The sequence below is a fragment of the Chitinophagales bacterium genome, from assembly GCA_019694975.1.
Taxonomy (GTDB): domain Bacteria; phylum Bacteroidota; class Bacteroidia; order Chitinophagales; family UBA10324; genus JACCZZ01.
In genome coordinates, this window is record JAIBAY010000007.1 from 115,344 (window position 1) to 229,886 (window position 114,543).

89 protein-coding genes and 1 tRNA gene (1 of these 90 cut by a window edge) are annotated in these 114,543 nt (G+C 42.9%); 38 read left to right on the plus strand and 52 right to left on the minus strand.

Going from position 1 to position 114,543, the window contains the following annotated elements; genetic code table 11:
• Positions 1–1,167, minus strand: partial view of an NAD(P)-binding protein gene (locus K1X61_13120; GenBank protein ID MBX7109586.1) — the 5' portion only. 468 nt of this gene lie to the left of the window's left edge; only the first 1,167 of its 1,635 coding nucleotides appear in the window; it begins with the start codon at positions 1,165–1,167; its stop codon lies off the left edge, out of view.
• 457 nt (positions 1,168–1,624) lie between these two features.
• Here K1X61_13120 and K1X61_13125 point away from each other — a divergent pair, with 457 nt between their 5' ends.
• Positions 1,625–2,470: a nuclear transport factor 2 family protein gene (locus K1X61_13125; GenBank protein ID MBX7109587.1), complete on the plus strand. Its 846-nt coding sequence runs from the start codon at positions 1,625–1,627 to the stop codon at positions 2,468–2,470.
• A gap of 1,239 nt (positions 2,471–3,709) precedes the next feature.
• On the opposite strand, the gene pbpC is transcribed toward K1X61_13125, so the two are convergent.
• Positions 3,710–5,995 carry a penicillin-binding protein 1C gene (gene pbpC / locus K1X61_13130; GenBank protein ID MBX7109588.1) on the minus strand — a complete coding sequence of 762 codons (2,286 nt, stop codon included), beginning with the start codon at positions 5,993–5,995 and terminating at the stop codon, positions 3,710–3,712.
• 385 nt (positions 5,996–6,380) lie between these two features.
• Between pbpC and K1X61_13135 the strand changes: the two genes are divergently transcribed.
• From K1X61_13135 to K1X61_13150, 4 genes are all read left to right on the plus strand, one after another.
• A complete protein-coding gene (locus tag K1X61_13135) occupies positions 6,381–8,804 on the plus strand; it encodes a DUF5686 and carboxypeptidase regulatory-like domain-containing protein (GenBank protein MBX7109589.1) in 2,424 nt (807 codons plus the stop codon).
• A 288-nt stretch (positions 8,805–9,092) separates the two neighbouring features.
• A complete protein-coding gene (locus K1X61_13140) occupies positions 9,093–9,491 on the plus strand; it encodes an aminotransferase class I/II-fold pyridoxal phosphate-dependent enzyme (protein MBX7109590.1) in 399 nt (132 codons plus the stop codon).
• A 63-nt stretch (positions 9,492–9,554) separates the two neighbouring features.
• A complete protein-coding gene (locus K1X61_13145) occupies positions 9,555–10,061 on the plus strand; it encodes an aminotransferase class I/II-fold pyridoxal phosphate-dependent enzyme (GenBank protein ID MBX7109591.1) in 507 nt (168 codons plus the stop codon).
• A 530-nt stretch (positions 10,062–10,591) separates the two neighbouring features.
• Positions 10,592–11,812, plus strand: coding sequence for a site-specific integrase (locus K1X61_13150; GenBank protein ID MBX7109592.1), 1,221 nt, complete (start codon positions 10,592–10,594; stop codon positions 11,810–11,812).
• Between the two features lie 31 nt (positions 11,813–11,843).
• Here the strand turns inward: K1X61_13150 and cadA are convergent, their stop codons facing one another.
• From cadA to K1X61_13290, 28 genes are all read right to left on the minus strand, one after another.
• The gene (gene cadA, locus K1X61_13155; GenBank protein MBX7109593.1) at positions 11,844–13,865 is read right to left on the minus strand and encodes a cadmium-translocating P-type ATPase; all 2,022 of its coding nucleotides are present in this window, start codon (positions 13,863–13,865) and stop codon (positions 11,844–11,846) included.
• Positions 13,866–13,906: 41 nt separating this feature from the next.
• Positions 13,907–14,326, minus strand: a complete 420-nt coding sequence (locus K1X61_13160; GenBank protein ID MBX7109594.1) for a hypothetical protein — start codon at positions 14,324–14,326, stop codon at positions 13,907–13,909.
• Positions 14,327–14,553: 227 nt separating this feature from the next.
• Positions 14,554–14,814, minus strand: a complete 261-nt coding sequence (locus K1X61_13165; GenBank protein MBX7109595.1) for a hypothetical protein — start codon at positions 14,812–14,814, stop codon at positions 14,554–14,556.
• Between the two features lie 66 nt (positions 14,815–14,880).
• Positions 14,881–15,453 (minus strand): hypothetical protein, encoded by a 573-nt coding sequence (locus K1X61_13170; protein ID MBX7109596.1) that lies wholly within the window; start codon positions 15,451–15,453, stop codon positions 14,881–14,883.
• A gap of 7 nt (positions 15,454–15,460) precedes the next feature.
• On the minus strand, positions 15,461–16,564 hold the full coding sequence (locus tag K1X61_13175) for an efflux RND transporter periplasmic adaptor subunit (protein MBX7109597.1): 1,104 nt from the start codon (positions 16,562–16,564) through the stop codon (positions 15,461–15,463).
• Between the two features lie 2 nt (positions 16,565–16,566).
• The gene (locus K1X61_13180) at positions 16,567–17,820 is read right to left on the minus strand and encodes an efflux RND transporter periplasmic adaptor subunit (protein ID MBX7109598.1); all 1,254 of its coding nucleotides are present in this window, start codon (positions 17,818–17,820) and stop codon (positions 16,567–16,569) included.
• 1 nt (position 17,821) lies between these two features.
• Positions 17,822–19,081, minus strand: coding sequence for a TolC family protein (locus tag K1X61_13185; GenBank protein ID MBX7109599.1), 1,260 nt, complete (start codon positions 19,079–19,081; stop codon positions 17,822–17,824).
• Positions 19,078–20,988, minus strand: coding sequence for an efflux RND transporter permease subunit (locus K1X61_13190; protein ID MBX7109600.1), 1,911 nt, complete (start codon positions 20,986–20,988; stop codon positions 19,078–19,080). Before K1X61_13190 ends, K1X61_13185 begins: the two co-directional genes overlap by 4 nt.
• A complete protein-coding gene (locus tag K1X61_13195; protein ID MBX7109601.1) occupies positions 20,985–22,262 on the minus strand; it encodes an efflux RND transporter permease subunit in 1,278 nt (425 codons plus the stop codon). Before K1X61_13195 ends, K1X61_13190 begins: the two co-directional genes overlap by 4 nt.
• A 483-nt stretch (positions 22,263–22,745) precedes the next feature.
• Complete coding sequence (locus K1X61_13200; GenBank protein ID MBX7109602.1) at positions 22,746–24,791, minus strand: choice-of-anchor J domain-containing protein; 2,046 nt, start codon at positions 24,789–24,791, stop codon at positions 22,746–22,748.
• Entirely contained in the window at positions 24,781–25,635 is an 855-nt protein-coding gene (locus K1X61_13205) for a T9SS type A sorting domain-containing protein (GenBank protein ID MBX7109603.1), read from the minus strand. Before K1X61_13205 ends, K1X61_13200 begins: the two co-directional genes overlap by 11 nt.
• A 54-nt stretch (positions 25,636–25,689) precedes the next feature.
• Positions 25,690–27,183, minus strand: a complete 1,494-nt coding sequence (locus K1X61_13210; GenBank protein ID MBX7109604.1) for a multicopper oxidase domain-containing protein — start codon at positions 27,181–27,183, stop codon at positions 25,690–25,692.
• A gap of 11 nt (positions 27,184–27,194) precedes the next feature.
• Entirely contained in the window at positions 27,195–27,515 is a 321-nt protein-coding gene (locus tag K1X61_13215; GenBank protein ID MBX7109605.1) for a PKD domain-containing protein, read from the minus strand.
• A gap of 97 nt (positions 27,516–27,612) precedes the next feature.
• Positions 27,613–29,913, minus strand: coding sequence for a multicopper oxidase domain-containing protein (locus K1X61_13220; GenBank protein MBX7109606.1), 2,301 nt, complete (start codon positions 29,911–29,913; stop codon positions 27,613–27,615).
• Positions 29,914–29,974: 61 nt separating this feature from the next.
• Positions 29,975–30,514: a DUF3347 domain-containing protein gene (locus tag K1X61_13225; GenBank protein ID MBX7109607.1), complete on the minus strand. Its 540-nt coding sequence runs from the start codon at positions 30,512–30,514 to the stop codon at positions 29,975–29,977.
• Between the two features lie 106 nt (positions 30,515–30,620).
• Complete coding sequence (locus tag K1X61_13230; protein MBX7109608.1) at positions 30,621–30,965, minus strand: hypothetical protein; 345 nt, start codon at positions 30,963–30,965, stop codon at positions 30,621–30,623.
• Between the two features lie 157 nt (positions 30,966–31,122).
• Positions 31,123–31,851 carry a cation transporter gene (locus K1X61_13235; GenBank protein ID MBX7109609.1) on the minus strand — a complete coding sequence of 243 codons (729 nt, stop codon included), beginning with the start codon at positions 31,849–31,851 and terminating at the stop codon, positions 31,123–31,125.
• A 121-nt stretch (positions 31,852–31,972) separates the two neighbouring features.
• Positions 31,973–32,521, minus strand: a complete 549-nt coding sequence (locus K1X61_13240; GenBank protein MBX7109610.1) for an AraC family transcriptional regulator — start codon at positions 32,519–32,521, stop codon at positions 31,973–31,975.
• Between the two features lie 17 nt (positions 32,522–32,538).
• On the minus strand, positions 32,539–34,005 hold the full coding sequence (locus K1X61_13245) for a T9SS type A sorting domain-containing protein (GenBank protein MBX7109611.1): 1,467 nt from the start codon (positions 34,003–34,005) through the stop codon (positions 32,539–32,541).
• Positions 34,002–35,729, minus strand: a complete 1,728-nt coding sequence (locus tag K1X61_13250) for a multicopper oxidase domain-containing protein (protein ID MBX7109612.1) — start codon at positions 35,727–35,729, stop codon at positions 34,002–34,004. The genes K1X61_13245 and K1X61_13250 overlap by 4 nt, the downstream gene beginning before the upstream one ends.
• A complete protein-coding gene (locus tag K1X61_13255; protein MBX7109613.1) occupies positions 35,726–36,403 on the minus strand; it encodes a T9SS type A sorting domain-containing protein in 678 nt (225 codons plus the stop codon). Before K1X61_13255 ends, K1X61_13250 begins: the two co-directional genes overlap by 4 nt.
• A 1-nt stretch (position 36,404) precedes the next feature.
• The gene (locus tag K1X61_13260; protein ID MBX7109614.1) at positions 36,405–37,184 is read right to left on the minus strand and encodes a T9SS type A sorting domain-containing protein; all 780 of its coding nucleotides are present in this window, start codon (positions 37,182–37,184) and stop codon (positions 36,405–36,407) included.
• A gap of 87 nt (positions 37,185–37,271) precedes the next feature.
• The gene (locus K1X61_13265) at positions 37,272–39,371 is read right to left on the minus strand and encodes an aryl-sulfate sulfotransferase (protein ID MBX7109615.1); all 2,100 of its coding nucleotides are present in this window, start codon (positions 39,369–39,371) and stop codon (positions 37,272–37,274) included.
• A 582-nt stretch (positions 39,372–39,953) separates the two neighbouring features.
• Positions 39,954–40,844, minus strand: coding sequence for a hypothetical protein (locus tag K1X61_13270; GenBank protein MBX7109616.1), 891 nt, complete (start codon positions 40,842–40,844; stop codon positions 39,954–39,956).
• Positions 40,845–40,855: 11 nt separating this feature from the next.
• The gene (locus K1X61_13275; GenBank protein MBX7109617.1) at positions 40,856–41,761 is read right to left on the minus strand and encodes a hypothetical protein; all 906 of its coding nucleotides are present in this window, start codon (positions 41,759–41,761) and stop codon (positions 40,856–40,858) included.
• 2 nt (positions 41,762–41,763) lie between these two features.
• Positions 41,764–43,026 (minus strand): hypothetical protein, encoded by a 1,263-nt coding sequence (locus tag K1X61_13280; GenBank protein MBX7109618.1) that lies wholly within the window; start codon positions 43,024–43,026, stop codon positions 41,764–41,766.
• A gap of 28 nt (positions 43,027–43,054) precedes the next feature.
• Positions 43,055–43,321 carry a metal-sensitive transcriptional regulator gene (locus K1X61_13285; GenBank protein MBX7109619.1) on the minus strand — a complete coding sequence of 89 codons (267 nt, stop codon included), beginning with the start codon at positions 43,319–43,321 and terminating at the stop codon, positions 43,055–43,057.
• Between the two features lie 100 nt (positions 43,322–43,421).
• Entirely contained in the window at positions 43,422–44,633 is a 1,212-nt protein-coding gene (locus K1X61_13290; protein ID MBX7109620.1) for a type IV secretion system DNA-binding domain-containing protein, read from the minus strand.
• Between the two features lie 337 nt (positions 44,634–44,970).
• Between K1X61_13290 and K1X61_13295 the strand changes: the two genes are divergently transcribed.
• The 13 genes from K1X61_13295 (at position 44,971) to K1X61_13355 (ending at position 61,987) form a co-directional block, all read left to right on the plus strand.
• On the plus strand, positions 44,971–46,683 hold the full coding sequence (locus K1X61_13295) for a recombinase family protein (protein MBX7109621.1): 1,713 nt from the start codon (positions 44,971–44,973) through the stop codon (positions 46,681–46,683).
• A gap of 69 nt (positions 46,684–46,752) precedes the next feature.
• On the plus strand, positions 46,753–47,073 hold the full coding sequence (locus K1X61_13300) for a helix-turn-helix domain-containing protein (GenBank protein MBX7109622.1): 321 nt from the start codon (positions 46,753–46,755) through the stop codon (positions 47,071–47,073).
• 452 nt (positions 47,074–47,525) lie between these two features.
• Positions 47,526–48,050, plus strand: coding sequence for a hypothetical protein (locus tag K1X61_13305; protein ID MBX7109623.1), 525 nt, complete (start codon positions 47,526–47,528; stop codon positions 48,048–48,050).
• A 469-nt stretch (positions 48,051–48,519) separates the two neighbouring features.
• On the plus strand, positions 48,520–48,759 hold the full coding sequence (locus K1X61_13310) for a helix-turn-helix domain-containing protein (GenBank protein MBX7109624.1): 240 nt from the start codon (positions 48,520–48,522) through the stop codon (positions 48,757–48,759).
• Between the two features lie 478 nt (positions 48,760–49,237).
• On the plus strand, positions 49,238–49,717 hold the full coding sequence (locus tag K1X61_13315) for a crossover junction endodeoxyribonuclease RuvC (protein ID MBX7109625.1): 480 nt from the start codon (positions 49,238–49,240) through the stop codon (positions 49,715–49,717).
• Positions 49,718–49,818: 101 nt separating this feature from the next.
• Positions 49,819–50,541, plus strand: a complete 723-nt coding sequence (locus tag K1X61_13320; protein MBX7109626.1) for an N-6 DNA methylase — start codon at positions 49,819–49,821, stop codon at positions 50,539–50,541.
• Between the two features lie 175 nt (positions 50,542–50,716).
• Positions 50,717–51,619, plus strand: a complete 903-nt coding sequence (locus K1X61_13325; GenBank protein ID MBX7109627.1) for an ssDNA-binding domain-containing protein — start codon at positions 50,717–50,719, stop codon at positions 51,617–51,619.
• A 194-nt stretch (positions 51,620–51,813) separates the two neighbouring features.
• The gene (locus K1X61_13330; protein ID MBX7109628.1) at positions 51,814–52,260 is read left to right on the plus strand and encodes a hypothetical protein; all 447 of its coding nucleotides are present in this window, start codon (positions 51,814–51,816) and stop codon (positions 52,258–52,260) included.
• 1,358 nt (positions 52,261–53,618) lie between these two features.
• Positions 53,619–53,837 (plus strand): hypothetical protein, encoded by a 219-nt coding sequence (locus K1X61_13335; GenBank protein MBX7109629.1) that lies wholly within the window; start codon positions 53,619–53,621, stop codon positions 53,835–53,837.
• Positions 53,838–53,915: 78 nt separating this feature from the next.
• Entirely contained in the window at positions 53,916–58,292 is a 4,377-nt protein-coding gene (locus K1X61_13340) for a CusA/CzcA family heavy metal efflux RND transporter (protein MBX7109630.1), read from the plus strand.
• 2 nt (positions 58,293–58,294) lie between these two features.
• Complete coding sequence (locus K1X61_13345) at positions 58,295–59,701, plus strand: efflux RND transporter periplasmic adaptor subunit (GenBank protein ID MBX7109631.1); 1,407 nt, start codon at positions 58,295–58,297, stop codon at positions 59,699–59,701.
• Positions 59,702–59,718: 17 nt separating this feature from the next.
• The gene (locus K1X61_13350; protein ID MBX7109632.1) at positions 59,719–61,122 is read left to right on the plus strand and encodes a hypothetical protein; all 1,404 of its coding nucleotides are present in this window, start codon (positions 59,719–59,721) and stop codon (positions 61,120–61,122) included.
• Positions 61,123–61,183: 61 nt separating this feature from the next.
• Complete coding sequence (locus tag K1X61_13355; GenBank protein ID MBX7109633.1) at positions 61,184–61,987, plus strand: cation transporter; 804 nt, start codon at positions 61,184–61,186, stop codon at positions 61,985–61,987.
• Between the two features lie 960 nt (positions 61,988–62,947).
• Here the strand turns inward: K1X61_13355 and K1X61_13360 are convergent.
• Positions 62,948–65,437 (minus strand): hypothetical protein, encoded by a 2,490-nt coding sequence (locus K1X61_13360; GenBank protein MBX7109634.1) that lies wholly within the window; start codon positions 65,435–65,437, stop codon positions 62,948–62,950.
• Positions 65,438–65,833: 396 nt separating this feature from the next.
• Between K1X61_13360 and K1X61_13365 the strand changes: the two genes are divergently transcribed.
• From K1X61_13365 to K1X61_13395, 7 genes are read left to right on the plus strand one after another with little or no spacing between them, the layout of a single operon-like run.
• Entirely contained in the window at positions 65,834–66,061 is a 228-nt protein-coding gene (locus tag K1X61_13365) for a hypothetical protein (protein MBX7109635.1), read from the plus strand.
• 30 nt (positions 66,062–66,091) lie between these two features.
• Positions 66,092–67,198, plus strand: a complete 1,107-nt coding sequence (locus K1X61_13370; protein ID MBX7109636.1) for a hypothetical protein — start codon at positions 66,092–66,094, stop codon at positions 67,196–67,198.
• Complete coding sequence (locus K1X61_13375; GenBank protein MBX7109637.1) at positions 67,195–67,944, plus strand: hypothetical protein; 750 nt, start codon at positions 67,195–67,197, stop codon at positions 67,942–67,944. The genes K1X61_13370 and K1X61_13375 overlap by 4 nt, the downstream gene beginning before the upstream one ends.
• Positions 67,941–68,102: a hypothetical protein gene (locus tag K1X61_13380; protein MBX7109638.1), complete on the plus strand. Its 162-nt coding sequence runs from the start codon at positions 67,941–67,943 to the stop codon at positions 68,100–68,102. The genes K1X61_13375 and K1X61_13380 overlap by 4 nt, the downstream gene beginning before the upstream one ends.
• A gap of 1 nt (position 68,103) precedes the next feature.
• Positions 68,104–69,525, plus strand: coding sequence for a type IV secretory system conjugative DNA transfer family protein (locus tag K1X61_13385; GenBank protein ID MBX7109639.1), 1,422 nt, complete (start codon positions 68,104–68,106; stop codon positions 69,523–69,525).
• Between the two features lie 3 nt (positions 69,526–69,528).
• Entirely contained in the window at positions 69,529–70,095 is a 567-nt protein-coding gene (locus K1X61_13390; protein MBX7109640.1) for a hypothetical protein, read from the plus strand.
• Positions 70,070–71,098, plus strand: coding sequence for a relaxase/mobilization nuclease domain-containing protein (locus tag K1X61_13395; GenBank protein MBX7109641.1), 1,029 nt, complete (start codon positions 70,070–70,072; stop codon positions 71,096–71,098). Before K1X61_13390 ends, K1X61_13395 begins: the two co-directional genes overlap by 26 nt.
• Positions 71,099–71,378: 280 nt before the next feature.
• Here K1X61_13395 and K1X61_13400 read toward each other — a convergent pair whose 3' ends face one another.
• From K1X61_13400 to K1X61_13425, 6 genes are all read right to left on the minus strand, one after another.
• Positions 71,379–71,618, minus strand: a complete 240-nt coding sequence (locus K1X61_13400; GenBank protein MBX7109642.1) for a hypothetical protein — start codon at positions 71,616–71,618, stop codon at positions 71,379–71,381.
• Positions 71,615–71,890: a helix-turn-helix domain-containing protein gene (locus K1X61_13405; protein ID MBX7109643.1), complete on the minus strand. Its 276-nt coding sequence runs from the start codon at positions 71,888–71,890 to the stop codon at positions 71,615–71,617. The genes K1X61_13400 and K1X61_13405 overlap by 4 nt, the downstream gene beginning before the upstream one ends.
• Position 71,891: 1 nt before the next feature.
• Positions 71,892–72,614, minus strand: a complete 723-nt coding sequence (locus K1X61_13410; protein MBX7109644.1) for a hypothetical protein — start codon at positions 72,612–72,614, stop codon at positions 71,892–71,894.
• Positions 72,615–72,623: 9 nt separating this feature from the next.
• Positions 72,624–74,912 carry a ThiF family adenylyltransferase gene (locus tag K1X61_13415; protein MBX7109645.1) on the minus strand — a complete coding sequence of 763 codons (2,289 nt, stop codon included), beginning with the start codon at positions 74,910–74,912 and terminating at the stop codon, positions 72,624–72,626.
• On the minus strand, positions 74,893–76,101 hold the full coding sequence (locus tag K1X61_13420) for a hypothetical protein (protein ID MBX7109646.1): 1,209 nt from the start codon (positions 76,099–76,101) through the stop codon (positions 74,893–74,895). Before K1X61_13420 ends, K1X61_13415 begins: the two co-directional genes overlap by 20 nt.
• Positions 76,102–76,304: 203 nt before the next feature.
• Positions 76,305–76,377 (minus strand) — tRNA-Lys (locus K1X61_13425).
• Positions 76,378–76,491: 114 nt separating this feature from the next.
• Here K1X61_13425 and K1X61_13430 point away from each other — a divergent pair.
• Positions 76,492–76,899 carry a hypothetical protein gene (locus tag K1X61_13430; GenBank protein ID MBX7109647.1) on the plus strand — a complete coding sequence of 136 codons (408 nt, stop codon included), beginning with the start codon at positions 76,492–76,494 and terminating at the stop codon, positions 76,897–76,899.
• 67 nt (positions 76,900–76,966) lie between these two features.
• On the opposite strand, the gene K1X61_13435 is transcribed toward K1X61_13430, so the two are convergent.
• Both K1X61_13435 and K1X61_13440 read right to left on the minus strand, forming a co-directional pair.
• Positions 76,967–77,110: a hypothetical protein gene (locus K1X61_13435; protein MBX7109648.1), complete on the minus strand. Its 144-nt coding sequence runs from the start codon at positions 77,108–77,110 to the stop codon at positions 76,967–76,969.
• A gap of 112 nt (positions 77,111–77,222) precedes the next feature.
• The gene (locus K1X61_13440) at positions 77,223–79,838 is read right to left on the minus strand and encodes an AAA family ATPase (protein MBX7109649.1); all 2,616 of its coding nucleotides are present in this window, start codon (positions 79,836–79,838) and stop codon (positions 77,223–77,225) included.
• A 166-nt stretch (positions 79,839–80,004) separates the two neighbouring features.
• Here K1X61_13440 and K1X61_13445 point away from each other — a divergent pair, with 166 nt between their 5' ends.
• Positions 80,005–80,196, plus strand: coding sequence for a hypothetical protein (locus K1X61_13445; GenBank protein MBX7109650.1), 192 nt, complete (start codon positions 80,005–80,007; stop codon positions 80,194–80,196).
• Between the two features lie 109 nt (positions 80,197–80,305).
• Here K1X61_13445 and K1X61_13450 read toward each other — a convergent pair whose 3' ends face one another.
• The 3 genes from K1X61_13450 to K1X61_13460 all read right to left on the minus strand — a co-directional run bounded on the left by K1X61_13450 (position 80,306) and on the right by K1X61_13460 (position 90,838).
• Positions 80,306–83,269, minus strand: coding sequence for a T9SS type A sorting domain-containing protein (locus K1X61_13450; protein MBX7109651.1), 2,964 nt, complete (start codon positions 83,267–83,269; stop codon positions 80,306–80,308).
• Between the two features lie 429 nt (positions 83,270–83,698).
• Complete coding sequence (locus tag K1X61_13455; GenBank protein MBX7109652.1) at positions 83,699–89,362, minus strand: hypothetical protein; 5,664 nt, start codon at positions 89,360–89,362, stop codon at positions 83,699–83,701.
• Between the two features lie 204 nt (positions 89,363–89,566).
• Positions 89,567–90,838 carry a serine hydroxymethyltransferase gene (locus K1X61_13460; protein MBX7109653.1) on the minus strand — a complete coding sequence of 424 codons (1,272 nt, stop codon included), beginning with the start codon at positions 90,836–90,838 and terminating at the stop codon, positions 89,567–89,569.
• 140 nt (positions 90,839–90,978) lie between these two features.
• Here K1X61_13460 and K1X61_13465 point away from each other — a divergent pair, with 140 nt between their 5' ends.
• Both K1X61_13465 and cysS read left to right on the plus strand, forming a co-directional pair.
• Entirely contained in the window at positions 90,979–91,455 is a 477-nt protein-coding gene (locus K1X61_13465; protein ID MBX7109654.1) for an SRPBCC family protein, read from the plus strand.
• Positions 91,456–91,991: 536 nt separating this feature from the next.
• Positions 91,992–93,479, plus strand: a complete 1,488-nt coding sequence (gene cysS / locus K1X61_13470) for a cysteine--tRNA ligase (protein ID MBX7109655.1) — start codon at positions 91,992–91,994, stop codon at positions 93,477–93,479.
• A gap of 142 nt (positions 93,480–93,621) precedes the next feature.
• On the opposite strand, the gene K1X61_13475 is transcribed toward cysS, so the two are convergent.
• The 5 genes from K1X61_13475 to aspS all read right to left on the minus strand — a co-directional run bounded on the left by K1X61_13475 (position 93,622) and on the right by aspS (position 99,811).
• A complete protein-coding gene (locus K1X61_13475) occupies positions 93,622–94,797 on the minus strand; it encodes a beta-lactamase family protein (GenBank protein ID MBX7109656.1) in 1,176 nt (391 codons plus the stop codon).
• Between the two features lie 18 nt (positions 94,798–94,815).
• On the minus strand, positions 94,816–95,418 hold the full coding sequence (locus K1X61_13480; protein ID MBX7109657.1) for a hypothetical protein: 603 nt from the start codon (positions 95,416–95,418) through the stop codon (positions 94,816–94,818).
• A 108-nt stretch (positions 95,419–95,526) separates the two neighbouring features.
• A complete protein-coding gene (locus K1X61_13485; protein ID MBX7109658.1) occupies positions 95,527–96,339 on the minus strand; it encodes a LytTR family transcriptional regulator DNA-binding domain-containing protein in 813 nt (270 codons plus the stop codon).
• A 78-nt stretch (positions 96,340–96,417) separates the two neighbouring features.
• Positions 96,418–97,749 carry a M20/M25/M40 family metallo-hydrolase gene (locus K1X61_13490; protein MBX7109659.1) on the minus strand — a complete coding sequence of 444 codons (1,332 nt, stop codon included), beginning with the start codon at positions 97,747–97,749 and terminating at the stop codon, positions 96,418–96,420.
• A gap of 289 nt (positions 97,750–98,038) precedes the next feature.
• On the minus strand, positions 98,039–99,811 hold the full coding sequence (gene aspS / locus K1X61_13495; protein MBX7109660.1) for an aspartate--tRNA ligase: 1,773 nt from the start codon (positions 99,809–99,811) through the stop codon (positions 98,039–98,041).
• Between the two features lie 117 nt (positions 99,812–99,928).
• Between aspS and K1X61_13500 the strand changes: the two genes are divergently transcribed.
• On the plus strand, positions 99,929–100,669 hold the full coding sequence (locus K1X61_13500; GenBank protein ID MBX7109661.1) for an energy transducer TonB: 741 nt from the start codon (positions 99,929–99,931) through the stop codon (positions 100,667–100,669).
• A 22-nt stretch (positions 100,670–100,691) separates the two neighbouring features.
• Here K1X61_13500 and K1X61_13505 read toward each other — a convergent pair whose 3' ends face one another.
• Both K1X61_13505 and K1X61_13510 read right to left on the minus strand, forming a co-directional pair.
• The gene (locus tag K1X61_13505; GenBank protein ID MBX7109662.1) at positions 100,692–101,408 is read right to left on the minus strand and encodes a lysoplasmalogenase; all 717 of its coding nucleotides are present in this window, start codon (positions 101,406–101,408) and stop codon (positions 100,692–100,694) included.
• On the minus strand, positions 101,409–102,638 hold the full coding sequence (locus tag K1X61_13510; GenBank protein MBX7109663.1) for a sterol desaturase family protein: 1,230 nt from the start codon (positions 102,636–102,638) through the stop codon (positions 101,409–101,411).
• Between the two features lie 173 nt (positions 102,639–102,811).
• Between K1X61_13510 and K1X61_13515 the strand changes: the two genes are divergently transcribed.
• Complete coding sequence (locus K1X61_13515) at positions 102,812–103,357, plus strand: DinB family protein (protein MBX7109664.1); 546 nt, start codon at positions 102,812–102,814, stop codon at positions 103,355–103,357.
• 229 nt (positions 103,358–103,586) lie between these two features.
• On the plus strand, positions 103,587–104,198 hold the full coding sequence (locus tag K1X61_13520; protein ID MBX7109665.1) for an OmpH family outer membrane protein: 612 nt from the start codon (positions 103,587–103,589) through the stop codon (positions 104,196–104,198).
• A gap of 22 nt (positions 104,199–104,220) precedes the next feature.
• Here K1X61_13520 and K1X61_13525 read toward each other — a convergent pair whose 3' ends face one another.
• From K1X61_13525 to K1X61_13535, 3 genes are all read right to left on the minus strand, one after another.
• The gene (locus K1X61_13525) at positions 104,221–105,639 is read right to left on the minus strand and encodes a gliding motility-associated C-terminal domain-containing protein (protein ID MBX7109666.1); all 1,419 of its coding nucleotides are present in this window, start codon (positions 105,637–105,639) and stop codon (positions 104,221–104,223) included.
• Positions 105,640–105,918: 279 nt separating this feature from the next.
• Positions 105,919–107,019, minus strand: a complete 1,101-nt coding sequence (locus K1X61_13530; protein MBX7109667.1) for a hypothetical protein — start codon at positions 107,017–107,019, stop codon at positions 105,919–105,921.
• A 31-nt stretch (positions 107,020–107,050) separates the two neighbouring features.
• Complete coding sequence (locus K1X61_13535) at positions 107,051–107,779, minus strand: DUF2092 domain-containing protein (protein ID MBX7109668.1); 729 nt, start codon at positions 107,777–107,779, stop codon at positions 107,051–107,053.
• Between the two features lie 505 nt (positions 107,780–108,284).
• Here K1X61_13535 and K1X61_13540 point away from each other — a divergent pair.
• The 6 genes from K1X61_13540 (at position 108,285) to pdxH (ending at position 114,136) form a co-directional block, all read left to right on the plus strand.
• Positions 108,285–110,318: a tetratricopeptide repeat protein gene (locus K1X61_13540; GenBank protein ID MBX7109669.1), complete on the plus strand. Its 2,034-nt coding sequence runs from the start codon at positions 108,285–108,287 to the stop codon at positions 110,316–110,318.
• 338 nt (positions 110,319–110,656) lie between these two features.
• Positions 110,657–110,983, plus strand: coding sequence for a 4Fe-4S dicluster domain-containing protein (locus tag K1X61_13545; GenBank protein ID MBX7109670.1), 327 nt, complete (start codon positions 110,657–110,659; stop codon positions 110,981–110,983).
• Between the two features lie 7 nt (positions 110,984–110,990).
• Positions 110,991–112,058 (plus strand): 3-methyl-2-oxobutanoate dehydrogenase subunit VorB, encoded by a 1,068-nt coding sequence (locus tag K1X61_13550; GenBank protein ID MBX7109671.1) that lies wholly within the window; start codon positions 110,991–110,993, stop codon positions 112,056–112,058.
• Positions 112,048–112,890: a hypothetical protein gene (locus tag K1X61_13555; GenBank protein MBX7109672.1), complete on the plus strand. Its 843-nt coding sequence runs from the start codon at positions 112,048–112,050 to the stop codon at positions 112,888–112,890. Before K1X61_13550 ends, K1X61_13555 begins: the two co-directional genes overlap by 11 nt.
• A complete protein-coding gene (locus K1X61_13560) occupies positions 112,887–113,450 on the plus strand; it encodes a 2-oxoacid:acceptor oxidoreductase family protein (protein ID MBX7109673.1) in 564 nt (187 codons plus the stop codon). The genes K1X61_13555 and K1X61_13560 overlap by 4 nt, the downstream gene beginning before the upstream one ends.
• Positions 113,451–113,488: 38 nt before the next feature.
• Positions 113,489–114,136 carry a pyridoxamine 5'-phosphate oxidase gene (pdxH, locus tag K1X61_13565; protein ID MBX7109674.1) on the plus strand — a complete coding sequence of 216 codons (648 nt, stop codon included), beginning with the start codon at positions 113,489–113,491 and terminating at the stop codon, positions 114,134–114,136.
• The last annotated feature ends 407 nt before the right edge of the window (positions 114,137–114,543 follow it).

The window sequence follows — 114,543 nt, forward strand, 5'->3', positions numbered from 1 at the left end:
AAAAATTCCGCGGTAGCCGGTCATCCTTTCCGCATCAATCACCACGGTTCCGTCTTCTCTCAGCTGAATGCCATTCAAAGGCTGCAGATAGCCGGTTTCAGCTTCCTGCCCCATGGCAACAATGACCAGGTCGGCCGGCAAGGTTTCCATTTCACCGGTGCCCACCGCTTTTCCCTTTTCAACCTTCATCTGTTCAAGGGTAAGCTTCTTCTTTTCGATATTGGAAATACTCCTCAGCAGTTGCACTTCAACCCCTTCGGCTAGTGCGTCGTCGGTTTCATAGTCATAGGCCGGCATCAGTTTTTTATCGCCCGGAAACAGGACCATCGCCTCCGAATGAAACCGTTTGAGGATACGGGCGAGATAGAGTGCCAGCTTTCCGCCGCCATAGACAGCGATCTTTTTATTATGAAAAGGCAGGCTGTCCGTTGCTGCTTCCTGAAAGAAGGAGAAGGCATCCGTTATGCGGACCGATCCGTCTGTCGGGATGCGTGCCCCATTGATATGTTGCGCGCCGGTGGAAAGGTAAACAGCATCAAAACGGCCGTCCTGTTTTTCCTTCAGCAGGTCTTTTATTTCATGATTCAGGTGGAATTTCACACCCAGCTTTTCAATGCGTTCAGTTTCCGCATCGAGTATATTTTTAGGCAACCGGTATTCGGGAATTCCTGTTCTCAGCAATCCGCCCAACAGCGGACCGCGCTCAAAAACTTCTACTTCATAACCCATGCGGGCGAGGTGATAGGCAGCAGATAATCCGCCCGGACCGGAACCAACCACCATCACACGTTTGCCCGCAGGAACAGACAGTGTATTGATCGGCCATTGCAGCCGGATCGCTTCATCGCCGATGAACCGCTCTACGGCATGAATATTCACGGTAGTATCGATATGGTTGCGATTACAACCGGTTTCGCAGGGCTTCACACAAATACGGCCCATGATGGCAGGAAAAGGATTGTCGGCTACGAGGCTTTGAAAAGCCGCGAAGTAATCACCGGACTGCGCGAGGGAAAGCCATGCCTGAATGTTTTCACCGGCCGGACAGGCGCTGTTGCAGGGTGGCATGAAGTCGAGGTAAATGGGCCGGCGGTTTCGCAATGGCCCGGTTCCCTGTGGATGACCGGCCATGTCGATGGGTTTCGTGATATCGGTGGTCGACACGATGGTATTATTTATGGATACTGATGAATGAATGCGAACGAAACTGAAAATTCCCGGTTTTGGCCAGAAAATAGCTTGACAATTGTCATACGACGCATTGATTGTAATCATGTTTCTTTTTCAAATACGGAAAGACTGCAACAGCTGATAGCAAGGCAGTGCCCATCATTTCCCGGCTGCCATAATCCTGCTATTATTATATTTAAAGCAGGAGACCGGTGATGCATGATAACTGAGTAAGAGCTGTATCCTTTTTCCCCGGCAAACTTCAGATGACCTCGTTACACATTTTTTCACCTGCACCACTGACACTGGCCCCGGTTATTAATCCTGCAGGCTTCATCCAACCTGAGAGGAAGGTGATGGAAGCAGTACAAGCAGTTGCCGGCGAAGATTCATGTGCTCCGGTTGCATGGCGTCAGCCTGCGTTCAGGCACAGCAGACACGATAGAACCACACTATGAAATACGAGATTTCCAAAACCGCCCGTGCATTAATATTTTTTCCCGTGCTGCTGCTGAGCATGCCGCATGTAATGGCACTAATGGCAAGCGGACACGATGCAGCAAAGCCGGCTAGAAAAATAACCGTCACCTTTAAGATTGATCTGACGGGAGAAATGAAAAACGTGAAAGACCCTGCTTCCGCAGGCATCCGTGGTAATGTGGCGCCATTGTCGTGGGATAAAACTTATGCGATGACAGATGCTGACCATGATAATATGTATGAAGCCACCATAACATTTGAATCCGGTGCGAATGCATTGCAACTGGAATACAAATTCATACATGATCAGTCGGTTTGGGAAACCAGTGATAACCGCATCCTGTCAACAACAGCTGTCAGCATTATATTACCTGTTGCAAAATGGAATGACGGGCCCGCTGTGGTGATGAGTGAGCATGCGAAGGATTCTATCGCACAAAGTAAACTGTATCATGAAATCGCTGCTATGGATAGTGTGTTGTTCGCGGCTTATAACAGGCAGGATATCGAAAAGATCAAAACCATGTTTGATGAAGACCTTGAATTTTATCATGATCAGGGAGGCCTGACTACTTATGATCAGAATATCGAAAGTTTACAAACCCTGTTCGCGAAGGGATACAACGTACAACGCAGGCTTTTGAAAGAAACGCTGGAAGTTTTCCCGGTGAAAGACTATGGTGCGATGGAGATCGGGGCGCATGAGTTTTGCCATGTTGAAAACGGCAAGATGGACTGCGGCACTTTTAAATTCCTCATGATATGGCGTTGGAAAGACGGAGCATGGAAAATTACCAGGGTGGCGAGTTATGATCACTGATTGTAGGTTGTGTTGATGGCATTATTGCAGCCGAAATTGAAATTTTGTTGGCTAACTGCTTCCGCTGCATAAAATCAACGGCGATTGAAGTCCATTTGTTGACATGCGTGCGAAAGACGTCATGGCTGTGAAGGGTGTAATGCCAATGAATGGCGTCCTGCCATTGAATGGCGTCATCCCGGTGAATGACGTCATGCCAATGAATGGCGTTATGCCGGTAAAGGCGTCATGCCGAATTTATTTCGGCATCTTTCAATATAAGATCCCGAAACAAGTTCGGGATGACTTATAGGTTGTTGAAGTCATTAGCTTGATTGTAGCTTTTGCAATTACCACTTGATAGACTGGATAATGTTTTAGGACGCTGTTAACAGTGTTCATCGTTATACCAGCAGAAAGCGTCATGCCGAATTTATTTCGGCATCTTTCAATATAAAATCCCGAAACAAGTTCGGGATGACTTATCGGTTGTTGAAGTCATTAGCTTGATTGCAGTTTTAGTTATTGCTCTTGAATTGCGATTATGATGGTCTAAGGCTGTGTTACCAGTGAACAGCTTCATACTGCTGGCGGTCGTTATACCAGCAGGAAGCGTCATGCCGAATTTATTTCGGCATCTTAATACTAAAGATCCCGAAACAAGTTCGGGATGACTTATTGGTGGTTGAAGTCATTAGCTTGATTGCAGTTTTAGTTATTGCTCTTGAATTGCGATTATGATGGTCTAAGGCTGTGTTACCAGTGAACAGCGTCACACCGCTGGCGGTCGTCATACCAGCAGGAAGCGTCATGCCGAATTTATTTCGGCATCTTTAGTATAAAGATCCCGAAACAAGTTCGGGATGACTTATAGGTTGTTGAAGTCATTAGCTTGATTGCAGTTTTAGTTATTGCTCTTGAATCGCGATTATGATGGTCTAAGGCTGTGTTACCATTGAACAATGTTACACCGCTGGCGGTCGTCATACCAGCAGGAAGCGTCATGCCGAATTTATTTCGGCATCTTTCAATATAAGATCCCGAAACAAGTTCGGGATGACTTATTGGTGGTAGAGGTCATTCTCCTGATTGCAATATTTGTTAATGCATTGGAATAGCAACTATGCCCGCAAAACGCAGTTACGCCGTTATCCATTGCCACAGGCTTCTACCAACGGCAATTGATGCCATACAGACGAAAAGAAGTATGTTATCCTGCAATCATCAACCACAGACTTCGATTTTTCCCTTCTCTCCAGGTCACTCCAGATATTCCACCACAATCGCGATATCACTGTTACGGCCCTTATCATCCGTGCAGGAAATCTTCACCCTTCCGGCCTCGGGCGTGAAAAAGATTTTATCATGCACTCCGGCTGTGGCATAAAACCTGTTATTAATATACCAATACACCGTTTTCACTTCATTGTCGGCGTGGCAGGTAAGCTGCAGCTGTTGCTGTTCATCTTTCTCCAGCAGGTATTGCAGCCCGTCAGTGGGCGATGTGATGACCGGTGCATTCTGCGTGTAGATGCGGCTGCAGGCCGGATTATGCGGCGGCACCTTTTCATAGGGCAGTTTCTGAAACTCGTAGTAGGCAACCACTTCGGGCAGCAGGTTCGGGTACCATTTTTTCTTATAGCCGTTCTCAGGCAGGCAGTTCCTGCAGTAGGAAATCGCTGAATCTGCGGAAACAAAAACCTCTTTCAGGTGATTGCATTTTTGCATCGTGGATATGCCGGGCATAAAATAATCCATCACCTGTTCGTTGCAAAACTCATTGGGCGGCAAACCCGACTCAGCGCAGACATACCGGAAATCAAGTGATGACGGCATCTTAAACCAATCATTGGCGGAGTTATACGATAAGGTGTTAAATAAATCAAAGAGCAACGGAGTCGCAATGTCGGCACCGGTCAGTTCGGGAATACCATTGCCGGAAAAATTACCAACCCAAACTCCGATCGTGAATTCCTTATTGTAACCAATGCTCCATGCATCACGCCTGCCGTACGAGGTGCCGGTTTTCCATGCCACTTTTGGCAGGTGCATGCTGCTTTCATAATTGTTGGGCAAATCAGGACGAAGGTGTTGCGTCAGGATTTCTGTTGTCATGTATGCCGATGCACCGGTCAGCAACCGGAAGGAATCCGCCCTTGCGTTTTGCTGTGTCCATACAAGTTTTCTCCAGATACCCTGATTGGCGAAGCAGGCATAGAGGTTTGTCAACTCTTCCAGTTTCACGCCACAGCCACCCAATATCACCGACAGGCCGAGTTTATCTTTGTCTGCTGCAACCTGCCTGAATCCGGCCAGCTTCAGCTGCGCGATGAATGACTGCACACCGAGCAACTCCAGCATTTTCACCGAAGGCACATTCAGCGAATTGGCCAGTGCCGTTTCCACTGTGATGTTGCCGCGAAACTGCTTGTCGTAATTCTGCGGCAGGTATCCATGAAAGTTCACCGGCACATCGGCGATCACTGAATGCGGCGTAATGATTCCCCTGTCAAACCCTAATGCATAGAGCAATGGTTTCAGTGTGCTGCCCGGCGACCGTATGGCACGCACGCCATCCACCTGTCCGTGATCACTGCTGTTGTTAAAATCCGCAGAGCCAACATAAGCTTCCACACTGTTGTCTTTGTTGTTTATCACCAGCACGGCACAATTGGTGATGCCCATGTAATGAATGCGCTGCACATAATTGAAGGCTATGTTCTCCGCCTTTTCCTGCTTCTTCTGATCGATGCAGGAATGTATGATCGGTTTATCGTGGTACATCTGCGCCAGGCGAAGCGACAGGTGCGGCGCCAGCGATGGCACATTATGACGCACATCATTCATGGGTTCGAGCAAGGCATCTTCAATTTCTGCCTGCGGAAAAATCTTATCCTTCGCGAAGCGGCGCAGCCATTTATTCCTTTCCTCAATGATTAACGCATTGTCTCTGCCGATGATGAGCGATGAAGGCCGGTTGGGAATGATGGTGAGTACTACGGTTTGTGCAAGACTCATGTAATCGGGCGACTGCTGAAAGTAAATCAAGGACGCACTCTTTACGCCTTCGATGTTACTGCCATAAGGAACAAGATTGAGATAGAGTTGCAGTATTTCATCTTTGCTGAACTGCCACTCGAGTTGAAATGCCCTGCCTATCTCCACCAGTTTATTTGAATAGGTCCGCTCTTTGGGCTCCAGCATGCGTGCCACCTGCATCGTAATGGTTGATGCGCCTGATGTTTTTTTTGATTGCAGCAGGTTGTTGAACATCGCCCGCACAATAGCCACGGGATTAATACCAGGATGATAGTAGAAATATTTATCCTCTTTGTAAATGATGGCTTTCTTCAAAACGGGTGTTATTTCCTGCAGCTCGGTTTTCATCCGCCATTTCTCGTCGCTGCTCAGATATGCATGTAACACACTGCCATCGGCGGCGGTGATGATCTGCGAATAGTGCAGTTTAATACGCAACGGGAATAACGCATTCAAGAGCAGGAATAGCAACAACAATCCGCATGCTGTATAAACCGAACGGCGCATCCAATTTTTATGGAAGTACCGGTGAAACAGCTTTTTTATCCAGTCAAATGAACGCTCCAACATGCGAGGCAGAAAAACTTCAGGTGAAATTAGTAATTAACACATTGGCGATGGCGGAGGTCTTGCTGCCACAGGCAAACGAAGTGCTCAGGACAGGAGACTGGCACGTTGTATTGTAACCGTAATCAACGGCACCGCTATCAGAAAAAATACGTTGCGTAGTGGCTGCTGTTTTCCGGGTTTGTCTTCACCCGAAGCGATGGTGTGCTACAAAAATGCTTTGAATGAAAGTGAGGCTGCGTCCATTCAATGTATGTTACACCGTAGTAGTATCTTTGCCGCTACCCCGCGTTTTGATTGCCGGCAATTATTACGGCGTAAAATTTTGAAAAAAGGTTTCTTCATACTGCTGCTGTTGTTGCCCGTTATGGTGCGGGCACAGCCTATATCTTTGCAGGGTATCGTGATGGATTCGGCAAGCGGCGGCGGCATTTCCTACGCCACAATCATTATCAACGACAACAATACAACCGGCACAAGGGCTGATTCATCAGGGCATTTTGTAATCAGGTCTGCTAAACCTCTCACCTCCCTCACCTTCAGCATGGTTGGTTACCGGTCGCAGCGATTAACATTTTCCGCTGCAGACGCAAGTAACTGGCTGAATGTCTATCTCGTGCACAAAGAATCAGAACTGGATAATATTACAGTGCTGGCCGGCGAAAATCCGGCAAACAGGATCATAAAGGCCGCTGTAAAAAACCGCGAAAAAAATAACTATGCAAACCTGCGGTCTTATGCCTACACGGCGTATGAAAAATTTGTATTGACGGGCATACCCAATGCGGAGGCGCTGCGTGATTCGTCGCACACGAAGTTATTCAGGTATGTTGATCAGCATCACCTGCTGGTGATGGAGTCGGTGGTGAAACGCATACACCTCGAGCCCGACCTCACCAAAGAAACAGTGATGGCGCAAAAGGTTTCCGGATTGCAAAATCCAAACTTCACGGTACTCACTTCTGAGTTTCAGACCACCAACTTTTACAAACCATTCATCAATATCACCACCACTGATTTCGTGAATCCCATCAGCCCCAACAGCTGGAACAATTACTTCTTCAACATTATTGATACCGTGTACTCCGGCCAGGATACTGTTTTTGTGATGACCTATAATCCTGCCAAAGGAAAACATTTCTCCTCCCTGAAAGGCATCATTGAAATCAATTCCGATGGCTATGCCATTCAGCATGTGGTGGCTGAACCTTCGGATACTTCACTGGCTACACTGTTCGTAAAAATTGAACAGCGGTATGCAAAGGCAGACAGCACGCATTGGTTCCTTTCGCAGATCAATACGAACATCGGCTTCAAGAAATTTTTCATTGATGGGCTGCAAGTGAGCATGACCGGCACTACCCATGTAACGGAAGTAACGATCAATCCGCCGCTTACGCGGAAAGATTTTGACGGTGTGGGTATAGACATACTGGAAGATGCGGCGAAGAAGAGCGACGACTACTGGAATACACAGCGGGCAGTCACGCTGACAGAACGCGAGAAGACCACCTACAGCCTGCTCGACAGCGTGGGCAGTAAAAACAACTTCGACAATAAGATCAATATGCTGAGTTCGCTGCAGGATGGAAACCTTAAGTTAAATTATGTAAGCATTCAGCTCTATAATGTGATTAAATATAACCGGCAGGAAGGCATCCGCCTTGGCATGGGGCTGGAAACAAACAGCGACCTGATGCGCAAATACAAGGTCGGCGGATTCGCGGGTTACGGGCTCCATGATCATGTTTGGAAATACGGTGGCTTTTTTGAATGGAAAGTATATTATCCGAAAAACATCAAGCTCCTTTTCAACTACTCGATGAGTTATGAAGAAAGCGGAGGCACGGAATATTACCAGGGCAGCTACTGGGGCAACAATGAAAATTCCAGAAACTACACCATCACCAATTTTGATTTTGCCGAACGTAAAGAAATTGCATTCACCTCGCGGATCAGAAAATATGTGAACCTGGAGCTTACGGCATTTGATGTACATAAAGATCCGACGAGCTCTTATGCCTTCGTCAATTCACATTCCGGTGAACCGGTGGTGCAGGATCAGTTTGATTTTGCAGGGTTTAAGGCGGCGGCCCGTTTCTCCTATAAAGAACGCATCGTGGAATCACTCGATCGGTATTACTGGATTAACATGGGTTACCCGACGGTATGGCTGCAGGTAACACAAGGCATCAATGGGTTTATCAATGGTGAATTCACTTACACGAAGTATGAAACCAAATTCAGCTATGCCTTTCCGACAAAATCAATCGGTATTACCAACATCACCCTCGAAGGCGGATGGGTGAATACCGACATGCCGGCCACAGATCTGTTCAGCGGCCGGTCAAGTTACTCGCTGCTGGGCTTGTTTTCCGCCAACAGTTTTCAGACCATGCGTTCCAATGAATTTGTGAGTAATGGTTTCGCCTCGGTATTTTTCCGGCAGGATTTCCAAAGCAATATTATCCGCTGGGGAAAATTTCAACCCAACTTTGTTTTTGTCACCAACATTGGCTGGGGAAAATTATCACATCCGGAAGATCACCTGAATACAAGGATCAGAAGCATGGAGAAAGGTTATTTTGAATCCGGGTTGATGATTAATAACCTGGCCGGGAAGAAATTCTTCGGCATTGCGCGGCTGAGTATCGGCGGAGGTGTCTTTTACCGTTACGGGCCTTATGCTTTCAGTAACGTGTTCGATAATCTTGCCATGAAGCTGAGCTGGTCCTATAACTTTAAATAGGAACACTGACAGACGCGTACTTCTTTCCCTTTGCGTTTCAATAATCTTCACCCCTGTACGTTATTCAGCCGGTATCGTCAAACGTATAGTGACAGCGTATACTGCAAGCAACCGGGCCAGTTTTCTGCTTTAACAAAAAAACAAACAATCATGCAGACAGACAGAAGGAAATAGTTGCGGCAGGTTGGCTTAGGTGTTGCAGGGCTGAGTTTAACGCAACTGAAATCATTTGGCTTACCGGCAACCCAGCTGCTGTCACCACGCCCGGCAGTCGACAACGTGATTCGTTTGAGTTCAAATGAAAATCCTTACGGGCCTTCTCCGCTGGCAAGAGAGGCAATGACTGACAGCATCCTTAACAGCAACAGGTATAACTGGAACATTACAGGAGATCTGATTGCAGCAATAGCGATAAAAAACAATGTTACCGACGATAATATCTTAATTGCTGCCGGTTCAACCGAAATATTAGACACCCTCGTTCACCATTTTGCCATGCAGCAAGGCAGCTTTGTTGTCGCAGCACCTTCCTATACCAATTGGTCAAAGGCCGGAGAAAAAGCGGGATTGAAAAAAATAACCGTTCCGCTTACCGCAGATAAAAAACACAATCTGCAAGCCATGCTGGCAGCGATTACCGCGCACACAAAATTTATTTATGTGTGCAATCCAAACAACCCGACCTGAACAATCTGCGATCGCGAAGCACTTGTTTCATTCATCAGCTAAGCGACAAAAAAAACAACCGTATTGATTGATGAAGCATACCTCGACTTTACAGACCAGGCTTCCGTCAGCAACCTTGTTACTGAAAATAATAACCTGGTTGTTGTAAAAACCTTTTCAAAAATTTACGGATTAGCAGGTGCCCGCATCGGCTATGCCATTGCACACAGCAGCATGATAGAAAAAATCAGTGCACTGCAAACCTGGTCATGCGGAGATGTAAGTGTGGTATCAAGAGTTGGTGCCATAGCATCTTTAAACGATGATGCATTCTTGCAACAGTGCTACACAAAAAATGAGGCAGCAAGAAAATATACCATTGGCCAACTGACACAACGCAACATTGCCTGCATACCATCTCACACCAACTTCATCTATTTTTCACTGACAAATTACCAGAAAGACTTTTTTGCATTGCTTAAAAGCAATAACATTCAAGGGACAAATATCTTCGAAGAAGACGGCAGGTGGACACGAATAACAGTGGGAACTATGGACGAAATGCAAAAGTTCATATATGCAATAACATAGGTAATATGGAAACGCTGTGTTTTGCCCACTGATGATCCGGAAAAATTCTGAAACCTTCACACGACTGTTTGCAGTCAACCTTTGAGGGAAGAAAATGAATGCGGATTGATAAAACGATGTACCAGTCTGTTATCAGAAGCTATCTCAAAATACCCGGAGTCATCCTGTCCCGATTGATCAGGATCAGGATCTGTTCAATTCATTGACAGATGCCGAAATAAATCCGGCATGACCGCTTTGATTGCCTGTTTTGAGATAGCTTCAAAATTAACCCGGATAAATTAATGCGACAGTCAATAGGCCGCGTAAAAACATCAATTAGCCATTCAAACCAATAAGTGTCCTCGTAGGGACTCGAACCCTAGACCCGCTGATTAAGAGACACAGGATTAACGTATTTATCTGGTTTGATTTGATGCAAACCCTCTCTCATCTCATAGCTAAACGTTACATCGTTGATTCATTTTGAAACATAAAAAATCAGATTTTGTGTGCAAGTGGTGTGCAAATTTTTCTTAGCTTTACACTCTATGAATACCAATATTGTGCTCTCACTTGACACCCGGCGCAGCAAAAAAGACGGTTCATTTCCGTTGGTGATGCGTCTTGGCCACAATCGCAGAACCACATCCATTCCTACCGGCATCAGCCTGAAAGAAAAAGATTGGGACGAAAAAAATCGACTCGTTCGAAAATCTTATCAAGGGGTTGATACTGTCGCAAGGTTAAATAACCTTCTGCAAAAAAAGAAATCGGAAGCCATGGATGTGATTATGAAGCTAGATGAGGACGGCGACCTGAATGCAATTTCAGTGGCTGATCTCAAAAATCGGCTTCATCAGGCCAGCGAAAGCCAATCCTTTTTTACGTTTACTGAACAACTAATTGAGGAATTAAAAAAGGCTGGTCGATTTGGGACAGCACGCTCTTACAATTGCGTTTATAACGTTGTCCGGCAGTTTAATCAAGACCGGGACTTGCCTTTTAAGGGCATCACCTATTCTTTTCTCAGTAACTTTGAAACAAGTCATACCAGCAAAGGAAATACTGCAAATGGACTGGGCGTATATATGCGCACCATTCGCGCCATTTATAATAAGGCTATCAAATCTGCACTTGTTGAAAAGGATCTCTATCCTTTTCAGGTTTACAAAATCAAATCCATTCCAACGGAAAAACGCGCACTTGAATGGGAGTCGCTAAAAAAAATCATAGAACTGGAGTTGGGCCCGGAGCATCCCTGTTTTAATGCTAGGAATTATTTTGTAGCCAGTTACATGATGTATGGGATGAATTTCAGCGATCTTGCTTATCTGAAGAAAACTGACCTTCAATTGGGCCGGATTCTTTATCGCCGCAGAAAAACCGGAAAGCTTTACGATATAAAAGTCTCAGATCAATTAAAGGCTATACTTGATCACTATCTTGCCTCATCAAGGGAAACAGAATATATCTTTCCCATCCTCAAAAGAGAGAAACCTGAACAACAGGATAAGGATATTCAATGGGCGCGGAAACGCTATAATAAAAAATTAAAAAGATTAGCAACATCCTGTAGTATTGAGAAAAATCTAACGAGTTACGTTAGCCGACATTCATTCGCTACACAGGCAATGCTCCAACAAGTGCCCATTAATGCCATTAGTTCAATGCTTGGGCATTCAAGTTTAAAAACAACCGAGATTTACTTGAAGGCATTACCCAATAATATTCTTGATGACTACAATGCTAAGATCATGGAAGGAACTTGATTTCTGAATAGAACTTGTCCAAGTAATACAATTAATTCAAGTTTTTTCGTAATAATTGTGCGTTAATGGCGACTATGATTGTGCTCAAACTCATGAAAACTGCGCCTATTGCCGGACCTAAGACAAAACCCGATGCATAAAGCACCCCTGCTGCCAAGGGGATTGCAAAGGCATTGTATCCTGTAGCCCAAACAAGATTCTGAATCATCTTTTTGTAAGTCGCTTTGCCAAATAGAATTAAATTGAGAATATCCTGCGGATTGCTATTCACTAAAATAATGTCAGCTGTTTCTGCAGCTACGTCGGTACCAGAACCAACTGCAATTCCAACATCTGCTTGAGCAAGCGCCGGTGCATCATTCACTCCGTCACCGGTCATAGCCACAAACTCTCCTTTATCCTGTAAATCTTTTATGATCTTTACTTTTTGGTGCGGTAATACTTCCGAGAAATATCCATCAAGTTTGAGCTGCTGACTTACTGATTTTGCAACCACCTCATTATCTCCAGTTGCCATGTACACTTTGATGTTGTTATCTTTGAATTTCTGAATTGCCTCTGCTGATTCAGGTCTTATTTCATCAGCGAGCGCAATAAAACCTGTGAGTTGATTATCGATTAAAAGAAAGACTATAGTTTCGGCTTCAGAACTAAAAGTGTTATCGGGAACCGAAATTTTTTGGTCCTTTAAGTATCCAGGACTAACAACTTTTACCTCTTTACCTTCGACCATTGCTTCCACTCCTTTGCCGGGAATAGCCTTGAAGTATTCCGGTTTTGGAATAGAGATTTTCTTCTCCTTTATTTTTCTCATAATACCGCTTGCAACAGGATGTTCGGATGACAATTCCAAAGCGCCTGCAATTCGTAACACTTCATCTGAAGTATAGTTTTTTGACAGCGATTCAATTCTCGTCACACCAAATTCACCCTTAGTCAGTGTTCCTGTTTTATCAAAAACGATGGCGGAAATTTTTCTGGATTCTTCAAATGCTGTTCTGTTTCGAATAAGTAACCCATGTTGTGCTGATATCGCAGTGGAGATGGCAACAACCAAAGGCACAGCCAATCCTAAAGCGTGTGGGCATGAAATCACCATTACTGTTACCATTCTTTCCAATGCAAATACAAATGGAAAACCAAGCAGTAGCCAAACCGCAAGCGTTCCGAATCCGGCCGAGAGGGCGATGTACGTCAGCCATTTTGCAGCACGGTCAGAAAGATTTTGCATTTTCGACTTTGACTTTTGTGCTTCTTCAACCATCGTAATCACTTTATTCAGATAGCTGTCTTTGCCTGTATGCTCCACCCTTACTTTAACTGAACCATTTCCGTTGACGGAGCCGCCAATCACTTTACTATTCACTTCTTTCTTCACGGGTTTAGATTCACCGGTGAGCATGGATTCATTCAGGTAACTTTCGCCTTCAACCACAATGCCATCAGCGGGGACTTTTTCTCCGGGCTTTACTACGATCACATCGTCTTTTTGTAATTCTTCCAAATTCACATCCATGACGTGTTCACCGTGAACCTTGTGCGCAACTGAAGGCATCATACTGACGAGCAGTTGTAATGCTTTTGATGCACCAAGAACTGATTTCATTTCAATCCAATGACCAATGAGCATAATATCTATCAATGTGGCAAGCTCCCAGAAGAAATCCATTCCTTGCAAGCCAAAAACAGTCGCACTGCTATAGAAGTAGGCGACTGAAATTGCCATTGCGATCAATGTCATCATCCCAGGATTCTTTGCTTTGATCTCGGAAATGAACCCTTTCAGAAACGGCAATCCTCCATAGAAGAAAATAATGGAGGAAAGAATAAAAAGCACATACTTATCTCCAGCAAAAGTAAAATTGAAACCCAAGAACTTTTGAATCATCTCTGAGATCAACAGTACAGGAATGGTTAAAATCAAAGAGACCCAAAATCTTTTTTTAAAGTCTTCAATCATCATTTTATGATGATTGTGGCCTTCCATTCCCATTGGAATAGCTCCGTGTCCGGAGTGATCCATCTGTGAATGATCCATTTTACTGTGATCCATTTTGGGCATGCCCGGTTGTTGATGTTCCATTTTCAATTTTATTACTTATGAAGACGATAAAGAATTAGCGCAATTACCCAGGGTAATGTAAAAGCCAGCAATACCCATTTGAAATCTGATCCTATCATGAAGTTTAGAGCTGTCATAGAGACAATTGAAAAAAGTCCTGCAATGACAACAACGACAAATGCTCCGCGCGCTCGTGTTCGAAACGATGTAAAGGCTATGAAAACGGTCAGCAATCCGGCTGTGAAAATGTAACCTCCCATTACCCAAAATACTTTGGATAACCAATTCAAAAGACCGGGAATCTGCTCTTGTGTGCTTTCCAAAGTTGATTTCATATATCGCAAATCTTCTGGCAATAAGGGGGGCCGAAGAAAAATGAAGTATAATCCCACACAAATGAGAAGAAATCCTCCGAATGCCAAAATTATTGCCGAATAGGGTTTATAATTCATTACAGAGAATTTACCTCAAATTGTTTTTTAGTGTCATTAAGCATGTTGTTCAAACACCATTTACAATACCAGTGCGCCAGTAAGAAGTAAAGAACGCTATGAAACCATCCACCCGGCGGCGTGTAGTCAATTTGCAGCGAGGCCAGGGTTCCTTCTTTTGATGGTTCAGTTTTCAAAATCATGCGATACCATCCGAGCAAAATGATTTTTGGTGCTCCGATAGTTTCTCAAACCTTCTCCTGGCTTTCAATCCACTTTGTCACTGTTTCAATTATTTCAATCGGCATTCCCATCACTTTCCCCTCCCAATGAAATGTTGCTCCAACACCCTTCGATGGTCCCGGCAATTGTTCAAGAACCAGTTTGCTGCCCATCATCATCATTGAATTTTCGCGCATGTGCATTCCTGTCTTCGACAAATCATCCATGAATGCGAAAACTTTTTCAGGAGAAGCGTGAATGCTGATTTGCTTTTGCATTGTTTTCATTTCTTCTGATTTTAGATTTTCAGTTTGGCTGAAAAGGACTGAGCATCGATGATGGGATATTCGACCTTATTCATGGGTGGCCTCTTTAATATTTAAAAAATCTATTTCCAACCTGGTCATTTTAGAATAGAAACTCAATTCCATTTTAGTGTCTTTGGAGAGATACACTAAGTGGTCAAGTCCGGCCCACAACAAAAACCATCCTGCCGGTTCAAATAATACAAGTAAAAAATGAAGATGGTATTTTTCAGGTTTCATGTAAGACAGATAACTTGCTGTTAGCATTAAAGCTATGCCTATAACAGTAAATGTGATCCCTTTCCTGTTTGTATTCCTTATATCACTTTTTACGTGCTGATAAGCATCTTTGAAATGTGAATGAAGTCTTTTAATGATTACTTTTTCGTCCTGCTCCTTTCTTGCCGAAGCCGGTAATAATAGTTTTAAAGACATTTTATTTCCATCCTTTGTTTTGGAAAATTTTTGAGCCTGTAGGACAAAATCATCTGATAATGTTCTTTCTGAATATTCGCTTGGGTCAAAAGCAGAAAATATATCGCTATAAGAATTAAGCAATATGCTTATCTCCGCATGTTTGAGTAGAGATTGCTTTAGAACGGGATTTATTTCTTTTTTCATGATGCAATCACATTTTCATACCGCCCATCGCGTTGGCTCCATTCTTTAAAACAAAACCGCTGTTTAACAGATAAGCACCGGAAGAAACAACAAGAGCACCTTCTTCGATGCCCGACAGTATTTCCACTTCCGTTTTATTTTCAATTCCGGTTTTAACCATCCTGCTTTCATACATGCCTGGCTTTGTTTCTATCCAGACTGAAATCTCTTTCGATAGCACCAAAGCCGATTTAGGAATCACCAATGCTTTTTTCTGATTGCGTTTTACAGAAATCGTTGCCATCATCCCCGGTTTTATTCTACTTGCATTGTTTTGGACAACAATTATAACTGCAGCAACTTGTTTGCCGGCATCGAGGATAGGCGGATTCTGAATGATTTGTCCTTTAAAAAGTTCGTCAGGCAATGCTTCAAACTCCAATTCAATTTCAGGGTTTTGAAGGAGATACGAAATTTCATTCTGATAAATTCCGGCATTCACCCAAATGGTCTCTAATGAAGCAATTTTGAAAAGAGGAGTTCCTGTTGAAACATATTCGCCCTCGCTGATATTCAATGCTGATAAGTATCCGCTTACATTGCTGAAAAAGGTTAGTGTTGGAGAGGATTTTTTATTCTTTGCCAATTCATTTATTTGTGTTTCGCTTAAACCCCACAGCAAAAGTTTTTTATGTGATGCCTCCAACAAAGCGTCCACGGTATTCTTTTGCTCTGTAAAATTTGATTGCTGTTCAATTGAAAGAAGAAACTCATTTTCATCGGATAGGAGTTCTTCGCTGTAAACAGAGTAAAGTGGCTGCCCCTTTTTTACCTCCTCACCCGGATTACGCACAAACAATTTTTCTATTCTTCCATTCACACGCGAATTGATGCTGCTGATACTATTTTCATCAACGGCGGCACTGCCGGTGAATGCTGCTGTTTCAAAAATGGTTTTGATTTGCGCGGTGTCAATTGCAAGCTGGATTAAATCCTGTTCCTGTGCTGTGAGGTGCATCATGTTATCCATCATGTCCATTCCTGCATGTTCATCCGTTTCTTGTTTTGGCTTATTGCATCCAAAGAGCAAAAACAGAAGTATTACAGATGATAATTTTACTGATGTACACATTTCTATTCGGGTTTAATCAAACTTTCGCTGTCGAGCAGGTAACCGGCATCTTTTGCAATTTCGTCCTGTGCAGTAATTCCTGAAATTACCTGCATGTATCCGCCTGTTTCTTTTCCGACTTTAATTTCTTTTGCCTGTAACATTTTACTTCCCTGCTGCGAACTTTCTTTTTTGAGCCAGACAAATTTTCTGTTGCCAAGAGACAATACAGAAGAAGAAGGAACTACAAGATATTTTCCGGTTTCTGCAAATTCAATGCTTACGATTGAGTTGACTTTTAAGTTCAACGATTCATTTTTTAGATATACTCTTGCCTGTAGAAATTTTTGTCCTTCTTTAAATGAAGGTTCCATAAAACTGATGCTTGCATTTATCGTTTCGCCCGGCAGCAATTGACTTTTTATTTTCACCGGAAGGTTTGGTTTTATTTCCGCGCCTTCATTTGCATCAAAGGCAACAATGGCATACACTTCTTTGCAATCGTTCAGCACAAACAATGTTTGTCCTTTGCTTACATAATCGCCTTCACTGATTTTTGCACCTGATTGCATTTGATTTGCGGCTATAGATTGTTGTGCACCCTCACCACCGTTCATTCCGTTCATGCCTGATGATACAGAAGAAGCATTTTGGGATGAACTATTTTGCTGCTGCGGAAGATCATAAAGAATAAATCCGTCATAGAGACTGTAAATGGTAATTGATTTCAGCGGTTGTCCGCTTGCTTCAATTTCATTTAATTGCATTACGGAAAGTCCGAGTAATTTTAATTTCTTTTTAGTTGCATCAATTAGATTTGAATCACTTTTTGTTTTCAGGTGATGCAGGAATTCTTCCTGATAAGTATTTAATTCAGGGCTGTACAACTCCAGCACTTTATCGCCTTTATACACATACTGATAATTGTATTTCAGATACAGTTTTTCGATTCTTCCGGCCACACGCATTGCAACTTTGTTATTTCTTCTTTCATCAAATGCAATGTATCCGGCAGCATAGATAGTGTCAGAAATATTCTTAACTATTGGATGAATGGTTTGCGCATTGGAAATTATCATTTTGTTTGCAGGAGCTAAAACATTCTGAAACCCGGTGTCTGATTTATCTGATTGATGATTCATTCCTGACATCTCCTCCGTTTTCATTTCAGGCATGTCCTGCATCGAATTATTTTCATCGCTCTCCTGCTTTTTATTGCTGCTGCAACCGGCAATTAAAAAAAGAATGATGATAATATGCAGAACCGTCTTGTCCATTTTATTTTCTTTCAGTTTCAAATTCATATTCTGCCTGCAGCTTCAATACGCTGTTCAGCTTATCAAGGTATTCCATTTGCTTCATCAATGTCATATCCCATGCATCGAGCAGTATGAAAAAGCTTCCTGTATTTTGCTTGTAAGCCAATAAGGATGTTTCCAGATTTTTCTGATACGAGGGAATGATTTCGCTCTCGTAATTTCTCAGTTGTTCTTTTTCATATCTCAGCATGGTAATTTTTTCTGAAATCATTTTTTCTGCCATCAATTGCATGGTTTCTTTTTCTTTCTGCATGGCTAAAATTTCAAAACCCATTGATTTCACCTCCGACTTATACATTTTTGAAGACCAGGGAGCAATCGGAATGGTCATCATTCCCATCACAGAAAACTGATTCGGCATTCCGAACATCTGCATATGCTGAGCTTTTAGGCCGAAGTCCGGTCTTTTAAAAGAGGACATGTAATTCTGATTCAAAGCCATTGATGTGATGAAGCTTTCAATTGAAAGAATATCGCTTCGCTTTAGAGCTGAAGTATCATCAAAAAGGAGTGTTTCATAATTATTTAATGCTATGCCTGTGTCAATGCTGAATGAAGTATTGATGGCGCGGTTCATCAAAATATTCAATCCGATATTGCTCTCGGCAATTTGTGATTGCAACATCAATTGCATGTTTTTCAAATCGGCGGTTTTTGCCTGCGCTTTGTAAATGGTGCTCAAGTCGGATTGATTGTATTTGTACCGTTCATTAGCAGTGGCAATAAAAAGATTAAGCAATTGAACACTCTCATTCACTGTTTTTATTTTTTTCTCTGCTACATATCGCTGGTAATAGAGCAGCTTTGCATTACTGCGAAGAATATTTTTTGTCCACTCGGCATCATTCTGCTGGACACTTGCAAGAGAACTGATGTAATTTCTTTTGGCATTCAGCTTTCCGCTATTCGGGATCATTTGCTCAACGGAAAACATCAACCCTGCCTGGTTCATAGGGTCATCCTTTGAATCGAGCATATTAAAATCATAAGGAAACCTGTCAAGTCCGAATGAAGCGGTTGGCGGCATCCAGCTTTTTGCACCTTCTGCCTGAGCCTGTATGGATTTTATTTTTGAATCATACATCAGGATTTCAGGATACGATGATTCAATTCTTTGAAAAATGATTTGCAAACTCAGATGTGTAGTATCCTGAGCAATCAATGATGCAGAAGGAAGCATCAGCAAAACAGCGATAATATGTTGAATTAGTTTTCTCATTCTTTAATGTCTAACACTTTCAGCTTTCCGTATTTTTTGAGTTCTCTTTCTTTCACTATTTCGTAGATCAGGGGCAGAATTATCAGGGTGAAAAAGATGGCGGTAATCAACCCGAATACAAATGGAATGGCAATTGGTTTCATTACATCGCTGCCAACTCCTGTTGATGCAAGTATAGGGATCAAGCCAAGAATATTTGCAAGGTTTGTCATCAGAATGGGTCGTACGCGTGGGGTAGCTCCGTTGAAAATTGCTGTTCTGAGATCACCGGAAGTGATGCCTGAATTACTATGAACCAACTCACCAACCGAATGATTCAGGTAAGCAATCATAAGCACACCTGTCTCCACTGCAACACCGAATAGCGCTATGAAACCAACAGCAACGGCAACAGAAAAATTTACATCATAGAAATAGAGTGAATAAACACCGCCAACGAGCGCAACCGGAATACCCATGAAAACCATGAATACTTCTTTCGGAGAACGAAAAGTGAAATAAAGGATGAAACCAATAACGAGAATTACAATGGGGATAATAATCTTTAACCTGTTTTCCGCACGCACCTGGTTTTCATACTGCCCACTCCATTCAATAAAATAACCTTTAGGGAGTTTTTTGAACGCTTCATCAATTTTTTCCTTCGCGTCCTTTACTACGCTTCCCATATCCCTTCCTCTCACATTAAATAAAACTGTTCCGCGCAATAAAGCATTTTCGGAATTTATCATAGGTGGTCCTTCGTTGATGGAAATATCGGCCACTGCTGAAAGCGGAACCGGACCATACTGTGAAGTTTGAATCGGAATCCGTTTTATTTCAGAAATATCGTTCCTGAAATCCTGCGCTAAGCGAATGCTTACATTGAATCGTTGTCTGCCTTCGACTGTTGTTGTTACAATCATTCCGCCAAGGGCGGATTCTATCAGCATGTTTACATCATCTATACTCAATCCATACCGCGCAATTTCCCTGCGGTTGATTTTTATGCTTAGGTATTTTCCGCCGGTAAGTTGTTCCACATACAAATCAGCAAGACCTTCAACACCCTTTAATGCTTTCTCTACGCGCAATGAAAGGTCATAGATACTGTCGAGACTTTGGCCGTAAATTTTTACGCCCACATCGGTGCGGATGCCCGTGGAAAGCATGTTGATACGATTGATAATCGGTTGCGTCCATCCGACAGTTACTCCGGGAATCTGAACTTTCTCATTCATTTCAGCAATGAGCTTTTCCTTTGTCATTTTTTTTCGCCACTGTGATTTTGGTTTGAGGATGACAATAGTTTCAATCATGCTGATGGGTGCATTATCTGTGGCTGTGTAAGCTCTTCCGGCTTTCCCTAAAACATTTTCTACTTCAGGAAAACTTTTTAATATTTTATCCTGCACCTGCAAAATCCGTTTTGCTTCTGAGTTGGAAACATCTGGAAGTGTTACCGGCATCATCAGTAACGAACCCTCATCAAGCGGAGGCATAAACTCTGTACCGAGATTTATAATCAGTGGAATGCTGCCTATAACAATTGCAGCGCAGATGATGAGAATTGTTTTTTTCCAGTTGAGACAGAAGAGAAGAACCGGAGTGTAGAGGCGAACGAAAAAATTAGAAATGGGATTACGGCTCTCCGGTATCAGTTTTCCCTTTACCAGGCTCCTTGTCAGCATGGGAGACACTGTGAGGGCAAGAATGGCAGCGCCAATAAGTGAAAATGTTTTGGTGAGGACTAATGGAGAAAATAATTTACTTTCCTGTCCGGTCAGAAACAGAATCGGTGAAAAAGAAATGATCATTATGATTACAGAAAAGAAAACAGAACGGCCAAGGGAAGTGGTCGCCTTCTCCACAACTTTTATCCTTTCCTCGTCTGAAAGCTCCCTAGTATTTGCAATTCTCTCCTTCATTCTGCTTTCTTTTTAAGGGCATAATCGGTCAGTGAGCGATATGCATTCTCTGTCATCACAATTGCTGGGTCAACTACATCACCGATTGCAAGCGCAATTCCACCCAGCGACATGATGTTTGAAGTAATTCCAAAAAGAGACATTAGGATAAAGCCAATCAAAACAGATAGAATGATGGAGATGATGGCAACTAATCCGCTTCTAAGGTGGAACAGGAAAATGATAACAATGAACGATACAATCAGAATTTCCTGCCATAATGCGCCTTTCAGAGTATCAATGGCTGCAAGAATAAGATTGCTGCGGTCGTAAACGATTTTGAACTTCACTCCTTCCGGCAAACCTTTTTCCACATCCTTCATTTTTATTTTCACGCGTTCAATCACATCTTTTGCATTTTCCCCGTAACGCGACACGACAATTCCCCCCACCACTTCTCCTTCTCCATTCTCTTCTGTAATTCCCAAACGCAAATCACTGCTCATTTGTACTGTGGCAATATCACTCAATTTGACTGGAATAGATTTGTAGCTTCCCACAGCAATCTCTTTGATGTCCTCAATGTTTTCAATATAACCAAGTCCCTGCACCATCAATCCGGCATCATTGAATTCATATAAACTTCCACCCACATCTTTGTTATTTGCTGAAACAGCTTTGGCAACATCCATCATGGGAATGTTGTAATACAAAAGTTTGTAAGGGTTAATTGAAACCTGGTACTGTTTCTGAAAACCTCCGAACGAAGCCACTTCGCTCACACCTTCTACGTGCTGCAAAGCAAATTTTATATACCAGTCCTGCAAGGCTCTCAGCTCACCAAGATTGTAATTGGGTGCATCAAGGGTGTACCAGAACACATGACCAACCCCTGTTCCGTCAGGACCAAGTGACGGAGTGATTCCGGGAGGTAAAAACTTCTGCGCATAATTCAATCGTTCCAAAACACGGGTGCGTGCCCAGTAAATATCCACATCATCATTAAACACAACGAAAATGAAGCTCATGCCAAACATGGATGCTGCGCGAATCGATTTTATTTTTGGAATGCCCTGCAGGTTCGATACCAGCGGATAGGTAACCTGGTTCTCCATGATTTGAGGATTGCGTCCCATCCACTCTGTAAAAACTATCACCTGGTTCTCCGATAAATCAGGGAGTGCATCCACCGGAGTTGTATAAATTGAATAAACGCCACCCACAATAATCATGACTATTCCTACCCACACAAGAAAGCGGTTATGAATTGACCAGGAAATTATTTTTTCAATCATCATTCTATGAGTAAAATGTTATAAAAACAACCACTCCTGCATTCACAGCGTGAATTGATGTGAAATTATTCGATTGAATTTTTTCAGCGTATGATGTTTATCATAGTCTTGGTTGACAAATATCACATCAGTAACACATGAAGTTTACTTTAAGCCCTTTCATCAAAAATCCTTTTATTGTTGAATTGCTAAAATCACTTTGCAAGATTTCTTCTCCAGATCTACGTTGCTTTGATCTGTAAAGAAGCAAGCCGGTTCTGCAAAATGTTAAGTGGAGAATCTTGAATGAATTTTCGCTGTATAAAGGTGAGTCCATTAACTCCGGAAAGCATTACACAATTTCAGAAAAGAGTTGCATAATTCACACATTATCAAGTGTGAAGCTTTCCCTTTTCATAGGATTTTTGGAATAAGATGTGTCAAGCAGCAGTTAGAATCTTTCAGAATTTCGGGGTGAGGTTTGGTTTTATTCCATTCAAAAAATTATTTCTGTCGCACCAGTTTTTCTGTGCAAAAAAATTCATCACTTTTTATCTCAAATATCAGTAAACCCGATGGCGAATTCAACGCTGGTTTCCAGTGAATGAATCGTTCGCTTCCCGATGTGAGAATAGTTTTGGTGTCAATCTTTCTTCCCAATTCATCGTACAAACTCAACTGCAAAGTTTTTGCTGCTGCAGCAGGAAGTTCAACTACAATTTCATCAGTGAAAGGATTGGGATAAACCTTTGGAGAACCCACATTAAGTTCTTCTATGATCGTAAGTGATGGTGAACCGATATGCAAACTATCAATATACAGGTTGTTGCCACCATCTGTAACATTTACAATTTTGATGATCACCCTGCTGAATGAAACGTAATTATTCAAATTGATTTTGGCCTGCTTCCAAATAGTAGTACTATCGGGAATATAGGGCGTTACCTGAGTAGGACCTGTGGTTAGCGAACTTCCGGATTTATAAAATACCTGCGTGAAATTCAAGCCGCAATCTGTACTTAACAACACGATCAGCTCATCAGAGTAATTCACATCACTCTTTGCATAGGCCCATCGAAAAGTGAGATACGGCGATCCGGCAAAAGATGTTAAATCATAAGCCGGCAGGATAAGTGCATCAGCTTGTCCGTAGTTGGTGTTGATGAGGTTGTTGATCTTCGCCGAAGCAACTCCTTCAAATTGTGTGGCAACGGTGTCGCGTTCCCAAGTAATTCCATTATCCGAATTGTCAATCACAATTCCGTAGGGAGGAAAAATTGCCTGCTCAAAAGTTTCATCGTAAGGAATAGCTTGTCCTGGTTGTGGTGGCGATACCATGATGTAATTCACAAGTGTGAGTGTATCGCTCCCGTTTGCGCCTGTTGTAATGAGCGTAACATCAAAACTCCCGACTGAACTATAAGTTACCTGTGGATTCAAAACAGTGGAAGTGGATGGATCTCCTCCTGCAAAAATCCATTCGAAAGAAGTGGGATCGTTCAAAGTTTTATTCGTAAAAGAAACGGTATTACCAAGGCAAACCTGCTGGCCATTTGAAATGAAATCAGCCACTACAATGCAGGCAGGCGAAGCATAATTGCTGTCGCAACCGGTAGCGGAAATATTTGCCGGCTGCCAAATATCGAATCGCATGGAATTCAGTGTGGCATGCATGCGATCACTCTGCCCCTCAGTGAGCATGCTTTTACAGGCATCATTGGTGTAATCCATATAATTTTCAATCTGATCATACACATCGGGAAAATCATTGCTGCACGTGTTGACATTGGGGCATCCGAAATTGGGATTAACAACAGGTGGTGTATCACACACCAAATCACCATCATTACAAAGGTCAATTCCGCAACCCCCGTTAAAGGTGTGGTACAATCCAAACCAATGTCCTGCTTCATGAGAGCAGGTTCTGCCAAGGTTGTATGGTGCAGTTACTGTACCGATGGTTCCGAAAGCATTGTGTACCATCACTACTCCATCCTGATCAACGGGTCCTCCGGGAAAGGAAGCATATCCCAAAACACTCCCTCCAATTGTTTTCACCACATAAATATTTAGGTATCGCGATGGATCCCAGCTACTCAGTTGCGACAATTGCGCTCGCTCATAGCTGTCATGATTGGTAAGCAGTGACTGAATCCGCACAATTCCTTCTGTACAATCACCGTCGGGATCAAGCTTAGCGAGACAAAATTGAATATATGTATCCACCCCGTTGCCGTCGCCATTGCTGAAAGGAATTTTTCTATAATCCTCGTTGAGCACGTCAATCTGGCTTTGCACCTGAGCATCGGAAATATTTTCTATGCCGCCATTATGAATCACATGAACCACCACCGGGATGGTATATATAGTATCTAAATTTCTCAATGAACCTTCGCTATTCTGCAAATGATTTTGAATGACTGATTCAGCGGCATTCACAAAAGCAAGATGTTCGGCCTTCCATTGATCGAATCCGCAAACCGGTTGCTGGCTCTTTGCTGAAAATGAAAATAAAAGCGCAATGAAAGAGAGTAGAATTTTATTTCTCATTGAAAATTATTTTTTGGTAGTAGTAATTTTCTAAGTTGCTGATTTCAGCGATATAAATCCCGTCTGATAGATTTGCTTCTTTCAAATCAACTGTAGTTTCCTTGCTATGAATTACTTTTTGTATCAGCAATTTTCCCTGTAAAGAGTACAGGTCGAAATTCCATTCTCTGATTTCTGCATTTCCATTTTTCAGCCGGATGAAAATTTTATCTGTAGCCGGATTCGGAAATAATTCCATTGCAACCGCACTTGCTGTTTCAATTACAGAAGTAGCCACATCAAGCACCTTTGTTAGTGCATAAACAGAATCACCTGTAAGATCATGGTCGTGATTGGCAGCGAGTGAAGAGAGATAAAAGGTGATGGCACCTTCATCTATTGATGGTGCTGTCCATTGAAAATTCCAGGTAATGGTTCCAATCACATCTGCATCAGCACCGCAGGGTGTGTGGCTGAAATATTCTTTTGTTGCCTCCGTAAATTTTCTGGTTCTGAATGTATCAACCACGATAAAGTCGCCGACGGATGCATTGGTGCTCTTTCTTGCCGTAACCGCAAATCCGAATTTATCAATACCGGATTGCTGCGTCGTAACTGTTGCATCGTATGTCGTTCCGGGCACATATTGATTAATGCCATTACCCAGGTCGAGGATAACCGATCCTGGTCCGGTATTCGGCGTGCCGCCATGGCAATACTCGCAGCCGGGTGAACCTGGTGCGCCCGCATGCCCGCCAACAGTGGGTGAATCACAAGGTCCGTTTAAGTCTGTTGCTCCATTGGTAAACAGCAGCCAGGTGGCGGCGATTGAAATGATGATGAGAGTAGATTTTATTTGTGTCATGGTAAGATTGTTTTTTCATGTTGTTTTTGGACGATCTGGAATTTTAACTGCTCATTAACTCATTTGGTATTGCAACATCATTCCATCATCTTCATGCTCCAGATTATGGCAATGAAAAACAAATGTTCCCAATAGTGACCCAAAAGGAACGATCACTCTGACGATCTCTTTCGGCATCACATTCACGGTGTCTTTCAATCCTTTTTCGTGCGGCTGAATGGTTCCGCTTCCATTGGTGCGATCAAGAATTTGAAATGGCTGCCCGTGCAAATGCATCGGATGTGGCTCTCCACCCATGCTGTTATCAAATGTCCACACTTCAATGTCACCGGCAGTAATGTATTCATCAATGCGGGTTGCATCAAAAGTTTTCCCTCCAATGTTATGCCCTGATCCTGTAATGTGACCGCCATGTCCCATCCCATGTGGATTGGAAATATCGAAGCTACGTGTTTTTGTGGCTGCTGATTCATTGAGAAAAGTAATGAACGAGAGTGTTGAGGGTAAAACAAAGGAATCACTTTCCTGCAACGTCACCACAAACTTCATGATCTTAAATTCCTGTGTTCCCTGTACATCGCCACCATCAAATGTCTTACTGATCAGGAATACTTCATCATTCACAGTATTATTTCTGAAGTCAACGATCAAATCAACACGCTCACCGGGACCTAATAAAACTGAGTTGACTGTTTCGGATGAAGGAAGCAATCCGCCATCAGAACCTATAATTGAAAATGCAGCTCCATTGCTCAATGCAAGATTATAAACTCGTGCATTGCTTCCATTCAGCATTCTAACACGGTACTGTTTTGTTGAAACGGTATGAAAAGGGGCATACACGCCATTTACAAAAACAAATTCACCCATATAGCCGGTCATAATCTCACTATCCGTGGGTGAATAGTTAATGCTGTCTGCCATAATTCTCTTATCCTGTATCACCAATAAAATTTCATCCGATCCGGACGGCAGATTCAGTGCGGCTTCTTCCGGATCATTCACCACCATCAGTCCGGCCAACCCTTTAAAAACATGCTCACCGGTTTTCTTATCAGGATGCGGATGATACCAATAAAGGGAAGCACGTTGATTGACGGGAAAAAAGTAATTGAATGATGCACCGCTTTGTATTAAAGCCGTTGGGTGTCCATCCATATCTGCCGGAGCAGCCAGCCCATGCCAGTGAATGTTTGTTGCTTCAGGGAGATTATTCTGAACATTAACAGATAGTGATTCACCCGAATTAAATTTTAAAGTGGGGCCAAGAATGCCATTACTTTGATAGCCGTAACCGGCCAGTTTGTTTCCATTGTACAAACCACCGGAAGTTGGCTGTGCCACTAACGACGCATTGTTAGATTGAATGCCAGGAAATGATAGTGCGTCGGTAAAACTTCCTTCAGTAACAGGGACAGGCTCACCCATCATCATGTCTTCCATACTATCGTGATTTTTCATGCAACCCGTAAGCATTGGTAAGGAGCCTCCGAAGAAAACTCCGGCAGCTCCTAATGATGAGATTCTGATAAATCTTCTTCTGATCATTGGTTACAATTTTAGTTGACGGTGATTGTTTGCATGGCATCATCCATCATTGTCATATCTTCATTGTGTGCAGCCAGCATTACTGTGTAAGTACCGGCATTGTTGTATGTATGGCTTAAAGTTGTTCCCTCACCATTGGCGCCATCTCCGAAATCCCACTCCCAATGAAACGTATCGGTGGAACAGTTAGCATTGAAATTGATTGTTTCGCCTGCATTGATGGTTGTTTTGTCTACTGTAAAGCAGGCGACAGGGTTACTGTCCTTTTTGCATGAAGCAAAAGCAAGAGTGAGCAGCACAATTACTGCAATTGACTTAATCCTCTTTTTCATTATTATCTGATTTTCGTTTTAGGAATTGATTAGAAAAGTATTGATTTAAGTGTTTTAATTTTTCAAGTTTAAAAACCAACTATTTGAATGAATAATTTTAGTAAGTTAAAGTAAGACCAACTCCGAACCCCATGTCACTATCGTAGTGAGTTGAAGCAGAAATGTATTTCGTTAAGATATAGCGGAATCCAGCCATGTATTCTTTATCAGTGTTTATCATGATATTAAAACGTAGCCGTTGTGAGATTGGCACATCTTCTCTACTCAACTGAACGCGGAATTTACCATCTCCGTCAATTCGTGCATCTGCAACAAAGAGCATCGGTAAGGTATACGCAATACCAGCTACTACTGTTTGACGATCATTTTTATTACTCGTTTGCCCGAACATATTTTTGTCTTCGTTACCGAAGATATTTTTCGGGCTACCCTGCAGGCTAAAAAAATTATCATGTGGGTGGCCTTCTTCTTTATAGTGGAAATCAAAACCGATATAGGGATACCACCACTGCATCCGACCTAAATAGCGACCTAACATTGTTTCGCTCTCATAACCATGTTCATCATGATAACCAAGGTGCCACATCGTACTTGCTTCCCATCTGGTTTGAGAAAGCATTACTTCTCCATCACTGCCATTCGTTTCAATACCAACCCTCCCCATCAGATGAAATCTTTTGTCATCGGAATTTAATCCACGTCTGGCAACCTTAGCGTTGGCTATATCAGTCTTGGCGGGTGTTTCATAACTAAACACTCTTCCCATCCCACTCATCATGTGATACAAAATGTGGCAATGAAAAAACCAGTCTCCTCCTGGCTCGCTTGCTGCAAATTCTATGGTGTCGAGCTCCATCGGCATAATGTCAATAATATTTTTCATCGGTGCATATTCACCCTGTCCGTTTAATACTCTAAAATCATGGCCATGGAGGTGCATGGGATGTCGCATCATACTATTGTTAAAGAGAATGATGCGAATGTTTTCTCCTTTTTTTATTAATATTTTATCTGATTCAGAAACAACCTTATTATCGAGACTCCACACGTAGCGGTTCATATTGCCCGTTAAATCAAACCGTAATTCTTTTAAAGGACCTTCTGGTAAAGTGGTTTTTTTGGTGGCCCGGAGCATTGCATAGTTGAGAGTAACTATTTCTCCAGATTCACTTTCCATATTCATTCCCGGCATGGTTTCATGCTTTTGCATGTTATGCATATCATGTCCCTCTGGTGTCTCTTTTTCCGTTGTCTCTTTTTTGTTTTTCTTTTTTGATTTCGCTTCTCCAGTTATTTCAGGATACATAACCACATTCATATCCATCTCCTGATTCTGCATTTTCATACCCTCCATTTCAACCATATTTCCTTTCATGTCCATCATATCGTTCATCATTTTCATTCCCGGAAAATATTTTAGACGTGGAAGTTTTACTGCGGTTACTTTTTCACCTCTGCCTAACCATAATGACGCTGAAGCGGTACGGTCTTCTGGTGTCACTAAAAATTCGTATTGCTTATTCTCTGGAATTGTAACAATGACATCGTAGGTTTCAGAGACAGCAATAATGAGACGGTCAACTTCGACAGGTTCGACATCGTTACCATCAGTAGCTACCACAGTAATTTTACCGCCCGAGTAAGTCAGCCAGAAATAATCAGAAGCTCCACCATTGGCTATTCGTAACCGAACCTTATCTCCGGCTTTGAATTGTGTGTACTCACTTTGGTTTTTTCCGTTAATTAAAAAAGTGTTATACCAAACATCACTCACATCCATTGCATTCATGCGCTTCCATTCATTCGTCACTTTTACTCCGAAATGCCCGGATGCAATAGCTTCTGTGTAACTCTGCGTAGTTCCTTTTTTAATAGCAAACCAATCCGTAGCACCTTTAAGGCTGCGATGTACTTCTTCAGGTTTCATATTAGTCCATTCGCTCAATACAACCGGTATCGTAGGGATTTCGGATTCATTCCGTTTGTTCATAATAAACATACCATACATACCAATTTGCTCTTGTAATTTGCTGTGACTATGATACCAGTGGGTACCATGCTGAATTATGGGAAATTTGTATAAATACGTAGCGTGCGGTTTAATAGGCATTTGTGTAAGGAATGGAACACCGTCCATTTCATTAGGCAAAAACAATCCATGCCAATGAAGTGATGTTTCTTCCTTCAATTCATTGTGTACCCATATCTCTGCTGTATCACCCTCTGTGAATGTCAGTGTCGGCATAGGTATCTGCCCATTCACTGCAATCGCACGAACATCTTTTCCAGAAAAATTCACGATAGTATCGCGCACATACAAATCGTATCGTACAGTTCGCTGAGCGAAAACTGGTGCAGTAAACAAAGGGAGCAAAAGGGTCAATATAAATTTCTGCATGGTGTATGAAAGGTTAAAACAAGGAGTCACCAATGAAGGCGACTCCTTGATCATTAATTAATTACTGCTTTGCCTTCAAAGTTTCTTTAGTTGACCCGCAGGAAAGCATTTTTTTACCCATGTAAGGATTTACAATTTTCGATTGCTGACTTATCCAGTAGGCTCCTTTGTTATCATTTGCCATTGGGCAATACTGATAGTAGAGGTCTGCAGTATGGACGTTAAGCTCTTTGAGGAGCTTATACATATTTGAGGAGAGGGATATAAAATGTTCCCTCTGGTGATCAATTTCATCTGTACCTTTGATGTGTTCTGCATCATAGCTCAGCTTCTCATTGTATTTCATCCAGACTTCGTGCTGATCAGAAGGCATTTTATCCATGGGCACGTTGCCTATGGCGTCATACAATGATTTCGCTGCAATACGAGCGTTATTGGCCTGATCCTTTGCCAAGTTATCCTTGAGCTCCATGTAACTATTAACAACCGAACTAAACACTGAAGTACTATCAATGACTACGGGATTACTTACTGTTTGCGCACATGAAGGATGTACAATGGCAGTTGTTAAAATTACCATTGTGATAATTAGATTTTTCATTCTTAAGAAATTTTGATTATTGATTGAAATGAATTAACAGATTCACAGATATTTTTTGCTAAAAAATACCGTAGCTCGCCCTAATGACGAGAAGATGCGCAGAAGATCAAATTTGAAAACTCTTGATTAGAGTTCGAATACCCGCTTTAGGAGGTGGTGGATGAAAGACATTGTATTCAGCTAACGTTTCATGCACTTCTGTAAAGAATACGATAAGCTCAGGTTTAAGAAAAACCTGTATAAAAGAAAATGCCTTTGTAAAATCTGAGTTAAAGCCGACAAAATATTGCCCGGTGCTTGTGAAGAATGTTAAATGACCTTCCTGACAATCTTGAGCATCCTCTGTATTATCATTCGTATTACAGCAAGAGTGCGATTGTTGACGTTGTTGGTTAACTTGATTGTGGTTGCAATCACTTCCTAAACTGCACCACACTGAACAGACATGCATGTACAGTATGATTGCAAGAAGTGCTGTTGCACCTAATTTTGATATGTAATTTAGAGAACTCAATTTATTACTTATTCACAACATTTTTTCTTTCGTATGAAAATTGCCTTCAACATACGAAGTGAAAAATCTCCAATCTTCTGAAAAATCATTCTTATCATATGAGTATCAGCATCAAAAGGGCCATGCTCACCATCAGTAAATCTTCAATTAGAGTTACAGTGCCCAAAGGTACTCTAAAAATAGTGCCAAGGCATGCGCACTCAATGATTTGTTTATTTCTCAGGCTATTGATTACCCCGAGGGTACTAAAACCCATTACAATGACTACTACCAGATAAATCCACTCCAGATTTCCACCAATCAGAAGTGATACACCGAACAACAACTCTATAAAGGGGTATATAAACCCGTAAGCCCTCCATTTCTTTGCTAACAAATCGTATGTGGCATAGCCATTAGCGAAACCATGCAAATCAAGCAACTTGAAAAAAGAGAAGGTAAGAAAAAAGCCAGCCATAAAATTATTCATCCACGAAGTCCAATTGATTACCGGATTATTGTAAGCTGCAATAAAGCTCACAAAAGTGATGTATCCGAATATCAGTAATAATGGTTTATAGGTTCCAATCCACGTTTTTTCCTGTACGGTCTCCATTGAATGGATTACATCGCTTATGTCTTCGGAGATGACATATTTCTTGTCAGGGCTAATCGCGTATTGTAATGATGGTAGAGCAAGGTGGCTATTCATTTCAATAATAGCTTTACCCGGGTTAAGTGAGACTTCAGCCGATAGAACTTCAGGTAGTTTGAGAAGCAGACTTTTCACTTTACTGCTGCAACCATTACAAGTCATTCCAGTGATGTTATATGTATGTGTCATAATGGGTACAAAATTATATAGTCTTCCCGTAGAGGAGTTATGGAATTTTGGAAAAGAAATTCAAGATTTACAGGTTAGTTGCCATATACATACAATCAGCAACACACTTATGGCAAGCTGATCACGGCTTGCGGTTCAATTTATCAAGAGGGGTTCTTGCTGGATTCAAAACTTTGAACCGGCTAGGAGTCATTCCTGTCACTGACTTAAATTGGGAAGAGAGGTAGGCAGCTGTACTGTAGTTTAATTTGTCCGCTATTTCATTGAGGGATAATTCATCGTATTTGAGTAACTCCTTTACCTTTTCAATTTTCTGTGCAATGAAATATTTTTCTATGGTGATACCCTCAATTTCAGAGAATAGATTACTGAGATAAGTATAGTCGTGTTGCAACTCTTGACTGAGATAGTGTGACAAGTTCTCTTTACGTTCTTCGTCAGAATAATGCACCAATTGAACAATAGCAGTTTTTATCTTTTCAATGAGGCGACTCTTTTTATCATCAATCAATTCAAATCCCAGGGGAATTAAGGAGGCTCTGATGTTGGATTTCTTCTCATCGTCAATCTCTTCTTTAATGGTCACCTCCCCAAGCTCTATTGATTCGGGATGTAAACCCTGACTAATAAGCTCCTTCTTTACTGCTGTTTTGCAGCGATCACAAACCATGTTTTTGATAAAGAGCTTCAATTTGCTTTGCAAATTTTATGAGTAGTAGAATTATTTCCTGATTGAACAGTGAGAAAATAGATTCCGTTCTCCCAATTCGCTATATCAAAGCGAATACGATGAGAGGTTGCCGGTACGGCAGTTGAAAAAATGTTTCGCCCGGTAAGGTCAGTTATCGTAATGGTTACCTCATCAAGAATGTCAAGAGACAAATCAAGAGTAATTTCGCGAGAAGCAGGATTCGGAAAAACTGAATTGAAATTACCAATTTGAGCACTTGGAAGTCCAGTAGCTAAGGAAAACGTTCCCTGCCGAAATTGCACCGTACCAGCATTATCATCTTGCCAAACGATAAATATATTTCCAGTAGTAAGCGCTACGTCAGTATTAGTGATATCATTCACATCTACGGTGTCAAATCCTTCCGGCAAGCCATTGTGAAGCTCATTGGTGAAGCGGAGTGCTAACTGATCACCTCCATTGACATGTTGCTTCCATGCAATAGCGTAGGCATTTCCCGCACTTGCAATTCGGGGATAATTTTGTGATGAAACTCCTGCAATATTTCCAATGAGAGCTATACCTACTGCACCTGTGAGTGAAGAAAGAGAAGTTTTACTAAAATAATTTAAGTTCATCCCTCCAGCACCATTCATAAAAGTGGAATAAAGGGTATCACCGATAATAACTCCATCAGGTCCTGTCGAAGGGCAAATATTTATTATCCAGTTATTCTGATCAATGGGTAATCCTAGAGTGAACGTGTTTCCGCTATCATTTGAAATGCCGACCCATGAATCACGAAGATTATCGAGATTATCACGGTAGAGCATAGCGACCGTACTTCCTGAAGTAGTAATACTTCCAGGGCAACAATCACATACGGTGGCTCCTACCCCTGACCATCCGCTCGCCAATACGTCCGGAGAAAAAGTATTTCCAAAGTCATTTGATCTTGTTACCACCCATCGCGCATTTGCGAATCCAGGATCAAATTTCATAAACCCTATAATGGGATGGCCAAACACATCCACTGTTACGGTTGGAAACCTTGAGATACTATCAGCGATAAAATCTATTTGTACCGGATCTGAAAATGTCATGCCTCCATCAAATGAACTTACAATGTAAATGTGGCTGGTTATATCCGCTTCGGGTGTTTGTTTCATTACAACATATACGGTGTCGCCTTTAGCTGCTATATCAGGACCCATCCAACTTGCAGTCGCAATTGTTAACCATGAGGGATTAAGCTTTACAGGCATTGTAAACGATGATCCATCCCACCGGGAAATAAAAATCGATTCATCAGAAGCCCTACCCCAAATAACTATTGCATCACCACTTCCATTCGTTACAATACGGGGATGAAGATTTTCATAGCTATTCATTGCAACTTCAGTTTCTATCGTCCAGGTAATAGTATTCTGTGCAGAAGTGAAAATGCTTGATGCAAGAAACATGATCAGTAAAAACTTTTTCATTGCTTGACGAGTTTTCCAGTAAGAATTTTCTTGCCAGTGTTCACGGTAATAAAATATATCCCTGCACTGAGTGATGAAACATCAAGCTGTATGTTTTGCGCGAAGGTTTGCTGTTGGATTTTACATTCCTTACCCAATATATCGATGACTTTCAACGATACTTCCTCGTCATGTACTTCTGCCAAAGTAATGGTTGTAAAATCGTGAACCGGGTTAGGAAATATTGATATTGGATACTGTTCTTTAATTTCTAAAATTGATGTATTGCTGCTATCCATAACCAGAAATGATCCCATCATGCCGTCATCTTCATGATGAAGCATGTGGCAATGAAACATATAGGGTATAGAATCATCAACATAATCTTCGAACTTCATGATTACACGTGCGTTTTGCATTGGCATTACGAGCACCATATCTTTCTTTCCTTGTTCGTTTGGTGGAGGTATACTTCCATTTGAATCCAGTATAAAAAATTGCACATCGTGAATGTGAAAGGGGTGAGCAATCATGGTCTGATTGTCAAATTTCCAAATCTCAGTCGTGTTTTTGTAGGTGACTACATTGATGCTATCCATTTGAAACTGCACACCATTGATAGTAAATGGTCCTTCAACCATTTCCTGCTCATCAATAGTATCCTGGGGTGCCAGAAGAAATGTTCGAGTTATGCTTGCATCGCTTTCATTCAGTGGAGTTATTGTATTGAGCGAAGATGGAATAGTAGTAACCGGTGTTGCTGTTGGTGTTACAACGTTGATACGAAGAATGTTAAAGTCAGCACCATTGAGAGGATTCAAATGATATTCCGGAATTGCAATGAATTCATTACCTACCGTATCAGCACCATATATTCCTGTGGGTAATTCGCTTCCGAAGTTTTTTAAATAAATTGATTGGTCTTGCAGTGATCCTAAGTCTACCAGAATTTCAGCACGTTCACCTGGCGCTAACCTCACTCTCGCAAGAGACACAGGGGCATTCAACAATCCGCCATCTGTCGCGATTTGATGAAATGTAAGATTATTGGAGAATCCAAAATTATAATTACGTAAAGACGAAGCATTAAGCAATCGCAGACGTACTACCTGCGCAGGTGCATCCAGATACGGATTCATTGTGCCATTCACCATCATGACCGTGTCGAGTTCTGAGGCTATAGCAATCTGATAGAGTACATCGAATGCTTTGCTTTGAACAATGAAAGGAAAATCATCGATCCCGTATGTCCGTGGCAAAATCTGTGAAGCTTCATTACTGTCTTTCACAATGATTAATCCTGCTAAGCCTTTTGAAACCTGTATGTCTGTCTTACCCACACCATGCGGATGATACCAATAGGTAGCGGCATCATTCATTACCGTAAAGGTTGCATCCCAGGTTTCACCTTCCTCAATAATTTGATGGGGACCTCCATCCTCCTTTGCAGGTACATGCAACCCATGCCAATGCATCGTAGTGGTTGTATTGATCCCATTATGCACATGTAGCGAAACTGTCTCCCCCTTGGTAAATATCAACGTTGGAGAAAGAAAACTTTGGTTGATTCCGTATGTTGGAGTGTTCCATCCACTGAAAAAGGTTTTGGTTCCTGCCTGCACATTTAATTGGAAATCCGTTCCGGTCAGAGTAGGTGGAATAAATAGAGGATTCTGTGCAGTAGTCTTTTCAATAGAAAAAACCAGTACGATAATCAACCATGAGATTGAAACAGGCAATTTCATTGCACGAAAATCTTTTGCGTATGATGAAAATTCTCACCTCTTGCAACAATGAGATATATTCCAGTAGAAAATTGAGACAAGTCTATTACTGAATTGAGAGATTGACCTTTTCCTTCGAAAAGAATTTTGCCTTCTGCGCTAAGAATAGAAATCTCCTCAATCATGCTTGTATGAAGAATGAACAATTGATCTCCGATAACTTGTAGACTTAATGGAAGACTGGTTTGATTCTCAACTCCAGTGATTCCTGAACTGATGATCCAGGTCAAAGTATCTCTCGATAGAGGATTATCTGTTTCCCAAACTACATAGCGAATAATTGCAGTTCCTGCATTAGTATGTGGGGTGAGATGCACACTGAGGAAAGCATATTCACCAGGAATTACGGGATGCATTACCCCGCTTTCTTTCAGGTCAGCGTAGCAATTATTGTTATCACAAATGAGTGCTTCCCAAGTTGGCGGGACATCCGAGCTCACTTTTTGCCAACTCATGAAAAGAGAATCGCCGGAAACGTTATTCTGCAAAATGTTATACACCGTGAGATCATCGAACTCTGCCACTTCAACAATACTGTCGCCAGGAGACAATGCATAATTCTGTGCAAGCAAAACATTAGCAGCAGCAAACGTAATTGCGACTGCTAATGCAAGCGTATTTAGGATGCCCTTCATGTTAGTGTGAAATATTCAGTTTGTTGAAAGAAGAGTTTCCATTGATGGTGGTCTTCACTAAGTAAAGACCAGGGGCAAATGAAGAAGCAGCGAACGCTTTTTGCACGAAACCTGCTTTCATTTTTTCAGTGCTCAGCATTGAAACTTTGTCGCCGTGCAGTGTAAACAATTCAATGGATACCTCAGCTGCTTCTTTGAGGTTAAATTGAACGTTAAACTGAGTATTCACAGGATTTGGAAATATGGTGAGTGCGCCTTCCACTGCCGGAAGTTCGTTAACAACTGTAGTATTAAAAAATCCATGAATGGACGTTGCAATGTCTGCGGTGTCGCCACTACTGTAACCCACTGTGGTATATAACACTTCATGAGAACTGCCGGCTACTACAGCAAGAGTTGGCATTCCAAATCCACCGTAATACGCCACTAATGCAGCGCCGGAATCAAATGGTACACTGTTGAATCCATTATTATTGATCCAGTTCTCGACAGTTGTACAAGAATAACTGTTTGTGTAACCCATTTGATAAAAATGAATTTTACCCGGATACTGCACATCTAATTGCTCTTTCATGGCTTCTACCTCTTTGCCTGCGGTAATACACATATTGCATGTCATGAAAAACTCCATGATAATTACATCTCCTGCATCAAGTGTCGTAAAGCAATTGTGCATTACTCCATTACAGTCATTCATGGTGAAATCCATGGCGGTTTGCTGCGCTTTGGAGATCTGGAAAGACATAAGAAGAGTAAAAACGAGAGTGAAAAGAGGTTTCATTTGTTTTGGTTTTTGATTTTGTAATTGAAATTATTTTTGAATTAATGGTAAAGTTGTGAATGATTATTGTTCTAGGAGTACAATTAATTATTCTTTGACAAATTTTTTCATCAATGCCGGATTTTCACCATCGTCAATCCGAACGACGTATACTCCTGCCGGCCACTGCTGCGTATTCACCTCTAACATAGCTTGTTCATCGTCATTGAGTTGATTTACATACATGATAGATCCCAGCATATTTAATATGCTGATATCTGCATTAACCGGTTCAGCTATTTCAATGGTCAATTTATCCGTAGCAGGCACCGGATAAAGTGAAAGCAAATCATCAGATAGAACGTCTTCATTCAGCAATTTTTGAGGCGGCGTGGTAAATGTATCGAGAATGGAAAAGTTGGATACTATGAGCGGTGAGGTTTTACATAGAGTTTGAACGTGCCATTCATAGGATGTTGAAGACAGCAGTCCTGTTAATTGCACCTTGGTTTTGTTACTAGAAGGCAAGGTGATCCAGTTCGTGGAACCCAGTTGGCGGTATTGCACTTTATATTTTTTTACTCCTGATGCCGGCCCCCATGCAAGGGTAGTCTTTAAAGGTTTAGGTGTTGCTTTCATCGTGAAACCGGTAATCCTGCTGCACGGGTCCCATGGATATTTGTAAATCCGGTAGCTTTTTTGCCCGATAGTATCAAAACTCATTTCCCAAACAATGTTTTTATTGTGATCCACTTCAGTATGATTGGGTAAACCCCATGGAACAAGACCCCAATCGATCATCGTATTTCCGTTGGGCAGGCGCTGTGCGTTACCTGTCGCAGGACCATAAACCTTTATACCGTTTACATCCGGATGCTCATAATCCCAGACAAGCGTGGCTATTTTATTTACTTCGTCAAGAGAATATTCTTTCACACTTGAGACTTGCGGCACCATGTGATTCCCATTATTAAAAATAGTGATGTTGCCATTGGGAATGCGTCGCAGATCGTGTTGAGATGCAAAGTGTTTTATATTGTTATCGTTCACAAATGTGAATTGATTGTTTTCTCCTCCCATTCTCCAGATGATATTCCCTGTCTCCCTGTTGATCTTAGTGAGTTCATCCATGTTTCTACTGGAGATCAGGATATTGCCATCCAAATCGCGTTCTATTGAGTTCCCATGTACATAATCCACTGTTAAATTAGTAAGCGGAGTGTACTGATTGGCATCTGTAAACTGAAAGTGGTCATCACTTCTCCATTCAAATACTACATCCCTGTTTACATCCAGCTCCTGAAGCACAAGATATTGAACCATGGCATTGGGCAAACCTCCATAGGCGGTCATATCGGTAGATAAAATATCATAGGCAAACATGAAAATATGGCCGTCGGGATACATCACCACATCATGGGAATTGGTTGACAATTCATATCCGTTTTTACATTGCACAGAATCAATGACATAGTAATTTGAATCGAGGATCATCCAAATGCCCCGCGCAAATACAAAATAGGAGAGATATCCGTTTTTATTCACCTTAAAATCACGGCCATCCATACCCACATCACGCGCCCATACCATGGTTCCATCATTTTCAATGATCGTTGTAAATGAATTGGTTCCAGGCTTCGGGCCAGTCTGATCTTCATGATTGGTATAAAAAATACGACCTGGTGCAGGATTATTATTTACATTAATAGTGTAGGGTGGCATGGAATCCAGCGGGTAAGTAATTTTTTCACCGGTTTTCTCTGTTGGGTCGTAACCATATTCTTCAATGAAAAATTGAAGTTTTGCCTGGCGTATCAGTTCATCTTCTTCAGGAGTAGTTTTATTGCGAATTCCAAAGTTAGAAGTAACTCCCTCAATCTTTTCACCCGTTGCTTTGCGAAGTTTGGAATTTACGGTTACGTTCACTGTTTCACCATACTCAAAAACATGGTCAGGTTTAATAATTACAGTCTTATTATCGTCTGATAACCGGGCTGTCCAGCTGTGTTTACCGCTGACAGAACCATTAATTTCCACCAGGCCTTTTTCCTTCAGGGATTCGTGGTCTATGAAATTCCCATTTTTAAGAGCAAAGGTTACTTGGGGATGATGGTCCTTAGAGCCGGGTCGGGGGTTGATGTAATTGAATTGTGCCAGTGTTTCTTTTACAATGAAGGCTGAAAAAAGTATAGTAAGAAGAAATTTCATGTGGGCTTTTTTTGTAAATAATTGAAAATTAGTATGAGGTGGAAATGAGTTGACAAGTGTTTATTGCAATAGCAATAAACTAGAAAGCCCTGTCATAAAAATGACAAGGTGAAGATGCTCAAATTTGGAAGCTCTGAATAATAATGCGTGTACCAGCTTTGGGAGGTGGTGGATGAAAGCCTGTGTAGATTTCTGCAGTATGAAAAATGTCTTTCGGATAAAATATTTGATCCGAAAAAAGCACTGCAATAAGAGATTGTAAATCGGTAACTGTATCAGCTTGAAGGAAATGATACTGACCAATGGTTTTAAAAAATGCTAGATGATTACCTTGACAGTTACCGCTACTGTCCTCGTGATGACAGGAACCAGATTTCTGAACAGGCTCCTCAGTATCTCCTTCGTTGCAGCACGCAAAAAGACCGATAGAACAGCGGAAAGAGCATAGGTGAGTGTGCAGTATTACCAGCACAACTACCCATGAAAGACTTTTGACTATCTGATTAGGCTTCTCCACTTTGTATACCAAAGATATAAAAAAGTGAATGATGCTCAAATTTAATAGTTCATCTAAGGTGATCGTTAATGCATCCCGTGCATATCCATTACCGTTGAATCAGAACTTGCTCCTTCGGCAACTGTCACTACAAAGTCGCTTGTTATAACTTTGCCATTGCGTTGGAACTGCGTGAAAAGCTTGTAGCGACCTGGCTCTGGAAAATCCACCATAAAGTCCACATTTCCCGTTTGGCTTGAACTCAGATTCTCCATCGGATGTGCGTGAATAAAGTCCAGACTGCCTTCCCGGAGTATTACTGAATGTCCCAGAGCCCCAAGGTATTGTTCAAGATCAATCACCGGATTTCCATTTTGGGATAGATAGAACATAAGCATTGACTCAGCTCGGGTTTTTAATAGTCCATGGGTATTGAGAACAATCTGTAACCCTTCAAAACTCTTATTCCTTTCTTCATTACCAAGTTCCTGTGGCTCATAATTTGCCATGCTACCTACTGAAACATCTTGACTTAGAGTAATGGCAAGCGGCATACCCATGTTATCCATCTCTCCACCTTCAACAGCAAAGTCAGCGAAGATCCGATAGTCTCCATCAGCTGGGAACATCAGGTCTTCCAGTGTAAATGTGCCACTTGATGAATTGTATAGGGGATGGATGTGTTGAAAATACGCCAGGTCTTTTCGGACCACAATCACGTGCATCGGTTTGGTGTGTGTAATTGCGAAATCTTTCAGTGTATTGCCTTCTTCGTCTACGATTGAGAATGTGTATTCGTTCGGAGCGTTTACTGCATACATCTTGCCCTGCGAATCTGACTTTACAGTGTATGATAGGTGGCTTTGAATTGGAGTGCCAGAAGACGTTTCTGTCGCTGAATTATTTTTTGTTGCAATAAAGAAAATACTGCTTAGGACAATAATGCTAATTATGATAACGAGATATTTGTTTTTCATAAATTTTAAAATTAGAGAATTTGGATCCATGTATCGCCCGTATCACTGCTTTTGTAAAGCTTATTTTCATGAGTGAGCGCATAGACAACACTTGGATTGCTTCGACTAAAGGCAATATGGAGTAGTGTTTCTCTGTTAAATGCTTCGTTTACTTTCTTCCACATCTTACCACTATCCGTGCTCTTTCCTAAGCCTCCTAATTTTTCACTGAAACTTAGAAAGGTTTTTGGATCTTGGGGATGGATTACAAGGACTGATACGGCACCTCCTTCTAATTCTGGCGATAAAGACGCCCAGGTTACACCTTTATCTCGACTGACCATTGCGCCTTGTTTGGTTGCGGCATACACCACATTCGCATCCTGTGTATCAGCCGCAAGATATACCGGTAGCAGTTCGTGATTTACAATCTCCCATGTTTTGCCCTGATCAATGCTTCGCTGGATGTTGCCTTGATACCAACCATAAATAAGATTTGGATCTACCGGACTAACTGCCATTGCATGGAAGTCAACCGGCCCGTTAACTCCGCTAGAAATTTTCTGCCATGTAACTCCGCCGTCTTCTGACTTCTGAAATCCAATATTACCTCCCGTACTTGGATGACCACTTGAAAAGGCAATATTTGCCTCTGTAGGATGAATTGAGAACCCCATATAGTCATCCTTGCTTTTACCCACTCGGTAAAGGTCTTTTTCATTTATGAGAACTAAGAGGCCGTGGTGCGTTGCAATGTAGAGTTTGTTCGAATCTGCTACATCGACTGCTAACCCGTGACCATGAGTAATAGATTGTTCTTGGTATAGATCGTTCGCTAATGAGCTGTTTGCTGTATTATTGTTCCCGCGCGAAAGCAATATGATGCCTCCGACTATAATTACAGCGATTATCACAAATAAAAGTGGTTTCTTTTTCATAATTAAAAAATAATTGTTGATAATTGATACGCTCCAACCGGTTCCTGATAAGTCGCCATCATGACAGCGCCGATCAGAAGCACGATGACCCACACAGCGAGGAATCCTTTCTTTTCTTCTCCAAGTAAAAGATCAATGACCTTGATCGCACCGCCGATAATGAGACATGCACCGAAGAGCAAATGCCAGTTCATCGAAGCAATGACTGATTGAGTAATCCCAAGCTGCTGATGAAAAAAGAAAATTGAACCCGTAAGAAAGATGACGATTGAAGTGACAAAAGCCAGCCATGGGATATTTTTTCTTTGGCGTATCCATTCGGCGACTCCGGCAGTAGTAAATAAAATTCCGCCCATAAAGTGCTGCAAAAATTGAGACCAGTGTGTGAGCAAGTATCCTACTGCGTACGGATTGTCATAAATAGAGTGATAAATAACATCGACAAATGAAAGAGATAGACCGAGGATTAAGAAAAGAATTGGTACAAGATATTTCGATACAAACCTTCTGATTGGGAGCTTGAAATGCTCGATGATACCTCCTGCAATAACAATTAAAAGGAAGACTCCAATGATTCTATGTCCGAGTACCGAATACTTCACCCATTCTGCTGTCGTATGAATTTTGAGCGTTTCCGCAAGGATAGTTGTCGTGTCGGCATAGGCAATCGGCTGGCCAAGGGTCATCAGCACCATTATTAATGCCTCGAGAGCCATGACCACATCTTCTATAAGTGTTACCGATGTCATGGGAATCTTGAACACCATACCAAGGCACGCGCACGGGATTTCTTCTTTCTCTCTGATCTTTTGGATCACACCAATGGTGCTGACTGTCATTAAGGCGAAGGTGAAGACATCACGATAAATGCCACCTATGTCAGCAAGGTAAAATGCAGCGATTGAAAGTTCCAGGAATGGATATATGAATGCATATGCTCGGGAACGCTTGGCAAGGATGTCATACGTGCTGTAAGCATCAGTAAATGCTCGCAGATTGAATATTTTAAACAATCCAAAGATAGCAAAGAATGACCCCATCATCATTCGCATTGAAAATGCGATATCCAATGAATTATGAAGGACGCTTGGGATTAGCGTAAAAAAGAAAATTGAAGAGAAAATAACAATTAACGGGAGAAACTTTTTAAAGTTGGACTGTTGCTTCGGCGCTTTACCAATACAAGTCGCCCCCTCTGGTGCGTGGTGATCGCAGTAATAGTGAACAAGGCCGTCTTTGTCGGCTTTTAGAAACGTCCCGTCCATAGAGCATTTTTCACAGGTATGCTTCATACTATTTTCGCTTTAAACGATAGACTTTTAATATCTCACTCTTTGCTTTGTCTGTTTGTCCTTTTTTAATTTGATTTACAAGACAGTGGCCGAGATGACTTTCTAGCAATTCGTCCTCGACTCGTGACAGGGCTTGCTTAATAGCAGAAGTTTGAGTAATAATATCGATACAGTACGCATCATTCGATACCATTTTATGCGCACCTCGTATTTGGCCTTCAATAATTTTTAGCCTTTTGAGGACTTTAGGCTTATCTACTCTTTGCATAGTTTTAATATATACCCGTAGGGGGTATAAGTCAACACACTATAAAACTGATCTATACCTTTATCAAGAAAACGTAACTCGGGTTTTATTTAATGCATCACTAACCAATTGAAATATCCTGATTGTTAACTTCTGAACTCCCTTTTAATGATAAAGAGTTAGCACTGAATGGTTGACTTGTAGTTCCATCAATCATTAATTTCAAGTACATATTGTATCTGGGCAGATTAATGAAATCTTCTTTATTAAAAATAGGATAGAACTCCTTTTCCAAGATTTCAGCGTCCATTGCTCCTACTCGAAATGAGATAATAGTTCCCACGTTTCCGAAAATAGCTCCTCGAATACGTTCATCAATTTGCTCAATGTATTGGTGCGTGAGGAAAAGAGAAAGTCCGTACTTTCTTGCTTCAGCCAGTACATCAACGAAGGAAAGCGAAATGAAAGAATGCATTTCATCCACATAGAGATAAAAGGGTTTCCGGATATGTTCTAGTTGCGTTGCTCGATGCATTGCCGCAAGCTGAATCGAGGTCAGCAGAATGCTTCCAAGCAGCGAAGACGCATCTTCGCCAATCTCTCCTTTTGATAAGTTTACTATCAAAATCTTACCCTCATCCAATACCTGCTGAATTCGAATCCCCTTGGTCTTTTGACCTACAATGTTTCGTAATGGAATGGAAGTAAGGAATAAACCAACTTTATTCAAAATTGGAGAAATAGCTTCTGAGCGAAACTGAGGTGAATATTTTTCAAATTCCTTGCTCCAAAACGATTTTGAAGCTGCGTTTTGAACATACAACAGCACATGGTTTCTGAAACCCATGTCGGTAAGTAAAGGCTGAATATCAAGAAGCGTAGCATCAGGGTATTCCATAAGTGTGAGCAAACAATAACGCAGGATATATTCAAGTCTTGGTCCCCACGATTCAGCCCATATCTTTTTGAAGGTTGAAATAAGGCCAGACGCAACCAAGTGATGATACTTTGGATGTACAGCATGCAAAGGGTTGAATGCAATTGGATGCTCTGAATCTGTGGCATTAAAGTATATGAGATCGCTCTTTCTTTCTTCGGGAATGTAGTTAAGTATGTCTCGCGCAATGTCTCCATGGGGGTCAATTATTCCGCAACCAATTCCTCGCTCAATATCAGAAATAGCCATATTCTCAAGGAGTGTTGACTTACCGGTTCCGCTCTTTCCGATAACATAAATATGCTGTAAGCGATCCTTGTCTTTAATACCAAAGCACTGCTTTTGACTGCGATAATTGGTGACGCCAATGGGTGTAATTTTAGAATGTTCATCCATATAAAAACAATAGAGGTTTTTCTGATACAAAACAGGAGGGAGAAAGGATGCTTTGTGGCAAATAAGTGGCCTCCACCGGCAATTTTTCCCTCCTTCCACACAATGATTTTTTAAGTAAGAATGAAAGAAGCTGAGAAGATTTTCAGCTTTCTTATGAACTTACAAGAAGACAACCCGAAATCAAAATTCATCTATACTGAGGAGCAATTGCAAAACATTTCCGAGCTCTGTGATGTGTTGCGAACTATAAGAGCTCGCCTTATCCGGGAAGGAATTTCAATAGAGGAGGTAAGGAACGAGATTGCCAAGAAAAGAGGTGATGATACAATATAAGTGTATGTCAATCGCTCTTGATAAAACATTTAAAAACCATTACCTACTCTACGCCAGAAAAAGTACAGATGACAAAGAGAATCAGAAAAACTCCTTGAGTTATCAAATCTCTGAAGGTTTAAAGTATGCAAAGGCAAATAAACTATCTATTGCCCAAATTACTATTCCTGGGTTTTCAACTATGGGCGAAATTAAAGAGAGGCACACCGGTTTTAAAGAGGATGAAGATTTCAGTATCAATGAAAACGGAACAGTGAGTTATAGAATTGAAAGACCAAAGTTTCACTGGCTTGTCAAATACTTAAAAGAAGGTTCTTTCAAAGGAGTAATATTTCTCTGCTGGGACAGAGCGAGCCGCAACAAGAATGATGATAGCCTGCTCAGAAAGCTCATGAATCAGTGCGACATTCATTTTGTGCAAACTCAATATGATTATAAAAGTAGTTCCGGCCAACTACACATGGATATTGATGGAACGTTTGCGCAGCACTACTCCAGGGTAATGAGTGAAAAGATTCGAAACCAAAATAGAAAACTACGTGAGGAGGGAGCTTGTCTTTATAAGGCTCCTATTGGCTATTTGAATGAGGGTAACTCCCAACACAAACCATTCGATCCTACAAGGGCACCTATTGTTAAGAACATTTTTGAAATGTATGCAGAAGGCACCTGGACCCTAAGAGAATTATCACAATGGGCTATCAAACAAGGTCTGACCATGCCACCGATTCGGAGAAAGCGTACTTCTGAGGAAATGCTTTCGGATGAGGAAATAGAAATAGAACCCAGTTGCCACCTCGCGACATACAAAAACATTCAATTTATTCTTACAAATCGTTTTTACATTGGTAAGATTCGAGATAAAGAAAACAATTGGCGGGATAGTATAAGCCATGAGCCTCTTATCTCCACAGAACTGTTTTATCGCGTCCAGGACGTTCTCAAATCAAAAAAAGTGAGCGTGCACTACATAGAGAAGGCTTACTTCCCTTATCGCGGTATTGTGCGCTGTATGCACTGTAAACGCGTTTATACCCCATATGAGCAAAAAGGTATTCACTATTATGGTGTAAGGTGTGATAAACCATGCGAAAATCAAAAACGTAACATATCATCAAGGTTTATTGAAGAAATGGTAGGCCAAGCTCTGTGTGAATTGTCTTTTACCGAAGAAGAACTCGAGGAAATCAATTCTCGAAAAAACACAGATCTACCAAGACTTGAAGAGAAACGTTTGAAAGAGTTGGACCAAAAAGAGTATCAAAAAAGGAAGTTAAGAGAAGACCTTGCCTATTTACACACAAATAAGTTGTCATTACTCAGAAGTTCTGTTTATACAACCGATGATTTCCTGGAAGAGGAAATTAAGTTAAATAAGGCCCTTGAGAATCTACAAATGGAAGAACAAGCTTCCGACATCGCAATGCACGAAGTAATCAATGATATCCTATTGCTTTCCGAACTACTAAAAGATGCTTATACTTTCTATTATAAAGCTAATTCAAATGAAAAACGGCTTCTAATTCAAAAAGTCTTTTCCGAACTTTTATTTGACGGAAATACGTTACAGTACAAGGCTAAAAATGGATTTAAGCTCCTTGAATCCCATTCTGTGTCATTGGGTGGAGACTATACCTGGATTTCCGAAGCTGTTAGATGTCACCAACTCATAAAGTGTAGCATAGAAGATTTAAAAAGTTTGTCACCACCAGACTAATATAATTGCCCTCTCTGGCAATTTCTCCTCCGTTCAAGTGATTACAAATTTTATTTACACTTCATTCATATGATCCCAAATAATTTAAAAGCAATTCGAAAAGCATGTGGTCTAACACAAGTAGCAGTTGCTAAGAGATTAGGATTTCATAGTACGGATCGTATCTCCAAATGGGAGTACGGAACGATGTACCCGCACATGGTCAATCTTCTGAAGCTTTCAATCATCTATGACAAAAGACCAGAAGAGCTGTATCCAGAACTTCTGTTTAACCTCCGGCTTGAAATGACTCCTAAGCCTGTCTATTCTCCTGTTCCATCCTCTTCTCCTGAAGATACTTATCCAAAGCCTCTGCAGTCCCAAACTCTTCACAAATCAGACGTGCTCTGATTGTAACTACGACTTCGCATAGATCCTGAACGTTCTCAAGGTCTTTGTCGGAGAAGAATCGACGTTCTTCTGGTATAAGCAAATGAATATTCTTTGCTTAGGAAAAAGCTTTGAATTGTAAGCCTCTCCTTAATTCTAACTATGTGGCAATTAGATAATGCCTCTTCGTTTTACTACTTCATAGACACTAAGTCCCTGGTTCAATTCTTCTGGTCCAATTATTCCTCTCCTAACGAGAATCTCACCTATAGACATAGTCTGTAATTCCTGGGCCGAGATAATTCCTCTTCGAACTAATTCGGCAGCAACTTGTTGATCGTTCATAGTTTTTTTGCTAAAAATAGTTTAATAATTTGCATTTTACTATATAAAAAAGATACATACAAATGTTAAAAAAGAATGGATCCCTTGTTTTCAACGCGTCCCAGCATATTGAAAAACATAATGAAAACATGCGAGCAAGAAATATTGTTTGGAATAATCAAGCCATAAATTTTCAAGCTGATTATGTTAAAGGATGGTTAATTACAGATAAAAGAAATCGTGTAGATGCCTTTAAAATAAAACCTGAAACAATAAAAAGAACAGTGGTAGAATTTAGATTAGGTAAATACGCTCCCATTTCCTCTCCGACTGAAAAGACAATAAACCAATTCCCCTTGGAGCCCATGTATAATTGTTTTGGATATTGCTTTGGGGATAGTGAGTACTTTATTCCTAATCCAACTCCGATAATACAAGATGAATATGAAATAGTACCAGAAATTGAGAAAGCAGAAATGATCATGCACGTCAATCACAACGGCTTCAATGATCAGGGAGATGATATCTGGCAATATACTCACGGAATGATTCTAAATCTCAATGGGACTGTTTCTTTCAAACCAGGGTTCTGTAAATTGGAATCGGAAATTGCTTTTACACAGAGAAATACAATTTATAACTTTAACCATGAAGAATATCTTCGGAGAAGATGATCTTTAGTTTCATTAAATTTATTGCATGGCTTAAATTTGCCGACGCCTAATTTTTAGGATGTTTCTTTGAATGTACTCTCCTTCTCTTCAAGTACTTCTTTATCAGAAATTCGGTCAACTGAACTTTGTTAAGTTGTTCAAATTCTTCGAGCTCTTTTTCAGAGAGGTTATCAATCCATTTTAGTGCTTCTTTTCTTTTTTTTAAAGAAAGCTGCTTCATTGAATCTCTTAAGTCTTGTTTACGTGATGGCATAAGAAAATACCTATAAATGATATGAGTAAAAACAAATAGCCCTCACCATCTAAGGTGGCTCGTAGAAAGACCTATACGATATTTTAAGCTACTTGAATACAGCTTTGTAGCATGATCGCAAACTCGTGTCAATGATTATAAATACAATCAGAAGATTGCCATATCTGTCAAATTCTACCTCCTTTCTTCTTTTCACCGCTATGCTACGTTTGATGTATGGCAGATATTCCCAACAGTCTCAAAAAATATCGGCGAATTACCGGCTACACACAAAAGGAAGTTGCAAAGATTTTGGAATTTAAAAGTACCAGCCGAATTTCCAGATGGGAAAAAGGAGAAAGTATGCCTTCAGTAAAGAATCTTCTCAAACTCAGTTTTCTATATGCAACACTTCCTAATGACCTTTATTACGACCTATGGATGGAGGTTAGAAATAATCTGCGAAAGAAGAAATAAAATGGCATTCATAAAATTACCATAACGATACATCACTGATCTTCTACCCTCAAAGCATTGATGCAGGAATGAAGAACAGAAAACTGAAAAGTTTTTTTACAGGGTAACAAACCTTGTGCGTGTTCCCCGTACTTCACGTTTTTCGGCGCAAAAAAATGAAAAAGCAACTCGCTCGCTCTAATCGAATCGAATAATTTCTTTAAAGAAATTATATCGATCGAGTGAAAAGTTATTAACACAATTAACCATATTTATCAAATTATGAGCACAGAATCAAATGCAGAAAATTATGAAAGCAAGTTTGCCTATGAACTGGCTAACGTATTAAATGATCATCAGTCCATCCAAGTCTATGTAAAATTTACTCAAAAATACAAGGAAGAGTTTTTACGGAAGATTCTACTTCGGGTAATGTCGATACCGGATAACAAGATAAAGCGGACTCGGGGTGCCTTATTCACCTATCTTGTCAATCAACATGGCTTCGACCATTCTCGGAATTAGCCCTGGAACGCGTATAATGGGCCTTGGAGTGATTCAAAATGGTGAACTGGTGGAATGGCAGGTGAAGACCTTTAAAGGTTCCTGGTCGAAAGAAAAGCTGCGTCTCATTATAGACAATATTCAAAGTATTAGTGATCATTTCAAAGTATCTGTCATAGCGTTAAAAGTCGTATCTCCACTTCGCACTTCGAAGAATTTATTGAATTTGACTAAAGGAATTATGGAAACAGCAGAGAAGAATAAAATCCGTCTTTCCAGGTTCACCGGTCAAGATCTAAAACTCAGGGCAGAACCTGCGGAAAAACATTCTAGCAGTGATTTGATGGAATTTGTATTAGACAAATATCCGGTACTGAAACGGGAATATTTAAAGGAAAGAAACAACCTGAATCCGTACTACTTCAAAATGTTTGAAGCGATTGCTGCGGCTCTGATTGCAGAAAGAACACGATAACTTATTTTTTTTGCCATAAGTGGCAAATTTAGTAAGGGTATTCAACAGAAAAAATTTCATGGGATCATGATAAAATTTTCATAAAGAAAAAACTGCTCTTTATGAAAACAAAACAAACCTTCGAATCTCTCATGGATGAGTTTCAGGATCATTTTGATCTGCTCACTGTCTTTGATGATTTTTTAACTATCGCTATTGCACTCTGTGGAAGAAATCCACACACCGGGCGCTCATTTGATGAAACCCTATATCTATGTGTGATGGATAAGTACAAACATCATGACCTCCGATCTAACTTTCCTAAAATGCTTTCTACTCTTACCTTACAAGTGACTCAACGGATTGAAAGCAAGCAAGGATGCGATATTCTGGGAGAGTATTATGAATCCAGATTGGCAAAGGAGAAACCATCTGAACTTTTTATTCCTTATCCAATTTCCAGATTCATGGCACGCAGTGCCATTAGAGATGCAGAAAAAGTGTTTCCTAAAACACGCTTTCAGATGCTTGATCCTGAATGTGGAAGTGGACGCATGTTACTTTCGATGGCTTTCGAAAGTCAAAAGAAGCATCACTACTTCGGCATTGACAGCAATCTCACATTTGTAAAAATGACGGTACTCAGTTTGTTTTTAAGCGGGGTTGTGAGTGCTGAAATCATGTGCGCAGATGCCGATATTCCACATGACTTTAAGGGCAGTTACAAAATCAGTCTATGGCCGTACGGAATATTTCGACAAGAGGTTAAAGAGAAATCACAATTGTGGCGGGTAGCAAATAGTACTGTTGTGCCTACTGAGATTAATAAGGTGTATCAAAATTGAGTTTTCAATTTCCGAAGAATTTTAAAGCAATCGTCAACAACTGAGATTGCTTTTTTCTTTTTCAAATACCTCAACGAATAGTTTCCATATCTGGCAAATTCTCCCTCCTTACTTATCGGGCTCTGAATCGATACTCTTTGAGTAGAACATTCTTTCACAATTAAATCTTTTACTCATGAACAACACAACCACAGAAAAGCGGGATGTGTACACCATTGTAACCGACCGCATCATTGAACTACTTAAACAAGGCACCATCCCCTGGAAGAAACCATGGGCAGAAGCCGGCATCCCACAAAATCTTATTTCCCGCAGAGTGTATCGCGGCCTCAATGTCATGCTCTTAGCATCACTCGGGTATGAACAGAACTATTTTCTCACCTACTCCCAAATCAAAGAATTAGGAGCATCGGTTAAGAAGGATGAAAAGTCCTATCCAGTAGTCTATTGGAATTGGGTAGAACCAAAGCAAGAAGAGGGAGAAATATTGAACAGTAAGAAGTACCCATTTCTCCGGTATTACAACGTTTATAACGTTGCTCAATGCACCGGGATTCCGCCTGAAAAAATTCCTGTAGTAACTCGGCAAGCATATCCGATTCAGGCCTGCGAACATATTATCGAGAATATGCCATCAAAGCCGAAAATAACCCAGAAAGAGGCTAAGGCATATTACAATCCGCTTCTGGACTTCATTAACATGCCCAAGATGGGCACATTCTCAAGTAATGAAAGTTACTATGCTACACTCTTTCATGAACTGGTCCATAGCACAGGTCACTTAACAAGACTTAATCGCAAAGGGCTGTTGGAGATGACTGAGTTTGGTTCACCACCATATTCATTTGAAGAGTTGGTGGCTGAAATAGGTGCCTGCTATCTGGAATCGCTGACCGGAATTGCTGAGAAGCAAATCGATAACAATGTTGCTTACATCAGTGGGTGGTTAGACAAACTGGAAAATGATGATCACTTCATTGTACTTGCCAGTTCTCAAGCGCAAAAGGCAGTGGATTATATTCTTGGGCAACAGTTTGAAGTGAAAGAAGAAATGGCCGAGCAAAATGGTGTGGAGTAAAGTAGTGTATTTATGATATCAAAGCCCCGATTTTTATCTGGGGCTTTACTTTATTTGCATCAAATAACTATGTGCTAAGCATTTTCTAAGTATATACTGAAACTTCCTAGTTTTTATGCGACTGCTACAAGCTGATCAATACTATATTCTTATTACAGGAAGACATACCTTTGGAGCAAACAAACACCATTTGGATGATCACGCTAAATCAAATTGTAAGTAGTAATCTTGAAATACTGAGAGAGCAAGAAGTATCTCTATTAAAATCTCTCGACTTTATACGTAAAGCACGAAAACTTTTTGAATCTGAAAGTGAAACGCAGGTAAGTGGGAGAGCAGGAAGGAACCAAAGCACTCTCAACAAGAAAATTACGAGTAAAAGAGAGAAACAATCACCTGCAAAATCAAAGGGTAAAATTGTCAAGCAAACCAGAACAAACCGCTTGGAATCTATTATTGCTGTTTTGAAAAACAAGAAGGAACCTATAAGTTCTGGTGAATTATTGGAAGAACTATTCAAACAACAGACAGCTACGAAGGACAAAAAATATTTTGGGACTTTAATTTATCCGGTACTCACTAAAGCATGCAGAAGCGGTAAACTTAAATTGAAGGGAGGTAAGATTCATTTGATATCTTAGAAATATCATTCGAGATATTATAATCTGTCCAAAGAAGATTAAATCATTGAAAGGCTTAAATCCTTTGTAAGCCGCAATAAAGCTTGAGCATAAGCTTTCTGTCAAGGTTTTTTGAAGAAATATTTTTGCGCTTTTACTGGCAACAAGAAAATATTTCTTCAAAAATTCACTTTAACCTTGACAGTGCAAGCGATGCTTACATTCGCGGAAAAAGGATTTAAGTCAAAGCGGTAGGCATTAGAAATTAAAACTATTGCTTGGTCCAAGTTCGGTCCAATGCATGCCACCATAATAGCTATATTCAACATTAATGTTCTTTCCATCCTCGCTTAAGCTTCCGGAACTCTCGTAGGATACAAATTGACCAGATACTTGAAGAGGAACTGAAGATTAACCTTCATCTGCTACGGCTTTATTGATCAGGGCGATTCTATCGTCCGGTTCGAAAGTGATAAATTCTTGAGCCAGGTAAGGTTGCTTTCTGAATTTCATTAAATGAGCTCGAGAATTAAAAATCACCTTAACTGTCTTGAAATGATGAAACGTTCTCCAATAGCTAACTGCTTTCCGCTTCGATGACCATTTCTGCTAACCGAAACGGACACGCTCCGAAAGTCGACGAAGCCGTTTGGCTATCGCTTCTGTAAAATAAAATGAGAGGCAACCCAACTGCACAAAAAGCCAACCCTTCATCACCTCACATTTATTTTACCCCACCGTCCAAATACCGCTTCGTAGAAACTTTTTTCTATATTCGCACAGTGAACAAGGCAAAAAAAATATTTTCATTCCTGTTAGCACTTCATGTGCTCTTTCTGACTTCATTCACCTGTCTTGAAAATTACGACACCTTTTCTCCAACCGCTGCAACCACTATTTCTGTTGCCCATGACTGCAATCAAGAGGGAAATAATATTTGCGACCCCTTTTGCCAATGCAGTTGTTGCCCTGGTTTCGTAGTGATGCCATTCTGCAAGTTTCTTTCGACTCAATACATTTCATCCGGCAAGCAGTTTATACTTTACTCCGCTAATTTTTCCTCTGCCTTTTTTGGCAGCCACTGGCAGCCACCCAAAATCAGTTAATGTTTGGTAAGTGCGCAATATTGCGCACTGAATTTTCTTTTATGCTGTCTGCATAAAAGAGAGTTCCCACGTTAACTCGTTTAATAAAAAGTTCCTGCTAAAACAAAAAAAAAGAAAAAGCCAATTAAAATCACTTGGCTGCTGATAGTCAAATACACTATTATCGGTTTGATATGTGTCATTGTGATAATCGGAATTATAGCAAAAATCAGCCACTACTTTAAAATTCATTTATAACAATTCAATTCACAAATAATTAAAATAGAAAACAAAATGAAAAAATTAATCTTCTCTTTCATTGCATTGTCAATGATAACTGTTGCATGTAACAACAAGCCGGACACCACCATGTGTAAAGAGCACGACAAGAATTGCCCGGTATCAGAAAATTGCCCTGAACATCCTGAGTGCGAAGCGCACGAAAATTGCGAAAATGGTAAAGCCTGTTCTCATGAGGCATGTATGGCTCACGATAAAGAAAAAGCATCATAGTAATCCTCACATTTACTAAAGGTGTTACCTGCATTTAAAATGTACATGAAAAACTATGTCCTTTAATAAAAATAAAATATGCTTGACAAAATCATAAAATTCTCCATTTACAATAAAGGAGTAATCGGGTTCTTTACCGCCTTGCTCGTTATTGCGGGCATTTACTCAGCAACTCAATTGCCTATTGATGCCGTTCCCGACATAACAAATAACCAGGTGCAGGTAATGACACTTGCACCCACGCTTGGCGCACAGGAAGTGGAGCAATTCATTACCGTACCCATCGAACTGTCATTAGGAAACATTCCTCACGTTATTGAAAAACGCTCAATATCCCGTTCAGGTATTTCTGTAATTACTATCGTGTTCAAAGATGCTACTGATATATTCTGGGCGCGGCAGCAGATTTCAGAACGATTAAAGGAAGCCGAGGAACAAATTCCCAAAGGCATGGCAACACCCATGCTTGCGCCTATAACAACAGGGCTTGGAGAAATTTATCATTATGTGATTCATGCAAAACCCGGCTTTGAAAATAAATACAGCGCTACCGACCTGCGTACAATGCAGGACTGGATTGTAAAACGCCAGCTTTCAGGCACAGAAGGTCTTGCAGAAGTGAGCGGTTGGGGAGGTTTTGTAAAAACGTATGAGATAGCCATTGACAATGATAAAATAAATGCGCTCAACATAACCATTCCCGAAATATATCATGCGCTTGAAGTCAACAATGAAAACACAGGCGGTTCTTATATTGAGCAATACGGCAATGCATATTTTATCCGCGGATTGGGCTTGGTAAAATCATTGGAGGACATTGAAAAAATTGTTGTTAAAACTGTAAATGATGTTCCTCTTTTGATTCGTGACATAGCTATTGTACAGTTTGGCGCTACAACCCGGATGGGAGCCATAACCCGCAATGGCGAAGGTGAAGCGGTTGCCGGAGTTACGCTTATGCTCAAAGGTGAAAATTTCAGTAAAGTGATTAGTCACGTAAAAGAACGGATGGTGCAGATTCAAAAATCCCTGCCCGAAGGAGTAATAATTGAGCCTTTCATTGACCGCACAGAATTAGTTGGAAGAGCGATGGGCACAGTTGAAAAAAATCTTATTGAAGGGGCACTGATTGTAATATTTATTCTTGTGCTTTTACTTGGAAATTTAAGAGCAGGTTTATTAGTGGCATCAGTAATTCCTTTGTCCATGCTCTTTGCCATTTCAATGATGAAGCTTTTTGGGGTATCTGGTAACCTTATGAGTTTAGGTGCAATTGATTTCGGGTTGATAGTGGATGGAGCCGTAATAATTGTAGAAAGTGTTGTGCATCGTTTGCATACTTCACGGCAAGCAGGGAAAGATATAATTACCCAAAAAGAAATGAACGAAACCGTATTTCATTCTGCATCCGGCATGATGAACAGCGCCACATTCGGTCAAATAATTATCATCATTGTTTATCTTCCTATTCTTACACTGGTTGGCATTGAAGGAAAAATGTTTCGCCCGATGGCAGAAACGGTTGCCTTTGCAATTATAGGGGCGCTGCTCCTTTCACTTACCTATGTTCCCATGATGGCATCGCTGGTATTAAGTAAAAGCAAAAAAGCAGAACACAAAAAAAACATCAGCGATAAAATAATGGACTTTTTGCACCGCATATATGCGCCTTTGCTTGGTTTTGCAATGCGACAAAAAATTGCAGTAGTGATTGTTTCAGTCGCCTTATTTATTGCAACCATTTTCACATTCACACGGTTAGGCGGTGAATTTATTCCCACCCTTGATGAAGGAGACCTTACCGTAGAAATAAGCATGATGCAGGGAGCTTCATTAACTCAGGTAGTAGAAACATTTGGTAAGGCTGAAAAAATTCTGAAAGCAAAATTTCCGGAAATAAAACAAATCGTTACACGAATCGGAAGCGCAGAAATTCCAACCGATCCCATGCCAATCGAAAGAGGCGATATGATGGTTTCCATGAAGCCAAAAGAAGAATGGACAAGTGCTGAAACGCGGGAAGAAATGATGGAAAAAATGGAAGAAGAATTATCTGTCCTTCCCGGAATCAATAAAGAAATTACGCAACCCATGCAAATGCGTTTTAATGAATTAATGACAGGAATAAGGCAGGACGTAGCGATTAAAATATTCGGTGATGATTTAGATACGCTTGTACAACGGGCAAATTTAATTGCACAATGGATAACGCCTGTGGAAGGTGTGAGCGAAGCCATTGTTGAAAAGGTAACGGGCTTACCGCAGATTGTTGTAGAGTACGACCGTGACAGGATAGCACAATATGGCTTAAATATAGAGGATATAAACATGATTCTGAAAACAGCATTTGCAGGGAACGTTGCCGGAGTTGTATTTGAAGGTGAAAAAAGATTTGACATGGTGGTTAGGTTACAGCAGGATTTGCGGAAGGATATATCGGACATTGAAAACCTGTATGTGCCTTTGCCAAATGGTAAAAAAATTCCATTAAACCAGGTTGCACATATTGAATATAAAACTGCACCGGGACAAATCTCACATGAAGATGCAAGACGAAGGATTTATGTCGGCTTCAATGTAAGAGGCAGAGATGTGGAAACTGTAGTGGAAGATATTCAAAAAATTCTATCAGAAAAATTAAAACTACCTGCCGGATATTATGTTACCTATGGAGGTCAGTTTCAAAATCTCAAAGAAGCTGAAAAACGATTGTCATTAGCCGTGCCTGCTGCATTGGCACTTATTTTAGTTTTGCTTTATTTAACCTTTCGCTCTGTAAAGGAAATGTTAATCATATTTACTGCAGTACCGCTTTCTGCTATCGGTGGAGTATATGCATTATGGTTGCGCGATATGCACTTCAGCATTTCCGCAGGAGTAGGTTTTATCGCCTTGTTTGGTGTAGCTGTATTAAATGGAATCGTATTAATTGCGTACTTCAATCAGTTGGAAAAGGAAGGAGTTACAGATATTTATGAGCGAGTAAAAAAAGGAACGCAGGTAAGGTTGCGACCCGTTATTATGACCGCAGCAGTTGCATCACTTGGTTTTTTACCAATGGCTCTTTCAAGCGGTGCAGGTGCCGAAGTTCAAAAGCCACTTGCTACAGTTGTAATTGGTGGTCTCATATCAGCAACATTGCTTACACTAATAGTCATTCCGGTTTTATACATTTTGTTTTCAAGAAGAAAAAAACTAAAACCTTCACTTGCCTCTGCTCATATTCTCTTTCTTGCTTTAGCTGTTTTCTTTAGTACCGGAAAAGCAAATGCACAGGACCATCAGGCTCTTTCCCTAGATGATTGCATAAAGATTGCAGTGGAAAACAATTCTGAAATGAAAATTGCAACATTGGAAACGAAGCAATTTAAAGCACTGCAAAAAACTGCATTTGATATTGAAAAAACAGACATTACAATAATGCAGGATGCCACCGATGGAGGAAGTTCTGATAATAGTTGGGTTATATCGCAGCGTTTTGAATTTCCAACGGTATATACTGCGCAAAAGAAATTGGCTAAAGCAGAAACAAAACTCAGTGAGCAATCGGCAGAGGTAAAACATAATTATTTAATAAAGGAAGTAAAGATTGTTTATTACGCACAACTATATTTGATTGAAAAATTACGCATACTCCAGGCGCAGGATAGTTTGTACAGTGACTTTTCACGCATAGCAAATGTGAGATTTGCAACAGGCGAATCTTCTAATCTCGAAAAAATAGTTGCATCCAACAGGTATCGGGAAATTCAATTACAAAAACAGCAGGCAGAAGTTGAAGCATTGATAAATAATAAAAAATTACAGCAACTACTCAATGTAAATTATACGATCACTATTGCTGAAACCAAGCTCCCTAAATTAATCGAAAACTTTTCGCCAGATAGCAGCGCATTAGCTTCTTATCCGCTTCTTAATTTTTACAGGCAACAGGTAACAGTCCAATCAGTTAAAGCAAATGTTGAGAAAAATAAATTCCTTCCTGATATTTTTGGGAGCTACTACCATCAGTATATCCTTTCATCTTTTAATCCTGCAAGTATTGAACGGAATTATTTTCCCGGCACACGCGTAGGAGGTTTTGAGTTGGGAATATCAATACCATTGTTTTTTAATACGCAGAGAGGCATGGTTCAGCACGCAGAATTAGGTGGGCAAATAGCACAGGAGCAGCTAAAGCAGGCTGAACTTCAATTGCAAACCAATTATTATGCTCAGTATCAAAATTATTTACGGCTGTTCGATGCAATTAACTATTATCAGGGTAGCGGCTTGCCGGAATCGCAGGAATTACTCAGAACATCACAGGTAGCATATATTAATGGCGAAATAGGATATGTGGAGTTTATACAAAACACTTCTCAGGCTGCCGAAACACAATTACGCTATTTTGAATTACTCAATCAATACAATGAATCTGTAATTACTCTTACCCATTTTACACCATCAAAATAATTATGAATAAAATAAAACAGGCAATGAAAAAAATAAAATTAAACATCATGCTTATCGCAGCAATCTTTGCTGCTTTAACGATAACCTCTTGTGGCGAAAAAGGTGACAAAGCAAAAGGCAGTTCAGAAGAAGCCGCTGAAGAAGGTGCTGCGGGTGATGGAGCATCCTTTTTAGAATTAAAAGATGAACAAATAAAAGCTGCCGAAATAGAGATGGACAGCATTAAGACAAGAAGCATCAGTGCCATTCTTAAAGTAAATGGTGTGCTCGATGTACCGCCACAAAATTTATATTCCATCAATGCTCCTTACGGAGGATTTTTAAAAAGCACTGATTTGCTCGAAGGGTCAAGAGTTCAAAAAGGTCAAGTCATTGCAACGCTTCAACATCCAGATTACATACAAATGCAGCAGGATTACATGAACAGCGTAAGCCAGCTTGTGTTCCTCGAAAAAGATTACCAGCGGCAGGTAACCTTGCAAAATGAAAATGCTTCCGCTGCAAAAACATTGCAAAAAGCAGAATCGGAATACAACAGCTTGCTTGCCACCGTTAAAGGGCTCGAAGCAAAGTTTGAGATGATAGGAATTAACAAAGATGAAGTTAAAGAGGGAAAAATAACTTCAACCATTTCACTTCGCTCGCCCATCAGTGGCTACGTTACAAAAGTAAATGCCAACATTGGTAAGTATGTTAGCTCACAAGATGTAATTTTTGAAATCGTAAATACCGAACACCTCCATGTGGAGCTTACAGTTTTTGAAAAAGACATTGATAAAATTCGTGTAGGTCAGAAAATACGGTTCACCCTTGCCAATGAGCCGGGCAAAGAACGCACCGCTCATATTTATCTTATAGGCAGATTGTTTGACGAATCACGAACAGTTCGCATTCACGGGCATCTCGATAAAGAAGACCCACACCTGTTGCCGGGCATGTACATCAATGCTACAATAGATTTAGGTGAAAAAGTTGAAGCAACTGTGCCGCGTCAATCCGTAGTGATGGATAACGGAAAGAAATATGTCTTTGTACAAAATACAATATGTGCTGAACATCCCGAATGCAGCGCACATGAAAGTTGTCCTAAAGAGGAAAACTGCAAAGAGCATCCCGATTGCGAAGCCCATGAAAAATTGACAATCACACAAGTTGATACCCAACACAAACAATGCGAAGCGCATGAATCCTGCAAAAACAAATCACCCGAAATAAAAGCCATAGAACAGAAGGAAGCAGGGTATTTCACATTCTCCAAAGTGGAAGTAGAAACGGGTACAGCAAACGAAAACTTTGTAGCAATAAATTTTAAAGAACCTCTTGATGCTCATAAAAAAATCGTAACAAAAGGAGCTTTCTTTTTACTATCTCAAAGCAAAACAGGTGGCATGGATGCATGTGCGCAATAAGGAATGGTAAAATAAAAATGAAAACCTCAATTATGAATAAGCAAAACGAGCCGAAAAAAATGTCTCTCAGATTCTTCCAAATTTTAAAAATGTTATGGAATGCTAAGAAATTGCATTCGCATGAAAAATGGAGCAGAGACAAAATAAAACAGCATCAGGAAAAAGAGGTTCAAAAGCTTCGTGACTTTGCTTATGCAAATTCTCCTTTTTATAAAAAGTTCCACCAGGGACTAGAAAATCGTCCATTGCATGAGTTGCCTGTTCTGACCAAGCAGGAGTTGATGCGCTCCTGGGATGAAATTGTTACAGACAGGTCGTTACACTTAAAGGATGTTGAGCATTTCCTGAATAATGTAAAAGGTCTTGAGGCTTATCAAAATAAATACTTTGCTTTTGCAACAGGCGGAACAACGGGCGTAAAAGGAATTACCATTTATACCAAGAAGGAGTGGCTGAATATATTTTCACAATCAGCCCGGCTAACGAAATGGACAGGTATTAAATTTAGTCTTACAAAAAAGCTGCGTATGTCCACGGTTCAATCAAAGTTACCCTGGCACATAGCCGGAGCCGCCAGTTTTATCACGTTTCCGTTTTCTAAATCACTTCCCCTTGATGTAACCGAGCCAATGGACCAACAAATAAATGAGCTAAACGGCTTTCAACCCGATGTCTTTGCAGGATTTGCCGGAAATATTCATCTGCTCGCACAAGAGCAAATAAACGGGCGGTTAAAAATATCACCTAAAACTGTTTTAACCACAGCGGAAACGCTTAAGAAAGAAGGGAGAGAAGCTATTGAGCAAGCTTGGAAGACGAAACCATTCGAAGCTTACGGCTCAACGGAAATTGGCGAGGCAGCCGCTGAATGCGAACAACATAAAGGCCTGCATATTTTTGAAGATGTGATCATTCTTGAAATAGTGGATAATAATAATAAGCCAGTACAACTCGGCATAACTGGCAGCAAGGTATTGGCTACCGTGTTATGGAATTATACGCTTCCTTTCATTCGTTATGAATTGAGTGACCATATCAAACTCTCACCTGAACCGTGTCCGTGCGGCAGACCATTTCAACTTATAGAAGAAATTCAGGGACGCGAAGAAAATGTGATTTATTTACCTGGTAGATCTGGCGAAAAAGTTAGAATAGAGCCTGAAATTTTCTTTGATAATATGGTTTTGCTTCCCATAGGCGGATGGCAGGTAGTGCAGGAGGCAGAAGATGCTGTAACCTTTTTGATTTTAGGGCCACATCAGGATTTTAATGAAGCGGAATTCCTGAAAAGGATGGAGCATGAATTTGTACAGCGCGGTGCAAAAGTACCTGCACTTAAGATTGAATACATTAAGGAGTTACGGCACACAAAACTGGGAAAGACGATCACAATACAATCATTTAAGAAAGATAAAAGTTAAATTGACAGCATAGCTTACGGATTAAGAAAGAAGAATCAAATAGCCTGAAAAAATTAAAGCAATGTCAGTCCGGAAAACAATATTCAATATTTCCAAAATGGATTGCGCCTCAGAGGAGCAATTAATAAGAATGAAACTGGAAGGAGATAAATCCATTCAGCAACTACAGTTCGATTTGCCAAACAGGAAATTATTTGCATACCACACCGGAAGCGCAGAACCACTGGCAGAAAAAATTAATCAACTCAATCTCGGTTCAAAATTAATTTCAACGGAAGTTGTTAGTGATTCAGTAATCACAAATGAAACAACCATAGAGCGAAAGCTGCTTTGGATAGTATTCACAATCAACTTTGCATTCTTCATTATAGAAATAATTGCTGGATTTCTTGCCGGTTCGATGGGATTGGCAGCCGACAGTTTAGATATGATGGCAGATGCAATTGTCTATGGAATGAGTTTATATGCAGTCGGAAAACTTGCATCAACCAAAAAAAATATTGCCAAAGCAGGAGGCATTTTTCAGATGACTTTAGCCATATTAGGATTCATAGAAGTAATCAGGCGGTTTTTAGGATTCGGTGAACTCCCCGTTTTTCAAACCATGATTATTGTTTCAACATTCGCACTTATCGGAAATGCCGTCACGCTCTATCTCCTTCAAAAATCAAAAAGCAAAGAAGCCCATATGCAAGCAAGCATGATTTTCACCAGCAACGATGTCATTGCAAACATCGGAGTCATCACAGCAGGAATAATTGTTTACATCACCCACTCACCCTATCCCGATTTAATCGCAGGAACAATCATATTTCTCATAGTAGCAAAAGGAGCAGTCAGAATTTTAAAACTCTCCCAAAAATAATTTGGGCATTCCCCCAAGCCCGCGAAAAGCGGGCAAGGGGGTCAGGCTTTCAGCTGCAATCCTTTTTCCCCCACTGCACCAACCCAACTGAATTTCGGGAGTATCAACTTACTAATGACTATTGCAGTGATTGCAGCATCTTATCTCGGTGAATATCCTGAAGCAGCAGTAGTAATAGATTCCAAAATATCATTTAAAACAAATGATGTTAATTGTCTAGGTAAAGGAGCCTTCAGCTAGCGTAAGCAAAAGCGGATGCAATGAACGAAGTGGTTTGCAGACGCAGTGCTGCGAGCCGTCTGCGAGTACGAGCTAGGTGCTGTACACAATAGCCCGAAGTATGAGGGCGGTGTACAGCTATGTTTACACGAGTGCCTGGTGTGTGTTTTTGTCTTGAGTTAAGGCAAGTGCTTTAGCAATAGCTATGCGGGTAGGAAAGCACGCGGGAGGCACAAAAACCATGACAGGCACGAAGCCGAGTGAGTGTCGCAGGCGAGCCAGACGCAGCAGCCGAATGGACTATCAGAGTGCTGAAGGAATGATGACGAAAATGAAACGGAATGGCGCGCAATGAGCCTGAGAGGGGGGCAACTGAGAGTTCGTGGTTGTTGGAGTAAGGAGAAGGCGAAAGCCTATAAACAACCCGAACCGAAAGGAGCTACTGTCAAAGATAGCGAATGGAGCGCATGCAGTGGAATGAAGGATTCATGACTGAAGCTCTCTGTAGGACATAGTAGGCTGCTGTGACGATGACGAGTGAACTGCAGGAATCATGACAGGCTTGCAGAGCAACCCGAAGGGCGTGAAGTGGCTGTTATGCCATTAGAAATAGACGCGACATAACAGCTACTGAAACGGGCTGGTATGATTTCCTGCGGAACGAGGAAGAGGAACTCCGCTTTACCTGTGGGGATTGAGGGATTGCTTAATTATAATCCTAGGCAATCGTTCAAATACAATTTAATTTTTTCGTTCAGAATGCATCCCTTTTTCAGTATTGTCCGCAACTTCATCTGCATAATTCAACCAATCCATAAAAAAATCTATTGGATCGTGGGTACACTTTACCTTTTCTAAGATGTTCTTTAATTCAAAATGTATTTGCTGAGCTGTATTCAGTTGCAATCCATGCTCACGAGAAAGCATAAGATATCTGAAGGTTACAACTTCTTTTCTCAGCCTGTTGAAGAGATCATTTTTGCTATTCGAATACTTCGAGCACAGCCTATCTATTTCCGATTTGTCGGAATCGTAATTATAACAGGCCATTACGAGCCAAATTTTCCAAAACTCCTCTCGGTATAATAGCCTCGATTCATTGAATTTAGCTGGAGTCACTATAAGATTATATTCTCTACCCAGTAAGGATTCAGATACCGATCCCGTCAACCCTCTAAAATCTACTGAAACCCTCCCAAGCTCAATGAATTCAGAAGACCTGGGTGAAATGTATTTAAATTCCAATTCCTCAAACTTAGATTTAGCCTTCATCAATCCATCTAAATTATCCTTGACAAACACCATTACAGGTACCAAAATCTCCCTTTTTGCTTGTGGTTGCTCTGCGTGGTTTATTCGAGTTGAAACCCCAGATGCAATCCTTAAAAAGTCGAAATCCTCAGATCCAACGTATAGGATGTATATGCCTTTATTTCCCTCACCAAATACCAGACTAAAATCCAATACTAAGTAGGATGAATAATATTTTGCAACTCCCGTTTTGGGCTGATTAAGTTTCGGAATTTTAATCAATACTTTTCCATCATTATCAATAAAGATCGGATAACCTACTATACCAGTTTTATAGCTGGAAAAACTATAGAGATAGAAAACTCCTGTAGGTCCTCCATATTTTTTACCTTGGTAGATAGAATTTTGTTTTTCATAAATTTCTGGATGGATACTCTTTCTCAAAGAATCAAAATAGTTTCCCAAATCACCTCGGAAAAACCGGATAAAATTCGGTTTTAATAAATGTTCTTTCACTTGAGTATTTGTTAACTGACTTTCTTTACTAAAATTTTTAGGGAATATATTTTTATCGATTCTTTCATCATCCAAAGAGGTAATACCATGTAACATTTTAAAACTTACTAAGCCAGCCTTTGGGAAGTCCACATCTTCTCTGAATCCAGAGTAAACACCATTCAAATATGTACCTTCCTTTCTCAAGGGAATCTGTAGCACAAAATGGAGACGCGAAACGTCTTTAATCTGCGATTTATTTACAGATTTATTACTGAATGTTCCATGTAAAAGTTTTGAGTTGTGAGATTTCAACATTCCAACTAACTCTTTAACTTCGTTGTTTATCAAGTATCTAATTATTGATTGTCCAGTGCTCTTAATTTGCAAGAGAATCGTTCTATAAGCTCCTGCGTCAGTTATATTTTCTTCATCAATATCATCGTATGCAGAATCTAAGTGCCTACCAACATATATGCCTACATAAGGAAAAATAGAGTTGATATTTTCTACAGAAGGAAGATAATGGATGCTATCGAAAACTCTTTCAATTTCAGTATCTAACCTTTTTTCATAGAGGAAACTAAAAATACTATCGTCAATATTTCCACTATCAATAATGGATTTTGCCTCGGCAATACTTTCAATCATTTCAAGTACCGCTACTCCACATGCAGGAATGGTTTGACTCCTACTTGAACTACAATAAGTTGCAAGCAATATTTTCCAATCCTTCGCTAATGATCCACCAACGTAGATTGTCAAAAAAGTATGCTTCTTTTCTCCTTTAATAATGGATAGTTTTTCATTATTGTTACTGTGAGGCTTACCTTTACAATCAACAAATAATAAATTCATTGCCACAGGACTTCTTGAAAATAATTGTGGCGAACCTTTGTCATAATAAAATTTCTTTTGATTTGCATTCCATTTCTTGTGATAATAAGACAATGAACCTTTAACCCATGTATCAGCATCATAATTCTCAACTTCGAGAATTGCAAAATTGATTTCTTCATCCTTCCAGTAGTAATACAAATAGAAAAGCGGCTTTCCTTCTACCCTTTTCTTTTTTCTTTTTTCTCCAATTTCTTTGGAGTATTTCTTGAAATAGAAAGCAACCTCTGTTTGATTCTTTGTGAAATCATCATATGCAGTTGTTATATGAAATATATTTGCTATTAAATTTAAAGTGTCTGAATTACTGTTAGTTTTTAACTTTTTCTTTAGGGTATTAAGTACGGCTTTTGGAGTTATCTTAACTGCAGCTTGATTTATTTTATTGGATTGATTAATATTCTTTAGGCGCTCCTTTATGTAAGCTGTTAAATTTGAATCCTTAGAATTTATACCATTGAATTGTTCGCTTTTTGTTGCGCTAAACCAATCCGTAGGCATTCTGCGCGAAAAAATAGAGATAATATACATTTTATACGCTTGAAGTGAATCCTTATTGTCACTTGTACGTTTTCGTTGATTTTTCATTTCACTGTATCATTTTTGATTCTCAGGAAGTTCCCGAGAAGTTCCAGAGAATTTTATGAAACCAATATTTGAAGCTCCTAACTATGCCTTTGCCAATCAATTTTTAAATGTATTAAAAAAGAACAAAATACAGATTAATCAGGGTAGATAATACTATTGGGCACTGAGCAGGTTTTTCAAAGAAAAACTCTGCAAGCCACGGGGGTGGCCTACAGAGCTTGATAGACGGATTCGAGCTTGAAGATTCATCCGTCAGTAGTAATATGACATATCATACCTACTGAGTAAAGAGTGTTGTTGTGAATAGGGGAAGGTAAGCTATCAGGATGAATAACGAGGACCGAATCCACACTGTGGAACTCGGTCTTTTTTGTTTAACCTTAAAATAGCCAGCTTATGAAAAACTTCCCAACAGAAAAATGTCCTTCCGAAGATTCTCAATCTCCATCTCCTGCAGCATGGTGGGAAAGTCTAACCATTGATCAATGTTTCGAAGCAGCTTCCTACTGCTCATCTGAAGAATGGTTATTTATCCAAAACTCATCGGATTTAACCAGTAATGCTGAGCTTAAAAACAATTCAATCACATCCAACGAACAAGTTTACACAGTGATAATTCAATAAACTCTCCTTAAAAAATTAAAACCAAAACACATGAAAACAACCACACTTCAATCCCGCTTTTCAGATCCAGAGATCGAAAAGGCTATCAGCGACCTTAAAATTCAATTGCAATCAATTCAGCTGATGGGTAGGTATGACGCTGAGACATCCTTACCCCTCACCGAAGCACAATGGCGTGCTCGAATCTTCAATTTCATTCAGACTAAAGTTCAAACTGTCATTAACCTGGTTCAACAAAAGCTTCAACCGTTAGCTGGTATGGTTGTACGGGAACGTATTCTTAAAGCTGCTGGTGAAAAAACCTCTTCATTACAAAATGAAATAAACTATGAAAAGCTACAAGTACAACAGCTAAAAAATGAAGTCAACCAGTTTCACCCCAATCACGAAAAATGGACACAGCAAAAGATTGTGAAGGTCTTTATTATTGCAGGATCAGCAGCGGATGCATATCTGACCTATGACTCACTTCGAGCAGGCGGTTTACCGTTCATGCCCTCATTAGTATATGGCATTCTGGTAGGTGGTGCACTGGCTCTTGGTTCCTACCACTTGGCAGATTGGATTATGAAGACCAGGAACGTAATCAAGCGAAGAATAAAGGCGACCATAGGATTAACTGTTGGGGCCGTCTTTTTTACGCTTATGGGCCACGCCAGAGCTCTGTACTATAACAGCCATATTGATCTATCGCTTCAAACCAGTGAGATCGTGGCGCAGAATCCATCGGCAATATCAGGTTGGGTTTTAGCCGGAATCAGCTATTTACTTTTTGCTGCCGCTGTACTCTTTTCTGCGCTGGTTTGGGAAACGGAGGAAGAATCACTCAGCAAACAGGATTACGAACGTAAAAAGAAAGAGCTAACTGATTTAGAAGAAAAAATTGAATCCAAAAAACATGAAATAGTAACTGTTGATCAAAAAGCCAATGAAGAGAGTGCACTTGCGCTTCACCGGTTTGAATATGGATTTGGCTGTGAAAAGCGATCCATGGGAGAAGCTGAAGAAGCGGTAGCCACTTATGCAAACACGTATCTCAGCTTCAAAAAAAATGGAGAATGCCCTCAGTTTTTAACACATCCTCCGAAATTCAATTTCACCGTCTTTTTTGTTAACCGTAAAACTGAAGAGTCATGAAACATCTGTTAAAATTCCTTTTATTAGTTACACTGCTTTTTTCCTGCCGGAAAGTGCAAGATGCTAAAATTACTTCCTCGACCTGTGGATCAATATTAATTGATGTCACAGATCCTCATCTCGTCAAACCTGCAGCAGATGACGTCCTGGCGCTGTATAAGCTTTCAGGGGATATAAATAAGGAGGCATCGTTTCGCCTCTCCGTAATTTCTGATCAGAAATTAAACCCTGTGGTTGAATACCATTTGGCTGATGGTGCAACAACCGAACAGAAGAACAGGACTGGAGATTCTCATAATCGTGAAAACCTGGTATTAGCATTCTATGAAAGCGTTAGAAGTTCTCTTTTAAATTTTTGGGCCACGCATGATTCTGTACAATCGCTCAGTCATTCTGAATGCATCAGCAGTATTTTAAATGAAATTACCCGTTTATCACAATCCAGCTGCACAGATAAATTCCTAATAGTTTTCAGCGATCTCCAGGAAAACGCTGCATTCAAATCGTACACAGAGGAAAATATAAATCTACTTAATCGTAACCCTGAAGGTTTAGCCACGCATTTGCTTGAGCAGTATACCATTCCTGAAAATCTCTCCGGAATGACAGTGTACTTCATTAATCTGCCTAGGAATCGTGAAGAAGAAGAGGTATTTCTAAAATGGGTAGAGGTGTACAAACTCCTGCTTGAACCTCGTGGAGCTCAGATAATCGTGCAGGCACACAATAAATTTTTTATTCCATGAGTGGACGTACCCTGGGTGGAAGTTTATTGGCAGTACTCCGATCCCTTTTCATCGGAGTCCTTAAACTTATCGCCATTCTTCTGGCATGGGCTGCCAAACTGAGCGGCACCATATTGTTAAAATTCGGGGAAGCGATAGAAAAAATTGTAACGAGGTAACATGATGCAATTCCTTATAGAGCTGTTTAACATCGTCACCCTGGTTATTGCAGAAATATCACAGGGCATATTTGATGGTATCATCTCACTTTTTCCGGAAGAGCGAAAGACCCGGTATGACGCTGATTTCGGATCAGTAAGCGACACACTCTTCAAATCAGGAAACGGATTTTCAGTAACTGGAAGCAGATTCCTGTCTCTGGAAGACAGTTTTTCTCACATGGTGTGCTTTGGTGGCAGTGGATCCCGAAAATCAAACTCCATTATCATCCCAACAGTTCTGAATGCGCGAAATGTTTCGATGGTGATACATGATCCATCTAAGGAGGTATTTTTCAAAACAGCTTTGGCGAAAAGTAGAGAAGGATTCAAGATTAAAGTGTTGGATTATAACACGCCCGAAAAATCTGAAGGTTTCAATGCGTTGGCCAAGTGTCAAACGTATTCAGATGTGCACAAGCTGGCCAGTGTGCTTGTGAGAAATACCATCGAACATTCATCAGACCCATTCTGGAATAAAAGCGCAGAAACCTTGATTGCTCTCTTTGCAACCTATTTGATCAAATACGCTAAACCTGAACACAAAAATTTTTCGAGTGTTCTTGCGATGGTTCAAAAGTTTAGTTATGACGCAAAAAAGTTAGATGTGTTAATGGTGAAAACACATGATCAACAATTAATTGATCAGTATAAAACCTTTGTTGCGTATCCGGATAAAACTTTAATGAGTGTCGTGGCCACTGCAATTACCGCTTTATCAATTTTTGTTAGTGAAAGTTTGGCAAAGGTTACTTCTTTTAATACCATTGAGTTTGACGAATTCAGAACGCATCCTACCATTCTTTACATCTGCAACTCAGCAAAAGACGCAGAATTCTATCGTGGTATGAGTGCTATTTTCTTTGAATCCTTTTGGGGTTCAATTTTGAATACTATACCAAGTAAAAATGAATACCCAATTCTCTTTCTCATAGATGAAGCATCGTCAATGAAGATTGGATCATTGGCTTCATCGGTAGCCCTACTTCGGAAGCATGCTAGTGCCATTCTTCTTATCTACCAAGATTATAGGCAACTGGAAAATCTTTACGGCTCGTACCAGGCATCCAACATAGTAGCCAACTGCGCTACCAGGTTATATATGCCAAACCAACCTATTGAAATTTGTAAAATGCTCGAAACAGTTTTAGGAAAATATCAATATGAAGATGAGAAGATACTTCGGACACGAGAGTTGCTCACTGCCTCTGAAATAAGGCAATTGAATGAGTCTATCATTTTGTTTAAGAATACAGCACCACTCCGAGCTAAGATGCGGCCATACTACGAAACCCTGCGGTTTAAAAGGCTCACGGAACTTGGTGCATACCAAGTTGAGAATAAGATTCCATTTACATCTCTTCCAGTAATTCAATTTGATTAATCGATGCGGGCTGTTAAAAAGAAGAGTTCCCTCTACTCCTTTCTTGACGCTTCAGGTGTCCTGGCAACCGGCAGTGAAGAAGAAATTCTTAAAAGCAAAAAACTATACTACAAAGAATACAAACGAATCTGGCGTAAAGAGAAACGGAAAACTGAAAAGGAGTTTACATTGTCTTTTACAAATGCTGAGTTCAAACTGATTACGGAGGCAGCCAGAAAGCATAAAATGAGTCGTACAAAATATATAAAACGAACGACGATTTGGCATATGTCGCAGGTCTACATAGTGCCAGATATAGTTGAAGTACGACGAATCAGTCAGTGGCTGGGAATGCATTACAATCTAATAGCTCAAATGATTGATGATGAAAAAATATCATCTCAATTAGGAAATTCATTACTCAGAAAAATAGAAGAAATCGAGCACCAAGTGCTCATCCACTTATGTAATCCAGACACTTTAGAAGACTGGATTAATCGAGAAGTGAAGAAGAATCCAGATTTGAAAGAAAAAATTCTTCGATTGCTTACTACAATCTCATCCGATGGTGCTCAAAAGCCTCACACGTAAATCACCAAGCACTCGACAGTTATTAAGTTATCTCACTGAGAAAAAAGAAAAACTGATTGGAGACAAGCAAACTCCAATCCTTATTCGACATAATATTCGATCCAGAAGTCTGGATAAGATTGTCAAAGAATTTGACCACAACGAAACCTTCAGATTACACCGGCGTAAGGATAACGTCCGGGTATACCATACGATACTTTCCTTCTCAAACAGGGACCGTCAGCATATCAATGAGAAAATGCTTCGTGATATTGCGAAGCAACACATGAAATTGCGAGGCAATAACAATATGTACCTCGGCGTGGCACATTACGACAAATCTCATGTTCACCTACACCTCGTGATGTCCGGTACTAAATATCTCACCGGCGAATCCAATAGGCTATCCCGAAAGGAATTTCACGAACTAAAACTGGCAATGGATTTATACCAGAAACAGCGGTACCCGGAACTCATCCACAGTTTACCTCGGCATGGTAGATCACAAAAATTGAAGGAAGCGCAACGTGAGCCGGAACCAACTAGAGGTAATTCCCGTGAATCTCAAAAGGACACCTTACAGCAAATTCTTGAAGAAGCCTACGCCAAATCAAAGTCGCGGGACGACTTTATAAACCACTTGAAATCGCATAACCATGTGGTCTATTTCCGAAATGGCCGATTACAAGGGGTGAAATTTGAAGGTGACAGAAAATTTAGATTCAGTAGGCTCGGGTATGATAAAGATAAACTAGAGAAGCTTGATGCCCTTCGCATCAATGAAGAAAAGAACCTGGAAGACTTACGGGAGCTTAGAGCCTCTCGGACTTTAGAGCGTGACCAGGAGAAAGAAAAAAGCGACCAAGATGATGACAGGTTCGATTTAGAAAAGGATATTGATTCCGATGAAGAGGAAGTTAAAAATGAAGAAGCCCCCGAAGTAGAGGAGGAAACTGATGACACTGGTTCAGATGATGACTCCGTTGAGGAGCTATCAGATGAAGCAGATGACATCTATCAGTAACGATGCAATCGTTACCGCTCAAGTATAAATGCATTGAGGGGTTTGGGGAGGTACTCCTCCCCAACAAGATTGCATCTCGCCATGATTACGCATCTTCATGGCGAGATGCAATCTTGCAATTCTTCGCATTAATTTTTCCCTTAATTTAACTTGTAAGGTTCTGCCCTTTATTCCCTGGCAGAACTTTTCCTTATGGCATTCACCAAAACTGAAAAGTTTTGAATATTTGCATGTAGAAAACAGCCGGAATTTTTGAGGCAACCTTGCGAAGCAAGAGGAATTATAAATCCTTTTCTACATTCCGCTCGCGGTCCTCGGCCCGGTCTCTTATCTGCCCCAGCACCTCTAATTCATTTTTCGCTTTTTCCATTTCATATTCCTGTTTGCCGGCAAAGAAACCGGAGAAATATTCATTGGTTGACTTCAGGCTCCCAATAAGGTTCGAGACCAGAGACGGTAAATACTTGGTTAATATATACCCGTGGTTGAAACCCTTAATAAATTTTTTTTCGTCACTCATAATCCAAAAGGTTCTTTTGCATGTTTTTCAAGATACTCATTGAGTGAGTCAGTGTCGTACAAAATGAGCTTTTTTTCTGGTTGGGCAAACCTGATTTTACCTTGGTCTCTGAGCTTCTGAAGAGTTGTTTTGCTTTTGATCCTCAGCTTTTTCATGGCCTCTTCGTCTGAAATCCATTTATCCTCCTTTTCGCCTGCTTTTTCTTTGAGACGTTCAACGACTTCTTCGATAAGGGCGTATAGAGCTTTATCTTCTAGGCAAATGACTTCCATGCTAGTTTAGAATTTCAGTAGTTTCCAACAATCGGTCAGCATATGCGAACGCTATTATCTTGATCCATGCTTTGGTAACCACTACGATCCAGAAAAGGAGAATGGCAATTAAAACTATGGTGGAAAAGTGAAAAGTATATGGGAATACAACTGGATTCCACGTCTTAGTGAGAGCCAGCCATAGTACATAATTAAAGATAAGAACCACCAAACAAATGGTTATTCCATACAACTTTAAGCCCCAAAGATTTCTTCTAAACCCATAGCTCGTATTTTCCTTAAGCAATAATGGAAAAGACTTTGAATCACGCGTTCTCGATAGCAGATATCTTGTCCAAGCGGCATACGCTTCATCTGAAACCTGTGGTGTTGTTGTTTCTATTTGTAGCGAAGGAATGGGAATTACTGGGCATAAAGAGAGTAGTTTAGTGTGGTACCTTTTTTTAGTAACTGAATCTATTGTGCTATCCGATAATCTAAGAATGATCGTGGTCGGTGGGCCTCCCCAGGACTGCCATAAGCCTTTTTCCTTCAATTTTCCCATGTCCCTACCAAGTTGAGAGAAAAGATATGTCAGCACACCTCCAATTCCCAAGGAAGATATGCTGTAAAAAATATTTTCAACTTCGATTGAGTATGCAATGCCGATAACAATTATTGGAAGAAATAAAATTGCAATTGGATAAATCCGGGCTTTGAGGGTGTAGTTATCGAACAGGGTCATGTAGGTAGATTAGAATACAAAAGGCAAAATACCACTTGGGGTTAAGATAGTTAAGAAAACAGGGAGAGGTGTTGTTAATGACGAAAATTCCTTTTTGAATGCTTTAGCCGTAGCTCTATCTACTCCGCTCATGCCATTTGGTCCAAATGGATGCGTATGCCATTCTCCAATATAACCAAGTTGATTGCCTGTCTGATTAGTTATTGATTCAATCTCCTCCGACAACCCTTGCACTCCACGAAAAAAACACACTGGATTGGCTGAGCTATCTGGTGGAGCCTTTATCAGATCAACTACGTGTAACGTTTTGGTTTTATAGTTAGCTGAACCAATAAATACCCCTCCAGTTTCGTGTGGCATGGCTAAACCCATTTCTTTTTTCATTTCCACTAATACATGTTGACTCATCCTGACTTGCCACGAAGAATCATTGACGCATGGGAGAATTAACATTGGTTGGATTTCTATTGCTGATGTTCCAATAGAAATACTTTGATCTGAATTAACACTACAGATAAAAATTCTCCCTAGTTCCGATTGTGCTTGCTGGCTTTCTTTTTTTATTACCTGAGAGAAGTAAGAAGCATGGGTGCTAATTATATCATCCGAAAGAACTATTGTTTCCGAGTTACAACCAACACCTACATGTAAATTAAGGTTACCATTATTATCAACACTTTCCCTTCTCAGCCAATCAGAAATTAATGGTACCTTCTTATATTGTGCATACGACATTAGTTTGAGATCATCAATTCTAGGATTACGACTCTTTCCTTCGACATACAGCACACCTAATTTACCATGATCTGAAATTGATCCGCTACAAATTCGAATGCCGTCTTCGCCTCCATGTTCGGAAACTAAACTATTAAAGAAGTTTTCTGATGCGGTAAAATCTAATAACCATTCTCCATTCTTCAATACTACCTCTAAAGAATTAACTGCAAATGTTGGTGAGGTAGGGATGGCTAAAATCGGAAAATCTTCATTTCGAAACATGGATTTGGCCGCGTTCCGCAATGCCGTAGCTTTATTCATCCCTTCATACTCAGGAAGTAACGCATGTCTAACCAGATTGTGTGGAGATAAATAATCGTTATCAAAAATTGTCAAATCCTTTACCCCATTTCTAATAAAATGCATAATTACTTTAGAACCAAGTGCACCGCAACCCACCACTGATGCATTGTGTAGATGAATTGGTGTTCCCGAAATAAGTGCAGCTTTCTCTGAGGTTAGGGGCTCACTATGGGATTGAAAAAACACAGGAATATTATTGATTGCTTTTCCCGTTTTATCATCATCAGAAAGTTCAATGTAGTAGTTGATAAATTCAAGTTTTCCTGAAAAACCAATTATTGGTTTGGTTCTTCTTATTGCTGTAATTACGGGAATCTCATGAAAAAAATTTACCGATTCAGCAATGAATTCTTCAAGCCCGGAAATGTCTATGGAATAACCGTCACAAAACGCTTTCAAAGTATTCCAGTCACTTGGTAGGTTCGTGTCATAATTTGAAAATTCTCTATTATCATTTGACCAGATCAAATACCCAATCTGATACTTCTTTACCTTGAAAGTTTTTTGTTCAAGCAATTTTTTTATAGATTCAACATATAATGTCAAAGCAGTACTATACTCAGTATTGTTAACTAACCATAGTAGTTTGAAAGAAGGAGGGTCATCATCGTTCGCAATGTTTTCAAAGAAGATGACTGCAAAATTCGATTTATCCTTAAAAGATAGATTTTGTTCAACAATGGAATGCAGTTTATCGTAGGGATAGATTACTTCACCTCGGTATCCCTCTAATCGTATCGGTTCAAATTGTTGTGAATCCTCGGTTAATTCCCCACAGGCAGCATCACGCAACCAATTACTGGTTCGTGTTAGCAAATCTTTTATTTGCTTATTTGCAAACCATTCATCGATATTGCCTCTGATAAGGCAAAATCCGGGAGGTCGATTTTTCTTGGCTACATATAGGTGAGCGAGTTGGTTTTTAGGAAAATTGGTACGATCAGGAAAAACTTTTGGAGCTTTAGAAGGATAATTGTTTTTATCAAAAGCAATTATTACTGGCTCATTTGGGCGAATATCAATATTACCAGCGTTGCCAAGAGGCGGGAGTTCAACTGGAATTTTGACACAAATAGCAATGTGATTATCATCCCATATCAGTTTTTTCAGACTCTTATGGAGAGAAGAACTTAATTCAGCTATTGAATCATTGAGTTTCTTATTCTCAATCTCCCCTTCGAATGGAGTGAGTGTTGAACTAAAAAGTAATGGAGCCATATCTAGAAGGAGTATTTACCGCTCCCAACCCTGCAGACCCAACTGATTGAGACGATCCTTCTGTCTTCTTAGGTGGCATAGGTCCTTGAGGTGTAATATCAAAAATGATTGGTTGAGGAGTTTTGCCAACCTTAATATGAACTTCTGTATTCAGAAAATTCTTCTCGGTAACCTTGTTGCAGTATTGCTTTTTCGCGGCATAATGCGGTGGATTATCCTCATTGTCCTTAATTTCCTTACTTGAGGCAATTACCTTCGCACTATTCCTCTTGTAGTCTAATACTTCAAGCGACGTTGCAGTGGGAGTAGAATGCTCTTCTTGTGGCGTATCATTGAAGAATGACCATGAGCAATGGTGACATGCTAAGAATAAATCCCAATTAAGTGCCTTTTGGTTTACGTCATTTTTGTATTTCTTTGTTTTTTCCAAAATCACTTTCCAAGCATGGTGGTCGGCATCACCTCCAAACATTGCAAGTGCGCTAAAATCTGCGCTCGTATCAGTAGCTTTAAACCTTGCTTGGAAAACTAAGCTAACATGGTTTTTATCACTCTCCTCATCTGTTAATTGCTGCTGATAAGGTGAATGAATAAAAATAGAAAAGGTTTTTAGCTCTCTATCATTAAAACGGCTCACAATATCACCCGGCACTTTTCTTACAATATCCAACCCACTTAAATCCTCATTTGTATCTCTTCCTACTATTAAAATGCGATTGCCTGGCTTATCTTTATCAGGACTTTTATCTTGATGGAGCTTTATTCGTCTTTTGGCCTCTTTATTAAAGCATCTTTCATCATCGTTTGTAGCAGTACCCATTACCATGGGGGAAAACCACAGAACTTCGATTAAAATCTCACCATCATCCTTATTTTTCTTTTTATAGTTTTTCGGATCTCCTTGGTAAAAATTGTTTTCGAAGCCAAGAAGATGATCTTCATCGCCGTGTGTAAGAATAAATACATCCACGAACGAAATGCCATCTACATCATTGACTTTTTTCTTCTTTAAAACATTTAAGAGATCTGCCTTTACATCATACTGTTCTTGGTTTGTGGTTCCCTTACTGGATTCTCGGATATTACAATCAACCAATATTTGAGTGTTGTAGCCGCTCTCATGGATGGAGATTAATGATTGGTCGCCGTTTCCAACGGGATAATATTTAATTGTCGAAGTAGAATTCATAATAATATTTTGGCGACATTACCCAAAACGGAGGCCGAAGTAGAATTCGTGCCAAAATGTCTGTTAATAACTACGCTTGGTTATCCAACTCGCAGGAAATATTGAAGCCATGAGTATAACTTTGAGAGGATATGCAATTGCGTAGTATTATGAATAAGCAAAGTTTGGTGTGCAAACTGTGTGCAAATAATTAATATTTCTAGTGTCCTCGCAGAGACTCGAACTCTGGACCCGCTGATTAAGAGTCAGCTGCTCTACCAACTGAGCTACGAAGACATTTTATTCCACTTTCGTGAAAGCCCGCAAAGGTCAGCAAATTTCATGGAAAGAAAGAACTGATATCTGAAGTAATTGACTAATTTCGTTTCCCTAATCATTCCTACAGCAACAATGAAAACAAAAATCATAGTAGTGATCGCCTTCGCTCTTGCTGGACTGCAGTCAGCCAGCGCACAGCATGCCACCATTCAGCCGGATGGAAAAAAATATAAGGTTGAACTCATCAGGCAGGGATCAGATGAAGCAGCCATTGTGCAAACGCTGATCTTCGACAACGGCATGTTGCAGACACCTGGTTTTAATTCGCTGGGTTTTAAAGAGGCCACTGCCTATCTGAAACAAACGGAAGATTATTTTACATGGGTATCAACCGTCAACAGTGCCGGGGAAGGTGCGATGGGCTGGCAGGGAACCATTAAAGGCGATAAGATCGAGGGCACCTGTGTCTGGAGAAAACAGGGAGCACAACCGGTGCAATACAATTTTAAAGGAACAGAAATTACAGCCGGGGGAAAGTGATTTCCTATAAGGTGGAAGTCATAATTCCGGGCAGTGCATCGCTGTCCGGATTTTTTTTGCGGTTATATCAGCCCTGTCCGTGGCCGGCATGTTCATCGTCGTGATGTTCGCCGTGTTTTATCTCCGGCGCGAAAGCTATCACGAAACAAAGGAGTGCGCCGGCACCGCCTACAACCATCACTATTTGAGGAAACCAGATTTGAAGTAACATGAACGGCATTATTTTTTGTGCGGTGCGAAAATAGTACGTAAAGCGGATATTTTCTGACCGGATTTACAACAGATCTTTTGAAGGCATCATTTGCTGAGCGGAACACCCTTCGTCAACTTTTTCCGCTCAGGTTGAAACCGATTCGTTTGCGCGCATCTGAACTTTGTGCTGTTAGCACAAATTCTTCAACATCGGCAGCGATAATTTTTCCCAGGAGCTCCGGCGTGCGCTGATCTTTCGGAATAGCGGCAAGACGCAGGTCGCGGTTTTTCACCGTTTCTTCTATGATCTTCCGCACACTGCGGCCGTTGCCAAAATACCGGTCGCGTGTATCATAAAGCAGCTGCAAATATTTCTGCAGGTGCAGGGCGGCATCTTCGCTGGCGACAAGGTTCTCGGCTTTCAGCATGCTCAGGGCGATCGCAAATAACTCCGCCGGTGTATAATCGTCGAACGTAAATGTTTTATCAAATCTTGATTTAAGCCCCGGATTTGAATCGAGGAACTGCATCATATTATCAGTATAACCGGCAACGATGACCACAAGCCGGCCCCGCAGATCTTCCATCCGCTTGAGCAGTGTTTCAACCGCTTCCTGGCCAAAATCACCTGCTGTTTTTGAGCCCAGCGCATAAGCCTCATCGATAAAAAGCACGCCTCCCTTAGCGCTGTCCACAACCTGTGCGGTTTTGATGGCTGTTTGCCCTACGTAACCTGCTACCAGTCCCTGCTTATCCACTTCTACCAGGTGTCCTCTCTCGAGCAGGCCAAGTGCTTTGTAGATGCGAGCAATGATCCTGGCAACCGTGGTCTTGCCGGTTCCGGGATTACCAATAAAAATGCTGTGCAGAGAAAACCGGTTCAGCACATCCTTACCTTCTTCGCGGTAGAAACGCACGAGCTTCACCATTTCATTGATCTCCGTTTTGATAAGGCCCATACCTACGAGGCCATTCAGTTCCTGCAATGCATCCTTCAGCAGGTATTCATCTATGGGAATATCCGGTAATTCCTTTTCACCCGCAGCGAATATCCGCAGGATGTCTTCCTTTTCAAGTGTGGTGAAACTTTCCTTGTTGAGTGACCGCGGGTCGTGATGGCGCATGACACGCAACCCCATGTTCATCTTTGCTTCATCCATCCATCCGTTTACCAGCCGTGCATTACCGAAGGTGCGGTCGCGGTTGCGGTAGGCTTCCACCAGTTTTTGCGACAGGTAAGCTTTTGCCTCCGGCGTGAAAATAAGGTTGCGTTCGGCGGCTGCATACGCCGCAATGGCATCCAGCTCCTGCGGCAGGTAGTCGGGAAACTCAAACACGCGGCTGAACCTTGATTTCAGTCCAGGGTTGGAGTCGAGAAATGTATTCATCTCCTCAGGGTAGCCCGCCACGATAATGGCAATATCTCCTTTCCCGTCGCTGAGTTCTTTAAGCAGTATCTCGATTACTTCCTTACCGAAATCCCTGTTGTCATCTGCCTTCCGGGCCAGGGCATAGGCCTCGTCGATAAACAGCATACCGCCGCGTGCCCTGTTAATCACCTCTTTCGTACGCGGTGCTGTCTGACCGATATATTCTGCCACCAGATCAGCTCGATCCACCTCCACCAAATGTCCTTTGCTGAGCAAACCCATCCTTGCATAGATGCGGCTCAGCAGGCGGGCCACCGTAGTTTTTCCGGTGCCGGGATTGCCGGTGAAGACAGCATGCAGGTTGAGTTTGTCGCCATCTGCCAGCCCTTTTTCCGCACGCAGCCTGGTAAATTCCAGGTATTGGAGATATTCATGAATTTTTGTTTTGATTGCAGAAAGGCCAATCAGGCTGTCGAGCTCGCGTAATGCATCGTTCAGTGTTTCCTGCGTCTCCGAAGATTGTTGCTGTGCAGGGAGTTTGTACTGCGGTGTATTGAGGATGGCCACCTCCCCTTCTTCTGCCTCATCACCCACCGCAAAAGGCACGACGCCGATAAGGTGATCCATGAAAATTATTTCCAGTGTAAAGCTGCCGGGATACCACGTGCCTTTCATATCTGAGCCCCAGCCAGTCGTGAGCGTAAAAAGCCCGTCACTGTCAGGATTCATGAAAAAGAATTCAATACATTCTCCCTTAAGCTGCCGTGCATCGTTGTAGAAATCAAACTTCATTTCGCAGGGCCAGTTAACATCCGGCATCAGGTTCTTCAGAACCAGCTCAGCCCAAACGAAACGGGTTTCATCCTTATTGAACTTTGAAAGATACCTTCGTTCCGCCAGGGGCAATCCGGTATTCGGTCCTTCATATAACCTGACCGATTCGATTCCCAGGTACGGATTACTGTTATTAGTGACTTTTCCGCCATTGATGATATAAAATTTCCTGGAACCGACGAGCACGCCATCCACCCATGCTTCCCAATAGTACTGTTCTTTTTTCCAGAATGAGCCGGGTGAAGGATTGCCCCATCCTTCCCGGAAATAGATGATGTTTTCATCCGCTTTAACGATGCGCTCTACCTTGAGATCACAGATTTCCTTACCGCTGGCATGATAGGCTTTGAGGTTCACCTTCACATTCCAGTCTTCCTCGTCAAACCGCTTATTGAACAAAGAAAGTTCTGCATAAATGTAGGTGGTGCCTGACTCCTCCAGCACCTGCTGATACCTGCGTTTGCTTTCCGCCAGCGGATCTGCCGGTCCGAATACTTTCAGGTCGCGGAATTTATAATTTACAGCAGCAGAATTTTTCGGCATGGTGTTTACTGCTAATCAGACTGGTAAATATTTAATACGGTTGGCAATGGCCAACTATTATTATGCTGCTCCCCAACAGCAGTTAAATTTATTCAACAGTTTTCAATCAAAGAAATAACGAAAGCAATAGCCTGTTGATCGTTTGACGCATGCACAATTTTCCACTATGATTGATCAATACAAGGAAGGCATCTTTCACTCCATACGGATGGTTGCCTTCCCGTTTGCTGACCCAACAGTTCCGCAGCTGCAAACAGCTTTGGCATTGCTTCCTTCTACCGGCAAAATAAATCACTCACCAACCATTCTGATTTTGATGCAACGGTTCAACCCAATCCATTACAGCAATGTAAACTAAAATGGAAGAATGTGTGATCCGCACTTCATTCAATCCAAAAAAAATACCGCAACAATGCTGTCGCGGTATTTCAGGCGGCAGTTGGTTTACTGCCACCTAGTATTTGATTTTACCGTTTTCCTGTGATAACAAATTTTGACATCACCACCTGTTCACCGCTGCTTACGGTGACGAGATAGATACCATTCGTGAACCGTCCGGCCAATTCAATATCTGCCGACAGCTGCATGCCGTCAAGCTGTTGCCTGGATGCATAAACTTCCTCACCCAGTAAATTACTGATGCTGATTGTTGCCGCATCAGCCATTCCTGAAAAAGCTGCATCAATATGAATGAAGCTGTTGGCAGGGTTGGGGAAGATTTGCACGGTTGCATCTTTGGCGGATGTGATCGCATCAGATCCTGATTCTTTACAATTGCTGGTGACAGTTATCTCTTTGGTATTTGCATTACAACCGTTGGCATCGGTAACCTTGCATTTATAAACGCCGGGCTGTGTTACGGTATAAGATATTTGCGTTGCACCGGGAATGCCTGCCGAATTCAGCATCCACTGATACGTAAATCCGCTTCCTATGTTTGCGGTCAGCACACAGGTTTCGCCTTCGCAGATATTGGTTGGGCCGCCGACGGTAATCTGCGCTTTCGGTTTTTTCAGCACGGTAATCACTGTACCGTCAGACTGGTTGGTACAGTTGTTATTGTCTTTCACCGTCACCTTGTATGTGCCGTTGCTGACCGGGTAATATTTTTTTGTTGTGGCGCCGGCGATGTTCGATCCGCCTTTTAGCCATTGGTAAGAAGGATAACCCGAAGGTGCGGTGAGATACGTAGGTGATTTGCCGTCGCAGAAAGCCGTTGGCCCAAACACCGAGACAGTGGCTGATGGCAGTGGCAGTTCATTGACATTAATGGCATTCGTGGTATTCTCACAGTTATTATAATCGGTGATGGTTACACTATAGCTGCCGGAAGCTGATGCAGTAAGGGTTTGTCCATACTTACCCGTAGACCATTTATAGGTTTTAAATCCTGCACCGGCATCGAGTACTACACTGCCTCCATCACAAAATACAAGCGGGCCGGAAGGTGTTATGTTTGTTTGCGGTAGCGGATACACTGAAATTTGTATCGCCGGTGAGATAGCGGCGCATCCTTGCTGATTGATCACTTTAACAGTATAGTTGCCCGCAGCAGTAACGGTTAATGAAGTGCCGGTTGCACCGGTTGACCAGATATAGGTTGCATTGTCTTCAATCTTTTTCGGTTTCAGCTCCGTACTCGATCCTGCACAAAAAGCATCCTTCCCGGTATTTTTGATGGTAGGCTGATCCGGTGATGGATTAACTGAAACAGTCACTGTATCAGACGCCCAGTATCCTGCCGCATCATCCCATACACGCACCCAATAATCACCGGAGTTCTTTGCCCAGATCTGTTTGGTTGTTGCTCCTGTTGACCAGAGATAGGCCAGGTGCCCATCGCCGCCGCTCAGGCTCAGGCTGTCGCCTTCGCAAAAAGTAGTGCTACCATTAGTGGTAATTGCAGCTACTGGTGGCGCGGGCGGTGCGTAGTTGGAGGAAGTAATTTTTGTAATGCTATAGGCCGGCAATGTAAATGTAGCTGTTACGGTGCCGGTTTTGATAGTCACGTCGTTGGTCTTGGCTATATAACTGACTGGACTTGCGGAGATGCGTTTATAGCTTCCACCATTTTTGAAAACATCGGCAGTATTGATCTTGATGTCGTTGCCGGAAAGGTTCACCAAAATGGCAGAAGAGCTGGTATTGTTGGAAAACTCCCATCCGTACAAAGCAGGATAGTATACAGAGTCACCCTTATCCACGAGTCCGATAGTGGGAACACCTTCAAAAGTCAGCTGCGAAGCATACTTCATTCCATTAACCGCTTCGCTCACAATCTTGACAGCATTGCCAGCAGCCGTCAGGTTCCAGGGTGTTGTAGTAGGAGGATTGGGTGGTTCCTGGAAACTACCTTCGCTCTTGAACTTAAATCCTTTCGTGTCCGTGAAATAGCCACCATACCCGGCAGTGCCACAGATGGTATGAAAATTCACGTTCGTGATCTTCTCACTTTCCAGGTAATGCAGGGCCTGCGTTGTAACAAATAATGACTGGCCCCAGGATCCGTGAACCGGATAATTGAAGTCCTGCAGGTTGAATTCCGTTATCCAAACTTCTCTTCCCGGCCGAACCAAAGGCAGGTCTTCCGTAGCCATAATATTCCATGCTTTAAACGGGCGATAGAGGAATTCCGGTACATCAGCCATCGTATACTTTCCATCACCTTCCCCGGAAGCTTCAGTACCCGAACCATTATAATACTGATGAAAAGAGATGGCATCTTCACCATCCAGCGTCGTCAGTAAATCATCATCCCATTGTACTCTGCGCGGTTGATTATTACGGTTAAAGGCGCCCTGTGCCGCCACTTCCGCATTGGGAAAATGTGCATGGATGGAATCAATCCAGAGTGATGCTACGGTGCCGTACACTTTTGCATCCGGGAAAATGGAATAGATGTAAGTAGAGTCTTCTTCTTCTGCCAGGTAGAATTCATTACCTAATTCAAGATATTTCACCTCGAGACCGATGGAATCAGCATAGTGCAGCATTTCCAGCTGATAAGCAAGCGTTGAGCTGATCATATTCAGCACAAACAAAGGAGTGGCTCCGGTTGCATCAATCAACACCTTAAAATTTTCAAGTGTATTATACACCGGTGCCTGATTGGGATTATGAGGCGGTACATTCGGGTCATCCACAAACCAACCGGTTTTCCAATCCCACCAGTTAGCATTACCACCGGATGGAAAACGGATGACTTCCGGATTCATCGTTGGTGCTTTGTCGAGCAGGCTCGGATGGTCGATGTACATACCATCGCGTGTGGTATTCTGACTGCCGATACCAAACCAGTCAGGCTTAACATCCCTTCTGTTCGATAATTTCATTCCGAAGGTTTGCCCCTGTGCAGGCAGATCCTGCAGCAAAAGAACCGATATCAGCATCGGTAAAATTAACGTAGCGGGTAAAAATTTTTTTGCTCTCATCAGTGGGTTAATTGATGTGGGTCAATTGTAAAAACGCTTTTGTTGAAATGTGGACTTTGAATTTTACCGCTTGGGTAGATGGTAAAGCAGCCAAAGATATTCAAATCTTTCTTTTCAGCGTATTCTTTTAAGGTGCATTTAACTTTTGTGTTAACCTGTTCATATTAACTTTAATCTCTCCGATGGCTGCTGCTCAGCATTATGGCTGAAAAACCATGCTTTTACACGGTAACCCTGCATTTTGAACCCGTGATCAGCACTCAAAAATGAGGTGATGCTATTTACCGGGATTTTACTGCATAGCGGGTGATGAAACAGGCTGCCGGCTGAGCGCTCTGCTGATCAGTGCTAACAGAAACCAACAGGCTGCTGAAAAAGGCAGTACAAGCTAAAAACGTACTGCCTGTATTACATCCGTTCACTGCCTGCTTATTCCTTTGTAAGAATAAGCGGCTGATGATAATTATGTTCTCCGATACGCATCACAACAAGGTAGTATCCCGCGGTGATCTCATCACCTAAATAAAGATCAATTTCCACCCGGTGATCTGTAAATGTTAACTGGCTGCTCCAGATGATGATGCCCGCAAGGTTTCTTATTTCAGCGATGCAGGAACCGTTTTCCAATGCTCCTGTATTAAGCCGCATATGGACTTCACCCGTAGAAGGGTTTGGATAAATCAGCCATGAATCAAGTCCTTCATCCTTCAACTCTTCATCTTTGCAATTGCTGGTGATGGCAATGACATTGGAAGTAGATGAACATCCTGTTGAATTGGTCACCACGCATGAATAATTTCCTGCCACAGCAGCAACATAGGAAGAGGCTGTTGCACCACTGATAGTTACTCCATCATTTTTCCAGGCATAGGTGAGCCCCGAACCGGTATTGGCAGATATAGTTTTTGTTTGTCCCGCACAGATGTTAGCACTTCCACTGATGCTGATTGTAGCAGCGGGCAACGGATTCACGGTCACTTTCAGGCCGCTGCTCGTCTTATTGCAGCCATGCACATCCGTAACTTTTACCTTGTATGTTCCGGATGATACAGGTGCATAATTCTGATTGGTTGCACCATTCTGCGTTGCGGTGCCCTTCAGCCATTGATAGCTGTATGGCCCGCTGATGGTGGTCAGATAGGTGCCGGCATTGAGGCAATAAGTTGCAGGCCCTACAGCACTCACGGTGACGGCAGGCAGTGTCCACACCGTCACGGCCACCGGTACAGAAGTCCCCGTGCAGCCTGCTGAATTGGAAACTGTAACAGTATAATTTCCGGAAGCGGTTACAGATATGGTGGAGGTTGTTTTGCCGTTGGACCAGCTGTAACTGTTATAGCCACTGCCGGCATCAAGGGTCACACTTCCACCATCGCAAAACTGCGTGGCGCCAAGTGCGGAAATAACCGGAACCGGCGGCTGGCTTTGCGTGATGGTTTTTTGTGCTGAAGTGCCGCTGCATCCATTGGCATCGGTGACGGTTACTGTATAAGAACCTGCTATGCCGGTACTGATGGATGCTGATTGCGCGCCGTTTGACCAGGCATAAACCGGGTATGTACCACAGCTTAAGGTGATAGAAGATCCTGCACATACCGTGGAAGGACCAGTGATAACAGGCACCGGGCTGGTGTTTTGTGTGACCGACAAGCCGGAAGAAGTCTTTGAGCAGCCATGTATATCCGTGATCATCACCTTATAGCTGCCACCGGAAACGGGAGCATAGTTCTGACCGGTTGCTCCGCTGATGTTCACACCCGATTTAAGCCATTGGTAAACATAGCCACCGATGGTGGTCAGGTAGAACCCGCTGTTGGAACAATAGGTGACGGCACCACTGCTGGTGGAAATCACCGGCGTGGGAGGAATCCATTCATCCACATTTACCGCAGGAGAAGTGCCTGAACAGCCACTTGTATTCGTAACAGTTACGGAAAAACTACCGGATGCAGTTATAGTATTCGTCTGTGTCGTTTTACCATTCGACCAGGAGTAAGTGGCATAACCACTGCCTGCATCGAGCACTACGGAACCGCCATCGCAGAATTGCGTCGGACCCTGTGCCGTTATAACCGGAGATAGAGATTGGCTGACAGTAACATTTTTTGCCACTGAGGTGCCGCTGCATCCATTAGCATCCGTTACGGTAACCGAGAAGTTTCCCGCACTGCTTACGCTGATAGTGGAAGCCGTGGCGCCGGTTGACCAGCTATAACCTGCATAAGACCCGCAACTCAGCACAATGGATGATCCCTGGCATACGGTAGCAGGTCCGGTAATCACAGGCACGGGATTGCTGTTGATGGTGATGGAAAATGAAGCAGATGTTTTTTGACAGCCGTGAATATCAGTGATCACCACTTTATAGCTTCCTCCCAAGGATGGCAGATAGTTTTGCTGTGTGGCGCCGGCAATGTCTGCCCCGGACTTCAGCCATTGATAGCTGTAACCGGCAATCGTGGTGAGGTAAACGCCGGTATTGGCGCAGAATGTAGTAGCACCTGTACTCGTGGAAATAACTGGCGTGGGTGGTATCCATTCTGTGACTGACATGGCCGGTGAGGCGGCACTGCATCCGTTTGCATCTGTTACGGTAACGGTAAAGCTTCCCGATGCCGTGATGCTTACGGTCTGCGTAGATTTTCCATTCGACCAGCTGTAACCATTGTATCCTGCACCGGCATCAAGTGTTACGCTGCCACCGTCACAAAATGAAGTGGCACTGAGTGCTGTAATGACAGGCTGAGGCAATGCATTAACCACAATCATTTTAGGAGATGAAATGGCAGTGCAACCATTGGCATCGGTAGTGGTAACTGCATAGGTACCGGCAGCGGTAACATTAATGGATGACGTTGTCTGCCCTGATGACCACAGGTAAGAAACATAACCTGCCATGGCGGCGATATTGGTACTCTGGCCCTGGCAAATAGTGGTTCCGCCGGTGACGGTAAGTGATGCCGGCGTGCCGGAGTTCACCGTAACTGAAAAATTATCGGACGATTTACTGCAACCATGAACATCAGTGATAACCACTTTATAGGTAGTGCTGCTTGACGTCGGCTGATAGGTCTGATTGGTTGCATTTACGAGCACCGTTGCTCCCTTTTTCCATTGATAGGCATAGCCGGGTATGGTTGATAGCGTAGATGGGTTCTCTATACAATAAACAACAGGGCCGGTTACAGATATGGTTGGCAGCGGCAGGTCCCAAACGGTCAGATCGATGGAAGGCGATGTACCGTAACAATTGTTGGCATCCTTAACAGTAACTGTGATAGGACCGTTGGTTTCGGCTGTGATACTCTGACCGGATTTGCCGTTGGACCACGCATATTGATTAAAGCCGGGTTGTGCAGACAATGTAACACTTTGATCGTAGCAGAATGAGGTAGGACCAGCTGGTGTTATTGCCGGCTGCGGTAAAGGATTCACGGTTATCACCTTGGGAGGACTGGCAGACATGCATCCATTCAAATCAGTGATGGTACATGTATATGTTCCTGAATTGCCGACCGTGATAGTATTGGATGAGGCACCCGTTGACCAGAGATAATTAAAATAGCCAGATGGCATACTCAAATCAGTTGTCTGATTCTGACAGAGTACCGAGCCGTTTGAAACAGTTATTGCAGGAGCGGTGAGCGAATTGACCGTAATGCTTACCCCTGCATCATTCTTTTTAGAACAACCATGAATATCCGTCACGATTACTTTGTAAAGACCGCTTGCAGAAGGAATATAGGTTTGGCCTGTGGCGCCGGAAATAGCAGTGCCGCCTTTCGTCCATTGACAGGCATAGCCCGGAATGGTGGATAAGGTAGTCGGATTTTCTATGCAAAAGGTAGTAGGCCCCATGGGTGTTATCGCAGGGTAATCAGGCTCCCATACAGTTACTTCAATTGCATTGGAATTTGCCTGGCATCCGTTGGTATCCTTCACATTCACCCAATAGGTGCCGGATATATAAAATTTATCAGTCTGCAGGTTTCCACCGTCAGACCAGTTATAATTATTATAAACCTGGTTCACCTGCAGCGTCACACCTGTATCATAACATCCCTGCGCAGCTGTTACAGGGCTGATAACCGGCTGGGGAAGCGGGTTGACCGTGATGGTTTCCGTATCCGACACTACAGAACAGCCGGTTGCATTATCAGTAATCAGCAGATAATGATTGCCTGATGTGGTGATAGTTGCCTGCGGTACAGTGTCGCCGGTTAGCGGCCACAGGTAGGATACATTCGTATAAGTGAAATTAGGCCCGAGATAAAGCAAAGCGCTGCCTCCGGCACAAAAAGTTTTTGGATCCGTCACTTTTATGTTGGGCTTGGTTGGAACGGGATTGACTGTGATATGCACTGAAGCCTCCGCATAATATCCTGCAGGATGATCATATACTTTAACAGTATAGTCACCGGTGGAGGTTATCCAGATCTTGCGCGAGGTTTTTCCATTCGACCAGTCATATGCAATATGTCCTGCTCCTGCATCCAGTTCAACGCTGTCGCCTGCGCAGAAGGTGGCGGGGCCGTTGATGGAGATGGCTACTACAGGCGGCGCATACGGAACTGATGCGGAAGTGATGCGGGTACTTGAATAAGGCTGCAGCACGAGTGTCTGCGGCAAAGAAGCATTAACTACGGTAACGTCTGCTGCTGTTGCTACCAGTTGCAAAGCAGGTGCATATCGCATTTCATAAGTGCCGCCGCCGGGAAACATAACATTTGTTGTTATTTCCTGCGTGTTGCCGGTCAGGTTGAGAATCAGGGCATCACTTGCAGTGCCATTGTTGAACAGGTAACCGAATAAACCGTTGTAATAGTTGGAATCACCCTTTTCAATGGCAAGCACCTGCGGGTTGGGCGAGAATTGAATCGGTGAAGCATAGTCTTTGCCATACATAGCATTGCCCACCATAGTCATGTTATTGCCGCAGGCTGTCAGCCCCCAGAAGGTAGTTGCTGGCTGCACAGGCGGAGGAATGAAACTCGGATCATCGCCATTTCCAAAAACAAATCCTTCGGTATCATAAAAATGACTGCCATATACGGCAGTGCCGCACATGCCATGTGGTGTAACTTTGGTGATTCTGTCGTCCTGCAGCAACAACAGGGTTTGCAGCGCCTGGTAAAGCCCGTGTGTCCAGTAACCATGGGTTGGACGTTCATGGTCCGACAGGTTAAACTCCGTGATCCATATCTCTTTTCCCGGCCGCACCTTCACCATTGATTTATTTTTCAAAATGTCCCAGCCTTTAAATGGCTGATACAGCCAGTCGGGCACATCCTGCATGTTCACGTCTAACTTTTCCGCAGCTGTTTCAAGTGAATCGGCATCGGCAGAAGGATAATAAAAATGAAAAGTCATGGCATCTTCGCCTTCGAGGTGGGCCAATACGCTGTCGTTCCAGATCTTTCTCCTGGGCGCTGCATTTTTATCAAATACCCCTTGTGCCGCCACCTTTGCATCCGGAAAATATTTATGAATGCTGTCGGCCCAGATCGTTGCGGCTATGCCATAGTCTGCCGGTGTGGGGAATTTCTGAAGAATATAGGCGGAATCTGGATCGTCACCTTCCAGGTAAAACTCATTGCCCAATTCGACATACTTCACCGGAATACCAATGGAGTCCGCATGCTTCAGCATGGCGATCTGTTCCGGGATATCTGACAGAATCATGTTAACGCCTAATATAGTTGCCTGCACGCCGCTTGCATCGCGCAAAACTTTGTAGTCTTCCAGCCTGTTGGGTACCTTGGAAAGCGATGCGTACTTGTCCGGCACATTCGGATCATCATAAACCCATCCTTCCCGCCAGTTATACCAGCTGGAAAAAGCACCTTGCGGAAAACGGTACACCTGCGGCTTCAGCAAAGGCATTTTAGCGAGCAGGTTCGGATTCGTACAGGATGAACCGCCCCTGATGGTGGTACCCGTATTAAATCCGAAAATATCGTTCGTGATAGTCCTTCTTGTTGACAAACCGGGAGCAATCGTCTGTGCATCGGTTGCGGTTACTACGATCAGCAGGCAGGAGCACCACAAAATGAAATAGCTTATATACGCGGCAGGACGTAGATTTTTCAGCATAAGCAGGCATTTTAAAGGATTAACCCAAAAAGGGTAACCAAACAATAAAATGCTTACGGAGGCAGCACACAAATTGTTGCCCGTTCCGGGAAAAAAATGTGGCATAAAACCGGTGGAAATAAACGGCAGTAAATGGGGAAGCCCTTACCTGGTAAGCATTTCAGCAGGCAGCTTCAAATTCGGGCAAGTAAGAAAAAGGATGAATCAGGCATAAAGCGGAAACTGCTGCATAAAATCATGCACTTCCCGGCGCGTTTTGCTGATCAGGGATTCATGATCCGGATCCATGATGATATGATCCATCCATTCCACAATCTGTGTCATGTGTTGCTCCTGCATCCCGCGTGAAGTGATGGCTGCGGCACCTACGCGGATACCGGAAGTGACAAAGGCTGATTTATCGTCGAATGGAACCATGTTTTTGTTGAGGGTGATTTCGGCGCGCACCAGCACATGCTCCGCCTTTTTGCCGGAAATATTTTTGTTCCGCAAATCAATCAGCATTAGGTGATTATCGGTGCCATCGGAAACAAGTTTATAGCCGCGATCGGTAAACGCTTTAGCAAGCGCCTGCGCATTTTTCTGCACCTGTCTTGTATAAGTTTTAAAATCATCCGTTAGTGCTTCACCAAAGGCAACCGCTTTGGCCGCAATAACATGTTCCAGCGGGCCGCCCTGTGTTCCCGGAAAGACAGCACCATCGAGCAAAGAAGACATCATCCTGATTTCTCCTTTAGGTGTTTTCAGTCCAAAAGGATTTTCAAAATCTTTACCCATAAGAATTATGCCGCCACGCGGCCCACGCAAAGTTTTATGCGTGGTAGAAGTTACAAAATGGCAATGAGGCAAAGGATCATTCAATAAATCGGCTGCGATGAATCCGGCAGGATGCGCCATGTCGCAGAGCAGGAATGCACCCACTTCATCTGCTATTTCCCGAAACCGTTTGTAATCATAATCTCTTGAATATGCTGAGGCCCCGCAAATAATCAGTTTAGGCCGTTCCGCTACCGCTTTGCTATGCACATCCTCCATATTGATGCGGCCTGTTGCTTTATCCACACCATAGAAGGTTGCCCTGAAGTACTTACCGGAAAAATTGACAGCAGACCCATGTGTCAGGTGCCCGCCGTGGGAAAGGTCGAGGCCGAGGATGGTATCGCCCGGCTTCAGCACCGCCAGGAATACCGCAGTATTCGCCTGTGCACCGGAATGTGGTTGCACGTTCGCATATGCTGCCCCAAACAATTCCTTCACACGGTCAATGGCGAGCTGTTCCACTTCGTCAACCACTTCACATCCACCATAGTAGCGGCGTCCGGGATATCCTTCCGCATACTTATTGGTGAGGCAACTGCCCATGGCTTCCATCACCTGCATGCTCACGAAGTTTTCGGAAGCAATCAGTTCAATGCCATGGCGCTGCCGTTCAAGTTCCCGGTGCAGCAGCGAAAAAAGTAGATCATCTCGTTTCATATCAGGTATCAGTGAGGGGCCAAAAATAAGCGGAATTGCAGGAATAGTGATGACTGCGTGATTTAAAACGTTGCTGCAGCGCGACAATGGCTGTCAACGATACACTATGTTTGTCCTTGAATGCAACCTGTCCTCCGCAGATGACCATCATCCGCATACAAACAATAATCGATGCACCGGTGCGCCGCTGCTTCAACCTGTCGCGCAGCATTGATGTACACATGGTCTCCACTGCCCGCACGCATGAAAGAGCGATTGCCGGCGTCACGAGCGGACTAATTGGCTTGCATGAAACAGTTACCTGGCGCGCGAAGCATCTGGGGTTCTATCAGCAGCTTACGGTAGCGATCACTGCCATGGAAGAGGATCGTTATTTCAAAGACACGATGGTGAAAGGCATTTTCAAAAGCCTGGAACATGAACATTATTATGATGCAAGCGGCAATACAACCGTAATGACAGATGTATTAAGCTTCGAAGCGCCTTTCGGCCTGTTAGGCATCATGGCAGAAAAATTATTACTGCACCGGCATATGAAACGATTCCTGACCGCCAGAAACAACGTGATTAAAAAACTGGCTGAATCTGATGCGTGGAGAAAATATATCGACGCATAATATTTAGACTGCGTCATTAGAAAAATCCTGTCAGTATGATTGAAGCGTAATTGCTTCCACACTGGTTAATCATGGCATGATGAAAAGGCTAGTTGTTTAAATTATACTCTTCCCATACAATTTTACTTTCTGAATTTCCTTTATTTGTATACCGATTGATACACTTATCACCTGGTATCTTAACCAGGAAAATCTTGTATGGAAATCTTTGCATCGTAGCAGCAAATACATAGCAACATTACTCATTACGTCAAACGCTGCGCCTTAACCTTAGAAGTCTTTTTTTATATTTCGATTGAGAAGGAAATGCATGGTGAACAGTTAACCAATGAAACCTTCTGTGCACTCAATAAGAAAAAAGGACCCATGTTTAAGTGTACATGACAAGAAAGTAGTGATAAAGGAGTGGAAGAATCAACGCTAACGGGCAACAACTTTTCAAATACTGCATAGTCAGCATTTTTTAACCTGCAAGCAGATCATATGCAGCCTCTTTCTTTTCCCAATTGAAAGTGCATCTGCTATCTTTGCGCGCCATGAGCCCGTTGAAAATCCATAACAGTTTAAGCCGTTCGAAGGAAGTGTTTACCGCCATCCATCCTCCTTATGTGGGTATGTACGTGTGCGGACCCACCGTAAGCGGCGAAACACATCTCGGGCATTCCCGCGCTTATGTAACGTTTGATATCCTCTACCGCTTTCTCCTGCATGAAGGATACAAGGTCCGTTATGTGCGGAATATTACCGATGCCGGCCATTTTGAAGAAGAGGACCGCGCCGCGGAGGATAAGGTTGCCAGCAAAGCAAAACTGGAACGGCTTGAACCCATGGAGCTGGTGCAGAAATACACCAACGTCTTTCACGACATGATGGATCAGCTTAACATCCTGCGGCCGGCCATCGAACCAACAGCCACCGGCCACATCGTGGAGCAGATTGCCATGATTGAAGACATCATCGCGAAAGGATTTGCATACGTGGTAAACGGTTCGGTGTATTTTGATGTAACGAAATATGCCGGGCAAAATGACTACGGCCGCTTGTCCGGCAGGAAGATAGAAGAGATGATTGCAGGAAGCCGCGAACTGGAAGGACAGGGTGAGAAACACCATCCAGCCGATTTTGCCCTCTGGAAAAATGCGCCGGCCGGTCACCTGATGCGCTGGAAAAGCCCGTGGGGCGATGGTTTTCCCGGTTGGCACATTGAATGCTCCGCCATGTCGTCGAAATACCTGGGAACGCCATTCGATATTCATGGCGGCGGCATGGATCTTCTGTTTCCTCATCATGAAAGTGAGATCGCTCAAACCAAAGTGGCAACCGGAAAAGCCATTGCCAACTACTGGATTCACAACAACATGATTACCGTGAAGGGGCAGAAGATGAGTAAGTCGCTGGGCAACACCATCACCATTGCGCAGCTCTTCAGCGGCGATCATCCCTTGCTCGATCATCCGTATTCACCGATGACTTTGCGGTTTTTTATCCTGCAGACACATTACCGCAGTACGCTTGATTTTTCCAATGAAGCGCTGTCGGCAGCAGAAAAAGGATTGCAGCGTTTGCTGAATGCCCTCGATACGCTGAATAAATTCCACTACCGTGAAGACAGCGCTGTATTCAACCCGGCGGAAGATGAAAGGATCCGCACCCTGATCAGTTCCTGCATGGAATATATGCTGGACGATCTGAATACGGCCATGACGCTCGCTGCCTTGTTTGAATTGAGTTCAGCCATATTTTCCTGGAAGCATCAGCTGCTTCCTTTATCAGCCGTCAGCAGGGAAACTTTTGATGCACTCACAGTAACTTTCAATGATATGGTAACAAACATATTTGGCCTGAAAGGTGAAAAGAGCAATGACGACAGCAAGATGAATGGTTTGATGGAATTGCTGATCTCGCTGCGAAACGAAGCCCGCAGCAAAAAGGATTTTGCCACTTCCGACAAGATCCGCGATGATTTGCAAAAGGTGGGCATTCAGCTGAAGGATGGCAAGGATGGCACCACGTGGGAAGCATAAAAATCCCGGAGCATCAACGCGAAAACATGCAGCCATCAGCCATTGCAACAGTTCATCTTTAGCCGGCAGAGCTGATCGTAAAAACTGTGCGCAGCTGTTTAAGAAAACAGGCGTCGACACAAAAAACTCGCCTGCACACTGATCATTCTTCCAGCAACACATCCAGGATTTCTTCCCTGATATGCTCCGCCTTTTCAGTAACAGGACTGCTGATAACGGTTCCGATATTGATTCCTATAAAAAAGTAAGTGTCCTTATCAGGAATATATTCGAGCAGGCAACCCGCTCCTATTCCACCACCGGAATGGCCGTAGATATCATGCTCTTTATACGGATCATTGCTGATACCAAGCCCATAGCCGTAAGCATATTTCCCGGTATCATTTTTCACGAAGGTCAGCATCTGTTCCATGGAGGATGGTGACAGCAATTGATCTTCAAACAATGCTTTCAGGAAGGTGACATAGTCAGCCGGCGCCGCAATGATTCCATCATCTCCGATTAAGGAGCCGACATTCACCTGTTGCATTGCCGAGCAGTTTTCCAGCACACCGTTGCTGTAACGGTCCCAATAAGAATTCACCAGGCCGGGCTGATGCAGATAGTCCGCATAATCACGATAATAGGAATTCACCAATCCAAGTGGTTTGAAAATCTGATCGCGCATATACTTCGCATGATCGCCGGTTAGCTGATCGCCTATCAGTGCCAGCAGCAGATAGTTGGTATTGGTGTAGACACGTTTGCTGCCGGGTTCAAAGCGCAAATCATCGCCTTTGATATAGTCAAGATAATCCATGGTGGTAAAAACATGAAGCGGATGTTGCAGGAGGTAACTCACGTAAGCCGGCTTATCATTGTATTCGGCGATTCCTGAAGTGTGGTTCATCAGCTGCCGCACCGTTACCTTTTCCGCGCCGGTTACTTTTGCCGTTACTTCAGCGGGCAGGTAGGCCGTGATCTTTTCATCCAGTTTGATGCGTCCTTCCTCCTGCAATTTTAAGATGGCAACAGCGAGGTAAGTCTTGGAAACGCTCTGAGAATATTGCAGGTGACAGGGCTGCATAACGGTTTTGTCTTCCAGCTTGGCATATCCTGCCGCACCGGCCCAGAATCCTTCGGGAGAATACACAGCGAGTGCAAGTCCGGGCAATCCGATGACAGCATATTTGTCGAGGAGGTTTTGCAGCTGAGCGGCTTTGGAATAATTGCTATTGATGTCCTCCTGCATCGTACAGGAATTTCCCGCTATCTCCCAGGTCTGCTTGCTGCAGGAAACAGAGATCAGGAGAATCAGCAGTATCGAAAGATATTTCATGGAGCGCTTAGTTTGTTTTTAATAGTTAAAATGAATGCGGGTTCCAACCTGTACCAAGGAATAGAAGTTGAGCGGTATGCCATCGTTGTAAAACAAGGCGGGCACTACCTGGTAACTGATGAAAGGTGACACGTATGTTTTGGTACTGTATTTATTGTATCCGACCGAGATACCCAATGGCACCATCAACTGCGATTTGCCTCCTTTAACAGCAGTGACCTGGCCGTTTTGATATTCAAAGGTCTGCACCGGGTGAAAGATTCTCTGCCAGCCGATACCTGCTTTCAGCTCGGGAAAGAAATGCTTAAAGAAAGCCGGGCGGTAAACTGTTTGGGTGTACGTGAAAAATCCGTTGCCGGCATCCTTGTTAAAATAAAAACCAGCCTGGAACTGCTGTGCCCAGTTTTGTTTTCCATTCAAACTCACTTCCGTTCCCAGCGCAATACCCACATGGCCGAAGTTGCTTTTCAAATCCTGAAACGGAAGCGCGAAATTCTGGAACTGCAAACTGATGATGACAGGAAAGTTCCGGTAATCAGCATCGGATGTTGCGGCATCCTGCGCCTTGCTGAATGTCGCCTGCAGCGGAAGCAACAGGCAGAGTAGTAGCCTAAATTTCATCTTAAAAAATTTTGAAGGCGCAAATATGCAGGCATGTTGAGGGTAAAAACAAGCTATTTATGGCCAATTCCCCTGAAGTGTGGCAGATTTTACCGTGAAATGCAGCAGCTAAGCGGGCTGAAACCATGATTTAAAGGCAGGCGCCTTCAAACGGCTCACCGGAATGGCCTGAGGAAATTTTTCTGTTGGCCTGATCAGTGCCTGGATCTTTCCGTTTTCACCCCTGTCGAAGCCCGTAACAAGCTGCCGGTGGATGATGGATTGCCGGTTGAGCCGGAAAAAATATTCTTGCGGCAGTTTTTGCTCCACCATGTCAAGCGATTCATCGAGGTAATAGCTTCTTGAATGTGTGGTGTATAATACAGTGTATTCATCTTCAATTGCAAAGCCGGCAATATCGGCAAAGGCGATAGAGATATTCTTCTTGCCGAATTTTACCATATAGCCGTCATTGCGCAACACTTTCTCCTGCTGACGCGCCTCTTCTGTGTCTTGCCACAAAGTGTAATAATGCAGGCCGATGTATATACCGTTCACCACCAGGAACCAGATGGCAATTATTACAATGTCAACCGTAAAGAATGATACCGGCATAGGATGATCGGTAAAAATCCGGTTCACGAGCATGGTTTGCAAGATGATGGCTGCCAGTCCGGCGATGCTGCTGCTGAAGGTTTGCAGGAAGATCCGCCTCGTGGTATTCCGTTGATACGGATACACACGGTCGAGGTAAATGATGACAGCCCGGCAACAAAGCCAGCCGACATAGCCCTGCTGTGTATCAATCAGGTAGGTAAGTACGAGGAACCAGTTTAGCCGGATATTGATATAGGTAAGATGATAGTTGATGGCGGCGATAACCGGAATGAGAACGAGGAACAGCTTTACATCATTATAGCGATATGGCCTTGACTGAAGCATGCGCTGTTTTCCGACAAAAATATTCAATCAGCCATTTTGTAGAAAATGAACCTAAAGCTGCAATCAAAGTAGGTTCCGCTATAATCCATATTTATCCACCAGGTATATCAAAGCAGTCATGGCAGCGGCACTCAGCTCCAGCTCGCGCCGGTTAACTTTATCGAAGGTATCACTTGCAGCGTGGTGGTAATCAAAATAACGTTGCGGGTCAGGCATCAATCCCGACAGCAGCTTGCAGTTTCCTTCGAGGTGGCCAATGTCGGCACCGCTGCCGCCTTCTTCAAAATTATTGATATCATAGGGGAAAAATAACGGCCGCCATGTCTTCACTTTTTCGATGGTGGCCTTATCGCCCTGGAATGAAAATCCGCGCGGCGCAAAGCCACCCGCATCCGATTCAATGGCAAAGAGATGGTTTTCATTTTTCGATTTTGCTTCTGTGGCATATTTATCTCCTCCACGGCTGCCATTTTCCTCATTCATAAACATGACTGCCCTGATCGTGTGCTTAGGCCGGATGCCCAGCGATTGCAACAGGTACAAAACCTCCACCGATTGCATGACGCCGGATCCGTCATCATGCGCGCCATCACCTGTTTCCCAAGCATCAAGATGACCGCCAACGGTGATGAACTGTTCCGGATTTTCAGTGCCCCTGATTTCACCGATTACATTAAACGACGGTTCATCGGGCAGCATCTCACACAACTGACGGAAAAAAATTTTCGTCGCGGGATCACGCCGGATCTGTGCACTCAGTTCTTCCGCATCCAGGGTACTGACGGCACAGGCTGGAATTTTAGGCAGGGAATCTTCATAATGCATGGCACCGGTATGCGGATAATCATCGAGTGAAGTGGCGACAGAACGCACCATCACGCCTATGGCACCGTACTGTACCGCTTTCACCGCGCCGGCCCACCGGTATTCCACACCGTCGCCATAGGCTTCAAAGGTCCTGATCTTTGTCTGATCAAAAGGATGATTGAAGAAAACGATTTTCCCTTCCACATTTTTTCTTCCCAGTGAATCAAGTTCTTTGAAGTTGTGCACCTCAACAACCTGCGCCATGATTCCCTTTTTACCGGTGCCGGTGGAGTTTCCGAGGGCACAGATGGTAAGCGGTTTCTTTTCCGACTTATTAGTTACGTAGTAAGCGGTCTCCTGTTCGCCACGCACCCAATGCGGCACCATGCATGGCTGCAACCAGACAGAGTCGAAACCATACTGTTGCATCAGCCTGCGCGTATATTCAACTGCACCAGCCGCACCGGGCGAACCTGCCAGCCGTTTACCGTAGTCACGGCAAAGCACTTCCAGGTTTTTATATGCTTCTCCCTTTGTGAGTGCCTGATCGAAAATTTGCCGGATGATGATTGAGTCATTTACCTGTGCATTGGCCTGAAGCATGCATAGGAAAAGCGCAAGAAATATCACAGAGCGCCTGCGAAGCAGAAAGCAAGCCGGCTGAGCATGCATTAAAACAAATTTTTCTTTCAGGATGATGGCGAATGATGGCATACGTTGTCAGTTTGGAGAAACCAAAAATAATCAAAGCGCTGACTGTGTCGGTCAAAAAACCGGCTTAAATAAAAATTTCAAGTTGGAATTGGATTTTTCAGGATGGTTCCTGTGAAGATGGCGTCCGCTATCATCACAGCGAGTTGCGGTTTTACTGCTTGCAGGCTGAAGCTTTCACCTACTTCAATCCCAGTTCCTTTTTCTGCCTGTCATCAATCTCAGCCGGAGCATCGAGCATCATATCTCTTCCCATATTGTTTTTGGGAAAAGCAATAAAGTCGCGTATGTTTTCCTGGTTGGCAATGGTCATGGAACAGAACCGGTCGAAACCAAAGGCAATACCGCCATGCGGTGGTGCGCCATATTCAAATGCTTTCAGGATGAAGCCAAACTTTTCAAAGGCTTCTTCTTTACTCATGCCCAGCATGCTGAACATTTGTTCCTGCTGTGCACGCTGATGAATACGGATGGAACCACCACCGATTTCAACGCCATTCAATACGATATCATAAGCATTCGCTTTTATCCTGCCCGGATCCGTTGTAAAATATTTTTCGTCTTCATGCCGCCATGAAGTGAAAGGATGATGCATGGCATTCCACCTTTTCTCTTCCGCATCATATTCAAACAATGGAAAATCGAGCACCCACAATGGTTTATATTCTTCCTTCTTCCGCAGCCCGAGACGGTTACCCATTTCGAGTCGCAACTCACTTAATGCTTTCCTTATTCTGCCTGTGTTGCCGGCCATTATAAGTATCAGGTCACCCGGTGAGGCCCCAAAATGATCAGCGATAGCTTTTAAATCTTCCGCTCCATAAAATTTATCAATGGATGATTTGATGCTGCCATCTGCATTGCACCGGATATAAACCAATCCTGTTGCCCCAATCTGCGGACGCTTCACAAAATCCGTCAGTTCATCGAGTTGCTTCCGGGTATATTCCGCACATCCTTTCGCGCAGATGCCTGCCACTATTTCCGCTTCATCAAACACCTTGAAGTTTTTTCCTCCCACCGTATTACTGTCGCCTTCTTTCAGGTACACCAGTTTCATAGCAAAACGAATGTCGGGTTTATCGTTGCCATAGTCATGCATGGCCGCATCGTATGACATGCGCGGGAAATCAGGCAGCTCAATGCCACGCACTTCTTTGAAAACAAACTTCACCATGCCTTCAAACATGTTCAGCACATCTTCGCGCTGCACAAAAGCCATCTCGCAGTCGATCTGTGTAAATTCCGGCTGCCGGTCCTGCCGCAAATCTTCATCCCGAAAACAACGCACTATCTGGTAATAACGGTCGTATCCTGCCACCATCAGCAATTGCTTAAACGTTTGTGGCGATTGCGGTAATGCATAAAACTGCCCGGGGTTCAGCCGCGACGGAACAACAAAATCACGCGCACCTTCCGGCGTTGATTTGATCAGGTGCGGCGTTTCAATGTCTGCAAAATTTTGGCCGTCGAGGTATTCACGAACAGCGCGAGCCACGCGGTGACGATGCAATAAGTTATACTGGTTGATGTTGCGCCGCAAGTCGAGGTAACGGTAATTCATGCGCAGCTCATCACCGCCATCGGTTTCATCTTCAATAGTAAAGGGCGGGGTTTTGGATGCATTCAGTACATCAAGCTTTGTTACCATCAACTCAATATCGCCGGTCGGGAGGCTGGCATTTTTGTTGGAGCGCTCTGTCACCGTTCCGGAAACCGCGATCACATATTCCCTGCCCAGTTCATGGGCAATCGTTGTAATGGCCGCATTCCTTTCAGGATCTTCTGCATTCTGTCCGGAAGGAAACACAAGTTGGGTGATGCCATAACGGTCGCGCAGATCGATAAAAAGCATGCCACCGAAATTCCGGATTCGCTGCACCCATCCTGCGAGGGTTACTGTTGATCCTGCATCCTTCAGTCTGAGCTCACCGCAGGTATGTGTTCTGTACATAAAATGACAATCATTGAAATTAAAACCGGATGGCAAAAGTAGTTTTTTAGCAGCGTTGAAAAAACTTTAATGCCATGTTGCGTTGCAGTGTAGCTTTACAGGATCAATCATTTTCCTATGAAAATATTATTGCCGTTTTCCTTATTTCTACTGCTGATTGCTCCGCAACTTCATGCACAGGAGTATCTCCTCTCCTGTTCACGGTGGGCTGACATGGCGAACAAGTCTGTACGCAACACACCTTCCACCATTGCCATCGACAGCTCGCTGATCACTATTTCACAGGGACCGACCAACCTTTATCTTGTAATTACGAAGCAATCGCGCCGTGAAAACATCTTTAATTATGAAGTAATCGATCCCAATGATCAGGCTGCCACCGCCACTTTTTCGCCTGAGGAGATGACCTTTGATTACAGGGCCGGGCAGTTTTGGGTACGGTATTACATTGAAAACATTCAACGGCCGGAAAAAGCCATAGCTGGTGAAACAGACCGTGACACGACAACTGCTGCAAGTGATACCACAGTTACCGAAGACACAAAGATCTATGAGTCCGCTACATTGTTACCGGAATATCCCGGCGGGAAAGAAGCTATGGATCTTTTTATTGCTCAGAATCTGAAGTACCCGGCAGCGGCGAAAAAGGGTAATATAAAAGGCATTGTCACCATCACCGCTGTAGTGGAAAAAGATGGTTCACTCACGGATGTTAAGGTTAAAAAAGATATTGGCGGCGGTTGCGGTGAAGAAGCGGTGCGCGTGGTGAAGATGATGCCGACATTTATTCCCGGGCAAATAAAGAACGAAGACAAGCGAGTGCGAACCAGCATCAGCATGTTCTTCCCGCCTAAGTAACCGGCATACTTCCAGATATGATTTATGCTGATACCGGTCTTGCATGAATGCTAGCTGCTGCTATTTGCTGAAGGCATCCCTTTGTAATTAAATACTGCGCGGCAATATAGGTCAGCATTATCAGCAATCCTGCCATGGGAACAGGCGCCGCAAACTTATTGCAGGCCAGCAAAGAGTCGCTCAGCAAGAAGCACAATGCTCCGCCAAAAACCAAACTGAAACTGCCGGTATCCACCCGTCGGAACCTGTTCAAAGCGTTGAGTGCCATGAATAAAATCACTGCCATATAGGTCATGACCGGTAATAACATATTGCCCAAACCATTTCTTATCAGGAAGAAAAACAAAACGCCATATCCTATAAACAAAAGCGCGATCCATGGTTTTTGCCGGAGCAAAGTTTTAGCCGGATGAACGGACGTTATATTGAATGCAAGGAGGTAACAAACATGTGCCGCCAGGAAACTGATCAGGCCGGCCAGGAAAAAGTCAGCATCCTTTTCCTGGAATAACAACAACACATCACCTGCCCAACTAAACATTAAAGCGGAACCGACCAGGTTGCGGAATGCAGGAAGAGCTGATCGCGACTGCGTAAAAAAAATAATGGTCAGCATGAGCAACAGCAACGGCTTCGACAAGATGGCCAAAACCTGCAGCGTTTCACCGCCCGCGATGGCGGCGAGGTGTATGGCGGCAACGATAAAAAAAGAGCGGAAGGAAAAAATACTGCTGATCATCTATGCTGTTGTTTTGGAAAAAGGAAGGCGGTAATATTTCTGCAACCATAAAACCGACAGTAATACTATCATCACCACAGCGGGAACTACATAAATAAAAACCGCGGAATTTTTTAACAGCCAGAACAATATTACGGCAACCAATAAAAGCCTTCCGTACTCAACCATTGCAGCAAGCGGTTTTGCTTCAAACAGGTAGCCGGTTGACATCACGGATGCCGTGATGAGTGCAGCCCCAGTCAGCTGACCGGTGACAGAGAGTTGGTTAAGGTTAAACAGGAAAAAAGATGAACCACCTAGAATGAACAGAAAATGCAGCAGCAGGTAAATATTCATCTCAAAGTTCAGCTGTGTGTTGAATTTAACGTAGCTGTCTGCCTGCACCGCTTTGGGCTCGCGGTAACCGCCATACTTTGCCGGCAGCCAGCCGGGTTTCATAAACAACAGCTTGATCTTATCCGGCCATTCTTTCACCAGTCTGAGATCGCTCCACATATTGGTGAAAGGACTGAGATGCGCTGCCACCGGATCCCAGCGTTGTGTTGGTGTGGTGATGCCATACACCACTTTCTCTTCTTCCTGCTGAAAAGTACCAAACAGCATATCCCAGATTATCAAAGTGCCTCCGTGATTGCGGTCAATGTATCTTGGATTTCTGCCATGGTGCACACGGTGGTGCGATGGTGTGTTGAAAATATATTCCAACGGCCCCATATTGCGAATGGCCTCGGTATGAATCCAGAACTGGTATAAAGTATTGTAAGCGCTGAGGAGCAGAAACCAGGCAGGGCTGAAGCCCAGCAAGGCAAGTGGCAGGTAGAAACCGGCTGTAAAAACCTTTTGCAATGCGCCCTGCCGCAATGCCACAGAAAGATTGTATTCTTCGCTCTGATGGTGCACCACATGGCCGGCCCAGAACAGGTTAATCTCATGGCTCATCCGGTGCGCCCAGTAGTAGAAAAAATCAACGCCCAGGAAAAGCACCACCAGCCAATACCACTTATCCGGTACCGTAAAAAAACGCAGCTTATCATACACTACTGCATACAGAGCCACTGTAAATACTTTCGCAAAGGTTCCTGTAATCTGTTCAAAGATGCCGCAACTGATATTGCTGATGGCATCATTTAAACGGTAAAGGTCTTTATGGGCAATGCGGTCATAAATAATTTCAATACCTATCAGGATGAAGAAGACAGGAATGGAAAGCACAATGGGATTGATGGGCATAGCGGTAAATTAAACATGAAACATGAGAACTCAAAAAGAAGGAATGACACATTCCGGCATACACTGCTGTCCGACACCGGTTTGATTTGACAACAGGCATTCATTTTTCTGCTGCATCCGCCAAAAGCTGATGCCGGAAAGTATGATTGCTGCTGTTTCACTATTTTTCAACCATGCAAAAAACAAAACTGCTCCGGCTGTTCAATGCGCTTGAAGCATCGCGGAAAAAATTACTCGATGACCTTAAAAAACTGGATCAGCCATCGCTTCAGTTTAAACCGGATCCCAATCAGTGGTCGGTCAGCCAGGTGTTAAATCATTTGCAATTTTCTGAACGTGCCTCTATTGCTTATGCAGCCAAAAAAATGCAGGGTGGAAAGGCAGTAAAGAAAACGGGAATAGCAGCCACCATCCGTGCGGAGGCGCTATCACTTTTCCTCCGCTCCGGTTATAAATGGAAAGCGCCTGCGGTGCTGGCTGCCGCTTCTGAAAACCTGCCATTTGACGAAGTGCTGCAACGGTGGGATGAAACACGCAGGCAAATGAAATACTTTCTGGAAAACCTTCCGGATGATCTTATCAGCCGTGAAATCTACAAACATCCGCGTGCCGGCAGGCTCAATGCGATGCAGATGATGCAATTTTTCGGTGATCATTTTAACCATCACCTGCCGCAGATCAACCGTGTGAAGAAAGCGATGAAGGAAATCAAATCATAATCCTGCAGCTGGTAATGGCCGACAATACGGTGAGCGCTTCTTCAAAAGCAATTGAAGAATTATTTTTCTATGCTGCCGCGAAAGCAGTACCATCACCTTTCAATAAACAGTTCGCTGTCAATCGCAGAGTACAGTGTTGGCATGGCCAGAGTTCACGCAGTTATGAACGGCAATGTTATTAGTATAGCAACACTAACGATCAACACTTACTTTTGCAAAAAAACATTTCATGAAATCATCCCTGCTCATTGCCTGGAATATTGTGCTTACCGTAATCATTGCCGCACTGTTATATATTCAGTTAGGCAGTCATAAAACAACCGCTGCCGCCAGCGACACCACACCGGCAGTGTCATCAGCAACCGGTGTGGCGTCCGATGCACGCATCGCTACCATCAATATCGATTCCATGCAAAACAATTATGCCTTGTTTGTTAATAAGAAGAAAGAACTCGAACAAAAGCAGAAACAGATGGAAGCCACGCTGGCGAAAAAAGGGCAGGAGCTGCAATCAGAATATGCTCGCGCACAGCAGCAGGCTGCCACCATGACGCAGCAGCAACTGGCGGAAACTGAACAAAGCCTGCAAAAAAAACAGGCGGATATCCAGCAGTTGCAGGGTCAGCTGAGTGGCGATCTTCAAAACCAACTCGATAAGTTCAACAAAGAGCTGAAAGATTCTCTTGATTCATTTCTGAAGGATTACAATGCTTCCGGTAAATATACCGTCATACTTTCTGTGGTAGAAGGCGGACAGGTATTGTATGCCGAGCCGCAGTATGATATTACCGGTGATGCGATTACCGGCATGAATGCACGCCTGAAAAAGAAGCCAGATTAAGCGGATCGGGAAAATCTTTCTTTCACCGGAGGAGTGATACAATGCCTTTCAATTCAACCTGCCTGCCATCACACAGCAGCGTTAAATCATAAGCATAGGCGCCGGTGGGTTGTGGCTCGCCGTGAAGGTTCCCATTCCATTGACTGCTGAAACTTTTTGATTCAAATACCATTTCACCCCAGCGGTTGTATATCCGGAATGCATTGATCGCCGGATGAAAGTTGCTGACCGGACCGAATGTTTCATTGCGTCCGTCGCCATTCGGCGTGAATGCATTAGGAAAAAAAATACCATCGCAGGGCACAATCACGATGAGGGTAACTTCATCCGTAGCTTTGCATCCATTGTCTGAAGTGCCTGTTAGTGTATAGGTAGCCGATACAATAGGCATTGCCACCGGCGAAGCACAATCCGTGCAGCTCAGTCCGTCAGGCGGCTGCCATTGGTATTGTGACGCACCCGATCCATGCAGCATTACACTGTCTCCCAGCAAGAGTTGTTCATCAGTGCCTGCCTCCACGCTGATCGTTTCCACCGTAACTAAAACACTGTCCTTCGCGAAGCAATTACCTGCTGATGCAGTAGCATAGTACAGGATGGTGGAGGCCGGTGAAGCCACCGGATTATCACATGATGAGCAACTCAACCCTGTGGCCGGCGTCCATGTTATATTTCCGCTGCCGGTTGCATATAATTGCGCCGATGCGCCATTACATAAAACAGTATCTGCAGCAGCGGTGACTGCAGGAACCACCACTTCCACCAAAACAGTTTCCACCGCCATGCAGCTGCCAATAGCTGCGAATGCGTAGTAATACGTAGTGGTATCAGGCGAGGCTAACGGGTTATTGCAAAGCAGGCAGCTTAAGGTAGGATCTGCCTGCCAGGAGACAGCAGTGCTGCTTGCCGCATTCAGCTGCACGGATTCTCCTTTACAGATGATGATGTTGCCGGGCGAAACAGTTATTACAGGATCAGGGCCCGGAATCAGCGATGCACATATATTCCAGGAACAATCATAGCTGCCCGAGCATGCAGGAATCGTAATCACCCGGTTGATGCCACCGCTCTGATCGCTTAGACCGCAGGTGAGATCAAGACAGCAGTCATTGGGATTGCCTTCGCTTACATCTCCCGTGTTATTGTTCCAAACACTGTCCCGTACAAATTCAAACTCCAGCAATTTGCCGGCTGCACTGAACGGGAAAGTGACGAGGAGTTGGTAAGTTGATCCTGACAGGTGCGTCATTTTGCTGCCGGGAGCAGCCGGATTCCAGTCTGCATTAATACTGATGGCGCTGTCGGTCGCAAACTGTCCGGCAATGTGCATGCCTCCGGCACCAACAGCAGATCCGGTAACATCAATAGTGAAGGTGATATTTATCTGAGCGCCTGCAGCGTATCCAGCGAATAAGCAGATTATTAAAAAAACTCCTCTCATGTGCAGCATTCTTCAGCTAAAGATATACAGCCATGCATTCATAGTGGGTATAAAAGTGCATGGCACAACATGCATGATTAAATATCTATCTCACCCAACTGATCCAATTGTGTATTGCATTTTCCACCGCATCATGCAACAATTGGTAACCAGAAGCTATCTCTAAACAGGCAATCAATGCGGTCATGCCGGATTTATTTCGGCAGCTGTCAATGAATGGAAGAGATCCTGATCCCTATCAATCGGTACAGGATGACTCCGGGTATTTTGAGATAGCTTCTATTCACTTTCAACATTCACTACCTCATACATGCTTTTTCCGTCTTTCTGAATCGGCTGATAATAGGTTTCACCGATCTTAACATAGGTAACATCGCCGATCTTAACTTCTTCACCACCTTCCGGCAGATTTTCCACGATGGCACCTGCAGTTGGCGGCACCACGGTATATCCATTCGCTGACTTTTCATAATACGCTCCGCCGTAATAATAATTATTGGTGGTTTCATTGATGACCACTGTTTGCGATTGCGCCGGTAATGTTGTTACCGTCGCACCCACCGGTGCCTGCACCACAGTATATCCGCTGCTTCCCTGCACATAATAAACGCCCTGATCATAGTAGTATGGCTGACTGTTCACACTCACCACCACAGCCGTTACCGCTAAAGTGGCCACAAAAAATCCCCAAGGGTGCCATACCGGTCCCCAATAGTAAGGTCGATAAGGATGATAGTAATAAGGATTATGGCAATAATAACGATGCCCTCCATAAACATAAGGCGGCCGGGAATAGTGATAGTTACTGTTTCTCACCACTGTATTCCTGTTGTTATTGATATTGATATTGGTGCTGTTATCAATATTGATATTACCACCGCCTGAAGGCCGGTTGCCGCCATTGATGTTTGTATTATTTCCACCGGAAGGCCTGTTACCATTACCAACATTATTGTTACCTCCGGCCGGCTTGTTTCCCGAATTAATGTTGTTCCCGCCGGCTGGTTTGTTGCCCGTGTTTAAATTGTTATTTCCGCCGGATGGTCTGCCCGCCTGATTATTATTGACAGCCGGCTGCTGAGGCCTCGTTGCTGCATTGCCACTGCCGGAAGGATTGCGATCGGGCGGACGCTGACTGCCACCGTTGATGGTGCCTTTATTACCACCGGCCGATGGTGTGGATGGCCGTGACATGCTGGAGGCGCCGCCGGAAGGTGCTGATGGCCGCGACATCGTTGATCCGCCGGAAGGCCTTGACATACTGCCACCACCACCGCCATGCCGCATTTGCTGCGCATTGACGGTGAAAGAAATAAGCAGGGCCGCCATCAGCAAGTTGAGATGGGCAGCCATTTTCTTATTAATAAAAAAAGCATGCATTGTACAGAGCGTTTAATGAAAGATGGAAAAATTAACGGGCCATGATGGAAATGGCGCGTGCTTTCGGCGGTGGAACAAATTCAAACATCGAAGGCGGTAATAGAGGATTGATCTGCCAGTTTAAGAAAGTACCTTCATACTGTTTGCCTTCATCCTTACCATGCCTGGTAATAAGAAACTTCACCGGCAGGTTCATCGCATCATTCGCAACCCAGATCTGTATCGTCATTTCAGGTGAAATTGCAATCACCTGAAAGCACTCGTTCCCGTCTACATTCCTGATACCGGCAAACAGTATCTTATCACTGCTGCTCATCAGGTCATCCGTAAATGTCGGGTAGAAAAAGTCCGCGGCAGGAAAATCTATTCCATAGCTTTTATTCACCGTGTCTATCGTTTCAATCGTGGTTGGCGGCGTGCTGATAATAGCGTAGTTATTTTCAGCAAATGAGTAATAGACCAGCCTCGTGCCATTGTAATAGAACCCTCTTTTTCCTTTGTCGCCATCGCTATAGACCAGCATTTTATCAGGCCCGTCAAAATAAACCTGGTGCTTATAGAAATGCGTAGACAACCCGAGGTCCGGATCATCAGCATCAATCCTTGTTTGCAGTGTAAAACTCACAGACGTCAGATCACCGATCACATCACTCATGTGGTCGAGGATCATAATGGCAACTGTATCATACTTCCCCTGCTGTGCCGAAACCGGTTGCAACCCGGCCATCAACAGGAGCAAAACAGCGATCATGTTTTTCATGCGTTAGATTTTATCATTTGAATTTTCAGTAACGAAATAACAATGAAAGCATAGTTGCTGCGTCCTGTGAAGCGATAAATATATTACTCATTTCATGGTCTTGCAAATCGACCCTGCCGTTTATACCTTCTTTGGTTAACAATCATTGCACAAACAGTGATGCACTTTGCCGGTAAGCGCCACTATTCCTTCAACGGCAACAGAAGGATTTTCAACCGCTCAATCGCAAAGCATGATGCGAAATAAACTACATTTGACCATCACCACTTGCACAGAAAACAGGATAACACCTGCCTGACCACAATGGATTGTTAAGATGAAAATCAGGATTACGCTCTTCCTCTTTGTATTGGCTGCAATAGCCATTATCAATACCAGTCGCTGTAATCTGGCGGAAGAAAATAATCAGGTAACACAGGCCAATGAATACACCGGCAGCGGCTCCTGCCGTTCATGTCATCAGCAGGAACATCTTGATTGGCTGACTTCCCATCATTACAAGGCAATGCTTCCGGCTACCGATTCTACCGTCTATGGCAACTTCAACAATGCAGTGCTTACAGCCGATGGTGTAACCTCACGTTTTTTCAGGAAGGAGCAGAAATTTTTTATCAATACAGAGGGAGAAGACGGCAAAAACCATGACTATGAAGTGAAGTATACTTTCGGATTTACACCGCTTCAGCAATACCTCGTTGAATTTCCGGGCGGCAGGATGCAACCTGTGCGGGCAAGCTGGGATGTCAAAAACAAAAGATGGTTTCATCAGTATGCCGGGCAGAAAATTCCGGCCGGCGACTGGCTGCACTGGACGGGCAACGGACAGAACTGGAATACGATGTGTTCCGGTTGTCACAGCACGAATGTGCAGAAAGGCTATGACCAGGCAAGTGATACCTACCATACAACTTATGATGAAGTGAATGTAAGCTGCGAATCGTGCCATGGCCCTGGCAAACTGCATATTGACTATATCAGCAGCAATGGCTACAAGGATGGTCACAAAGTTGTTGGTTCGATGCTGCATACAACAAGCTCAGAAGGACAACGGCAACAGGTGAATACCTGCGGCTATTGTCACGCAAGACGGGTGGATATAACAGGCGCCGTATTGCCAGGCCATGAATTCATGAATGATTTTATTGCGGAATTACCGGTGAGCACTTTCTTTTATGCCGATGGTCAGATGCGGGACGAAGATTACAATTACACATCGTTCCTGCAAAGCAGGATGTATCACCGCGGTGTGATGTGTTCCAATTGCCACAATCCGCATAGTGGTCAGCTGAAGCTGGAAGGAAGCAAGGTTTGCTCACAATGTCATTCAACAGCCAAGTATAATCTTACTTCACACACCATGCATGCCGAACAGTCGGAAGGCAGCAGCTGCATCAATTGCCACATGCCATCTGCCATCTATATGGGTGTTGACCTGCGGCATGATCACAGTTTTCGCATTCCGCGTCCTGATCTAACAGCAAAGTATGGTACACCGAATACCTGCAACAGTTGCCATGCGAATAAAACAGCGTCCTGGGCCGCACAGGCCATCGAAAAAAATTTTGGCGCAACCAGGAAGTATCATTTCGCGGAAGACCTGGTACCAGGCAGCCTGCTCGATTCCGGGAGCGAAGCGCATTTGCGTAAGCTGACAGGCGATACTGCCGTACCAAATATCGTACGTGCTGCCGCGGTTGACTATATCAGCAGGCTTAATGCGGAAAGCATCGGCGCCTTGCTTTTGAAATACGCCGGTGACACCGCGGCCATCGTACGATACCAATCGCTAAAAGGTCTCCTTGGCTATGATCCTGCAATATGGCGCGATGCTGCTGCACCCTACCTGCAGGACTCAATACTCGCCGTGCGGATTGCTGCGGCCGAACTTTACACGACATTGCCTGCAAACCAACTGCCCGCCGCGCACCTATCCGCCTATAACAATGCTCGAAGTGAATTAGAGCGCTTCATCAATTACCAGACAGATTTTGCACAGGGCAATGTGCTGGCCGGAGACTATTACCGGCGCCTTCAGAATCCGGTTGCGGCGGAGAAATTTTACCGCCTTGCGCTTGCAAAAGATAACCTGCTGGCAGCGGCAAGGGTTGGCCTTGCTTCAACATTAAATGAAAGCGGGAGAAACGAAGAAGCGTTGCAGCAACTTTTGTTGGCGCAAAAGGCAGAACCGGCCAATGATTTCATCTGTTACAACCTCGCATTATTATATGCTGAAATGAAGCAGGACCAAAATGCATTGCATTTTTTTCAAAAGGCGGTTGAACTGCATTCGCTCAATGTCCGCGTTTACTACAATTATGCGCTTTTCCTGCAGCAAACAGGCAAAACGGCGGATGCAGAAAAAATATTCCTGAAAGGTTTACAGATCAGCCCCACTGACGGTGATCTCTTATATGCACTCACTATCTTTTACCTGCAGCATAACAACCCTGCCAAAGCCAAAGCAACTGCACTCCGGCTAAAACAGTATCATGCAGGCAATGCCGGCTATCAGCCTTTACTGCAGCAACTTCAGTTATAAGCCATGGTATTGATTTCAATAAGGTAGCGGCGGTCAGTGATGTTGTCCTGCAATATATTATTTGCAGGAAAGGTGCATGTTGCTTATCTAATAGCAGTAACTGATAAGCATCTTTCAACCTGCTGACTGGTGATTCCGCAGCATCAGTTGTTCCTGCCACCGATCTGTTCATTATCGAGATAAATTCATACAGCCACATTCATTCACCGGAGCTTTTTGAAACCATTGCCGTTGCACCGCCGGACACTGATTTTTATCATGTGATAATATGACAATCAGCATAAAATGAATATGATCGGCAATCGAATTTTACACACCTGATAACAGCAACAATGGTCATGGAAACGAAGACTGAAAAGACACCGGCAAAGGAAAGAAAGGTGAAAGGCAGGGTGGAGATTGATATTCAAAAATGCAAGGGTTGTGAACTATGCACCACCGCCTGCAAAGAACAAGCCCTCCGTCTTTCCGAAACCATCAATATAAAAGGATATCGGTACATCATAGCCAACAATGAGCTTTGCACGGGTTGTGTCAACTGCGCACTTGTTTGTCCCGATGCGGTTATCACTGTGTACCGCACACATCCAAAGAAAGCTTCCGTTGACATCACACCCGCCGATATCCGTGATCAGCTCCGTTCTATAGCCGCATCAACAAAATGACCAGTATATGAAAGAGATAAAATTAATGAAGGGGAATGAGGCCTTGGCAGAAGCCGCAATACTGGCCGGTTGCGATGCCTACTTCGGCTATCCGATCACACCGCAATCCGAGGTGCTTGAATATCTCGCCAGGGAAATGCCGAAACATAACAGGATTGTACTGCAGGCTGAAAGTGAAGTTGCATCCATCAACATGGTATACGGTGCAGCAGGTGCCGGTTTTCGCGTGATGACCTCTTCCTCCTCGCCCGGCATCAGCCTCATGCAGGAGGGTATTTCCTACATTGCCGGCGCTGAACTGCCCTGCTTAATCGTAAATGTTAATCGCGCAGGACCCGGACTGGGAACGATACAACCCGGGCAAGGTGACTATTTCCAGTCGGTGAAAGGCGGAGGCCACGGCGATTATAAAATGATCGTGCTGGCACCGTCCTCCGTGCAGGAGATGGCTGACTTTGTTTACCTCGGTTTTGACCTTGCCGACAAATACCGCAATCCTGTATTGATATTGTCGGATGGCGCCATCGGGCAGATGATGGAGAAAGTACAATTCAACGATTATACAATACCTTCCGTTGATAAATCATGGGCCACCACGGGCAAACCTGCTACGCGCAGCCGCAATTATATTACCTCCTTGCATATTCAGCCTGAGAAAATGGAACAGCACAATCTGAAGCTAAATGCTAAATATGCAGCGATCCGTGAGCAGGAAGTAAGACTGGAAGAATATAACACCGAAGATGCCGAATACCTTTTCGTCGCTTATGGATTGAGTGCGAGAATCTGCCAGAAGGCGATGGATATCGCACGGGAAAAAGGTATCAAAGTCGGCTTGCTGCGTCCCATCACCTTATATCCGTATCCTGATCAGCGGTTGTTGCAGCTGGCCTCGCAGGTAAAACTGATGCTCAGCGTTGAACTGAACAGCGGACAAATGGTAGAGGATGTAAAATTGGCGGTGAGCGGTAAAGTGCCGGTAGGGTTTTATGGTAGGCTCGGCGGCATGTTACCCACACCGGAAGAAATTGTAGAGCATCTTGAAAAAATAATGCTGAAGAATCATGCAAACTGAAGAACTGTTATTACCGGAAACCGCACTCGCATTAAAGGTACCCGAATGCCGGCAGGAAGAATATGAGATGGTCTACCACCGCCCGCGCACATTGCTTGATGTCAATATGCACTATTGCCCGGGATGCGCGCACAGCCTCGTGCACAAGCTGATTATGGAAGTGGTGGAAGAAATGGGCATACAGGAAAAGACCGTTGGTGTAGCGCCTGTCGGTTGTTCCGTGTTCGCCTATGACTACATGGATATTGATATGCAGGAAGCCGCACATGGAAGAGCAGCCGCAGTAGCTACCGCCATGAAAAGGCTGATGCCCGACAAATTTGTTTTCACTTACCAGGGCGATGGAGACCTGGCGGCAATCGGCATTGCTGAAACACTGCATGCCATCAACCGTGGTGAAAATATACTGATCGTTTTCATGAACAATGCAGTGTATGGAATGACGAGCGGACAGATGGCTCCCACCACGCTCGCCGGCATGAAAACCACCACCAGCCCCGATGGCAGGGATGTGGGCTACTATGGTGCTCCGATCAAAGTGGCTGAGCTGATGGCGAATCTGCCGGGAGCATTCTATGTCACCCGTCAGGCCGTGAACAGCGCCAATGCGGTACGGCGCACCAAGAAAGCATTGCAGCATGCATTCAGCTATCAGTCATTGCATAAAGGAACCTGCCTGGTGGAAATTATCGGCAACTGCCCGTCTAACTGGAAAATGACACCGGTGGAAGCCGCCAGGTTTATTGATGAAGAAATGGTTAAAACATTTCCGCTTGGCGATATCAAAGTGCCCAAAGCGGAAGACCTTAAAAACCCAGAGGAGGTACAATAATCATGTTAGAAGAACTCATTGTTGCAGGATTTGGCGGACAAGGCGTATTGTCGCTCGGCATGACACTGGCTTATGCAGGCATGATGGAAGAAAAGGAGATTTCCTGGATGCCATCTTACGGGCCCGAGATGCGTGGCGGCACAGCCAACTGTATCACTATCCTTTCCGATCATAAAATCAGTTCACCCATCATCTCTTTCTTTGATTCAGCCATTGTATTGAATCAGCCTTCCATGGATAAGTTTGCTCCAAGGGTTAAAAAAGGCGGATTGCTGCTGTATGAATCGGGCAATATCTTTCAGCCCAGCACAAGGACAGACCTTACCCTCATCGGTATTCCGGCCTCCACGGAAGCGCTGCAGATGAAGAATGCGAAAATCATGAATATGATTATGCTCGGCGCTTACCTTCACCTGAAACCGGTGGTTAAAACAACATCCATACTGGAAGCATTGAAAAAAGTATTGCCTGAAAAATATCACCACCTGCTCGGCATCAACCGCGAAGCACTGGACAGGGGCGCTTTACTGCTCCGGCAACATTTAGTGGATGTATCCTGATAATTGCATCATCTTCGCAATACAACAAACAGCGTTTTATGAAACCGGAAGAAATTTCGCAGTTGCGTAAAGAGTATGCACTCAATACGCTACAGGAAGAAGACATGGCCGCAACTCCATTCCTGCAATTTCAAAAATGGTGGAACGAGGCGGAAAAGTCGGCGATTGAGGAGATGAATGCCATGACACTGGCAACCGGCACTGCGGAAGGTTGGGTGGATGCGAGAATCGTATTGCTCAAAGCTTACGATGAAAATGGTTTTGTATTCTTCACGAATTACAACAGCACAAAAAGTACACAACTCACACACAATGCGAATTGCTGCCTGTTGTTTTTCTGGAAAGAACTGGAACGGCAGGTGCGGATCAACGGCACGGCTGAAAAAATTTCCATGAAAGAAAGCATTGACTACTTCGACAGCCGGCCTGAAGGAAGCAAGATCGGCGCATGGGCATCGCCGCAAAGCATGGTGGTGGCAGGGCAGTCATGGCTGAAAGAAACTTTTCAGTATTACGCCGAGCGGTTTAAACATGGGAAAATTCCCAAGCCGCCGCATTGGGGTGGATACCGTGTGAAACCTGTTGCTGTTGAATTCTGGCAAGGCAGGCCAAGCCGCATGCATGACAGAATTGTCTATAAAAAAACCGATCAGGGAGACTGGAAAACAGAACGCCTCGCGCCGTAATTCAAGTTAGAAGATATCTCAAAGTTCCTTGAGTCATCCTGTCGCGATTGATCGAAATCAGGATCTCTTCAATTCATTGGCAGATGCCGAAATAAATCCGGCATGACCATATTGAGTGCCTGTTTTGAGATAGCTATTAGCGGGAAGATTCTTCATTGCAGTGTATGAGCTGAATCGTCCTGAAATTTACTTTCTGTATAACTGCACACTTTTTTCCAAAACGAATCCATTGAAAGCGCCTGATCTATAAAATCATAGTTGAACAGAACAAGTACTATTCAACCCGGATTTAGCAGTTGAAAACTAAGGTTAAAGATATATACGGGCATATTAAAGAAATAATGACCTTAGATGGAGTAAGCAAATCTTACTGTAAGAGCCATGTCATTAACAGTAGAATTCAGTGA

Excerpts from the sequence above, each read along its gene's own strand:
- K1X61_13125 (MBX7109587.1), top strand. The coding sequence starts at position 1,625 with ATGAAATACGAGATTTCCAAAACCGCCCGTGCATTAATATTTTTTCCC.
- pbpC (MBX7109588.1), bottom strand. The coding sequence starts at position 5,995 with ATGCGCCGTTCGGTTTATACAGCATGCGGATTGTTGTTGCTATTCCTG.
- K1X61_13150 (MBX7109592.1), top strand. The coding sequence starts at position 10,592 with ATGAATACCAATATTGTGCTCTCACTTGACACCCGGCGCAGCAAAAAA.
- cadA (MBX7109593.1), bottom strand. The coding sequence starts at position 13,865 with ATGGATCACAGTAAAATGGATCATTCACAGATGGATCACTCCGGACAC.
- K1X61_13160 (MBX7109594.1), bottom strand. The coding sequence starts at position 14,326 with ATGAATTATAAACCCTATTCGGCAATAATTTTGGCATTCGGAGGATTT.
- K1X61_13165 (MBX7109595.1), bottom strand. The coding sequence starts at position 14,814 with ATGAAAACAATGCAAAAGCAAATCAGCATTCACGCTTCTCCTGAAAAA.
- K1X61_13170 (MBX7109596.1), bottom strand. The coding sequence starts at position 15,453 with ATGAAAAAAGAAATAAATCCCGTTCTAAAGCAATCTCTACTCAAACAT.
- K1X61_13175 (MBX7109597.1), bottom strand. The coding sequence starts at position 16,564 with ATGTGTACATCAGTAAAATTATCATCTGTAATACTTCTGTTTTTGCTC.
- K1X61_13180 (MBX7109598.1), bottom strand. The coding sequence starts at position 17,820 with ATGGACAAGACGGTTCTGCATATTATCATCATTCTTTTTTTAATTGCC.
- K1X61_13185 (MBX7109599.1), bottom strand. The coding sequence starts at position 19,081 with ATGAGAAAACTAATTCAACATATTATCGCTGTTTTGCTGATGCTTCCT.
- K1X61_13190 (MBX7109600.1), bottom strand. The coding sequence starts at position 20,988 with ATGAAGGAGAGAATTGCAAATACTAGGGAGCTTTCAGACGAGGAAAGG.
- K1X61_13195 (MBX7109601.1), bottom strand. The coding sequence starts at position 22,262 with ATGATTGAAAAAATAATTTCCTGGTCAATTCATAACCGCTTTCTTGTG.
- K1X61_13200 (MBX7109602.1), bottom strand. The coding sequence starts at position 24,791 with ATGAGAAATAAAATTCTACTCTCTTTCATTGCGCTTTTATTTTCATTT.
- K1X61_13205 (MBX7109603.1), bottom strand. The coding sequence starts at position 25,635 with ATGACACAAATAAAATCTACTCTCATCATCATTTCAATCGCCGCCACC.
- K1X61_13210 (MBX7109604.1), bottom strand. The coding sequence starts at position 27,183 with ATGATCAGAAGAAGATTTATCAGAATCTCATCATTAGGAGCTGCCGGA.
- K1X61_13215 (MBX7109605.1), bottom strand. The coding sequence starts at position 27,515 with ATGAAAAAGAGGATTAAGTCAATTGCAGTAATTGTGCTGCTCACTCTT.
- K1X61_13220 (MBX7109606.1), bottom strand. The coding sequence starts at position 29,913 with ATGCAGAAATTTATATTGACCCTTTTGCTCCCTTTGTTTACTGCACCA.
- K1X61_13225 (MBX7109607.1), bottom strand. The coding sequence starts at position 30,514 with ATGAAAAATCTAATTATCACAATGGTAATTTTAACAACTGCCATTGTA.
- K1X61_13230 (MBX7109608.1), bottom strand. The coding sequence starts at position 30,965 with ATGCATGTCTGTTCAGTGTGGTGCAGTTTAGGAAGTGATTGCAACCAC.
- K1X61_13235 (MBX7109609.1), bottom strand. The coding sequence starts at position 31,851 with ATGACACATACATATAACATCACTGGAATGACTTGTAATGGTTGCAGC.
- K1X61_13240 (MBX7109610.1), bottom strand. The coding sequence starts at position 32,521 with ATGGTTTGTGATCGCTGCAAAACAGCAGTAAAGAAGGAGCTTATTAGT.
- K1X61_13245 (MBX7109611.1), bottom strand. The coding sequence starts at position 34,005 with ATGAAAAAGTTTTTACTGATCATGTTTCTTGCATCAAGCATTTTCACT.
- K1X61_13250 (MBX7109612.1), bottom strand. The coding sequence starts at position 35,729 with ATGAAATTGCCTGTTTCAATCTCATGGTTGATTATCGTACTGGTTTTT.
- K1X61_13255 (MBX7109613.1), bottom strand. The coding sequence starts at position 36,403 with ATGAAGGGCATCCTAAATACGCTTGCATTAGCAGTCGCAATTACGTTT.
- K1X61_13260 (MBX7109614.1), bottom strand. The coding sequence starts at position 37,184 with ATGAAACCTCTTTTCACTCTCGTTTTTACTCTTCTTATGTCTTTCCAG.
- K1X61_13265 (MBX7109615.1), bottom strand. The coding sequence starts at position 39,371 with ATGAAATTTCTTCTTACTATACTTTTTTCAGCCTTCATTGTAAAAGAA.
- K1X61_13270 (MBX7109616.1), bottom strand. The coding sequence starts at position 40,844 with ATGAAAAACAAATATCTCGTTATCATAATTAGCATTATTGTCCTAAGC.
- K1X61_13275 (MBX7109617.1), bottom strand. The coding sequence starts at position 41,761 with ATGAAAAAGAAACCACTTTTATTTGTGATAATCGCTGTAATTATAGTC.
- K1X61_13280 (MBX7109618.1), bottom strand. The coding sequence starts at position 43,026 with ATGGACGGGACGTTTCTAAAAGCCGACAAAGACGGCCTTGTTCACTAT.
- K1X61_13285 (MBX7109619.1), bottom strand. The coding sequence starts at position 43,321 with ATGCAAAGAGTAGATAAGCCTAAAGTCCTCAAAAGGCTAAAAATTATT.
- K1X61_13290 (MBX7109620.1), bottom strand. The coding sequence starts at position 44,633 with ATGGATGAACATTCTAAAATTACACCCATTGGCGTCACCAATTATCGC.
- K1X61_13295 (MBX7109621.1), top strand. The coding sequence starts at position 44,971 with ATGTCAATCGCTCTTGATAAAACATTTAAAAACCATTACCTACTCTAC.
- K1X61_13300 (MBX7109622.1), top strand. The coding sequence starts at position 46,753 with ATGATCCCAAATAATTTAAAAGCAATTCGAAAAGCATGTGGTCTAACA.
- K1X61_13305 (MBX7109623.1), top strand. The coding sequence starts at position 47,526 with ATGCGAGCAAGAAATATTGTTTGGAATAATCAAGCCATAAATTTTCAA.
- K1X61_13310 (MBX7109624.1), top strand. The coding sequence starts at position 48,520 with ATGGCAGATATTCCCAACAGTCTCAAAAAATATCGGCGAATTACCGGC.
- K1X61_13315 (MBX7109625.1), top strand. The coding sequence starts at position 49,238 with ATGGCTTCGACCATTCTCGGAATTAGCCCTGGAACGCGTATAATGGGC.
- K1X61_13320 (MBX7109626.1), top strand. The coding sequence starts at position 49,819 with ATGAAAACAAAACAAACCTTCGAATCTCTCATGGATGAGTTTCAGGAT.
- K1X61_13325 (MBX7109627.1), top strand. The coding sequence starts at position 50,717 with ATGAACAACACAACCACAGAAAAGCGGGATGTGTACACCATTGTAACC.
- K1X61_13330 (MBX7109628.1), top strand. The coding sequence starts at position 51,814 with ATGATCACGCTAAATCAAATTGTAAGTAGTAATCTTGAAATACTGAGA.
- K1X61_13335 (MBX7109629.1), top strand. The coding sequence starts at position 53,619 with ATGAAAAAATTAATCTTCTCTTTCATTGCATTGTCAATGATAACTGTT.
- K1X61_13340 (MBX7109630.1), top strand. The coding sequence starts at position 53,916 with ATGCTTGACAAAATCATAAAATTCTCCATTTACAATAAAGGAGTAATC.
- K1X61_13345 (MBX7109631.1), top strand. The coding sequence starts at position 58,295 with ATGAATAAAATAAAACAGGCAATGAAAAAAATAAAATTAAACATCATG.
- K1X61_13350 (MBX7109632.1), top strand. The coding sequence starts at position 59,719 with ATGAAAACCTCAATTATGAATAAGCAAAACGAGCCGAAAAAAATGTCT.
- K1X61_13355 (MBX7109633.1), top strand. The coding sequence starts at position 61,184 with ATGTCAGTCCGGAAAACAATATTCAATATTTCCAAAATGGATTGCGCC.
- K1X61_13360 (MBX7109634.1), bottom strand. The coding sequence starts at position 65,437 with ATGAAAAATCAACGAAAACGTACAAGTGACAATAAGGATTCACTTCAA.
- K1X61_13365 (MBX7109635.1), top strand. The coding sequence starts at position 65,834 with ATGAAAAACTTCCCAACAGAAAAATGTCCTTCCGAAGATTCTCAATCT.
- K1X61_13370 (MBX7109636.1), top strand. The coding sequence starts at position 66,092 with ATGAAAACAACCACACTTCAATCCCGCTTTTCAGATCCAGAGATCGAA.
- K1X61_13375 (MBX7109637.1), top strand. The coding sequence starts at position 67,195 with ATGAAACATCTGTTAAAATTCCTTTTATTAGTTACACTGCTTTTTTCC.
- K1X61_13380 (MBX7109638.1), top strand. The coding sequence starts at position 67,941 with ATGAGTGGACGTACCCTGGGTGGAAGTTTATTGGCAGTACTCCGATCC.
- K1X61_13385 (MBX7109639.1), top strand. The coding sequence starts at position 68,104 with ATGATGCAATTCCTTATAGAGCTGTTTAACATCGTCACCCTGGTTATT.
- K1X61_13390 (MBX7109640.1), top strand. The coding sequence starts at position 69,529 with ATGCGGGCTGTTAAAAAGAAGAGTTCCCTCTACTCCTTTCTTGACGCT.
- K1X61_13395 (MBX7109641.1), top strand. The coding sequence starts at position 70,070 with ATGGTGCTCAAAAGCCTCACACGTAAATCACCAAGCACTCGACAGTTA.
- K1X61_13400 (MBX7109642.1), bottom strand. The coding sequence starts at position 71,618 with ATGAGTGACGAAAAAAAATTTATTAAGGGTTTCAACCACGGGTATATA.
- K1X61_13405 (MBX7109643.1), bottom strand. The coding sequence starts at position 71,890 with ATGGAAGTCATTTGCCTAGAAGATAAAGCTCTATACGCCCTTATCGAA.
- K1X61_13410 (MBX7109644.1), bottom strand. The coding sequence starts at position 72,614 with ATGACCCTGTTCGATAACTACACCCTCAAAGCCCGGATTTATCCAATT.
- K1X61_13415 (MBX7109645.1), bottom strand. The coding sequence starts at position 74,912 with ATGGCTCCATTACTTTTTAGTTCAACACTCACTCCATTCGAAGGGGAG.
- K1X61_13420 (MBX7109646.1), bottom strand. The coding sequence starts at position 76,101 with ATGAATTCTACTTCGACAATTAAATATTATCCCGTTGGAAACGGCGAC.
- K1X61_13430 (MBX7109647.1), top strand. The coding sequence starts at position 76,492 with ATGAAAACAAAAATCATAGTAGTGATCGCCTTCGCTCTTGCTGGACTG.
- K1X61_13435 (MBX7109648.1), bottom strand. The coding sequence starts at position 77,110 with ATGTTACTTCAAATCTGGTTTCCTCAAATAGTGATGGTTGTAGGCGGT.
- K1X61_13440 (MBX7109649.1), bottom strand. The coding sequence starts at position 79,838 with ATGCCGAAAAATTCTGCTGCTGTAAATTATAAATTCCGCGACCTGAAA.
- K1X61_13445 (MBX7109650.1), top strand. The coding sequence starts at position 80,005 with ATGATTGATCAATACAAGGAAGGCATCTTTCACTCCATACGGATGGTT.
- K1X61_13450 (MBX7109651.1), bottom strand. The coding sequence starts at position 83,269 with ATGAGAGCAAAAAAATTTTTACCCGCTACGTTAATTTTACCGATGCTG.
- K1X61_13455 (MBX7109652.1), bottom strand. The coding sequence starts at position 89,362 with ATGCTGAAAAATCTACGTCCTGCCGCGTATATAAGCTATTTCATTTTG.
- K1X61_13460 (MBX7109653.1), bottom strand. The coding sequence starts at position 90,838 with ATGAAACGAGATGATCTACTTTTTTCGCTGCTGCACCGGGAACTTGAA.
- K1X61_13465 (MBX7109654.1), top strand. The coding sequence starts at position 90,979 with ATGACCATCATCCGCATACAAACAATAATCGATGCACCGGTGCGCCGC.
- cysS (MBX7109655.1), top strand. The coding sequence starts at position 91,992 with ATGAGCCCGTTGAAAATCCATAACAGTTTAAGCCGTTCGAAGGAAGTG.
- K1X61_13475 (MBX7109656.1), bottom strand. The coding sequence starts at position 94,797 with ATGAAATATCTTTCGATACTGCTGATTCTCCTGATCTCTGTTTCCTGC.
- K1X61_13480 (MBX7109657.1), bottom strand. The coding sequence starts at position 95,418 with ATGAAATTTAGGCTACTACTCTGCCTGTTGCTTCCGCTGCAGGCGACA.
- K1X61_13485 (MBX7109658.1), bottom strand. The coding sequence starts at position 96,339 with ATGCTTCAGTCAAGGCCATATCGCTATAATGATGTAAAGCTGTTCCTC.
- K1X61_13490 (MBX7109659.1), bottom strand. The coding sequence starts at position 97,749 with ATGCTTCAGGCCAATGCACAGGTAAATGACTCAATCATCATCCGGCAA.
- aspS (MBX7109660.1), bottom strand. The coding sequence starts at position 99,811 with ATGTACAGAACACATACCTGCGGTGAGCTCAGACTGAAGGATGCAGGA.
- K1X61_13500 (MBX7109661.1), top strand. The coding sequence starts at position 99,929 with ATGAAAATATTATTGCCGTTTTCCTTATTTCTACTGCTGATTGCTCCG.
- K1X61_13505 (MBX7109662.1), bottom strand. The coding sequence starts at position 101,408 with ATGATCAGCAGTATTTTTTCCTTCCGCTCTTTTTTTATCGTTGCCGCC.
- K1X61_13510 (MBX7109663.1), bottom strand. The coding sequence starts at position 102,638 with ATGCCCATCAATCCCATTGTGCTTTCCATTCCTGTCTTCTTCATCCTG.
- K1X61_13515 (MBX7109664.1), top strand. The coding sequence starts at position 102,812 with ATGCAAAAAACAAAACTGCTCCGGCTGTTCAATGCGCTTGAAGCATCG.
- K1X61_13520 (MBX7109665.1), top strand. The coding sequence starts at position 103,587 with ATGAAATCATCCCTGCTCATTGCCTGGAATATTGTGCTTACCGTAATC.
- K1X61_13525 (MBX7109666.1), bottom strand. The coding sequence starts at position 105,639 with ATGAGAGGAGTTTTTTTAATAATCTGCTTATTCGCTGGATACGCTGCA.
- K1X61_13530 (MBX7109667.1), bottom strand. The coding sequence starts at position 107,019 with ATGCATGCTTTTTTTATTAATAAGAAAATGGCTGCCCATCTCAACTTG.
- K1X61_13535 (MBX7109668.1), bottom strand. The coding sequence starts at position 107,779 with ATGAAAAACATGATCGCTGTTTTGCTCCTGTTGATGGCCGGGTTGCAA.
- K1X61_13540 (MBX7109669.1), top strand. The coding sequence starts at position 108,285 with ATGCTTCCGGCTACCGATTCTACCGTCTATGGCAACTTCAACAATGCA.
- K1X61_13545 (MBX7109670.1), top strand. The coding sequence starts at position 110,657 with ATGGAAACGAAGACTGAAAAGACACCGGCAAAGGAAAGAAAGGTGAAA.
- K1X61_13550 (MBX7109671.1), top strand. The coding sequence starts at position 110,991 with ATGAAAGAGATAAAATTAATGAAGGGGAATGAGGCCTTGGCAGAAGCC.
- K1X61_13555 (MBX7109672.1), top strand. The coding sequence starts at position 112,048 with ATGCAAACTGAAGAACTGTTATTACCGGAAACCGCACTCGCATTAAAG.
- pdxH (MBX7109674.1), top strand. The coding sequence starts at position 113,489 with ATGAAACCGGAAGAAATTTCGCAGTTGCGTAAAGAGTATGCACTCAAT.